Below are 113,265 nucleotides of genomic sequence, written 5' to 3'. Positions count from 1 at the left end.
GTAAACTTTGGCGGCGGGCCGGTGGGTATCGAGACCATCGCTGCGGGTCTTTCCGAACCGCGCGATGCAATCGAGGACATTATCGAGCCCTACATGATCCAGCAGGGGTTTATCCAGAGGACCCCGCGTGGCCGCATATTAACGGCAACCGCATGGAAACACCTGGGTATGCAACCGCCAAAGGACCTTGAGGCAGCGCAATTTAGGCTGACGCTGGACGAGGATTAAGTCTTTCGACCTCCAGGTTTCATGCCGCGATTTGACGATTGGCTGGTCTCAAAACGAGGGAGGGGAAGATGCCGGACTATGATGCGGCGCGTGTTTTTCGCAAGCTGGCGCGGAACAATCGCCTTGCCAATTTTCGGCTGCATAATGCCTGTTTATTGTTGCCGCAGTACGAATTCGTCGCGCCCCGAACGAGCTTCTTTCCAACCATTCGCGCGACATTGAACCATATCCATATCATTGATGTCTTTTATATCGATGCACTGAAAGGCGGCACCCTCGGGCCTGCGGCATGGGCAAACGAGGAGCCCTACCTGACGATGGAAGCGTTGCGGCAGGCCCAGGCGAAACTCGATGACGACCTGATTTTTTTTGTCGAGGAGCTTGATGAAGCCAGTCTGGCCGCAACGGTCAACGTTCATCGCGGCAAGCGCATTCAGCAGGATCGCTGCGACGACATTCTCAGCCATCTCTTCCAGCACCAGACACACCACCGCGGACAGGTGCATGCGATGTTGTCAGGCACGAGTGTGAAACCACCGCAACTGGATGAATTCATTGTTGGCGATGACGCAATGGCAAGAAAAACCGAGATGGATGCGTTAGAATGGCGCGAAGATGATTTGATGTCTCCAGCCCACAGGCCGCTCAATGACGCATGACACCCGCATCCGCATAAAATTCAAACCGAAGCGTATTTTCCAGATGCGTATCGCGGGCCTCGCCTTTCGTGATGGACATGTGCTTGTTCACCGGGCGACGCACGAGAAATTCTGGACTTTTCCCGGTGGGCGCGCGGAAATGGGAGAACGCTCGGAGGAAACGCTCGAGCGGGAGATGATGGAGGAACTCGGCACCGAAGCGAAAGTCGGACGGCTTCTCTGGGTGGTCGAAAACTTCTTCCATTACGAAGACAAGGACTGGCACGAGCTTGGCTTTTACTACCTCATGGATCTGCCGGAGAGCTTTGCGTTTCATCCCTCGGCCATCATCCACCGCGTTCAGGATGGTGATAACGAACTGGAGTTTCGTTGGGTCAAGGCGACGCGCCAGGCATTGACGGAGCTCGATATTCCGCCCTATTTCATCGCCGACGAAATAGAGCATCTGCCGCAGACAACAAGACACCTCGTCTGGTACGACGGCGATCTGGACGATAAATGACTTCTGCCCTCGAACGCCACATGATCCGGCTGGACCGCAAGCCGCAGCTTTTCAGCATGCGTGTGGCGGCACTGATCTTCCATGACGGGCATATCCTCGTTCAACGTGCTGTCGGCGACATCTACTGGGCTTTGCCGGGCGGGCGTGCGGAGATCGGTGAAAGCTCCGAAGAAACCATCGTTCGGGAAATCCACGAGGAGCTGGGCCGGGATTGCTGCGTCGAACGACTGCTGTGGTCCGCCGAGAATTTTTTCTCTTACGAAGAATACGCTGCGCACGAGTTGGCGTTCTACTATCTGGTTTCCCTGTCGGAGCCGATGCCTTTCCACGAAAGCGATATTATTCATCATGTGATGGATGGCATCGAGATCGAATTCCGTTGGTTGCCAGCCAATTCGTCCGCGCTCACGAAAAACGATCTCAAGCCTGCGTTCGTCGCGCAGCGTATTGAAGCCTTGCCGAGCCGGAGCGAGCATCTGATCGTTCGCGAAGGATGCTCTGGCGCGGCAGGAAGTCCCAAGGAGACCTCATGACCTTTACCGTCCCGCTTTCGGGCGAACTTATCGAGCACGGCCATCGACTGATGCAGCGCGTTTATTACGAGGACACGGATTTTTCCGGTCTCGTCTACCACGCCCGTTATCTGCATTTTTTGGAGCGTGGCCGTACCGACTATCTGCGGTGTCTCGGATGTGAGCAAAGCGCGCTGCTGACAGCGGATGAAGAGGGCCTTGTTTTCGTCGTCCATCGTATGGAAATCGACTTCAAAAGCCCGGCACGTATGGACGATGTGTTGACGATCACCACTGTCACCGAGAAGGCAGGTGGCGCAAAAATGGTGCTCAATCAGGAAATTCGTCGTGGTGAGACGTTGCTTGTCAGCGCCAAGGTCATCATCGCAGTCATCAATGCGAATGGCAGGCCAAGACGTCTTCCGGAAACGGTTGCGGAAAAATTCCTCAAGTAAGACAGGCACCGCCGCAGTAAATCCCGCAATGGTGTCCGTATAGTAACACTCCCTTAACCATAATGGTGTCTTACTTTAGCATCTGGTATTTGTGCGGTGCACGCCTTCCTTTCACCAAATTTATTGGCAAGGAAGGCATATTGGCAAGTACCGGGGCATGGCTAAAGGGTTGGGCGGCGTTGACCGCATAACTTCGAGCGCCGATGCGCGTTTGAATCGCCCGGTCCCGTGCCGGGCGTTTGGATTCGGGGATTGGATATTTATGGAACAGGCAGGTTTGGCAGCGGCGACGCACGACGTAAGTCTCTGGGCTCTGTTTATGCAGGCGGGCTTTATCGTAAAGCTCGTCATGATCGGACTTCTGGCCGCCTCGGTCTGGACGTGGGCGATCGTCATCGACAAGTATGTGAGCTTCAACAAGGCACGGCGCCAGTTCGATCAGTTCGAACAGGTTTTCTGGTCTGGTCAGTCGCTTGAAGAACTCTATCGTACGCTGGCAGAGCGGCAAAATGGCGGCTTGGCTGCGATTTTCGTGTCGGCCATGCGGGAATGGAAAAAGTCCTTCGAGCGCGGCGCACGTTCGCCGATCGGTTTGCAGATGCGTATCGACCGGGCAATGGATGTGACCATGGCTCGTGAAGGCGAGCAATACGAAGCCCGTCTTGGTTCTTTGGCAACGATCGGTTCAGCCGGTCCGTTCATCGGCCTTTTCGGTACGGTCGTTGGTATCATGACCTCGTTCCAGGCTATCGCCGGTTCGAAGTCTACCAACCTCGCCGTTGTGGCGCCTGGTATTGCTGAAGCACTTCTGGCTACGGCTATCGGCCTGGTTGCCGCTATTCCTGCGGTTATCGCCTACAACAAGTTCACCGCCGATGCGCACAAGCTTTCCGCACGTATGGAAGGTTTCGCCGACGAATTCTCTGCGATCCTGTCTCGCCAGATCGATGAAAAGCTTCAGACGCGCCAGGCTGCGCAGTAAGCGAACCGCGCATTAATTTGCCGCAAGGCAAAATGGAGTAAACGTTATGGGTATGTCAGCAGGTGGCAACGGCGGCGGTTCCGGTGGACGCCGTGGACGCGGCGGCCGTCGCAGAGGCGGAGCGATCAGCGAAATCAACGTGACGCCGCTGGTCGACGTCATGCTGGTGCTGCTTATCATCTTCATGGTGGCTGCACCGATGATGACGGTGGGCGTTCCGATCGATCTGCCGCAGACCTCTGCGAATGCGCTGAATTCGGACACACAGCCGATCACGATTTCCGTCAACGCCAACGGCCAGATCCATCTTCAGGAAACTGAAATCCAGGCTGAAGAAGTGGCTGCCAAGCTGCAGGCCATTGCGACGACAGGTTATAACGAACGCATCTTCGTTCGCGCCGATTCCGTTGCCGCTTACGGCATGGTCGCGGACGTAATGGCTCGTATTCAGGCCGCAGGCTTCAAGAATATCGGCCTCGTGACCCAGCAGAAACAGGATAATTGACGTAAGAGCGATGAAGGGCAGCATCACCACATCCGCGATTGTGCATGCGTCGCTTCTGGCTTTCGCCCTTGTATCCTTGGGCTCGCCGGAGCCTCTTGACGTGTCGCAGGCCGAGGCCCTGCCAGTGGAACTGGTCCCCGTCGAGGAATTGAGCCAGATTCAGCAGGGTGACAAGAACGCACCCAAGGCGGAAAAATCCGCGCCTGTTCCGACAACCCGCCCGGATATCGTCGAGAACGCTCAGAACGCAGGCAACAACACCACAGATATTCAGGCGCCGCCGACCCCGACGGAAAAGCCGAACAACAATGAAAGCGCTGCCGCGCCGCCAAAGTCCGAGAATCCTCTGCCTGTTGTCGATACCAAGCCGAACGAGGTGAAGGATATCGTCAAGGAGGAGACCTCCGCGCCGAAACCGCAGGAAATGGCTGCTTTGCCGCAGACCAAGCCGGAAGTTGCGCCGCAGCCAAAACCCACGCCGACACCGCCGCAGGAAACCAAGGCGGAAGAACCGCCGCCGCAAAACCAGGAGCCGGCCGAAATACCCGTGCCGCAGAACGTGCCGCGTCCGAATTCTCGTCCCGAGCCGCCGAAGCCGGAAGAGCCGAAACAGGCCGAGACGAAGCCTGCAGAACAGAAACCGGCCGAAAAGCCTGCCGAGAAAAAGCCGGATCAGGCCAAGTCGACGGAGAAGCCGTCTGACAAGAAGCCCGCCGATAAAAAGCAGGAGACAGCCAAGTCTGCCGCGTCTCAGGCAAGCGAGTTCAATGCCGACGAGATTTCAGCGCTCCTGAACAAACAGGCGCCGTCCGGCGGCGGTGCGAAACGCTCGACCGAAACAGCCTCCCTTGGTGGCAAGAAGACGCTTGGAACGGGTCTGAGTGCCAGCGAAATCGATAACGTCAAGGGCCAGATCCAGAACAATTGGTCTATGGTCTCCGGTCTCACCGGCGTTGCCGAGGTGCGTGTGGTGATCAGGATCGAGCTTGACCAATCCGGCAATATTGTTGGTCAACCCGAGGTCAGTGCTTCCGGTGGTCCGGAAGGTACGCGCCGGGCGGTTGAAAGCAGTGCGCGCCGCGCGATCCTTCGCTCCGCGCCTCTCAAGAACATGCCGATCGAGAAATATGAGGGCGAAAGGGGCTGGAACACGATGGTTCTGAACTTCGATCCGTCCGAATTTGCATTGTGAGCCGACAGGTTTTGGAACTGATGACGACAGAAATCCCAAAACTCCTGTCCAATTTTCGTAAGAAGCTGAAAGGCTTGTCTAAATGACCAAGTGTTCTGTCCTCCGCGCCCTCATGGTTGCCACGGGCATGTTGTTCTCGCTGGTTGCTGTCGCTCCGGCGAATGCCGAGGTTCAAATCAATATCAACAAGGGCAATGTTCAGCCGTTGCCAATCGCCATTACCGACTTCATGTCGGGTGACGGCATCGGTGCGCAGGTTTCTGCTGTCATCGCGGCTGACTTGCAGCGCTCCGGTCTTTTCGCACCGGTCAATAAAAGCGCGTTCATCGAAAAGATCAGCAATCCAGATCAGCAGCCGCGTTTCGAGGACTGGAAGGTCATCAACGCGCAGGCTCTGGTCACTGGTCGCGTGACCCGTGAAAGCGATGGCCGCCTGCGCGCCGAGTTCCGTTTGTGGGACACGTTTGCCGGTCAACAGATGACAGGCCAGCAGTTCTTTACCCAGCCGGAAAACTGGCGCCGTGTGGCTCATATCATCGCGGACGCGATCTATGAGCGTATTACCGGTGAAAAGGGCTACTTCGATACCCGCGTTGTTTTCGTTTCCGAAAGCGGCCCGAAGACAGCCCGTAAGCGTCAGCTTTCCATTATGGACCAGGACGGTTTCAACATCCGTAACCTGACCAACTCGAATGACATCGTTCTGACGCCGCGCTTTTCGCCGAACCGCCAGGAAGTCACCTACATGTCTTTCGAAGGCCAGCAGCCCCGTGTTTATCTCCTGCAGCTCGAGACCGGGCAGCGCGAAGTTGTCGGTAACTTCCCCGGCATGACGTTCTCGCCGCGCTTCTCTCCGGATGGGCAGAAGGTCATCATGAGTCTTCAGCAGGACGGCAACGCCAACATTTACACGATGGATCTGCGTTCGCGGACAACCACGCGTCTGACGAACACGTCTGCGATCGATACCGCACCGTCCTATTCGCCGGACGGACAACGTGTCGCCTTTGAAAGCGATCGCGGTGGCCGCCAGCAGATTTACGTCATGAATGCGGACGGCTCCGGTCAGCAGCGCATCTCCTTCGGTGATGGCTCTTATTCGACACCGGTCTGGTCTCCTCGTGGCGATCTGATCGCCTTCACCAAGCAGTCGGGTGGCAAGTTCTCGATCGGCGTGATGAAGACCGACGGTTCCGGCGAGCGTATCCTGACCAGCGGTTTCCACAATGAGGGCCCGACATGGGCACCCAATGGCCGCGTTTTGATGTTCTTCCGTCAGAACGCCGGCGCAGGTGGACCGCAGCTCTATTCGATCGATCTGACCGGTTACAACGAGCAGCTTATCAAGACCCCGACCTTCGCTTCAGACCCGGCATGGTCGCCGCTTCTGGACTGATTTGATTGCCATGGCGGCGCTGGATGATCCAGCGCCGCCATATTTTTACGCATGCCCTTCAGGGGGATGCCTCTTTCTTGCCGCAAAGTGTTGTGAGGGAGCAAGAAAGTGGGACATTTCCTTTCTGTTAACCATAAGTGTTTGCCGGCGATTAACCTCAATCGGTTAGCCTCTGGCAACGTTACTGAAATTCTAAGGAGAGACCGGCGATGAGCCGTACACACACTTCGGCACTCAGCCCCATGCAGAAACTGGCCCGTAACCCGGCTGTCATCGCCATGACGCTTGCGCTTGCTCTTGCGGGCTGCGCAAACAAGAAGAACATGCCGAACAGCGCCGGTGAACTCGGCCTCGGTGGCGCGGGCTCCGCAACGCCTGGCTCCCAGCAGGACTTCACCGTCAATGTCGGCGACCGCATCTTCTTCGACACCGACTCGACCTCGATCCGCGCCGATGCGCAGCAGACGCTGCAGCGTCAGGCTCAGTGGCTTGCTCGTTATCCGAACTACTCGATCACCATCGAAGGTCATGCCGACGAGCGCGGTACACGTGAATACAACCTTGCACTCGGTGCGCGCCGTGCGGCTTCCACCAAGGAATTCCTTGCATCGCAGGGTGTTCCGGCAAACCGCATGAAGACCATCTCCTACGGTAAGGAACGTCCGGTCGCCGTCTGCGACGACATTTCTTGCTGGTCGCAGAACCGCCGTGCTGTGACGGTTCTCGGCGGCGCAGGCATGTAATTGCCTAACGCATTCGTGATCTTGAATGGAAGGCGGTCTTAGGGCCGCCTTTCGTTTTTTTCATAGTTTGGCCGAAGTTAAGTTGCTTTTTCGGGTGATATGGAAAAAATCCGGCTTTGCGCCATTCCGGTGCAAATCAGTTAAGGCAGGACGAAAGAGATGAAGAAACTTGTCGTGGCGGGAATGCTGGGGCTTGCAGCCTGCACCGGCTTGAGCGGCGTTGCCGTTTCGGGTCCGCTGTTCGGTGCGGGGGGTAGCTTCGGCACGATCAACTCTCAACAGCCCCCGGTCGTCCGGGTTCAAGCCAATGAGGCCTATAAGGTCCAGCAGCTTGAAGAACAGATCAGGCAGCTTAACGGTCGTATCGAGGAAATGAGCTTCCAGCTTCTGCAGATGCAGGAAACCATCCGCAAGGCGCAGGAAGATAATGAATTCCGTTTCCAGGAACTGGAAAGCGGTAAGAGTGCCGCGCCCGCTGCGCCCAAGAAAAAGGCGGAAGCGGACCTTGCAAGTCCTCCGAACGATGACGTTGCAGCAATCATTGAAACGCCACCCGAGGGTGGCGCTTCTGTTTCACCGTCTCAGCCGAGCAATGCTCCAGGTGAGACCACGCTTGGCTCCATTCAGCTCGATTCCGGCGGCATGCCTGTTGGCGGAACGCTTAATCAGGGTGCCAACAATTCCTCCGGCAATTTGCCTGGTGTCACGACGGGCGGAGCTTCGCGCAAGACCGATCCTGTGAACACGGCGGCGCTGACGAGTGAGAACGATATCTATCAGGCCGCGTATAGCCACGTGCTTGGTGGTGATTACAAGCTGGCGGAACAGGGTTTCGAGCAGTATCTGAAAGGCTACCCAAAGGGTGCCAAGGCCGCCGATGCCAGCTTCTGGCTGGGTGAGGCTCAATATTCTCAAGGCAAGTTCAACGAGTCGGCCAAGACTTTCCTGAACGGCCACCAGACTTACGGCAAATCGCCGAAGGCGCCGGAAATGTTGATGAAGCTTGGCATGTCGCTCGCCGCGCTGGATAACACCGAGACTGCCTGCGCGACGCTGCGCGAAGTGTCGAAGCGTTACCCGAGCGCATCCAAGACCGTGCTGAACAAGGTCGCCAGCGAACAGAAGCGTCTTAGCTGCTGAATTCTCTCTGCCGTTGAACTAGCGGTATGCCCATGTCGGTTGCGCCCCGCATTTCAGACGAAACCACACTAGACCCGCTTGAGGCGGCAAGGTTTTTTCTCAAAAACCTCCGCGAGCCCGCGCATATTCTCGTTGCAATTTCCGGGGGCAGCGATTCCACCGGCCTGTTACTGGCATTGCGCAAGGTTTTGTCGTGTGAGCAAAACCCAGGCACACGTCTGTCGGCGGTGACGATTGATCATGCGCTGCGGCCCGAATCTGCCGACGAAGCAAAAAAAGTCGCGGCTCTCTGTGCTGAACTTGGGCTTCCGCATTTTGTCCGCCGTTGGGACGATCCTAAACCTCCGACCGGTTTGTCTGAAGCATCGCGTCTTGCTCGTTATCGTCTGATTGCTGATGTCGCCGATACTATCGGTGCTGATGCGGTCGTCACAGGACATACACTGGGCGATCAGCGGGAAACGATTGCCATGCGCGTGGCCCGCAGCGATCGACATGACAATATCGGTCTTGCCGGGATGGCCGATGCGGTCCTTTTTGATCGGCGTCTGTGGGTGTTGCGGCCATTTCTGGCCTGTGAGCGCCAGTCCATTCGCAACTTTATTCTCGCGCAAGGCAAAGACTGGGTGGATGACCCAAGCAATGAGAGCGTTAAATATGAGCGCGTGCGCGTGCGTCAATCGCTCGGACCGACACCTCTGGCGGATTATAACAAAACATCTGCAGCGAGAACGGCGCTTTCTCTGGCTGCAGCGGAGTTTTTGCGTGCCAACGTTCAGGTTTTTCATTCCGTTCTTGCGAAGATAAATATCTCCACGGGTTCAGAGGAATGCCCGGAATTCCGGCACGCGTTAGCGGCGCTGATAGCGACCTTGGGCGGGCGTGCCTATTTTCCTGCTGCCAGTGGCATGGATCGGGCGATCGAGCCTATCGTTGAGGGCAGGTCTGGCCGTCTGACTCTCGGTCGCGTGCTTATCGACAGGACGCGGGATGGACTCTATCTCTACCGTGAACGGCGCAATCTCCCGGAAATCTGTTTGGAGGCTGGGAAAAGTGCGATCTGGGACGACCGCTTTTTTGTCGAAAATGGATCGGCCAATGAGGTTCTTATAACGTCTTCTTTTCCGAATGCTGCCAGTCTGCCATTTTCTCTCAATATCCCGCCCGGGGTCGTGCGACAGGCGATATGGAGCATGCCGACGGCTGTCACCGCATCGAGTGACGAAGCGTTTGATGCCCGGGCTCTCAAGTTCGTTCCGCGTGTTGCGCCGTTCGATCTTTTTCTGCCACGGTTCGACCTTGAGTTGGCAAATGCGATTGCTGTTTTGCTCGGTCGTTCAGCCTATCCACAGCCACCGGTTTAATTCAGGCCGCTTTTTCGTGAATTGCATTGGAATACTTTTTACACCAAAACGCATCTGATAATGCCCTTCGCCTTGGCAACGGCAAATGTCGACCTTATGTTAGGGGCACGTAAGAGCGGACAGCAGACATGTCCGTGTGAGTTCGGGGAGTTCGATGAACCCAAATTTCAGAAATTTCGCCTTGTGGGCAGTTATTGCCCTGTTGCTGATCGCATTGTTCAGCATGTTCCAGACGTCGCCAACGCAAACGGGTTCGCGTGAAATTCCGTACTCGCAGTTTCTTCGCGATGTGGATTCCGGGCGGGTTCGCGACGTTACTGTAACCGGCAACCGGGTTCTTGGAACCTACACCGAAAACGGTACGGCATTTCAAACCTATTCTCCCGTTATCGACGATTCGTTGATGGAGCGCTTGCAGAGCAAGAACGTCACCATCGTCGCACGGCCGGAAAGCGACGGTTCCTCCGGGTTTTTGAGCTACCTTGGCACATTGCTGCCGATGTTCCTCATCCTCGGCGTCTGGCTGTTCTTCATGCGGCAGATGCAAGGTGGTTCGCGCGGTGCGATGGGCTTCGGTAAATCCAAAGCCAAGCTTCTGACCGAAGCGCACGGTCGTATCACGTTTGACGATGTCGCCGGTGTCGATGAGGCCAAGCAGGATCTGGAAGAAATCGTTGAATTTCTGCGTGATCCGCAAAAATTCCAGCGTCTCGGTGGCAAGATCCCGCGCGGTGTGCTTTTGGTTGGCCCCCCGGGAACTGGTAAAACGCTTTTGGCACGCTCGGTTGCGGGTGAGGCAAATGTGCCGTTCTTCACCATTTCCGGTTCCGACTTCGTTGAAATGTTCGTCGGTGTCGGTGCGAGCCGCGTTCGTGACATGTTCGAGCAGGCCAAGAAGAACGCACCTTGCATCATCTTCATTGACGAAATCGATGCCGTAGGTCGCCACCGTGGCGCCGGTCTTGGCGGCGGCAACGATGAGCGCGAGCAGACGCTCAACCAGTTGCTCGTCGAGATGGATGGCTTTGAAGCAAATGAAGGTATCATCCTGATTGCTGCGACCAACCGCCCAGACGTTCTTGATCCGGCGCTCCTGCGTCCAGGCCGTTTCGACCGTCAGGTTGTCGTTCCGAACCCGGATATCGTAGGGCGCGAGCGTATTCTGAAGGTGCATGTCCGCAACGTGCCGCTCGCACCGAATGTCGACCTCAAGGTTCTGGCACGCGGTACGCCTGGTTTCTCGGGTGCTGACCTGATGAACCTCGTCAACGAAGCTGCTCTCATGGCCGCCCGTCGCAATAAACGCGTCGTGACCATGCAGGAATTTGAAGACGCCAAGGATAAGATCATGATGGGTGCGGAGCGCCGCACGACCGCCATGACCGAAGCCGAAAAGAAGCTCACCGCCTACCACGAAGCGGGTCACGCCATCACCGCACTCAACGTGCCTGTGGCAGATCCCCTGCATAAGGCAACGATCATTCCTCGTGGCCGTGCGCTCGGCATGGTCATGCAGCTTCCGGAAGGCGATCGCTATTCCATGAGCTACAAGTGGATGGTCTCTCGCCTCGTGATCATGATGGGTGGTCGCGTTGCGGAAGAACTGACCTTCGGCAAGGAAAACATCACCTCTGGTGCATCCTCGGATATCGAACAGGCCACCAAGCTTGCTCGCGCCATGGTCACCCAGTGGGGTTTCTCCGACGCGCTGGGGCAGGTGTCCTACGGTGAAAACCAGCAGGAAGTCTTCCTTGGCCATTCTGTTTCGCAGTCCAAGAATGTTTCTGAGGCAACGGCACAGACGATCGACACGGAAGTACGCCGCCTGATCGATGAGGCCTACACCGAAGCGCGGCGTATCCTCACGGACAAGCATGATGAGTTCGTCGCTCTGGCTGAAGGTCTCCTCGAATACGAAACGCTGTCCGGGGACGAGATCAAGGCGCTGATCAAGGGCGAAAAGCCTGCCCGCGATCTCGGTGATGATTCTCCCGGCAGCCGCGGATCCGCAGTGCCTAAGGCTGGCGCCAAGAAGGACGGTCCAAACGAAGCCAAGGGCGATGGCGAGGCTGAAGGTGGTCTGGAGCCCCAGCCGCACTAATGGCTTAAAATCAGACGTCTTTTTGAAAACGAGGCCACCCGAAACCGGGTGGCCTTTTCAGTTTGGTAACAAGATATAAGCCATTTTTGTGCTAATTTACGTGCTGTTTGCCGTAGTTTGTGGCATCTACCCGAAAAACGCATCCGGCTTTTTTACATGCCGCCGGAATGCATGAAGGATTTGGAGTTCAAATGGCACGCCGTTATTTCGGAACCGATGGTATTCGCGGACAATCGAACGTTTTTCCCATGACGCCGGATCTGGCGATGCGGGTTGGTATTGCCGTCGGCACCATTTTTCGTCGTGGGCATCACCGTCATCGCGTCGTGATCGGCAAGGATACCCGTCTTTCCGGCTATATGCTGGAAAACGCACTGGTGGCAGGCTTCACTGCCGCCGGTCTTGATGTCTTCTTGCTCGGGCCGATCCCCACGCCTGCGGTTGCCATGCTGACGCGCTCGTTGCGTGCCGATATCGGCGTGATGATCTCGGCATCCCACAATCCCTTCGCAGATAACGGCATCAAGCTCTTCGGACCGGATGGCTACAAGCTGTCTGACGAACTTGAGCTTGAGATCGAGGATCTGCTCGACAAGGATATCTACGCGCAGCTTGCCAAGCCGAGCGAGATCGGCCGCGCCAAGCGCGTTGATGGCGACATTTATCGCTACATCGAGTTTGTGAAGCGCACCTTGCCGCGCGACGTGACGCTGAATGGTTTGCGGATTGCTATCGATTGCGCCAATGGCGCTGCCTACAAGGTCGCTCCTGCGGCGCTGTGGGAGCTTGGTGCGGAAGTCGTGACCATCGGCAATGAGCCGAACGGCGTCAACATCAATCTGGAATGCGGCTCTACCCATCCAGAAGCTCTTCAGAAGAAGGTCCATGAAGTTCGGGCCGATATCGGCATCGCGCTCGATGGCGATGCGGACCGTGTCATCATCGTTGACGAGCGCGGCGAGATTGTCGATGGGGATCAGTTGATGGCAACGATTGCCGATAGCTGGGCCGCCGACAATCTGTTGCGTGGCGGTGGCATCGTGGCGACAGTCATGTCGAACCTGGGACTGGAGCGCTTCCTTGACGACAAGGGCCTGACGCTTGCCCGTACGAAGGTTGGCGACCGCTATGTCGTTGAGCACATGCGCAATCATGATTTCAACGTTGGCGGCGAACAGTCTGGCCATATCGTACTGTCTGATTACGGTACGACGGGGGACGGCCTTGTCGCAGCACTTCAGGTGCTGGCGCGCGTCAAGCGTTCTGGCCGTACGGTCAGCGAGGTTTGCCGCAAGTTTGACCCCGTACCGCAATTGTTGAAGAACGTCCGTATCTCCGGTGGCAAACCACTGGAAAATCCGGTTGTTCAGCAGGCAATCGCAGATGCGGAAAATGCTCTTGCGAAGAATGGCCGCCTGGTCATTCGCCCATCTGGTACAGAACCGCTGATCCGCGTCATGGCGGAAGGCGATGATAGCGCCCAGGTCGAGCAGATCGTCAACGATCTCGTTGGCGTCATTTCGAGCGCACGCACAGCCGCCTGAGGCGCCCTGTTCAAACGGTCACGAAAGCCGGCGTTCTCGCCGGCTTTTTGTTTGCGCATTTGCTAATAAATATGGTGAATGATCGTGGTTAATCGTGACTTAACCAATTTGCGTCACTGTTCATGACTGAAAAGTTCACTGGCATCTGCTGCCCATGCGCACATGCCGTTTCTGGAGTGGAAGTCATGAAAAACGCCCTGGCCGGATTTCTGGCCGTCCTGATGACCGGCACGAGCGCCATCGCTGCCGATCTTTATCAAGCGGAGCCAGCCCCGGCTTACATCGAGGCGCCAGAAGTGCAGGTGTCGCAGGCCAGCGGCTGGTATCTGCGCGGCGATGTTGGCTATTCTTTCAACAAGCTCCGTGGTGCGCATTATTATCAGGGTGGACCCTCAGGAGACTTGACCGACTTCGCTACGGCGAAGATGGATGACAGCTACATTATCGGCGCTGGTGTTGGTTATCAGTTCAACAATTACTTCCGCACGGATCTGACTTTCGACTACATGGGGAAATCTGATTTCCGTGGTTCGACCATTGGCGGCTGCGGCTCGGTTCCAGGTCCATGTGTTTCGGCGGACCTGAGCTCCCTCAAAGCCTACACATTGATGGCCAACGCCTATGTGGATCTCGGCACGTACGGTCGCGTAACGCCTTATGTCGGTGGTGGCATCGGTGGCTCCTACGTCAAGTGGGATAAACTGCGGAACACGTCGTGCAGCACCGATGGTTTAGGTTGCGATCCGACGACCGAGCATGGTGGTCGCGGCAAGTGGCGTTTTGCTTACGCTCTGATGGCGGGTGCTTCCATCGATATCACCTGCAATCTCAAGGCCGATGTGGGCTACCGGTTCCGCCACATCAACAAGGGCGACATGTTCGCTTATGAGAACAATGGCGGCCCAGGTCGCGACAAGGGCTTGTATTCACACGAGGTTCGGGTCGGCGGTCGTTATGTCTTCAATGGCTGCGATACGGCTCAGTACATTCCGCCGGCCGATATTCCCTTGCAGCCGGCCGTCTACAAGTAATCGTCACGCTTGACTGTTAAACATCGAAACCGTCCACATCCCTCAGGATGCGGGCGGTTTTTCTTTGGTCGTATGCTGCGTGTCATGTGGCGCATATGGGCCAAGATTCTTCTGTGCAGCGACATATTCCGCTTGACTGGAACAGGTGAGAAGCATAGCAACGGCGTCAGGACACTCTACCCTAACGTAGAGCGCCTATCTGGAAGGATAGTCAAATGACAGATATCGTGAAGCCGGACCTCCGTCCGGGCAATACGCATTTTTCCTCTGGTCCCTGCTCGAAGCGCCCCGGTTGGTCGCTTGAAGCTCTCGCTGATGCGCCGCTCGGTCGCTCGCATCGCGCCAAAGTTGGCAAAGCCAAGCTGAAGCAGGCCATCGATCTCACCCGCGAAGTTCTGAACGTTCCTGCTGATTACCGCATTGGTATCGTTCCCGCATCCGACACCGGCGCCGTTGAAATGGCTCTGTGGTCTCTGCTCGGCGAACGCGGCGTTGACATGCTTGCATGGGAAAGCTTCGGCGCTGGCTGGGTTACCGATGTCGTCAAGCAACTCAAGCTCAAAGACGTCCGCAAGTTCGAGGCTGATTACGGTCTGCTGCCGAACCTCGGCGAAGTCGATTTCGACCGCGATGTCGTCTTCACCTGGAATGGCACGACGTCTGGCGTTCGCGTTCCTAACGCTGATTTCATTCCGGCTGACCGTAAGGGTCTGACGATTTGCGATGCGACGTCTGCCGCATTCGCCCAGGAGATGGATTTCTCCAAACTCGACGTTGTCACCTTCTCCTGGCAGAAAGTTCTGGGCGGTGAGGGCGGTCATGGCGTCATCATTCTGTCGCCACGCGCTGTTGAGCGTCTTCTGAGCTATGCACCTGCATGGCCGCTTCCGAAGATTTTCCGCATGGTCTCCGGCGGCAAGCTGATTGAAGGCATCTTCACCGGCGAAACCATCAACACCCCTTCGATGCTCTGCGTTGAAGATTATATCGATGCCTTGTTGTGGGCGAAGAATCTCGGTGGTCTCAAGGCGCTCGTTGGGCGTGCTGATGCCAATGCCAAGGTTATCTACGACTTCGTTGCTGCAAACGACTGGATTGCAAATCTGGCTGTTGTCGACGAAACCCGTTCCAACACCTCGGTATGCCTGAAGATCGTCGACAAGGATGTCGTTGCTCTTGATGCCGATGCGCAGGCTGCTTTCGCCAAGGGTGTTGTTGCCCTTCTCGAAAAAGAAAATGTAGCGCTGGATATCGGCGCTTACCGTGATGCGCCGTCTGGTCTTCGTATCTGGGCTGGTGCCACGATCGAAACCGCCGATATGGAAGCTGTCATGCCTTGGCTGGCATGGGCGTTTGCAACGCAGAAGGCAACGCTTTCCAAGGCTGCTGCCTGATTTGAATACCGGCCCTGCTGATGCAGGGCCGCGCATTTCCCATTCGCACACCTCAATCGTTTCATCCAAGGAGCCCATGCCATGGCACCTCGCGTACTCGTATCCGATGAACTGTCGGAAACCGCCGTCCAGATTTTCCGTGATCGCGGCGTCGAAGTCGATTTCCAGCCGAAGCTCGGCAAGGACAAGGACAAGCTGGCCGAAATCATCGGTAATTACGATGGTCTGGCCATCCGTTCTGCCACAAAGGCAACCGAAAAGCTGATCGAAGCTGCGACCAACCTCAAGGTTATCGGCCGCGCTGGCATCGGCGTCGACAATGTCGATATTCCGGCGGCATCGCGTCGCGGTATCATCGTCATGAACACCCCTTTCGGCAACTCTATCACCACGGCCGAACACGCCATTGCGTTGATGTTTGCCGTCGCCCGCCAGCTTCCGGCCGCAGATGCCTCCACGCAGGGTGGCAAGTGGGAGAAGTCGAAGTTCATGGGTGTCGAAATCACCGGCAAGACGCTCGGCGTCATCGGTGCCGGCAACATCGGTTCCATCGTCTGCGCGCGTGCACTTGGTCTGAAGATGCATGTTCTCGCCTACGATCCCTTCCTCTCGCCGGAGCGCGCGCAGGAAATGGGTGTTACCAAGGTTGAACTGGACGAACTTCTGGCGCAGGCAGATTTCATTACGCTGCACGTGCCGATGACGGACAAGACGCGCGGCATTCTCGGCGCCGAAAACCTTGCAAAGACCAAGAAGGGCGTTCGTATCATCAACTGCGCACGCGGTGGTCTGGTCGATGAAGCAGCTCTGGCCGACGCCATCAAGTCTGGGCAGGTTGCTGGTGCTGGCTTCGACGTCTTCGAAGTTGAGCCTGCAACGGAAAGCCCTCTCTTCGGTCTGCCGAACGTCGTCTGCACCCCGCACCTTGGCGCTTCGACGACAGAAGCACAGGAAAATGTTGCCCTTCAGGTTGCTGAACAGATGTCGGACTACCTCGTCAAGGGTGCCGTTTCCAACGCCATCAACATGCCGTCGATCACGGCTGAAGAAGCACCTCGTCTGAAGCCGTTCATCCGGCTGGCTGATGTTCTCGGCTCTTTCGTTGGTCAGGTGCAGGAAAGCGCGACCAAGGAAATCGAAATCGTTTATGATGGTGCAACCGCCAACATGAACACCAAGGCTTTGACGAGCGCGCTTCTGGCGGGCCTCATCCGTAGCCAGGTTTCCGACGTGAACATGGTTTCCGCGCCGATCATGATCAAGGAAAAGGGCATCATCCTTTCCGAAGTCAAGCGCGACAAGACCGGCGTTTACGACGGCTACATCAAGCTGACCGTCAAGACCGAAAACCAGGTCCGCTCTGTTGCCGGCACGGTCTTCTCGGACGGCAAGCCGCGTTTCATCCAGATCAAGAACATCAACATGGATGCCGATGTTGGATCGCACATGATCTACATCACCAACACCGACGTTCCCGGTATGATCGGCTTCATCGGTACGACGCTTGGTGAGGCCGGTGTCAACATCGCCAACTTCCAGCTCGGTCGCGAGAAGGAAGCCGGTGACGCGATCGCCTTGCTCTACGTCGATGGTCCGGTCTCTGAAGAGGTCCTCGACAAGCTGCGAGCCAACCCGGCCATTCGTCAGGCAAAGCCGCTGAGCTTCAACGTCGACTGATCCCGTTATCGTTCCTCCCAAGGGGACAATAAGGCCCGGTGCAGGGGAAACCCTGTGCCGGGTTTTTCCGTTTTGACGGTGCGTCTGACTGGCCGATTATCCCTATGGTTGCATATCACGAAAAATTTTATCGGACCCGACTAAAAATGATGATCCTGAGTTGCTATATCGCTTTTCATGACATGCCGCTCATGGGAGGGCGGCCAACAGGAGAAGACGATGTTTGCTGCCTTTCGGCGCTTTAAGGGTTTGTTTGCGATCGCCGCTTTGGGGATTGCGGTTTCTTTCGTAGCGGTCGATATGGCCGAGGCGCGGCGCGCCAGCGGTGGTCTCGGCAGCCGTGGAACACGCACTTATTCCGCGCCGCCATCCACAAGCACGGCTCCGGGACAGGCAGCGCCGATCAACCGCAGCATGACGCCAAACACGCAGTCCGGTCAGCCGGGTGCGACGACGCCTAACCGCAATGCGACGGCACAGGCGCCGCAGCAGAACCGCGGTATGTTCGGCGGCATGATGGGTGGCCTCATGGGCGGTCTGTTGATGGGTGGCTTGTTCGGTATGCTGATGGGCGGTGGCTTCGGTGGTATGGCCGGTTTCTTCGGTATGCTGTTGCAGGTGCTGCTGATTGGTGGTCTGGTCATGCTGGCCATGCGTTTCTTCGCATCGCGTCGTCAGGGTCAGCCAGCCTTTGGTGGTGCAGGCAACAACTCGGCACGCACTGACTATTCTGCCAATAATCATGCTCAGCAGGGTGGCTCTTCGTTCAAGATTCCGCAGATCGGTTCCAAGACAGGCTCTTTCGGTGGCGCTGCTGCGGCTGCCGCTCCGGCGGCCGCCAAGCCTGTCCCGCACGAAAATGCCATGTCGGAAGGTGATGAAATTGGCGTTACGCAAGGCGACCTCGAAACCTTCCAGAAAATGCTGGAAGACGTTCAGGCAGCCTATGCTGCTGAGGATTACGGCACGCTGCGCAAGCTGACGACGCCTGAAGCCATGTCTTATCTTGCCGAGGAACTGAGCGACAACGCCACCAGCGGCGTCAAGAATGATGTGAGAGATATCACGCTGCTACAAGGCGATGTTGCCGAGGCCTGGCATGAAGAAGGTCAGGATTTCGCCACCGTTGCCATGCGCTATTCCGCAATCGACGTGATGCGTGACCGTTCTACGGGCAAGGTCATCGAGGGCGATGAACAGAACCCTTCCGAATCGGTGGAGATGTGGACCTTCGTTCGCCGCGCCGGCAATGATGACTGGCAGGTTGCCGCTATCCAGGCTGCCGCCTGAGGAAATTGCGACGTTTGGAATTGACGCCGACCGTCGCCGACCAGTGAAGTTGAAAAAGCCCGGAGGCCGAAAGGTGTCCGGGCTTTTTTCTTTCTGCAATCTCTGTTCACAAAATTTTGCAGAAAAATGTCATGGCTCCGATCGGTGTTGGAGGCGATGGACTGGCGCGACCCTTTCGCCTGCTATGCAGGGGATTGCGCCGATATGCGCCTGGGCAGATGGCGCGGAGGCCTTCCTCCTTCTCACGGAAATGCCATCTTTCATTCATCCAGCATTCAGTCCCGGGGTCATAACCAGAGGGTGCACACGCCAACGTGAGCTGCTTCCCGCTTTAAACCGCTTTCAAGAGGGAACCACAGCCTGAAATCAGCGTTGACGATCCAGCCCCGGTTCTCGGGGAGAAGGAGTGGCCGGGCGCTGCACGGCCCGCGAGTATGGAGAGCTATCGACATGAAACGCTTTGACCTGATCGACGGGATGCGCGGTTATTTTCTCGTCTTCATGCTGATAAACCACCTTGTCTTTGCGGGTGGCTTTTGGCTTGTTGAAATCAATCACAGACAGTTTGCGTTTGTCGAAGACGCTCAGGGCTTCGTTTTCCTCTCTGGCCTGCTGATCGGTATGGTCTACGCCAGAAAGATGATGAAGTACGGTTATGACGCCGGAAAGCAGGCGATCTGGAACCGGGCGATGGAACTCTATCGCTACGCGATGGGTCTCGTGATCGCCGTTCTGTTCTTCCGAATGGTTATCCCGCACGCACCTTACATCTGGTACAACTGGCTTGGCATGACCTCGTTCGACGATCCGCTGCGTCTTGCTGCGATTGCGACATTCCTGTTCCAGCCGACATTCATGGACATTCTGCCGCAATATATCGTCTACATGATTTTTGCGCCTGTCCTTGTGAAGCTTTGCCTGGATGGCAAGTGGGCGTACGTTATTGCCGGTTCGTTGCTGGTCTGGATGGCAGGACAGCTTGGTCTGCAGCAGATCGTTACCGCTCCGCTCAACGAGCTTGTGAAGGGTGCGGATGAGCAGGGCATTCGCGTCAGCTTCAATATGCTGGGCTGGCAGCTTGTGTTCTATTCGGCCCTGGTGCTTGGTGCGATGACTGCACAGGGCCGCATCCAGTGGAAGAAGATCTTCTCGCCCGAGAACTCCTGGATTCCGAAGGCGGCTCTGGTGATCTGCCTGTTCTTCATGCCGCTTCGTATCGCAACAGCCTGGAATCTGATGCCGGAATTCATGCTCGGAAAATTCTCCTCCATGGAAATCCGTGCGGACTTCGGTCCGGTCTATCTCATCAACTTCCTTGCTGTCGGCGTTGGCCTGACATGGTTGATTATTGCCGGCCCGCATCATCACCGTCCGCTGGTGCGCTCGATTGCCAATGGCGTCATCTGGGTGCTGTCGCTCAAGTTCCTGCAGCTTCTCGGCCGTCATTCGCTCCAGGTCTATGTCTGGCATGTCGCCATCGTCTACGGGATCTACTATGTCGATGGCCGCACGGCAGAGCTGGGTCAGATCGAAAAGACTATGATCGCCCTTACGGGTATTGCGCTTCTGGCGCTGCCTGCACTCTGGCGTGAGCGTGACAAGTGGATCGGTGACGGTCAGAAGACTGCCGGTGCCTGATAGCCCCTTATCGTGATCTTCCTTCAGCGCAGGGCGGCTTTGCCGCCCTGTACTTGCGTGTGAAAGCAATTCTTTCTATATGCAGCGCTGAAAATCCGGCGATATGGAGATGGATGATATCCTCGAAAAACCATATCGTATCGGATGAAACGACAGGCGGCGGGGCCTTGACCCCCGGTATGACTGACGATTGGAAAAAACTTGAACACGCTCGATTTTGACAAGAAGCCGGAAGACACCCGGATTGTCGTCGCCATGTCTGGCGGCGTGGATTCATCCGTTGTTGCCGGTATCCTCAAGCGTGAGGGCTATGATGTCCTCGGGATCACGCTTCAGCTCTATGACCATGGTGCAGCCGTACATCGTGCTGGCTCCTGTTGTGCAGGGCAGGATATCGATGATGCACGCCGCGTTTGCGAAACGCTGGGCATTCCCCATTATGTGCTGGATTACGAAGCACGCTTCCGCGAAACGGTTATCAATCCCTTCGCTGAAGCCTATGCGATGGGCGAAACGCCGATCCCCTGCGTTGCCTGCAATCAGACTGTAAAGTTTGCAGATCTGCTGGCCACTGCCAAGGAACTTGGAGCCGATGCACTGGCAACCGGCCATTACATCCGTTCGCGCCGTAACCCTGTTCCGGGTCATCCAGATCGTCGCGCGCTTTACCGGCCAATCGATAGCGATCGCGACCAGAGCTGGTTCCTGTTTGCGACCACGCAGGAGCAGATCGATTATCTGCGCTTCCCGCTCGGTGGTCTTTCCAAGGCTGAAACACGCGAGCTTGCCGAAGATATGGGGCTGGTGGTCGCCAAGAAGGCTGATAGCCAGGATATCTGTTTTGTGCCGCAAGGCAAATACACTGATATCATCAACAAGCTGAAGCCGAATGCGGCGCTGGTAGGCGATATCGTTCATCTCGACGGTCGCGTTCTCGGCCGCCACGACGGCATCGTGCATTATACGATCGGTCAGCGCCGCGGTATCGGCGTCGCAACCGGTGAGCCGCTCTATGTCGTTCATCTCGATGCACGCGGGCGACGGGTGATTGTAGGACCACGTGAGGCGCTGGAAACGCACCGGGTTTATCTGCGTGATGTCAATTGGCTGGGTGATGGCGCGCTGGAAAGCGATGCGCAGTCTGGCTTCTCCTGTTTCGCCAAGGTCCGCTCCACACGGCCACCGACAGAAGCTGTGCTGCATGCGGATGAGAAGGGTGTCTACGTCGATCTGATGACCGGCGAAGCCGGTGTCGCGCCTGGACAGGCTTGCGTGCTTTATTCTGCGCCAGGACCGGACGCACGCGTCTTTGGTGGCGGTTTCATTGAGCGCTCTGAACGGTCAGCCGATGCGGAGGCTTCTCTTAAGGCGCTCCTCGAAAATCAGGTTGCAGCCTGAAACCGTTCGCTTTTTTGCTCCTGTGCAGAAAGCGAACTTTTTGCGCATCTTGCGCTTGACACTTTGGGGAGCGGCACCTTATAAGCCGCTCATCCTGACGGAACGGCGGTCACAAGACAGTCATTTCCCTCTGTGGCGGGGTAGCTCAGGTGGTTAGAGCAGCGGAATCATAATCCGCGTGTCGGGGGTTCAAGTCCCTCTCCCGCTACCACTTCTCATTTATTTCAAATCGACGATCAGCATTACCTATCGCTGGTGTCCCGCGTGCAGTTTCTACTGCAAAAAAAGGGAAACCCGCCTTCCGCTATGGTGCAGCCGACGGGTCTCAACCTCTGCCCCTCCCACAAGGGCGGGCGCACGTAAACACACTAAAGCAATTATGGCAAGATCATGGCGACCATGTTGTCGCTGATGATGGTCCTAAATTCCAGGTCAGCGGCGGGTGGCAAAGCGTTACCAGCTCCGTGTGTCGTTCGTACGGGGCGCGGTAGGAGACGATATTGTTGCTGCAGGTCTCGCGCTGCGCGACATAGGACGAGCGGTAGTATGTCTTCTGCGATGGCGCGCGATCTTGGCCGTATTGGATCATATCGGCGGCAGAAGACATTGTCGGTATTGATATGGCGAGGAATGCGGCTGCCAGAAATATGGATTTGCTGTTTGCGAACATTGCGACCCCCGGGGTGGTGAAACAACCACATTAAACGGCATTGGGCCATGTTTGTTCCAGCTATGCGAGGGTATAGGCGGTATCCTCTTGGGGAAGAGGTGGCTGGGTTTGTGCAAATATGAAACGGCTGTTAGCGGGACCCGGCACTGCCGCCCCGAACTCCAGGCCGGTACGTGCAAGACTTTAAGGTGCTTTGCTGTAAGCTTTGCAGCGGTCAAAGGAAGGCGAATGATAGGTTCCCTGTCGCCAAGGCGACTAAAATTCTCAATGTCATCAACTATCTAGGAGAATTTGGAGCGGGCGAAGGGATTTGAACCCTCGACCCCAACCTTGGCAAGGTTGTGCTCTACCCCTGAGCTACACCCGCTCATAAGCCAACGGTTCGGGGTAGTAAGCTGAACCGTGGGTCACCAGTGTTGCGGCGACGGGCGCTATATCGCTCAATCGATTTTGGAATGCAACAGGGAAATGACAAAAATACGAACAAAACCCGCGAAAATTCGACAAGTAGCGGAAATGGCTGGATTTTTTCATTGCTGCAGGATTTCCGCCCGTTGCCAATGCTGGCCAGCGTGCTTATTCAGAAAGACAATGATCTGAGAATCGAGAGCGACAGGTGCGAGATATGACAGAAATTTCTCCCAAGACGGCGGATGAACTCTTCGAGCTTCTGGACAAGCTTGGCATCTCACACAGCACGAAGCAGCATGAGCCGGTTTTTACCGTCGCTGAATCCCAGTCGCTGCGTGATCTCATCCCCGGTGGTCATACCAAGAACCTGTTCGTAAAAGACAAGAAGGACAAGTATTTCGTCCTGACGGTGGAAGAAAACGCTTCCGTCGACCTCAAGAGCGTTCACAAAGTGATCGGTGCGGCAAGCCGCGTTTCTTTTGGCAGGCCGGAAAAGATGTTGGAGTATCTTGGCGTCGTCCCCGGTTCGGTCACCGTCTTTGGCGCGATCAATGACGTCAACAACGACGTGACTTTTGTACTCGACAGCGCTCTTATGGAGAACGAACTGATCAACGGTCACCCGCTGTCCAACGATGCGACGACGACGGTTGGCAAGCAGGACCTTATTCGCTTTCTGGAGGCGACCGGCCATGCGCCGCTTGTCTTGAAAGTGAGCGAGTGAGATACGATCTTTGCGTTAATAGAGACGAAAACGACAGGTACCATTGGAGACCGGCATGAGCGGCACGAACAATCCTTACGGCAGTTCCTACGGCGGGCAGATGTCTGCAACCGCGCAATTCGGCGGGGAGCTTAATGGCGCGGCCTCCGGCCACATCAAGGATACGACGACCGCCGCCTTCTCCAAGGATGTTCTTGAGGAATCGCGCAATCAGCCGGTGCTGGTTGATTTCTGGGCGCCGTGGTGCGGCCCATGCAAGCAGCTGACTCCTGTTCTGGAAAAGGTCATCAACGAAGCCAATGGCCGCGTGAAGCTGGTAAAGCTGAATATCGACGATCATCCCTCAATTCCCGGCCAGCTTGGCATCCAGTCAATCCCGGCCATCGTGGCCTTCGCTGATGGTCGCCCGGTTGATGGTTTCATGGGCGCTGTTCCGGAAAGCCAGATCCGTCAGTTTATCGACAAGATTGCTGGTCCCGATGCAGGTGATCCGAAAGCCCAGATCGAAGCTGTGCTGGCCGAAGCAAAACAGCTTGTGGCAGATGGTGATCACGAAGGCGCAGCACAGCTGTTCGGTGCGGTCATGCAGGCTGACCCGGACAATGCAGCCGCGATTGCAGGTATCGCCGAGTGCATGATCGCCGTTGGCGAATACGAAAGGGCTGGCGAGCTTGTATCTTCGCTGCCGCCAGAATTGTCTGAAGATGCGGGCATCCAGCTCGTTGCCAAGAAGATCGCTCAATATGAGGAAGCCCGTAAACTCGGCGATGCGACGGCCCTCGAGCGCGATCTGGCAACAAATCCGGATCATCACGAATCCCGAATGAAACTTGCCAAGGTTCTGAACGTTCAAGGCAAGCGTGATGAAGCAGCCGACCATCTGCTCTACATCATGCGCAAGGACCGCGAATTCGATGAAGACGGCGCGCGTCGGCAACTGCTGGAGTTTTTCGAGGCCTGGGGCTTCAAAGACCCTGCGACGGTGGCCGGACGCAGAAAGCTTTCGGCGATCCTGTTTTCGTAATGTGGAGATGACCGGTCGATACCATCGGGATCGACCGGTACTCCGGAAAATAGAGGGTTCATTCCCATGCATATCGGAAATGCGAGATATGTGAAGAGCGACGATCTGCCGGAAACAGTCCCGGTTTTCCCCCTGCCGGGAGCGCTTCTCCTGCCGGAAGGGCATCTTCCGCTGAATATCTTCGAACCTCGATATCTGGCGATGATCGACCGGGCACTGGCGAGTGATCGCCTCATTGGCATGGTTCAGCCCGCACTTCACGCAATCGATACAGGTACCGAGGGTGGAGCGCTTAGCTCCGTGGGTTGTCTTGGCCGTATCACCTCATTTTCCGAAACCGGCGACGGCCGTTATCTGATTTCGCTTACGGGTGTTTGCCGTTTCCGTCTGCTCAAGGAAGTGGATGCGGCGGGAAAGCCATACCGCAGCTTTGTGCATGCACCATTCATCGCCGATCTTTCCGGCGACTACGACGAAGACGCTGTGGATCGTAACAACCTGTTGCGCGTTTTCCGCGCCTTTCTTGATGCCAATCAGCTTGAAGCAGACTGGGAAAGCGTGGAGCGCGCGGGCAATCGCGTGCTCGTCAACTCCCTTTCGATGATGTCACCTTTCGGCCCCGCGGAAAAACAGGCGCTTCTGGAAGCTCCTGATTTGAAGACACGGGCTGAAACACTCATTGCAATCACAGAGATTCTTCTCGCTCAAGGTGGCGGCGAGAACGGCAATATTTTGCAATAGGGCAGGAGCGGGCCGATGGACGACAGGATGAGCAATGTCGACCCGAAGCTGCTGGAGCTTCTGGTTTGTCCTTTGACCAAGGGCGGCTTGTCCTATGACCGCTCCCGCAACGAACTTGTCTCGGAAAGTGCCAGACTGGCCTATCCCATTCGCGATGGTGTGCCGATCATGCTGATTTCGGAAGCCCGCAAAATAGAAGACTGATTTTCCGTTTACCCCGTTTGGCGCGGTCATGTCGCAAATTGGCGATGACGCGTTGACAACTGTGCGTGGATTTGGCCAGAGTCCGGCCAGCATCTGTACGGGGGAGAAAACTGATGTCGCTGCTTGCTATCGTTCGGGCTTCTGTCGTTGTTCTGGCAACGGTTTCCACCATTCTTCCGGGCTTGGCGGCAGAGCCATCGCGAAAGATCGTCACAACCAAGAATGGCGATTATTTCGGTTTCGATTTGCGAACCGAGCAGAATGTCTCGCTGGAGCAATGCGGTGAGATTTGCGTGGGCGATGCGGCCTGCAAGGCATTTACCTATAATCCGAAGGTAAAATGGTGCTTCCTGAAATCGGATTTCAATCAGCTTAACGCATTTCCGGGCGCTGTGGCGGGCAAGGTGGTAGAAACCGTTGTCGAACCGGATATTGGCGCACCGCAGCGTCTGTCGTTCATTTCAGAAAGCCTCCAGCAGGAAGCGCGCAAGCTGAAAGCGGGTCTGGAAGCAAGCGACGAGCAGGGGCTCGAAGGCCTTCTGGAAACGGCGAGGCAGCAGGTGGCCGCCGGCACCATTCCGGAGGCGGTCGAAACCTATAAATCGGCGCTTGCGCTCGCCCCCGATGATGGAGCGCTCTGGGCTGAGCTTGCCGGCGCTGCCGCGCAGGTGACAGATAATTATTCGATTGCCGGTCAGGCTGCCTCGGCCGCGCTCAACGCTTACCAGTTGAGCCGTACCGTCAGCGCCCGAACGGAGGCGCTCAATCGTCTGGCGCAGGCTTTCGAGAGAACGCAAAGTTACCGGGCCGCCCTGAACGCCTACAAGGCAAGCCTTGCGCTCGTCGATACGGCTGAAACAGAAGCTGCTTATGCCGATCTGCACAGCCGGCAGGGCTTCCGCATCATCGGCAACACGGTGGATACGGACAGTGTCAGCCCACGCGCCTGCGCGCAGTTTTCCGAACCGCTCGTCAAGAACGGTGTTGATTACTCGTCCTTTGTGACACTGGACGGCGGCGCACCTAAGGCAATCGACGCGAAAAACAGCGAGATCTGTGTCGAGGGTCTGACACATGGCCAACGCTACAAAATCGCGTTTCGCGCTGGTCTGCCGTCATCGGTCGATGAGCCGCTCGAAAAGCAGGTTGATCTGGATGTTTATGTCAGGGACCGAGCTGCGAGCGTACGTTTTACCGGAGAGAATTTCGTGCTGCCCGGCTCGGCCCGGCGCGGCATCCCGATCGTCTCCGTCAATGCAGACACGGCGGACTTGAAACTTTACCGCATTGGCGATCGCAACATCACGACGCTTCTGGCGAACTCTCAGTTCCTGACGCAGATGGATGGCTATAATGCCGATCGGATCGAAAACGAAATCGGTGAACTGGTCTGGCAAGGTGCAATCGAAATTCAGCCAGACCTCAACAAGGACGTCATTACCAGCTTTCCGGTGGATGAGGCGCTTCCTGAGCGCAAGGCCGGCATCTACGTGCTGACGGCGACGCCGCCCGGCACACAGCCTGAAGATTGGGATTCGCGCGCCACCCAATGGTTCCTGGTTTCCGACACCGGCATCACGACCTATGCCGGAACGGACGGTCTTAACGTTTTCGTCCGCTCACTCGGTACCGCAAAGCCATTGGCAGATGTCGACCTGCAATTGTTGGCGAAGAACAACGAAGTTCTTGGGACCGCAAAAACCGATGGCGATGGCAGAGCTACCTTTTCGGCCGGACTGATGCGCGGTTCGGCGGCTCAAGCGCCGGCAATTCTGACCGCGCGCAATGGCGACAAGGATTATGTCTTCCTGGATATGACACGGGCCGGCTTTGATCTTTCCGACAGAGGTGTCACCGGTCGGGCTGCTCCCGGTGCGATCGACGTGTTTTCCTGGACGGAACGCGGCATCTACCGGGCCGGAGAGACGGTGCATTCCGCTGCACTGGCGCGGGACGTGGATGGCAAGGCAATTGAGAACCTGCCGCTCACCTTCATCTTCTCTCGCCCTGACGGCGTGGAAGACCGGCGCTTCGTCAGCGACGGAAAGACACTTGGCGGTTATGCGGTGGATCTGCCTCTGCAGGAAAACGCCATGCGTGGCACCTGGACGCTGCGCATTCACACCGATCCGAAAACGGCTGCAATCAGTGAAAAGAGTTTCCTCGTCGACGATTTCGTGCCGGATCGTACGGAGTTCGATCTTTCAAGCAAGGTCAAGGAGATCGTTCCGGCACAAGATGCCGCAATCGATGTGGATGGCCGTTATCTTTACGGAGCGCCGGCGGCCGGCCTGACGCTTGAAGGCGAAGTCGGCATCAAACCAACACGGAGCAATTCCGCGTTCGAAGGGTACGTCTTTGGTCTTGCTGACGAAGAAACCGAAGAAGAAAACCGGACAACTCTCGCGGATCTGCCGGTTCTGGACGAGGAGGGCAAGGCAAGTTTCAACGTCAATCTGACGGACCTGCCGTCGACCACGCAAATGCTGTCCGCCAACATTACGGTGCGCATGCAGGAAGCAGGTGGACGCGCTGTGGAACGCTCGTTGTCGCTGCCGATCAAAGCTGAGGGCGCGATGATCGGCATCAAGCCGCAGTTTTCCGGCGATCTGGCACAGAATTCCATTGGTCGCTTCCATGTCATTGGGGTCTCCGCAGACGGCGTAAAGCAGGCCATGAGTGGGCTCAACTGGAAGCTCATCAAGGTTGAGCGAAACTACCAGTGGTATCGTCAGGGCAACTCCTGGCGGTATGAGCCGGTGGAGTTTACCAAACAGATGGAAACGGGAAACCTTTCCCTCTCGGCTGACGGGGGTGAAATTTCCGTGCCGGTGACCTGGGGCCGCTACAGGCTAGAAGTTGAGGGCACTGGTGCCGCCGCACCAGTCTCCAGCGTTGAGTTTGATGCCGGTTTCTATGTCGAGGCAAGCTCTACGGAAACGCCGGACGCTCTTGAAATCGCGCTCGACAAGGAGAGCTATAAGATCGGCGAAACCGCCAAGCTCAGGGTGTCTCCCCGTTTTGCGGGCGAGGTCATGGTAACGGCAGGCTCCGAGAAGCTGATCGCCGTACAGAATGTCGAGATCGGTGAAGGTGGCGGTGAGATCGAACTTCCGGTTACCGAGGCGTGGGGTGCAGGCGCCTATGTGACGGCGACGTTGTTCCGTCCAGGAGATGCGCAGGAAAGCCGTATGCCGATGCGTGCCATCGGTATCAAATGGCTTGGTGTTGATCCCGCCGAACGCAAGCTGAATGTCTCGCTTGGCGTTGCCAAACAAACGCTGCCGCGCCAGCCGCTCGAAATACCTGTGACGGTAACGGGGGCTGGTATCGGCGATCAGGCCTACATCACTGTAGCTGCAGTTGATGTCGGCATTTTGAATCTTACGCGTTACGGGCCACCAAAGCCGGATGACTGGTACTTCGGCCAGCGGCGTCTCGGTTTGGAAATTCGCGATCTCTATGGGCGTCTGATCGACGGTTCACTCGGCGCAACAGGCCGGCTGCGTACCGGTGGTGACGGGGGGCAGGTGGCGTTGCAGGGTAGCCCACCCACTGAAAAGCTGGTCGCCTTTTTTGCAGGTCCCGTCGCACTCGATGCGGAAGGCAAGGCAACTATCAGCTTCGATATACCCCAGTTCAACGGCACAGCCCGCATAATGGCGGTTGCCTGGACGAAGAACGGTGTGGGCCATGCGGTCTCCGATGCGGTGATCCGTGATCCTGTGGTGGTCACTGCCAGCGCGCCGAAGTTTCTTGCCCCGGGTGATCAGTCGCAATTAAGGCTCGATATCGCTAACACCGATGGTGAGGCCGGCGACTACCGGCTCGATGTTAACAGCAATACGGCGCTCACCGTTGATCAAGGCGAGGTTTCGCAGGTGCTGTCACTCGAGAAGGGCGGTAAGACCTCGCTGACCGTTCCGCTGACGGGTGAATTGCCGGGGAACGGCGCGATCACCATCAAGGTCTCGAACAACAGCGGTGTCGCATTGGAGCAGGCGTTGACCATTCCGGTGCGCCCAGCGGTTCTGCCTGTCACGACCCGCCGTGAAATACGGATTGCCCCCAATAGCAGCTTGACGATCAACGGTGACCTGTTGGCTGATAGCATGCTGCTTGGTGCGTCCGTTGCGGTCAATGTGACGCGTTCACCCGCTTTCGATATTCCGGCTCTGGTGATGATGCTGGACAAATATCCTTATGGCTGCGCCGAACAGACCACCAGCCGTGCCTTGCCGCTGCTTTATCTCTCCGAGTTGACCAAAGACAGTGGGATTGCCGAAGATCCGGAGATGCGCAAGCGCGTCCAAGAGGCGATCTACCGCGTTCTGTCGTTCCAGTCGAGTTCCGGCAGCTTCGGCCTTTGGTCACCCGGATACGGCGACCTGTGGCTTGACTCTTATGTCAGCGATTTCCTGACGCGTGCCCGCGAACAAGGTTATGACGTTCCGGAACAGGCCATGGTCCAGGCGCTCAGCAATCTGCAGAATGGCCTGTCCTATGACAGCAATGTCAAGGATCGCGGCAACGAGATTGCCTATTCGCTCTATGTGCTGGCACGTAACCGCAAGGCCGCTATCAACGATCTCAGATATTATGCCGATACGGCGCTTGCAGATTTCCCGACGCCGCTCTCAAAAGCCCAGATCGCGGCAGCGCTGTCGCTCTATGGCGATGCGGCTCGGTCTAAGAGCATCTTCGGAGCATCGCTGGATATGGCGAGCCGTGCCACCAATGTCAGTTTTGCCCGTGCTGACTATGGCTCACCGTTGCGTGACGGTGCCGCGTCGTTGGCGCTGGCTGCCGAAAGCCGCCCCGTTCCCGCTGTCGTGCCGCAATTTGCCGGTGCCGTATCGAAAGAATGGGAAAAGAAACCCTATACCAGCACGCAGGAACAGGCCTGGATGCTGCTTGCCGCTCGTGCCGTGAAGGGTGAGGACAAGGACATCCGCATTGATGTGAATGGGGATTTGCAGACGGGCGGTTTCGGTAAACGGATGAGCGGCGATGAGCTTCTCGGCACACCACTGAAAATCTCCAACGCTTCGTCTGATCCTGTAACAGCGGTCGTGACCACGGTAGCGCCGCCTGCTCAGCCTCTGGCTGCTGGGGGCGACGGTTTCACGATCAACCGCACCTATTATTCGATGGACGGCGAAGAGGTGAACCCGAGCGAGGTCGTGCAGAACGAACGTTATGTCGTGGTTTTGAATGTCGCGCCGCAAAACGACTGGCAATCCCGTCTCCTTGTGACTGACCTGTTGCCATCAGGCTTCGAGATCGACAATCCGAGCCTCGTCAATTCAGCGGCGCTTTCGAATTTCGACTGGCTGCCCGAAACCGAGGCTGCCCATACGGAGTTCCGCTACGATCGCTTCGTGGCGGCCTTCGACCGAACCGCTGGCGACAGTTCGGAGATCACGCTGGCCTATGTCGTGCGCGCCGTAACTCCGGGCACCTACGATCACCCTGCTGCGACGGTAGAGGACATGTATCGCCCGCAATTTGCCGCTCGCACGGCAACAGGTCGCATGGAGGTGCGTTCGGCGACACCATGAGGCGCGCAAGGGCTGTTATTGTCAGTATTTCCTCGGCCGCGCTGCTTCTCGGCGGTGCGGTCTTTGGCGTAGATACGCTTGACAAGGCCTATCCGCCTCCGCTGGATGCTGCTGCGCAACGCTCCTTCGAAGTCCTAGATCGGGACGGGCGGTTGTTGCGAGCCTTTGCAACGACGGAAGGGCGATGGCGGCTCAAGACGACAGCGAAGGAGGTCGATCCGCAGTTTCTCCGAATGCTGGTGGCTTATGAGGATCAGCGCTTTTACGAGCATCATGGAATCGATCCCTGGGCGCTGCTGCGCGCGGTGTCCCAACTTGCTACCAATGGGCGTATCGTCTCCGGTGCGTCGACGCTGTCGATGCAGGTCGCGCGGCTGATAGAACCGCGCGCCGATAGATCGTTCTCGGCGAAGTTTCGACAGGTCCTGCGCGCGCTGCAGATCGAAAGACGCCTGAGCAAGGCGGACATTCTCGATCTCTATCTCAATATTGCGCCCTATGGTGGTAATCTGGAAGGTGTGCGTGCGGCAAGCCTTGCCTGGTTTGGGAAGGAGCCAAAGCGGCTGGATAGCGCCGAGGCGGCATTGTTGGTGGCGCTGCCGCAATTGCCGGAAAAACGCAGACCGGACCGCTTTCCGGGAGCTGCCAAGGAAGCGAGAGAGCGGGTCTTGCAGCGCGTTGCTGTTGCAAACGTCGTCGGCGAGGGAGAGGCGGACCGTGCAGCACTGTCCTCGGTGCCGTCCAGAAGGCAGGAGTTGCCGGCCTATGCCCCCCACATGGCCGCCTTCGCCAAGACGAAGTTCGCCGGGAAGGGCGAGGCGCATTCCACGTTATCGCTTCCCGTCCAGCGGGAATTTGAAACCATTGCGCGCCACGCTGCGGAAAAACTTGGAAGCCATGTGTCAGTCGCCATCGTCATGGCCGATAGCCTTAGTGGCGAGATCATTGCAGAGGTCGGTTCATCGGATTACCTCGACACCGCGCGACGCGGTTTTGTGGAGATGAGCCGCGCGGTGCGCTCTCCTGGCTCGACCCTGAAACCCTTCATCTATGGGCTTGCCTTCGAAAATGGGCTGGTTGCACAGGAGACCATCATCGAGGATCGCCCCTCGGATTTCTCCGGCTATCGTCCGCGAAACTTCGATATGCAATATCAGGGCGATGTCAGCATTCGGCAGGCGCTGCAACTCTCGCTCAACGTTCCCGCTGTGAAGCTGCTGGATGCAACCAGCCCCTCGGCGCTGATGGTGCGGTTCCGTCGTGCCGACGTGAAGCTAGTTCTGCCGTCCAATGAGGCGCCGGGCCTCGCCATTGCTCTGGGCGGAGCGGGGATTTCGCTCGTCGATCTCACCCAGCTTTATGCTGCGCTTGCCAATCGTGGAAATCCGGTCCGGCTGGGTGACGCCATTCGTGGCATGCCAGAGATTATGGAAAGTGATCCGCTGTTCTCAAGCCCGGCACTCTGGAACGTTTCGGATATTCTCTCGGGCGTTTTGCCCCCGCTTGGCATGAAACAGCGTGGCATCGCCTACAAGACGGGGACGAGTTACGGTTATAGAGATGCTTGGTCGGTTGGTTATGACGGACGCCACGCCATCGGCGTTTGGATCGGGCGTGCAGATAACGGTGCCGTCCCCGGCATTGCCGGTTACGCCACGGCAGCGCCGATCCTCTTTGACGCATTTGAAAAGTCGGGGTTGCCGGTGACACCCATGCCTGCGGCTCCGGCAGGTGTTGCGCGTATCGCACAAGGTGAACTTCCCGCGAATCAACGCCGCTTTGCGGTTACGGCAAGTGGCCTGCTATCGGCTTCTCGACGCGAAACGGCTCCTCGCATCGTCTATCCGCCAGAAGGCGCGCGGGTGGAACTCTCAGGTCAGTCGGGCATTTCACCGCTGGTTCTGAAACTACAGGGTGGACGAGCGCCGTTCCGCTGGCTTGCCAATGGCAGGCCTCTGCCGGATGCGTCCCATCGCCGTAGCAGTGAATGGCAGCCGGAAGGCCAGGGTTTTTCAACGCTGACGGTAATCGACGCCGATGGCCGTGCATCAAGCGTGCGTATCTTTGTCGAATAGCGGCTTTTATGCCTAGTAGTCGACGAGCAGCTGCGGCTGATCGTCAAGTCCGAAACTGGGTTTCACTCCCAGCAGGCCCGCCGTACGGGTTATGATTTCTTTTGTCATCGGTGCGGCCGTGGATGCCGCCGTTCGGCCACCATTTACACCAGTCTTGGGCGCATCGATAATCGTCAGCACGACATATTTCGGTTTCTCCATTGGAAACCCTGCTACGAAGGCGTTGAAGTTGATGTCCTTGGCGTAACGCCCGTTGATAACCTTATCGGCCGTACCGGTTTTTCCGCCGACGTGGAATCCTTCTACCTGCGCTGCGCGGCCAGACCCTTTCACGCCATTCCAATTATAGAGGAAGCGCATATCGGCGCTGGTTTTCTCCTTGATGACAGCGCGCGATATGAGTGCAGCATCGTCTCTGGAGCGTGGCAGGAATGTCGGATTGATGAGATTGCCGCCGTTGATGAGGGCAGCCGCCGCGACTGCGGTTTGTAGCGGCGTTGTCGCAACACCATGGCCGAAGGAAATCGTAACTGAATTGATCTTTTTCCACGTGCGCGGCTGGGTCGGGGTCGCCACACCCGGCATTTCGGTCTCCATTCTGGAGAGAAGTCCGAGCCGGGTTAAAAACTCCTGATGCCCTTCGATCCCGACTTTATCGGCAACGGCTGCGGTTCCGATGTTGGATGAATACTGAAAAACCTCTGGGATCGAGAGTGGCCTGTTCCTCCCCTTGAAATCCCGAATGGTGAAGCCGCCCATGTGGATGGGGCGCGAGGCGTCGACGACAGAGTTCAGGGTGATATGTCCGGCGTCGAGCCCCATGGCCAGCGTAAAGCTCTTGAAGGTAGACCCCATCTCGAAGGTTGCGTTGCTCATCCGGTTGAACCAGCCCTTTTCGTACTCTTTGTCGACGCTTCCGTCGGCAAGGGTTCGTGAAGGCTCGTTCGGATCGTAGTCTGGAACCGATGCCATGGCGATGACCTCGCCCGTCTCGACATCAAGGATGACAGCGCCGGCCGCTTCCGCCTCATATTCCTTCATCGAACGGGCCACCACTTCACGCAGGATATGCTGGGCGCGGATGTCGATCGAAAGCTGGACGGGTTCCAGGCGGGTATCATTCGTTAGGCCAGCGGCTCGAAGGTCAGCATAGCCTTGCTGGTCAATATATCGTTCCATCCCTGCAAGGCCGAGATTGTCGATATTGACGTGGCCAACAATATGCGATGCGGTTGTTCCGCCGGGATAGAAGCGGCGTTTTTCAGGCCGAAAGCCGATACCTGGAATGCCAAGGGAAAGAATATCGGACTGCTGTCGTGGTGTAAGTTGCCGCCGAAGCCACTGAAAACCGGTTCCGGATTGAAGTTTCCGGTGCGTATCGCGCCAATCCAGATTGGGAAGGACGGTTGCAAGTTTCTCGACAACTTCATCCGCGTCGACAATTCTGCGGGGCTCGGCATAGAGCGACACAGTGTTGATATCGGTTGCCAGGAGTTCGCCGTTTCGATCCAGAATATCCGGACGAGAGGCGACAGAGTTGGCGTTGAAATTGATGGAGCCCATGATCGCGGGCTCGGTCATACCGTATTGGACAAGCCGCGCGCCAACAACGATGTACATGACGGCAAAGCCGGCGATCATGATCGCCAGTCTCTGCCTGGCGTTTCGTTTGCGGCGCTCTGCCGTTCCCACGAAGGTCCTGGTTCGCAGGTTGCTTTTGCCCTGCATACGGAAATGAGCGCTGCTGCGAAGCTTTACGATAAAAGCAAGCATTCCGAACCAAGCCCACGCATTGCGAGTGAATCATATCCCACACGCCATTCATGCCGCCGAAATGAAATCTGCAATTGTATGGGAATAAAGCCAACACGACGGACGACAGAAGACTGCAGGTCCTTCAATTGGCATTAATATACATTTAAAACTCTATGGACCGGCTTAACGTTTTGTTGGTCCAGACTGTCATCAGCCCGTCAAACGGGGAGAGGTGATGACACGTCGAAACAGCGCGGACATCGCCTCACTGATGCCCTCGGTCGGGCTGACTTCAAAAAACAGGCCCGGCGAAGCGCAGTCCTGCATTCGTGTGCTGATTTCGCTCTGAAAAGGCTTGATCCAGGAATTGTACCAGGAGTTCGTCGGCAGGGGCAGATACGTGGTGTAAAGCACGGCAATCCGGAAGCCCTTTTCCTTCAGTTTGGTACAGAGTTTTATATCGATCGGCTCCTGACAGCGGCCGCCCGTAGTCTTCTTTGTGCAGGTCGATGGCTTGTAGCTGTCGCCGACGCCGTCAGAAACGAAAAACACAACCTTGTCAGGGCTCGCTGAACTTGAGCCGTTTCCAGGTTTGCCAATCTTGTCGGAAATTTGGGTCAGAGCGCGGTCGAAGTCGGTCTGCTGGTCGTTATTGTATCCCTGATATGGGATGGACATCAGATCAATCTCGCCTGCCTTCTTCTTTGCCGAGGTCAGGTCTGAGGTCAGCGGAACGACTTCGAGCAATTTCGTATCCTCTGCCTTTTCACCGAAGGTGTAGACGGACATGCGGTACTGGTTGCTGTTCTTCCGCGTTGACATCGCGGTATCCATCAGGCTGGCGGTCGCTTTTGCCACGACATTGATGCGCGTTGTGACGCCAAGCGATTTTGCCTTGTAGTAATAGCTGTTTTTATCGGCCACGCCGTCTTTGACAATGTGGCAAGCGAATGCGCATTTGTCGCTGGTATTGGCAACGAGTTTTGAGACATCGGCGGGTGTCGCCCCGACACCCATGGAAGGTGTGTTGTCGAGAAGAAGATAAAAGTCACTGAACGTCTCGGTCTCATATCTGGCCGAAGCATAACCGCCGACTGTCAAAATGTCTTTGCCGAGAACCTTCGAGAGTGTCGTATTGATCGTCGCCTTGAAGCTCAGCGTCGATTCGACGACGTTGCCTTTTTTTGTCACGGAAATATCGACGGCATTTATCTTGTACGCCATCGACTGAGCGGCATTGGCATCGAAGAACGCGCGCGCTTCCGTCTCTCCCACACTGATTGCACCGTCGGACTGCATGCTTTTTGCCGCCTGGACGCTCGCCGATAGGTCGGCTACAGCCGCGAGCACCGCCGAATCGGCTGCCCGCTGGATTTCCTCCTTCACAGACATTGCGTCCGCAACGTCGAGAGCAACGCCGGCCGCCCCAAAAAGCGGCACGATCAATAATGCAGAAAGAATTCCGAAGTTGCCGGATTTGTCGCGCCAGAAATTTCGCACACGTGCCCCCAAATCTTTACCCGGCTTGGAAATTACGGGTGAAGATTTGATTTTTTGTTTTCTGGCATAATTAATTTTGGATAAAACCAGTCAGGCACGACAGAGCTCAAAAGTCGCCGTCGTCTGCGCCATCCCGAAGCGGCTCGCCTAACGGCCAAGTGGATAGCGATCGATCCGTTCCTGAAGCGCGATGACGACGGCGTCGAGAAATTCTCGGCGCCTTGGGCTGATCGTCGAGGCCAGCGTTAGCTTCAGTCGGTCGCGGATATTGTTCATGAAACCGACGTGGTCGAAACTGTCAGCGGCAACATTGACCGCGACCTCATCCATGTAATGCGACAGGTGTGAGTCCAATGCGAGGTTGGCGTCCATCTGGTATCTGCCGGCCATCTGCTCTGCAAGCGTACCCATCTGTACGTAGGGGCCACATTGGTTGCTCATCTAATCTCCTTCATTCGCATTGGAATCGTAAAACAGGTCTGCAGGGGAACAGTCACACGCAGGTGAATGTTGGGCCGCCTGGAGGATAATCCAATGCCAATATGCGTGTTTTCACGGGTTTGTGAATGGGGGCTCCAAATGGGTGAGATCAGGTAGGTTTGTTGATAATTTCTTGGTTTTACATCGTATTTTGCAGGAAAATGGCGTCCACGAGAGGATTCGAACCTCCGACCCCAGGATTCATACCACTTCGACTTTCGCCGCCGCCCCGTCGTTCATAGACGGTGTCGTTCGTGGTCTGGACTGTCCCTTCACCATGGGCCGAGGCCTTTAGGTGCTGCCCATCCAGTCTCTACACCTTCAACGGATTTCTCCGAAGCTTGGCTCGGGATTGGCATGTTGCAAGTGCAACGAAGCGTTCCCCGACTTTGAGCAGATCGATTGCGTCGTTTCCAAACGCAACCCCCAATTTAACTTAGGAATCCTGTGCTCTATCCTGCTGAGCTACGTGGACACTTGAATGCTCTTTAACCCGGCTCCATCGGCGGATCAACCGCGTTCTTTGCCGCGGTTGATCTGTTCCTCGCCTTTCTTCAGGCGGCTTCATCCGCAAGACGCTGTTCGGCGAGTTTCACCCAGTAGGAAACCCCGTAGGCGATGGCTTCGTCGTTGAAGTCGTAGCTTGGATTGTGAAGGCCAGCCGAATCGCCATTGCCGATAAAGATGAAGGCGCCCGGACGTTCTTTCAGCATGAAGGAAAAGTCCTCGCCTGCCATCGACGGGTCGACATCGGGATCGACGCTCTTTTCCCCGGCCACGTCGCGGGCGACACGGATCGCGTGTTCGGTTTCGGCGGCGTGGTTGAACGTTACAGGGCAATATCGCTCGTAGACGACCTCTGCTTCGGCGCCATTGGCAAGTGCGATGCCTTCTGCCATCTGCTTGATCCTATCCTGCGCTAGGTCACGCACGGTTTCATCCAGGCTTCGGACGGTGCCGGCAATCAGCGCTTCGTTCGGAATGATATTGTGGCTGGAACCGGCCTGAAAACGGGTGACGGAGACAACGACCGAGCGGATCGGATCGGCATTGCGCGAGGCGATCATCTGCAGGTTGCCAACGATCTGCGCACCGATGGTGATCGGATCGATCGTGCGGTGCGGCTGGGCGGCATGACCGCCTTTACCCTTCACCGTGATCGAGAATTTGTCGGGTGCGGCCATGATGCCACCCTTGCGGATGGCAAAAGTGCCGAGCGGAATCCCCGGCATGTTGTGCATGCCATAAACCTCGTTGATGCTGAAGCGCTCCATCAAACCGTCTTCCACCATGGCAAGCGCACCGGCGCCACCTTCTTCGGCGGGTTGGAAAATCACAGCGATAGAGCCTGAAAAATTACGCGTTTCGGCGAGATATTTCGAGGCGCCGAGCAGCATGGCTGTGTGACCGTCGTGGCCGCAGGCGTGCATGGCTCCATCGGTCTTGGAAGCCCATGGCTTGCCGGTCTCTTCAACGATTGGAAGCGCGTCCATATCCGCTCTGAAGCCGATGGTACGTTTGCCGGGTGCCTTGCCGTGAATGATGCCGACGACGCCGGTGCGACCAAGGCCGGTCACGATTTCGTCAACGCCGAAGGCCTTCAGCTTTTCGGCAACGAAGTTCGCGGTGTTTTCGACGTCATAGAGGATTTCGGGATTTTCATGCAGATAGTGCCGCCATTGGCTAACTTCGGGTTGAAGTTCGGCGGCTCTGTTCAAAATCGGCATTCGCTCATTCCTGTTTTATCGGTACGACTCGTCGCAAAACGTCTTCCTCCACGGTGGATAGTGCGCCGCATAATTGACGTAATCAATGTACTTTGCCATTGCTAGGACATATATGGTGAATATTGCCAGTTCCCGACCGACCATGGGAATTCGAGGACACGCCTTGCCACAGAACAGCAGAATGCCAAACGCCGCCTGGCGGCTTTCAAAGATCGTCGCCGTCCTGACGGCCGGACTTGTTGCCACGGCGCCAATGGCGAACGCCAATCCAAAGATCGTGGTTGACGTCAAGACCGGCAAGGTCATCTCCCATCAGGAGGCGTTTCGCAAATGGTATCCGGCATCGCTGACGAAGCTGATGACCGCATATATCGCGTTCTCGGCCATGAAGTCGGGTCGGATCAGTCCTCAGACGGAAGTTGTCTTCAGCAAAAAGGCAGCCGATCAGCCTGCGTCGAAAATGTATTTCAAGCCTGGCCAGAAGCTCACGCTCGACAGCGCGCTGAAGCTGCTGCTGATCAAATCTGCGAATGATGTCGCCGTTGCGATTGCTGAAACGATCGGTGGCACGAACGACAATTTCGTGGCGCAGATGAATGCGCAGGCGGCGCGCCTCGGCATGAGTTCGACCCATTATGTCAATGCCAACGGTCTGCCCGGCAAGGGGCAATATACGACGGCACGCGACCTTGCGCTTCTGGCGCTCATCATCAAGCGCGAATTCCCTGAATATGCCGGCTACTTCTCGCTTGAAGGCGTCACAACCGGCAAGAAGAACTATGCCAACTACAACATGCTTGTCGGCCGTTTCGAAGGTGCCGACGGCATGAAGACCGGCTTCATCTGTGCCTCCGGCTTCAATCAGGTTTCTTCGGCGACCCGCAATGGCCGTTCAGTGATTACCGTGGTGCTGGGTGCCGATAGTCTCGGTGGACGTACAGATCAATCCGCAGATCTGTTGCAGTTGGGATTGACCTCACCATCCGGGCAGGGCGTTTCGCTGGCGTCGCTTTCTCCCTACGGCGATACCGATATCGTGAATGATGTGAGCGCCGAAATCTGCAATCCCAAGGCCGCCAAAATCCGCAGTGAAAGCCGCGATGAGGCTGGACGCATGAAAATCCATTCTCCTTATGTCAGGGAAATGACGCGTCCGCCGGAATATTCCTTCGCAGGCCTTATTCCTGGCAGCGAAACCGTTGCAGTCAACGCCACAAAGGGCGAGGTGGCCAATGTTCCGATCCCGATACCGCGTCCGACATTCTGATTTTCCGTCGCTGTCGGTGACCGTCAGGGCGTGACACGATCTGGGGATTTCCCGTTCGCATCGCGGCCGTGTTATGATATTACGATGTCGCTCGTTGCTTCCTGCGACGGGCGATATTTTGTTTCCCACGCGGTTCCAGCCATACGATGAGTGTTCTCGTTATTGGAACAGCCCCAAAATTGACAGGCACGACATGTCTCGCGATCGCATCCCGGTTTCCATCATCACTGGATTTCTCGGTGCTGGAAAATCGACGCTGCTCAACCGTCTGCTGAAAGATCCCGCAATGAGCGATGCGGCGATCATCATCAATGAGTTCGGCGACGTCAGCATCGACCACATGCTGGTAGAAAGCTCTGGCGATGGCATCATTGAGCTTGCCGAAGGTTGTCTTTGCTGCACTGTACGTGGTGAGTTGGTGGACACGCTGGCGGAATTGATGGACGGCATGCAGACCGGCAGGTTGAAACGCGTCAACCGCGTGGTGATCGAAACCACCGGACTTGCCGATCCTGCGCCTGTCATGCAGTCTGTCATGGGCAATCCGGTCATTGCCCACGGCTTCTCGTTGAACGGCGTCGTTACCGTCGTGGACGCCGTCAACGGCTTGTCGACGCTCGACAATCATGTCGAAGCGGTAAAGCAGGTCGCGGTTGCCGATCGGCTTGTGCTGACGAAGCGGACGCTTGCCGATGATGCAAGCCTTTCCAGGCTGATGACACGCCTTCAATCTCTTAACCCGCGTGCTGTGATCGAGGACGGCGACCGAAACGAATGGAGCGCTGCGGAGCTGCTCGACAACGGTCTCTACAACACTGAAGGCAAAACAGCCGACGTTAGCCGCTGGCTGGGTGAGGAAGATGGTCACGCACATCATCATGACCATCATCACGGGCATGGCGATCACGACCATCACCACCACCACCATGACGTCAATCGTCACGACGATCGGATCCGTTCTTTCTCAATCGTGCACGACGCGCCCATTGACCCGATGGCGATCGACATGTTTGTCGATCTTCTGCGATCGGCGCATGGCGAAAAGCTGTTGCGTATGAAAGCGATCGTTAAGGTCTCTGACAATCCGCAGCGGCCTCTGGTGCTGCACGGCGTGCAGAATATCTTCCACGCACCAGAACGTCTTGCCGCATGGCCTGATCCGAAAGATCAGCGCACGCGCATGGTTCTGATTACCAGGGATTTGCCAGAGGCATTTGTGCAGGATCTCTTCGCCGCTTTTACAGGGGCGCCACGCATTGATCGCCCAGACCGACAGGCCATAACCGACAATCCTCTGGCGATTTCCGGTCTACGGTTTTAACCGGCAGCAAGGTCGCCGTCAGCCTTTAACGATCCTGAACCGATGCCCCGTGTCAGTCGCGACAGTTTCCAGCAATGTGTGACCATCTTCGTTACACATATGCGGAATATCGATGACTGCCAGTGGGTCTGTCGTCTCGACAGTGAGCGTATCTCCAGCTTTGAGGGCTGTGAGTTTTTTACGGCTCCTCAAAACCGGAAGGGGGCATTTAAGCCCCCTCAAGTCGAACAGGATCTCGGTCGTCCGGGTCATTCCGTCGCCCAGAACTTCCAGAACGGCTTCTTTTCCGGCGCTTCAGGCTGAGGTGCTGCGGAATAGGCCAAGGGGTTCATGGCGGGAACAGGAACGCTCTGTGCCGCTCCGCCTGGAGCGCCAGACGACGGTGCTGCTGCAGACGCGACCATCGTCGGTGCAGCCGGTGCCGGGTTAGATTGCGGCGCTGTTGGCTGTGCTGCAGTGGGGCGGGGCCCACGCAATGAAGAGGCGGTCGCCGTCGTCGCTGGCGACGTCGTGGTCACTTGCTGCGCTTTCTTTTCCATCAGCGCTGCGTATTCGGTTTCCTTCATCAGCTTGCCAGCCTTCAGGGCGGAACCGGTCGGGGCGTAAGCCGGCTCGCGACCTTTGCGCTTTTCAGCGACGAGTGCTTTGCGTTCTGCTTCGCTCGGGTCGTACCAGGCCATGCCATCGAACTTCTTCATCGCCTTGTCGTAGGCGAGGTCGTAGGTCTTTTCGTAGCTCGACAGTGCACTGGCCAATGCCGGTGGTGTGCTCATTGCAGGGCACTGCGCAGAGGCGTTTACGGCGCCGCCTTCCACCTGCTGGTTGAAGACATATTTCTTTTCGCAAACATTCACCTCAGGTGGACGTTTGGTGACTTCGAAATTGTCGTAGCCGACCTTCAGCATTTTCCAGAAATCAAGGTGCTCGCTCTGGCGATGGCGAGCCATGTTTTCCGCCGTCATACGGAAGGGGAAGGCCTGCAACTGTACGGTTTTCTGGCCACCCTTGAAGGCGTCTCTGGCAAAGCCGTAGATTTCAAGAATCTGCGCGTCCGTCATCGAATAGCAGCCGGAAGACGAGCAGGCGCCGTGAATCATCAGGTTCGTGCCGTTGCGGCCATTGGCCTGATCGTAGCGGTTCGGGAACCCGGTATTGATGGCGAGGTAATATTTCGAGTTAGGATTGAGATGCGCAGGCGTAAGGTTGTAGAAACCCTCGGGCGCCTGGCGGTCGCCTTCCTTGACCTTGGGGCCAAGTTTTCCGGACCAGGCACAGATCTGATATTCGGCAATCTTGTCGAAACGATTGTCTCGCTTGGCCTTCCAGATTTCCAGAACGCCTTCTTCCTTGAAGATACGGATCGCAATCGGCGACGTCCGCTCCATGTTCTTCTTGTCCATCTCAGCCAGAATGGATGGCGCGAGTGGATAGTCGACCTTGTTCTTGACGTGAGATACGTCGCGCTCGACTGTTTCCAACGTGTCGTTGCAGCCGGTAAGAACGAGCGCCGTGCAGGCAAGCAGTGCAAAATGTGTCAAACGCATGAGTCGATCCGAAAGACGATGTCGCGGCGCAGTTCTACACCTGCGCGCCTGCAATTTAAATACGATATTAACCGTTTACATCTTCTTAACTGAATCGGAATCCGCCCCTGAGCTACCGACCCATCACTTTGATGTGACGTGACTGTGGCCGAGTTGGGGCGGACCGTCTGGAAAATAAGGCGCAGAGATCTGGGGCTGCGACTTAGAGGCTTCTGCCGATATCCAGGAATTTCTGGCGGCGTTCGGCGCGCAACTGCGTACCGGACTGCTGCGAGAGGTCTTCCAGCGCCTTGCCGATAACGTCACCGGTCGCCTTGATAACCTTTGATGGATCGCGATGGGCGCCGCCCATCGGCTCTGGAATGATGCCGTCGATAACGCCAAGCGACTTCAGATCGTCGGATGTGATCTTCATGTTGGTCGCGGCTTCCTTGGCACGGGTCGAATCGCGCCAGAGAATGGAGGCGGCACCTTCCGGGGAAATAACCGAGTAGATCGCGTGCTCGAGCATATAAACGCGATTGCCGGTCGCAATTGCGATTGCGCCACCCGAGCCACCTTCACCGATGACGACAGAGACGATCGGAACCTTGACGTTCAGGCACATTTCCGTCGAGCGGGCGATGGCTTCCGCCTGGCCGCGCTCTTCTGCGCCAACGCCTGGATAAGCGCCAGCGGTGTCGATCAGGGTGACGACCGGTAGCGAGAAGCGGTCAGCCAGTTCCAGCACGCGGATTGCCTTGCGATATCCTTCCGGGCGTGGGCTGCCGAAGTTGTGCTTGAGACGCGACTTGGTGTCGTTACCCTTTTCCTGGCCGATAATGGCAACCGGCTGCCCGTTAAAGCGGGCAAGGCCAGCCTGGATGGCGGCGTCTTCAGAAAATTTACGGTCGCCGGCGAGCGGCGTGAAATCGGTGAACAGCGCATTGGCATAGTCGATGAAGTGCGGACGCTGCGGATGGCGCGCGACCTGCGTTTTCTGCCAGGCATTCAGTTTCGAATAGATGTCCTGCATCGCGTCGTTGACGCGCGTTTCAAGACGTCCGATCTCCTCCGAGGTGTCTATGCTCTCGTCTTCGGCGGCAAGCTTCTTCAGCTCGATGATCTTGCCCTCAAGGTCGGAGATAGGTTTTTCGAAGTCGAGGTAGTTGTGCATGAGATCCGTTTCCGATCGTTTTGCGCAAGGTTTGACCGGGTTATCCGGCGGTTCCGGTCGCTCTAATCAAGGTTTTTAGCCTGTTTGGCAAGAGGGTGATGCGTTTGTACCAGTTCTTGCAGGCGTTCTTCCAGCACATGTGTATAGATTTGTGTCGTTGAAATGTCTGAATGGCCGAGCAGTTCCTGCACGGCACGAAGGTCTGCGCCATTTTGCAGCAGATGACTGGCAAAGGCATGACGCATGACGTGGGGTGATATTGCAGAAGGGCTCAGTCCGGCACGGATTGCGATATCTTTCAGGTCTCGGGCAAAAACCTGTCGCGTCAGGTGACCTTCCTTCCCGTTCGAGGGAAAAAGCCATGGACTGTCTTCGGTGGCCTTGGCTTTTTCGGGAGAAAGCACCTTGCGGGCGTCGTCATATGCGGTCATTGCCGTGATGGCCGTGCGCGACAATAACACCATACGGTCCTTGTTGCCTTTGCCACGGATCATCAGGAAACGGCCTTCGTGGCGCAACACCTTGGACGGTAGCGAAACAAGTTCGCTGACACGCATGCCGGTGGCGTAGAGAAGTTCCAGCAACAGATGCATTCTGATCCGGCCAAGCTGACCGGGGCCTTGGCCTTGCGCTTCGTCCGCTGCCAGCGCCAACAATCGCGTCACATCCGCTACGCTCATTGTCTTGGGCAGGGCGCGGCCTTTCTTGGGCGCGTCGAGAATGCCGGTTGGATCGTCCCCGCGTAATCCTTCAGCATAGAGAAAGCGGTAGAATTGGCGCATCGATGACAGGCGCCGTGCCTGCGAGGTCGATGCAAAACCCTGCGCGGAAAGATGCGCCAGATAGGCGGAAAGATCGTTGCTCTCGGCCTCTGTCAGAGATTGGCCCTGTCCGGCCAGAAATTCGCGAAGATCGGAGAGGTCGTGCTCGTACGAGGAGAGCGTGTTTGTGGCTGCACCGCGCTCGGCGCTCATCATTTCCAGAAAACTCTCAAGCCGGGCGCCATCCCGGCCGCTCGTCCCACGCACATTGGTCATGGTGCGCGCCTTGCGGGTTCAGTCGTGGATGGGTTTAGCCGCTCTGAAGGAATGCGCACGGTGACCTCACGTTCGCGCGGCTGTACGAACATTACGAGGAGCACCATGCTGCCATAGATCAGCCCTGCAATGGTCGCCAGTACGATCGTGAAGCGGAAGAGGGTCGGCATAGTGGCTCCATTCGGCGGTATTGTGCACGGCATGGCCGTGGGTATCCAAGTGATTCAACGCAATTCAGTCAGCAATTTGGCTTGACGCTTCGTAAACATTTGCAGATATCCATGCCAAACGGGCTTTCAAATTTATGAATGAAACGAATTTAACAGTCCCATCCACACTTGGGGAACAGGCGCGGGCGAAGCTCGGACGGCGCAATATTGTCTTTGTCGGGCTTATGGGAGCGGGAAAATCCGCCATCGGCCGGTTGGTGGCACAGCAACTCAAGCTTTCCTTCATCGATACGGATGTCGAAATCGAGCGCGTGTCGCGGATGACGATTTCTGAGCTTTTTGCTACCTACGGAGAAGATGAGTTCCGGGCGCTTGAGACCCGTGTCATCAAACGGTTGATGCGCGGCGGGCCAAAGGTCATTTCGACAGGTGGCGGCGCTTTTATCAACGAGAATACCCGCCGTCATATCAAGCGGGGCAGTGTTTCGTTGTGGCTGAAGGCGGATATAGAGGTTTTGTGGGAGCGCGTGAACAAGCGTGATCATCGACCGCTTCTCAAAACCGAAAACCCGAAAGCGACACTCGCGGCTTTGATGGAGAAGCGTTATCCGATTTATGCGGAAGCCGACATGACCATCGAATCGCGGGACGTGCGCAAGGAAATCATTGTGAATGAAGTGCTGGCCGCGATTGCCGGCATTGAACAGAAAGATGAGATGCCATGACGTCCGCCGAAAACCAGAGTGAAGAACGTCTCGTCCATGTGCCGCTCGGTGAACGCGCCTACGACATTCTGATCGGGCCGGGGCTGATCGGCAGGGCAGGCGGGGAGATTTCTGCCCGTTTAAAGGGAAAGCGCGCCGCAATCATCACCGATGAGCATGTGGCACCGCTTTATCTCGAAAATCTGATGGATGGGCTTCAGACGGATGGTATCGAGGCCGTCTCTCTGACGTTGCCCGCCGGCGAGAAGACAAAGAGCTTCGAGCATCTCATGACGGTTTGCGACGCTGTTCTGGCAGCGCGTGTTGAACGCAACGATGCGGTGATCGCACTCGGCGGCGGCGTTATCGGTGATCTCGCCGGATTTGCGGCTGGCATCGTGCGCCGCGGTGTGCGGTTTGTTCAGATCCCGACCTCGCTTCTGGCACAGGTCGATTCATCGGTCGGCGGGAAGACGGGCATCAACACGCGGCATGGCAAGAACCTTGTTGGTGTCTTCCATCAGCCTGATCTGGTTCTGGCAGATACGGCCGTTCTCGATACGCTGAGCCCGCGTGAATTTCGCGCCGGTTATGCTGAGGTCGTGAAGTACGGCCTGATCGACAAGCCTGAATTTTTCTTCTGGCTGGAAAAAAACTGGGACGAGATCAAAAGCGGCGGTCCGGCCCGGATTCAGGCGATTGCGACGAGCTGCCAGGCAAAGGCCGATGTCGTTGTTGCCGACGAGAAGGAAAACGGGGTTCGTGCGCTGCTCAATCTCGGTCATACTTTCGGCCATGCGCTGGAGGCCGCGACAGATTACGACAGCAAACGACTTGTGCATGGTGAAGGTGTTGCGATCGGCATGGTGCTGGCCCACCAGTTCTCGTCACGCCTCAACCTTGCAAGCCCGGATGATGCGGCGCGCGTGGAATCGCATCTGAAGGCTGTCGGCCTGCCGACGACGATGAAGGATATTCCAGGCAAATTGCCGCCTGTTGAAACATTGATGGCGGCGATTGCCCAGGACAAGAAGGTAAAGGGTGGCAAGCTCACCTTCATCCTTACTCACGGCATCGGCCAATCTTTCGTGGCCGATGATGTTGCGGCGTCCGAGGTGCAGTCCTTCCTGTCGGAAAAGCATCCCGGCTGAGCTTAGAAACGGGTGGGTTCGCCCGGCGCTGCGGCCTCTATCGCAAGCGCATGAAGGCCGGCATCGAGCTCCGGCTTCAAAAGTGCGTTGATCGCCCTGTGGCGGTCGACGCGTGACTTGCCGAGAAAGCCTTCCGCCACTATCTGTACACGCATATGCGTTTCGCCCGTGCCGGTAATATCCGGCTGGTGGCCGGCATGCATATGGCTTTCATCTATCACCCGAAGCCGCTCCGGCGAAAAGCTCTCTTTGAGCTTGGTTTCTATGCGTTCGCGCAGGGACATGCTGGCTGCTCCAATCCTGTTGGCTTTCTAAAAAGGGGCTACCTAGAAGCCAGCAACATTCCAATTTGTCAATTCTTGTTGTGCGTGCTTTCGCGCACCATAATCAGGACATCATGAAACTGGATTCGAAATATTTTGACCGCATCCGCACGCGTCGGAAAAGGGAAAAGGAGCCTGAGGTTCAGGCGCCAACCTGCCAGTGGGATGGATGCGACAAGCCGGGCGTTCACCGGGCACCTGTCGGCCGCAATGCCGAGGGGCAATTCTTCCTGTTCTGTTTCGAGCATGTGAAGGACTATAACAAGGGCTACAACTACTTCTCCGGCCTGTCCGATGGCGAGATTGCCCGATACCAGAAAGAAGCTGTGACCGGTCACCGCCCGACATGGACGGTTGGCGTCAACAAGACAGCGCGCGACAGTCCGCTGCATTCTACCCTACGGTCCGGCGCAGCAGGTGCCAACGCCCGTATCCGCGATCCTTTCGGCTTCACCAATGGTTTTGCGCAAGGGGGAAGGGCGGGTAGCCAACGTATTCAGCAAGCCCGCAAGCTCAAGACGCTGGAAGCCAAAGCCTTCGATACGCTCGATCTTTCTGCAGGTGCAACACAGGAAGAGATAAAAAGGCGCTACAAGGAGCTTGTCAAAAAGCACCATCCAGATGCTAATGGTGGCGATCGTGGTTCGGAAGAACGTTTTCGGGCTGTTGTTCAAGCATATCAATTGTTAAAGCAGTCAGGTTTCTGCTAAGCCTTTTTCGTGTTTACCGCCTGATTATGATGTGGCCGGGTGGCTGCCGCCCGCCTTGGAGACGTGATGAGCAAAATCGACCTTGATATTTCTAACCTGCCCGACACAACCGTGTCCGTGCGGGAGGTTTTCGGCATTGATACGGATCTGCGGGTTCCTGCCTATTCGCAGGGCGACGCCTATGTTCCCGACCTCGATCCAGACTATCTTTTCGACCGCGATACAACGCTTGCTATTCTTGCCGGTTTTGCTCACAACCGACGTGTCATGGTGTCCGGCTTCCACGGAACCGGTAAATCTACCCATATCGAACAGGTCGCAGCGCGCCTCAACTGGCCTTGCGTTCGCGTCAACCTCGACAGCCATGTCAGCCGTATCGATCTCGTCGGCAAGGACGCCATCGTCCTGAAAGACGGCAAGCAGGTCACCGAGTTCAAGGATGGCATTCTGCCATGGGCGTACCAGCACAATGTCGCGCTGGTCTTCGATGAATACGATGCCGGCCGCCCGGACGTGATGTTCGTTATTCAGCGCGTACTCGAATCCTCCGGTCGTCTGACGCTGCTTGACCAGAGCCGTGTTATCCGTCCTCATCCAGCCTTCCGCCTGTTTGCGACCGCAAACACCGTCGGCCTCGGCGATACCACCGGCCTCTACCACGGCACGCAGCAGATCAACCAGGCGCAGATGGACCGTTGGTCTATCGTGACGACACTCAACTACCTGCCGCATGAGCAGGAAGTGAACATCATTGCTGCCAAGGTGAAGAGCTTCAACAACCCGAAGGGGCGTGAAACCGTTTCCAAAATGGTGCGGGTGGCTGATCTGACCCGTTCGGCCTTCATCAACGGCGACCTTTCGACTGTCATGAGCCCTCGTACGGTCATCACCTGGGCAGAAAACGCGGAAATCTTCGGCGATATCGCCTTCGCTTTCCGTGTGACCTTCCTCAACAAGTGCGACGAACTCGAGCGCACGCTGGTTGCGGAACAGTATCAGCGCGCATTCGGCGTTGAACTGAAGGAAAGCGCTGCGAACATCGTTTTGAGCGCCTGATTTTTCCGGTTTTCCGGGAAACATCACCGATGACGTGAAGGCGCCGAAGGGCCGCGCATCTCCGATGGGCGGCTCGAGGACGTCTAGAATCGACAGGAAAGACAATGGCAGGGCGCGGCGACAATTCCAGAGCGAAACCGGGTACGGCGATCGATACGGAGCCGCTACGCCAGGCGATTGCCGGCTGCGTACGATCCGTTGCAGGCGATTCCGAGGTCGAGGTTGTATTTGCAAACGAGCGACCCGGTCTTGCTGGCGAGCGTATGCGTTTGCCGGAAATTTCCAAGAAGCCGACCGCGCAGGAAATCGCCATCACGCGTGGACTGGGCGATTCCATGGCGCTACGCCTTGCCTGCCATGACAGCGATGTGCATGCGACCATGTCTCCGCAGGGAACCGATGCCCGGCTGATCTTCGATGCAGTGGAGCAGGCGCGCGTTGAATCAATCGGTGCTTTGCGCATGCCCGGTATGGCTTCCAACATTCGCGCCATGAACACCGAGAAATATGCCAAGGCGAATTTTTCGGACATCAGCACACAGAACGATGCGCCAATTGCCGAGGCGGTGGCGATGCTCGTGCGCGAAAAGCTGACCGGCGAAAAGCCGCCTGCAAGCGCCGGCAAGGTTCTCGACCTTTGGCGGGAGTTCATTGAGGACAAGGCGGCCGGCGATCTCGACGATCTGTCAAATGTCATCAGCGACCAGAAAGCGTTCTCGAAGCTTGTTCGCAAGATGCTGACGTCCATGCAGATGGCAGAGGATTTCGGCGACGACGACAACGAGCCGGAAAGCCAGGAGGCCGATTCAGACGAGGATCAACCGCGGACCAACGAGACCGAAGAAGAACAGGTCGAGGAGGAAGCCGGTTCCGATGCGACGCCCGCCGATGAGAACGAAGCCTCGCAAGAGGAAATGGAAGAAGGCGAGATGGACGGCGCCGAGATGTCGGACGAGGAAATGTCCGACGATCTCGAAGAGGATTCCGAGACACCAGGTGAAACACGCCGACCCAACAGCCCGTTTGACGATTTCAACGAGAAGGTCGACTACCGCATCTTCACGCAGGAGTTCGACGAGGAAATTCATGCCGAGGAACTTTGCGATGAGGCGGAACTCGACCGTCTGCGCGCCTTCCTCGACAAGCAGCTTGCCCATCTCCAGGGCGCCGTCGGACGTCTTGCAAACCGTCTCCAGCGCCGCCTGATGGCGCAGCAGAACCGCTCTTGGGATTTCGATCTGGAAGAGGGCTACCTCGATCCGGCGCGTCTCGTGCGTCTTATCATCGACCCCATGCAGCCGCTGTCCTTTAAGAAGGAACGCGACACCAAGTTCCGCGATACGGTCGTATCGCTCGTCATCGACAATTCTGGTTCGATGCGTGGCCGCCCGATCACCGTTGCCGCGACGTGCGCCGACATTCTGGCGCGTACACTGGAGCGCTCGGGCGTCAAGGTGGAGATTCTTGGCTTCACCACCAAGGCATGGAAGGGTGGTCAATCGCGCGAGCAGTGGCTGGCCAACAGCAAGCCTGCTTCCCCGGGACGCCTCAACGATTTGCGCCACATCATCTACAAGTCCGCAGATGCGCCATGGCGCCGCGCTCGTCGCAATCTTGGCCTGATGATGCGCGAGGGCCTGCTGAAAGAAAACATCGATGGTGAAGCGCTGATGTGGGCGCACAACCGCCTGATTGGCCGTCCTGAGCAGCGCAAGATCATGATGATGATTTCGGACGGTGCGCCAGTCGACGACTCCACGCTCTCGGTCAATCCGGGCAACTACCTTGAACGGCACCTGCGGGCTGTGATCGAGCAGATCGAAACACGGTCGCCTGTCGAACTGCTGGCTATTGGTATCGGCCATGACGTGACCCGTTATTATCGTCGCGCTGTTACCATCGTGGATGCCGATGAACTGGCCGGTGCGATGACCGAACAGCTCGCCGCGCTGTTTGAGGACACCAATTCGTCCGCCGCGCCGCGCCGGGTTCGCCGTGCAGGATAAGCGGGGCAGGGGTTACTCGGCTCGCAATTGTCTGGCAGCGGTGGTTTTTTTCACTGCGACGTCATTGGTTCCAGCACCCATCGGTGCATCGACAATCGATGTGCCGGTCGCATCGCGCTTGCTTGCCAATTTCGAAGTCGGGACCAGTGCCAGCCGGTTTGGCAAGCTGGAGTTCGTCGGCGGACTGGTGATGAGCTCTCCCGAAAAGCTTTTCGGTGCTATATCAAGCATTCGTTTTCGCCCGGACGGTGAAAATTTCGTGGCAGTGCTGGATACCGGGCACTGGTTGACCGGCAAGATCACGCGCGGTGATCGTGGTGCGCTCTCCGGCGTTTCCGACGTTCGCATAGCACCAATGCTGGACATAAGCGGGCGCGAACCTACCCGGAAAATGGATGTCGACGCGGAGGGTCTGGCGCTTCGTGGCGACCAGGTTTTCGTCAGCTATGAGCAGCGACATCGGATTGATATCTTCCCAGATCCAGGTTTTGAGAGCTCCAAACCCATAGGGCGGTTGCCGCATCTCATTCCCAACAACGAACTGCGCTCGAATGGTGGCATGGAAGCTCTGGCGGTTTCGCCGGTCGATTCTCTGCTGAAGGGCGCGATGGTGGTTGTTGCCGAGAAGAGTATAGACGCCGATGGAAACCTGCTTGCGGCCGTCCTGGAAGGCCCTCTGAAGGGTTCCTTTGCTGTCGCCCATCATCCGTCCTTCGACGTAACCGACGGCGCCTTCCTGCCCAATGGTGACCTTTTACTTCTGGAGCGGCGGTTCAATTTTGCCGAAGGCGTCGGTATGCGCATCCGCCTTATCCGAGCAGAGGATATCAAGCCAGGAGCTGTCGTCGATGGAGAGATCCTTCTCGAAGCTGGCATGGTTTACCAGATCGACAATATGGAAGGCATGGACGTGGTAAAAGGCCCTGATGGCTCGACACGTCTCATCATCGTCTCCGACGACAATCATTCCTTCCTCCAGCGCAATCTGATGCTGGAGTTCAAACTGGTTGAATGAAAAAAAGCCCGCTTTCGCGGGCTTTTATCAAATCCACAATCAGAGTGCTTTTGCCGGTGGCATTGGCTTCAATGTATTCATCAGCGCGCCATAGGGCAGCAGCATCACGAGACCAACAAGAACCTTCACAGAAAGATCGCCAAGCGCCCAGGAGATCCAGCGTGGTGCTTCCTGTGCGAAAATGCCGAGGATGGGAGCACTCTCGATCGCGAAGGCATCATTCGGACCAACGAAGGAGAAACTCGCCGCAAAGGCGATGGAGAAGAACAATGCGGTGTCCAGCACCGAACCGAGCATCGAACCAGCCAGCGGTGCATGCCACCAGCGCTGACGGCGCAGGCGATTGAAGACAGAGATATCGAGCAGCTGGCCGATCAGATAGGCCGTGCCTGAGGCGACGGCGATACGCGGAATCGAGGTCCAGAAGGAAAGCGTCACACCGACGACGAAGCCGGCAAGTACCACGCGCCGTGCAATCGACGGGCCGAACTGCCTGTTCGTCAGATCGGTCACAAGAAAAGCGATTGGATAGGTGAAGGCACCCCAGGTCAGCAGGTCTCCGAGGTTGACCCCGAAGAGCGATCCGGACAACGGGTACTGTACGAGAATATTGGATGCGACGACGACAAGCGTCATTAGAAGTACGTAAACAACCGTGTAGCGTAGGTAAGGCATTTTTTTATCCTGGGTGATGCCACCAGTTCGGGCTGCGGACTGAAAAAGGAGAACGGTGTTCTGTTCGTCCGATGCCAAAACAAAAAGCGTGGTGCTGAAACACACAAAAGGCCTGAGTGGCAAAAGCCATTCAAGCCTTCTGAATGTCGTTAAGAGTGAAGCCGCTTATTAAGCAGCTTCAGCCGTCTTCTTTGCGATCTGGCGACGCAGCAGACGAGCGCGCATCGACAGTTCGTTTTCGTCGGACTTCAGAAGGAAGGCATCGAGGCCGCCACGGTGTTCGACCGAGCGGAGAGCCGCTGCGGAAACACGCAGGCGGAAACGCTGGCTAAGAACATCGGAGATCAACGTGACTTGGCAGAGGTTCGGAAGGAACCGGCGCTTGGTCTTGTTGTTGGCGTGGCTGACGTTGTTGCCCGTCTGGACGCCCTTGCCGGTCAATTCGCATACACGGGACATGGGTACACCTATTTCGTTTCGTCTGTTTCACCACTCGGTCGCCACCGGCAAAACCCGGGTGGCAATCCAACTGGCCATGATTGGAAAGTTGCGGTTCTATAGTCAGGCACGCTTTAACAGTCAAGTCGCTCGCGAGCAAATGAACGGAAATTACGGCGTTTTCAACCGGCATCCGCTTTTTTCTTGCCACAACTCGGCGTATATCATCGCCCGACAAGGCCTTTTAAGGGGCCGCTTTTAGGGTGATATCCGATGTTTGCCAGAGGACAAAGGTTTTTCTTGGCTGCCGCGATGGCTTTTGCGGGTGTAGGCCCGTCTTTCGCTGCTGAAGCACGCCATACGAGTGAATACAGCATCAATCTGGGTATCCTGCCCATAGCGCGAGCCAGTTTTTCGACTCGCATGGACGGCCCCAATTATTCGATTTCCGGCTCATTCAGTGCTGCCGGGCTGGCAAGCGTCCTCAAGGACATTTCCGGCAAGACGACTGTCTCGGGTGCCAAACGTGGAAACCGGCTGCAGGCTAACGCCTATTCGCTGGTCTACAAGGATGGCAAACGCGTCCGAACCTATGATGTCGTCTATCGCAATGGCAATGTGACCTCGACGACCGTCAAGCCGGAGCCAAAAGCCAGGCCAGACAACTGGGTTGAGGTGAAAGATCGCGACCTGCGATCGGTACTCGACCCTATCTCGGGTCTCATCATCCCCGCCGGTGGAAGAATTTGCCCGACTCGCCTGCCGATCTATGATGGTGAGTCGCGTCTGGATCTGGTCCTGAGTTCGAGTGGCACCAAGCCCTTCAAGACGCAGGGCTTCAGCGGTGATGCAGTCGTGTGCAAGGCGCGCTACGTGCCGCGTTCCGGATACCGGCAGGGGCGGAAGGACATCGAGTATCTGAAATCGATCTCGATGGAGATATGGTTTGCCAAATCCGACGCAATGGATGTGTACGCACCGGTCTATGCGGTCATCCCGACTCGGGTGGGCCAGGTCTACATCACTGCGACGAAATATGGCGGCTGACGGGTCTAGAGCGCATCGCCCGGCGTCCAGCCGGGCTCTGCCATAATGAAACTCGAAAAAGCAAAGCCTGGCGATACGGTGCAGCCGACGAGAGTGAAATCTCCAAGGCTTTCGGCGGATTGCCAGCAATTCGCCGGAACGATCACCTGCGGTCGCTCTCCCGCCAATATCGCCGGGCCAAGCGTGAAAGTCTGGACTTCCCTGCCGTCTTGCGAGAGGTGCAGGGAAATCGGTGCACCGGCGTAATAATGCCAGACTTCCGCAGCATCAGTCACGCGGTGCCAGTGCGACCGTTGCCCTTTCTCAAGAAGATAATAGATCGCTGTCGAATGGCCGCGCTCTCCACCCGCCTTGTCGCGGAAGGTCTGGTGGTAGAACCCGCCCTCGGGGTGTGGTTCCAGTCCAAGCTCGCGGATAATCGCTTCCACAGAAAGCTCTGCCTTGCTCATTGGAAGTTATCCTTGCGGGCACGAATTTCTGCGAAGACCTCTGCGTCCGTTGCATCCGCAAGGCCAAGCTGCGCACGGATCTTTCCGTCCGCTACCCGCATGTAGGGGTTGGTCTGTTTTTCCAGGCCAATAGTGGTCGGAATGGTGAATTCGTTTTCCTTGCGCAGGACGTCAACGTGCGCAGCACGCGTCTGCAGTTCCACGTTGTCCGGATCAATTGTCAGCGCGAACCGGGCGTTCGACAGAGTGTATTCGTGGCCGAAATAAACCCTGGTGTCGTCGGGCAGAGCCATGAGCTTCTGGAAGGAGTGCCACATATCGGTAGCCGGACGTTCGAACAGCCGGCCGCAGCCCATGGCAAACAGTGTGTCTGCAGCAAACAGTAGCCCGTCGTCAGGCAGGTAATAACAGATATGACCCGCGGTATGACCAGGCGTTGCGATAACCTGAACGCGGCGGCCTGCAAATTCGAACTCGTCACCATCCGCCTGCGAACGATCGAGGCCGGGAATCGCCACAGCTTCATCGTAGGGGCCGTGGATTTCGCAATGGTAGCGCTCCTTCAGCGCCAGATTGGCTTCGACATGGTCCTGGTGATGATGCGTGGTGAAGATGTGGGTCAGTTTCCAGCCGTGTCCTTCGAGCGCCCGGAGGATAGGGCCTTCTTCCGGGGCATCGATGGCGGCAGTTGCGCCGGTCTCGGGATCGTGCAGCAGAACCCCAAAATTGTCGCTGCGGCAAAGAAAGACGTCTATTTCCAAAGGTTTCATCGTGTCCTCTCCATTTGCCGGGGCCAACCCGGCGCAATCGTCCGCCTGACGTTCAATGTAAGGATAGCCGCCTTGAAGTCCAACCGTCTGATGCTACATTCTCGCGCATGAATACCGATATTGTCGATCTGCGCGAATTCTATCACTCTCCGCTTGGCCGGTCGGCGGAGCAGGCGATCACCATGGCGCTATCGACGCTCTGGCCACCCTTGCCGGATGAGCGACTGGTAGGGCTCGGCTACGCGGTGCCATTTCTCGACCGTTTTCGCCGTGACACGGAGCGTACCTTTGCCTTCATGCCCGCAGGGCAGGGGGCGGTGAATTGGCCGGCCGGAGAGCTTTCTTCAACGGCGCTGATTTTCGACGAGGAGCTTCCGCTGCCCGATTCGTCGATCGATCGCGTGTTGATGGTCCATTCGCTTGAGTTTGCCGAAAACCCGCGCGAAAGCCTCAAGGAGCTCTGGCGCGTGCTGGCGCCTGGTGGGCGTCTGGTTATCGTTGTGCCGAACCGGCGCGGTGTGTGGGCGCGGATGGAGCACACGCCTTTCGGGTCTGGCCGCCCTTATTCACGCAGCCAGTTGACCGCGCTCTTGCGTGAAACCAATTTTACGCCGGGTGCGACAGCGGAAGCGTTGTTCTTTCCGCCAACGACAAGCCGACCTGTTCTGAAATTCAGGCGTTATCTAGAGCACACGGGGCGCAGGCTCTGGCCGCTGTTTTCCGGTGTCATCATAGTCGAAGCCCAGAAGCGGCTTTATCAGGGGCTGCCTGTTACACAGCGGGCATCACGTCGGGTTTTTGTGCCTGTTCTCGCGCCGCAAGGGGTTCCTACCACGAGATCCGGTCTCGATACGCGAAACCGGCGCTGACCCTCGACAAAACGACCATTCCGGTCTAATGCCTGCGGCATTGTTTTTGCCGGATTTCCCGGCGTTATTCCGAAGGTCGATCAAATGAGTGCAGAGCTTAGCCAACCTGTTCCGCGTCCAGGTATCCTGGATATCGCCGCGTATGTTCCGGGCAAGGAGCATGTCGACGGCGTCGCAAAGGTTTACAAGCTCTCCTCCAACGAAACACCGCTTGGTCCAAGCCCGAAGGCCATCGAGGCATTCGGCACTGCCGCCAGCCATCTGGAAATCTATCCCGACGGCCAGGCCATTGCGCTGCGCCAGGCGATTGCCGACGTTCATGGCCTTAACATTGCGAACATCCTGTGCGGCAATGGTTCGGACGAGTTGCTTGGCCTGCTCTGCCATGTCTATCTCGGAGCGGGTGACGAGGCGATCATCACAGAGCACGGTTTTCTCGTCTACAAGATCCAGATCATGGGCGCCGGTGCGACACCCGTCACCGTGAAGGAGAAGGATTGCACCGTTGATGTGGATGCGATCCTCGCCGCTGTGACGGCGAAGACGAAGATGGTATTCATTGCCAATCCCGGCAATCCGACGGGCACCTATGTTCCAGTTGCGGAAATCCGCCGTCTGCAGTCTTCGTTGCCGAAGAACGTTCTTCTGGTGCTGGATGCGGCCTATGCGGAATACGTGCGCAAGAACGATTACGAGGCTGGTCTTGAACTTGTGTCGGGTAACCGTAACGTCGTAATGACCCGGACCTTCTCCAAGGTATATGGCCTTGCAGCACTGCGCGTCGGCTGGATGTATGGCCCGGCCGAAATTATCGATGCGCTGAACCGCGTTCGTGGCCCCTTCAACATGAGCGCACCTGCCATTGCTGCCGGTGCCGCAGCGATCCGCGATCAGGCTTTCGTTGAAAAGGCTGTGTCCCACAACGCCGTCTGGCAGGAAAAGCTTACGACGACATTTGCCGGCCTCGGTCTGACGGTCACGCCATCGGTGACGAATTTCATCCTTATCCACTTCCCGGAGCAGGATGGTAAACGTGCGTCTGACGCCGATGAGTTCCTCAGCCGGCGCGGTTACATCCTGCGTGCGGTCCGGGGCTACGGCTTCCCGAATGCGCTGCGCATGACAATCGGCTCGGAAGAGGCCAACCTCGGCGTTATCGCCGCCCTGACCGAGTTCATGGGACGGTCGTGATGGGCGAAGTGTTGTTTGAACGCATTGCGCTGATCGGCATTGGCCTCATCGGCTCGTCGATCGCGCGCGATGTCAAGGAGCTTGGGCTCGCACGGCATGTGGTCATTTCGACCCGCAGCGAAGACACGTTAAAACGGGCGGAAGAACTCGAACTCGGTACCGAATACACCGTGTCGGCGGCGAAGGCCGTGGAAGACGCTGATCTCATCATCGTTTCCGTCCCGGTCGGTGCGTCGGAGAGCGTCGCAAAACAGATCGCTCCGCATCTCAAACCCGGCGCCATTGTGACCGATGTCGGTTCAACCAAGGCATCGGTCATCGCACAGATGGCGCCGCATATGCCGGACAATGTGCACTTCATTCCGGGTCACCCGCTGGCGGGTACGGAAAAGTCAGGCCCCGATGCCGGCTTCGCGGGTCTTTTCCGTGAGCGCTGGTGCATTTTCACGCCTTTGCCTGGTACAGACGAGCATGCACTGGAGAAGCTGAAGGGCTTCTGGCAGGCGCTGGGTTCTCGTGTGGACGAAATGGATGCGGAACACCACGACAAGGTGCTGGCGATAGTTTCGCACCTGCCGCACATCATCGCGTACAATATTGTCGGTACGGCAGATGATCTGGAGACGGTAACGGAATCGGAAGTCATCAAGTATTCCGCGTCAGGTTTTCGTGATTTCACCCGTCTGGCAGCTTCCGATCCAACCATGTGGCGCGACGTATGCCTGCACAACAAGGATGCCATCCTGGAAATGCTGGCGCGGTTTTCCGAAGATCTTGCCTATTTGCAGCGAGCGATTCGTTGGGGTGAGGGCGACAAGCTGTTCGAACTCTTCACGCGCACCCGCACCATCCGCCGCTCGATCATTCAGGCAGGTCAGGATGTGGATGCGCCAGACTTCGGCCGTCACGCGCTCGATCAAAAAAAATAAGATGGTGTTGTCACTTTAGAAAAATGGCCGGGTTGACCGGCCATTTTCATTTCCATCAGATTGGCGGAATTTTCCCGAGCGGAATGAAGCCGCTGATCGTTGCGCGGCCGCGATCCACCACGACATCAACGGACGCCCTGTCTCCGCCACCTGCCAGCGCACCGAGCAGTTTGCGGGCGGTGTCGATGGTTGACTGCAGTTGCGGAAACGCCTGCTTGGCATTGTCCGACCATGCGCCAAGCTTTTCGATTTCCACCTTGAATTGGCCGGAGAGATAACCTTCATTGTCGAAGGAGAAGGGACCGCTGATGCGCATGGTGCGGCCTTCACCGATGTCTGCCAACACGCGACGCAATTCACCGCTCGCACCGTAGAGCCCTGTCTTGTCGCTACCGTCGATCATGCCCGCCTTGCCGGCAAGCGTTACATCGGCGATTGCTGACAGGCGTGGCAGAATTTGGGGCCAATCCTTGATGACTGTCGCTGCGTCGGTGACGGTAATGGCGCCATCCAGATCGGCGCCATTCTGGCGCAGATGCATCTCGGTTTTTGCAGCATCGAAATCGATTGTCTGGCCGGTCACTGAGGACACGGCATTGGCCTTGAGGCCGTCGATCACCAGCGATGTGCGGTCGATACCCTTCAGTTTGGTTGTCAGGCTCGACTGCAGGTTCTGCCATTCGGCGGAAACCGTCAGACCATGGCCGGTGCGAATCTCTGCGGGCGAATCGAGTTCCCAGACAATATGGCCAGGATCATAGACCTGGGCCGCCGAGCGAAGCTGGCCAAACGATGCCGAAACGCCGTTCTCCTTGTCGTCCACGTTGACCTTGGAGCAGAAGAGCCCGATCCGAAAGGGATAACCGCGGAAAGTAATGTCGCCGCATTCGCCACTGACGCTGGCGGCTTCTGTGGGCGCGATCGCGTTCAGGACGGTCTCTTTCAGCTTGTTCGCGGCGTAAAACCACCCTGCCGTATAGAGCCCGATCGCCACTACGATCGCGAGACCAAGCCAAAGGATTTTTCTGGCTGTGCCGGATTGGCTTGACGCTGCCATATTGATCTCCGATGAATCGACTTCAGATAATTTCGATTTGGCGTGGGATATGGACGATTTTTGGGTCTTTGGCTACGGTTCGTTGATGTGGAACCCGGGCTTTGCTTTTGAGGAGAGGCAGCAGGCGCGTCTGCACGGTTACCGTCGCTCTTTGTGCATATGGTCGAGCGTCTATCGCGGTACGGAGGAAAAGCCCGGTCTTGTGCTTGGCCTTGAGCGCGGCGGCTCCTGTCTTGGAGTGGCTTTCCGGGTCAAAGGTGCCGAGTACGAGCCTGTGATGGCGTACCTGCGTGAGCGGGAACTCGTCACAAATGTCTACAAGGAGCGGGTGGTCAGTATTGCCATGGTAGACGGGCGGCGCAGTAGCGCCGTAACCTATGTGGCAGACCCCGCGCATGACCAATATGTCGGTGGGCTCGCCGCGCCCGATGCGGCAGCGATTGTCGCCACTGCCGCTGGCCGTTCAGGCCCCAATACCGATTATGTTTTCAACACCATCCAGCATTTGCAGGATATGGGTATTCGCGACACCACGCTGGAAAACATAGCAGCCCGGGTTAGCGGATTGGCTGTTCAACCGGCTTAGGCGTTTCTGCGCCCTGAAGCTCAGCGATGCGCTGGACTGCAGTGGGTGGCAATGGCAGGCTCGGGTTGTTTCGCGCCGTCTCCAGAAGCAGTTCGTCGCTTGCCCTCTCCGTGACCTCGATCAGGTGCTTGAAAAACACATCCGGATCAAGGCCAGGCTGGATGGGCGGCAGGATCTTTACCTTGAAGTGGCCGGGGTAACGCATGGTTGAACGGCGCGGCCAGAAAAGGCCCGGATGCATGGCAACCGGGATGACTGGAACGTTGAGATCGCGATAGAGGCGGGCAATGCCATAACGATATTCGGGTGGTGCGCCCGGCGGTCGGCGGGTGCCTTCCGGGTAAATGATCAACTCACGTCCTGCGGCCATCTCTTCCTTGGCGCGCTCCATGACTTTCATCATGACCTTGCCGCGTGCAGCGCGGTTCACCGGGATCATGCGCTGCTTCATCGCGTACCAGCCAAATAGCGGTATCCAGAGCAGTTCACGCTTGAGGATATAGACCGGATCAGGAAGGTTGGGCAGAAGCGCGTAGGTGTCCCAAAAGGACTGATGTTTTGGCGCGAAGATACAGCCGGTTTCCGGAATGTGTTCCAGCCCTTCGATTTCGAAGGTCGTGCCCACGATGGTCCTCATCAGCCAGTGGTTGGAGCGTGCCCAGTTCTTGGGGATTTCAAAAGCAATCTTGCGCGGCAACAGAAAATAGATCGGCGTCAGCACGATCATGCGCACGATAAGATTGAGATAGAACAGCGTATTGAAAAGAAACGAGCGCAGCTTGAGCATCAACAGACTTCCCTGGGCGCAACCGCTCCAGGAAATGTCTGGCCTGGATACTGGGTGCCTACGTGCGAACGCCTACACGAAAAAGAGGCCTTGCAGCAAGGCGTTTGTCCGATCCGTCAGGGCGTGACGCTGCCTGTGTGGATAGGGGCATGATCGCCAGCGAGCTTGCGCAGCCCATCGCCCTTGCCGATGCCCGTCAGATCGCGACCTGCCGCGGCGACGAATTTCATATATTCATAGAGCATGGTTCTCACCACGTCTGGCTCCACGAACCAGTTGGTGCGGGCAAGATCAGAGCTGATGACCGGGTAGGAGATGAATTCCGTTTGCGGGCTTGCACTACGCAACTCATGCAGGCTGCGGTGCATATGGTAGTTGTTGGTGACGACAACGACCGAGGCGTAACCGTGGTCGCGTATCCAGCTTGACGCCTCGTTGGCGTTGCCGATTGTGTCGATCGCCTTGTAACCCATATCCACGCAGCAAGTGAAAAGATCGGGAGACCCTTGCGTCATCCTGCGGATTTGCGCACGTGTCGTTGCCGGATTGACCCCGGAGATCAGCAACCGCTTGCCAACGCCGTCACGCAGCAGGCCGACGGCCTGCTCGATACGCTGGTAGCCCCCGGTCAGCACGATGATTGCATCCGCTTTGGCGGACGCTGGCGGGCGCATGGACGCCACGGAATCGGCAAACCAGAGAAAACCGCCGAAAAGCGCGCCAAAGGCAATCACGCACAGCAATATGATGACCCGGACAAAACGACGCAAAGGTCCACGCCGCGACAGCAGGTTGTTTCCTGCCCGATGCATGGTCGATGGGTCCTGGTCTGTCCGACTCACAAACATTCCTCATGAATACTCGCCGATTAAGGCAAGGAACAGGCATTTCTAGCCTTGGACGTATAAACGGCTTTGGGCGATATTCGTTCGTCCGAAGCGCTCTTCAGGAGGTCAATCCGTCGCTTTTCGACGGGTCGGAACGGACCCGGTCGATATCGTCTATGGTGCGAATGACGGTGATGCGTGCGGTGAGAGTCGTCAGAAGCGCAATGACCATCATGGTGGCGGCAATGCCGAGGTATCCCCCCAGGCCAACAGAGAACGATCCGAAAAGGGCGCTCGCCTGGTCGCTCTGTGGCGTTGCGACCGTGCTGGACTGCCAAAAGCCTGCGGCCAGAAAGACGAGTGCTGCAAGTGCACTGCCTGCCGCCGATCCCTTCAGGCTGATCTTGAGGAAGTGCTTCTGGAATTCTCGCGCCACGAAGCTGCTCTCGGCGCCAACGAAATGGAGCACCTCGACGATATGCCTGTTGCCGGAGAGTGCACCGCGCGTGGCAAACACCACGGTCAGAACCATGGCGGTGAACACAAGTATCAACACGCCAAGGCCAATGCCGACGGTCGTGCGCGCCATCGAGACCAGTCGGTCGACCCAGGTTCGGTGATCGTCCAGAAAGGCCTGAGGGATTTCCGTTTTCAGCATGTCGCGCATGGCCTGGAAATCGGGCGGGTTGTTCTCATCGATTGTGATGACGACGAGACGTGGAACTGGAAGCTCCGACAGGTTCAGACCCGAACCAAGCCAGGGTTCCAGAAGACGCGATGTCGCGGCGTCATCGAGGATTGTTCCTTCGCGTGTGCCAACGAAGGTCAGCGCCAGATTGCGAGCCTTATTCAGCGCTGCATTCATATCCAGGCCGTCCTCCGGCTTGATCTGAATGGTGATCTCACGGGAAATCTGGCTCTGCCACGTCGCAGCCGTGGCCCGCACCATGGACACTGCACCAAGCGTCAGACAGGCAAGAAAAGCCATGATGGCGATGACGACCATCAATGCGTTGCCCTGGATGTTGGAGGGCGGCAGAATCGGCGCCATGGGGCGAATCCGCATCGGCGGTCGCTTCGGTGCGCCGGCTTCGGGTTTCAGCGGGGTGGGGTTCATCTCATTCATAGATGTCGAGCCGCCCTTCTGTAAGAATCATCCGGCGTGCGTTGATCTGGTCCATCAGGCCGAAATCATGGGTGGCGATGACAACTGCCGTCCCCAGCCGGTTGAGCTCAAGGAACAGGTTGAGCAGGCGTTTGGCCATCGGTGGGTCGACGTTGCCCGTCGGTTCGTCCGCAAGCAGAATCTCCGGCTGGTCCATCAGGGCACGGGCGATCGCGGCACGCTGTTTCTCGCCGCCGGACAGGATGGCGGGAAGCACATTGATGCGTTCACCGAGACCCACCCATTTCAGAAGTTCGATAACGTCATTGCGATAGGCGCTTTCTTCCTTGCCACGCACCCGCAATGGCAATGCCACGTTCTCGTAGGTCGTCAGATGGTCGAGGAGACGGAAATCCTGAAAGACAATGCCGACGCGGCGGCGAAGCATTGGCAATTCGTTGCGGGGGATGCGTGAAACATCGCGATTGAACATGCGGATGTTGCCGCGTGTCGGCTGGAGCGAAAGAAGAAGCAGGCGCAGAAGCGTTGTCTTGCCGGCACCGGACGGACCGGTCAGGAACTGGAACGACCCCTTGGGAATGTCGAACGTCATGTCTCTCAGGATCTCGGGACCCATTCCATAGCGTAACCCGACATTTTCGAAATGGATCAACGGACTTCCAGTCTCTTTGTTTCGTGATCTTTCGCCAGCATTGAATCACCCCTCCGGCTGCAGCCGTTTAACCGTATCGGCGAGCCCGGGCGAAGCATTTTTGCGAAGCATTAACCATTTAAATTTAAAACTTGGCAGGATTCGTTTCAATGCCCGTTTTTCAGGGCGGAAAACCTGACCAGGGGATTCCATGGGTATGTTCCGTTCATCGCGCCGCCAAGCGGCATTCGACTTCGACCTCCTGATGCCTGAAACGCCGGCACGGTCTGCATCGCGCCAGACCAGAGCCAAGCCTGAGGTGGTAGATGCGGAATTTGTCACCATCAAGGAGACGCGCGGTCGCACGCATGGAAACGACAATCGTGGTACAAAGGCTCGTCGGGTCGCAGCGCGGCAGGTATCGGCTGCCGCTGTGATATTTGCCTTTGTCGGCTGGATTGATCGGAAATTGTCGCGTCTCTCTGTGGATGCCTACTCGGCGCTCGTGGCAACCCTCGCGATCCTGGTCTTTATCGGTGCCGGTGGCCTTTCCATGATTGCGCCAGAGCAGTCCGCCGTTGCCGCACCCGTCAGCCCTCTGGCGATATCTCATGTCTCCGTGACACCGCAGGATGCCGGCGGTATGGAAATCCTGCTGATCAACGGTATCGTTGAAAACAACGGCCGGAACCTCGAAGCTGTGCCGGCGATCCGCGCTGATCTCTTCTCCGCCAAGGGGCAGCTTGTCGCCAGTATGGTCATTTCGCCGCCTGTTGAGGCGATCCAGGCGGCCAATAGTCATGGTTTTTCAGCAAAATTGCGCCATCCCGGTGGAAAAACGCCGCAGATCAAGCTTTCCTTCGTCGGGGCGGGTGCGTCCGACCGCTGACTGTGCTAACGGGTCTTGTCTTTTGACTGAACGGTAAAAGAGCAAGACGCAGCACAGGAGAAAGAATGCCCGTCGTCCGTGGAAAAAATATCGAGCCGCTTTACACCGCCGAGCAGATTGCCGAGCGCAATCGGGATATGGCGCAGCGCATCGCAAACGGCCCGACCAAGGACTTGCTGGTCATTGCTGTCCTGAAAGGCTCGTTCATCTTTGCAGCCGACCTTATCCGTTCTTTGCATGACAGCGGTCTTGCGCCGGAAGTCGAGTTCATCACGCTTTCGAGCTATGGCGCCGGTACGGTTTCCCAAGGCGTAAGGATCGTTAAGGATATCGACAGCGACGTGAAGGATCGTGATGTTCTGCTGATCGACGATATTCTCGAATCCGGCCGAACGCTGCGTTTCGCCAAGGAACTGCTTTATGAACGTGGCGCACGCAATGTCACCATCGCTGTCCTGCTCGATAAGAAGGTCAAGCGCAAGGAAGACCTGGAGGCCGATTATGTCGGCTTCGAATGTCCTGATTACTTCGTTGTCGGTTACGGTATGGACGTGGCCTATGCCTTCCGGGAATTGCCGTTTGTCGGCGTCGTAACGGGCGATGCCTGACAGGCTCCGGCCTATCCTGTTGCGACACAGTTCGGAGACGCCTCGTTAACCATCCGCGGAGCGGAGGCCGAGGTGTTTACCTCTTGAAAAGATGAGCCTGCGATGTTGCTCCCGGCTGGAAATGACGCCCAGGAGCAATGGTTGATGGCAAAGATTCTGATTACCGAAGACGAGGATGCGCTGCGCTCGTTTGTTGCGCGCGCTCTACGTCTCGACGGTCACGAGACGTATGAAGCTGCCGATGGCGAGCAGGGGCTGGAAAAGCTCCAGGAGACGAATTTCGATCTTCTTCTTTCCGACATCCGCATGCCCGTCATGGACGGCATCGAACTGGCACACCGCGCCGCCGAACGCTTTCCAGGCATGCGTATCCTGCTGATGACGGGTTATGCCGAGCAGCGTGAACGCGCCGACGATCTGGCCGAGAAGATCGTTGACGTGGTTTCCAAACCTTTCGCCTTGCCTGATATCCGCAAGGCGGTTGCCAGAGCGCTGGCTGCCTGAAGGGTCAGGTCAAAATGTTCGCAAAGGGCGGCCGTCGGGCCGCCTTTTTTGTTGGGAGAGATTCCAAGACGGCGAACTCGGGCGTACGATGATGTTCGCGCCGTGGTGATACGACGGGGGTACTACGATACACACCCACAATCTGGCTGAGCCGGAAGGCTACATCCACTACTGGATATCCAGCAGTCGCTCCAGATAGCGGCGCTCGATTTCGCCGGGCGGGTTGTTGCCGAGCTTTTCGCGAATGGCTTCAAGAATTTCGCGGGCACGCTGAACGTCGATTTCATCAGGTACCTTTACCTGATCGCCAAAATCAGGGCCGTTGGTGGAGCGCGGGCGTCCAAGTGGATCGCGGCCATTCTGGCCACCTTGACCGGCCATGCCTTCCTGTCCCTGGCCGGGTTGCTGACCCTGCTGACGCATGGCCTGCATGATCTGTCCCATCATGTCCTGCGCGCCTTGACGCAGGGCGTTGAGCGCGTTGCCCTGTCCTTCGACAGCCTGTTCACCCTGGCTTTGCCCCAGGGCTTCACCGGCGCCCTGCATCTCCTGCTCTGCCTTGCCGAAATTCTCACCGGGCTCCATACCGAGGTCTCGCAATCCCTGCTGCAGTTCGCCAAGCTGTTTGCCAAGTGCATCCTGCTGCTGTCGAAGATTTTTCAATGCCTCGCGCAACTGTTCTGCTGTCATCTGGTCGCTGGGCTGCTGGCCACCCTGTTGCCCTTGTTGCCCCTGCTGTCCTTGCTGGCCCTGTTGTGGCTGCTGGCCATTTTCGCCCATCTGCTGGTCGTCGCCTTCGCCGTTCTGCTGGGGGTCGCCCCTTTGCATGCGGTCGCGCAGCGCCTGGTCCAGCTTGAACGTCTCATCCATCAGCTTTTGCTGCTGCTGCATGATGTCTCCGAGCTTGTCGATCTGCTGGCGCATCTTGCTGGTTTGCTGCTGGCCCTGTTGGCCGGGGCGCTGTGGTCTACCAGCCTGAAGGTTGTTCATCATGCGCTGCAACTGCGACAGCATTTCCTGCGCGGCATCGCGATTGCCTGAACGAGCGAGGTTTTCGATCTGGTTCATCATATTTTCCAGATCGCGCTGGCGAATCGTGTTCTGCGCCTGCTGATTCATGTTGGACTGCGGTGCATTCTGCATGCGCTGAGCAAACTCACTCATGAACTCTTGCATTGCCTCGCGCAGTTCCTGCATCAACTTGGCGATTTCCTCGTCCGGGGCGTTGCGCTGCAGCGCATCGGAAAGTGCATTCTGCGCATCGCGTAGGCGTCTTTCAGCTTGCGAGAGGTCGCCGTCTTCGATGCCCAGGGCAATTTCCCAGAGATAATCGGCCGTGTCTTTCAGCATCTCCTCGTTATAGGCAAGCCGCATGCGGGTCTGCGCCGACTGCAGCAACAGATAGTGTGTCGTATTGGGGATCGTTTCTTCCGGACGAAGGCCAACGGCCTCGTTAAAGGCGATTGCTTTCGGCATCTGGCGTGTGTCGAGCGAAAAGATCTGGCGTTGCTCAACAATGGATGCCGCCAAGGGTTCGGAGAAATTGCGCCCAGGCAGGATCATCTCATGCGCCGGGCTGCGGCCCGTTTGTCCCGCGCCATCGGTCGCAACGAGTGTGATGCGCACACGCTTGCCGGCCATCGGGTGTTCGGTCAGGTTACGGCTTGAAAGCCCTTTTAGGTCGCGATTATTCTGCCTCGGCAGGTCGAGCTTGAACTCTGGCGGTGGATAAAGTGGGGTTGCCCCTTCAGCCACGCCAATCGGTTCTATGAGGGCGTGAGCTTCTTTGAGTCCATAATCGTCCTTCGCCGTAAAACCCACTTCGAGCGCGCCATTAACGGCACGGCGCGGCATGTTGTCGAAGGCAATGGTTGGCGGCTGGTCGGAGATAACGTTGAAGACCCATTGCTCGCCATTGGCCGTAATCATGCCGCTTTCAGCGATGTCCATCGTGAAGGTGCGGGGCGCCAGTGGTTGACCCGGATTACGCACTGCCTGCGGCTGGTTTTCGGTGCCATTGGCCGAGCCCTGTGAGGTTTCGGGTGCGATTTTTTGCAACGCGCCTGCCGTGTCCGGCTCGAACGTGACTTCCTCACCGCCGTCGCCACCCGTCATGCGGATCGTCAGCCTGGAGGATTGCGGCACGGCAATGGAATCCCGATTGCCCGCATCGCGACCGGTCAGAAAGATTGGTGCACGGCTGGTATAAGATGGTGGCGTTACCCAGGCATCAAGGCGAATATCGGGGTCGATCGGCCCAGCGGCAGGCTGGCTGCGGAATGCGTCGGCAACGCTTCCTGCGCCATTCGAAAAGGAAAATCCGAAAGCAGCAGCGAGAAGCAATGCCGGAACCGCGCGCAAGGCCATGCGGTCATGGCGAGCAATATCTGGCTTGGGCAAACCAGCATCGAGCGCTGCGATGCGCTCGGCCATGCGATGCTGGTGTTCCTTCCACAGCGCTCGCGCCAGTGGCGTATCGAAGGCAGGTTCGTCATCCTGCACACCAACTGGCTGGTGAGCCAGGCCATTACGCTCTTCCAGAAGACGGGAGGCTTCGGTGTCTGTTGGCCATCGCAGCCGAATGATCGGCAAGAGCGTTGCCAGAAAGGCGAAGACAAGTACGAAAACGACGCCGAGACGCAGGATGTCTGGCATGTGCCGGAAAATGCCGAACCAGGCGAGAGCGAGAAAAGCAGCAGCAAGGGTAAACGGCCAAAGGATTCTGGGCGCCAAGCGCTCCGCGAACATCACCAGTTTGGCGAAAAACCGTTTTGTTGTGACCCGGCGCGCAAGATCGGGCCGGTTTTCGAAGGCGCCAGTGAGGCGCTTCCTGCCTTTGTTGTCTTGCCCGGCTGTGGTCATCAATCCGTTCTCCCGGTTCTGGCCACGTCACACGCCATTCCCGGAATGGCGAAATTGTTGCTACCCGAAAGCAAAGATAACATTCTTTATGGCGAAGACGAGGGCAAGCGGACGCTCGCCCCCATTTTTTAGGCAGTTTCGCTCAATTGTGATCGCAAGCTGAGATCAGTCCAGCCAATCGGGCACGGAGTCGAGTGCGATCAGCTCGTCATAGGTACCGCGGGGGCGGATGACATGGAACTTGTCACCCTTCACCAACACTTCCGGGATCAGCAGACGGGAATTGTAGGTTCCTGCCTGAACTGCGCCATAAGCGCCGGCCGAGCTGACAGCGATCAGATCGCCAGGCTGCGGTGCCGCCATCTCGCGGTCGAGCGCAAGATAGTCACCGGTTTCGCACACGGGCCCGACAATGTCAGCCTTGATCCGTGCTGTGTCGGCTGCCGGCTGCACCACAGGGCGGATGCCGTGATAAGCCTCGTAGAGTGTCGGGCGTATCAGATCGTTCATCGCGCCATCAACGATCACGAAGGTCTTTTCGCCACCGTCCTTCACATAGATCACTTCGGTTACCAGGATGCCGGCATTGCCGACGATCAGGCGTCCTGGCTCAGTCACGATCTTGCAGTTGAGGCTTTTCAGTTCGTTCTTGACGATGTTGGCATAAGCGTCCGGCAGCGGCGGAGGATTGTTGTCCTCACGATAGGGAATGCCGAGACCGCCACCGATATCGACATGACTGATCGTGTGGCCATCGCTACGCAATGTCTCAACCAGTTCGCGCAGAAGCCGGAAAGCATCTTCAAAGGGCTGAAGTTCGGTGATCTGGCTGCCGATATGCATATCGATGCCGGTGACATCGATGCCGGGCAGAGTTGCGGCGTGAGCGTAGACGGCACGGGCCCGCTCGTAGGAAATGCCGAACTTGTTTTCCTTTTTGCCGGTAGAAATCTTGGCGTGGGTGCGTGCGTCGACGTCCGGATTGATGCGGAAGGAAACATGCGCTTTCTGACCGGCTTTGATGGCACGCAGGTTCAGCACTTCGAGTTCCGGTTCGGACTCGATGTTGAAGCAGTAAATGCCTGCGGAAAGCGCATAGTCCATTTCGGCGACCGTCTTGCCGACGCCCGAGAACATGATGCGGTTTGCCGGAACGCCAGCCGCCAGTGCGCGGCGTAGTTCACCGCCGGACACTACGTCAATGCCGGCTCCAAGCTTCGCCAGCGTCTTCAGAACGGCCTGGTTGGAGTTGGCCTTCATGGCATAACAGACCATGGCGTCGACATCGGCGAAAGCCCCGGAAAACACCTTGTAGTGGCGTTCGAGCGTCGCGGTCGAATAGACGTAGAATGGTGTGCCGACCGCCTTGGCGATTTCCGGCACGGGCACGTTTTCGGCGTGCAACACGCCGTCGATGTAACCAAAATGATTCACGGTTATCTGTCCGTCAGAGAAGCTTGTCGAGAATGAATGGCCGTTCGGTTGCTGCCGGTTTCGTCTCTGTTCCGTCAGCGGCGCGCTTGTTACGCATTTCCACCGGTGTGCTCGGCGGATCGATTTCGCCTTTTCGGCCGCAAGCGGAAAGGGCGAGGCTGACGGCCAGCGTCATGCCAATGGGAACGATGAGATTACGCGCGTTTTTTGAAAGCATGGCCCGGTCCAAAGAAATATGTGCGTCTCTGATAACGAAAAACAGGGCGCTTGTGCACCCTGTTTCTTTTGATGGCAGCGTAACGTGAATTTATCAGTTGCGGCCGCGCCAGAAGGTGATCTGTTTCTTCACTTCCGAAGGTGCCGTGCCGCCGAAGCTGGTGCGGCTTGCGACGGAGGCCTCAACGGAGAGAACGTCAAAGACGCCCTTGTTGATGGCCGGGTTGATTGCCTGCAGGTCTTCCAGCGACAGATCAGCCAGATCACAACCCTTCTGTTCCGCCAGTGCGACGGCATGACCAGTGACATGATGGGCATCGCGGAAGGGCAAGCCCGCTTCACGAACCAGCCAGTCGGCGAGGTCAGTTGCCGTGGAGTAACCTGAACCGGCTGCGGCGCGCATGCGATCCTTGCGGACTTCCAGGTCACGGATCATGCCGGTCATGGCGGCGATCGCCAGTTCAAGGCTCTCTGCCGCGTCGAAAACCTGTTCCTTGTCTTCCTGCATGTCCTTGGAATAGGCCAGTGGCAGGCCTTTCATGACGGTCAGGAGCGCGATCAGCGACCCGTTGATACGACCAGTCTTGGCACGCACCAGTTCTGCCGCATCCGGATTTTTCTTCTGTGGCATGATGGATGAACCGGTGGAGAACGCGTCCGACAGGCGGATGAAACCGAACTGCGGTGTGGACCAGATGACAATCTCTTCGGCAAGACGCGACAGATGCGTGGCGCAGATCGAAGCGATCGACAGGAATTCGAGCGCGAAGTCACGATCGGATACGGTGTCGATGGAGTTGCGGGTTGGTTCCCGGAAGCCGAGCGCCTTCGCCGTCATGTGGCGATCGATCGGATAGCCGGTGCCAGCCAGAGCCGCAGCGCCGATCGGGCTCTCATCCAGATGTTCGATCGCATGGCGGACACGGGCGCGGTCGCGACCGAACATTTCCACGTAAGCCATGCAATGGTGGCCGAACGTGACGGGCTGCGCGGTCTGCAGGTGCGTGAAACCCGGCATCACCGTGTCGGCATGTTCTTCGGCACGATCGAGGAAAGCCGCGATCAGCGCGGTCAGCATGCCCTCGGTCTTCTGAAGCTCTTCCTTTACCCAAAGGCGGAAATCGAGTGCGACCTGGTCGTTACGCGAACGCGCCGTGTGCAGGCGTCCGGCGGCCGTACCGATCAGCGTCGCCAACCGCGCCTCGATGTTCATGTGGATGTCTTCGAGCTTGCGGGAGAACTCGAAGGTACCGGCTTCGATCTCTGACAGAATTGTGTTCAGTCCGTCGACGATCTTGTCTTTATCTTCACGCGAAATAATGCCTTTTTCCGCCAGCATGGTGGCGTGCGCTATAGAGCCGCGGATGTCCTGGGCGTAAAGCTTCTTGTCGAAGCCGATGGAGGCATTTATCTCTTCCATGATGGCTGACGGGCCGGAGGCGAAGCGTCCGCCCCACATCTGGTTGGAGGATTTCGTGTCGTTACCATCAGCCATATCGTGCGTGCCCTGGAGTATTTGATGACAGACAAAAAGCCGCTGAGGCTTCCTTCCGCCAGATTGGTTGCAATTGCTGCCGTTGCCGGTGTTTTGAGTGGCGCAGGCGTGGTCGCGTTCAGGCATATTGGGTCTGAGAGCGAGGTTCAAGTGGCAGCGGTGGCAGACGCCGGTTTATGTGAAGGTGCCTCAACCCGGATAGCCTCGTTGAAACCCTTCCTGAAAGGGCAGGTTGCGGCGATGTCGGCAACCGACAAGCCTCGCGTTATTCCCTTGTCGTTCAAGGGCCCCGAAGCCAAGGACATGACACTTGCCGATCTCGGCGGCAAAGCAGTGCTCCTCAACCTTTGGGCGACGTGGTGCGTCCCATGCCGTGAGGAGATGCCGGCGCTCAATGCGCTTGAGAAAGAAAAGGGTGGCCCGGATTTCGAGGTCGTCGCCGTCAATATCGATACGGGCAGCGATGACAAGCCGAACGCTTTCATGAGCGAATACAACATCGATGCGCTCAAGCTTTATCGCGACAGCTCGATGGGCGTGTTCAATGTACTGAAGAAGGAAGGGCTGGCTTTCGGTTTGCCAGCGACCCTTATACTCGACGGAAACGGCTGCCTGCTTGCTGCAATGAATGGCCCTGCCGCATGGGACAGCGAGGATGCCAAGGCGCTGGTATCTGCCGCAAAATAATCGTCAACATCGACCCGAATACCATGGCAGTGGGGTGGCGCCCCACTGTTGACATCGCCAGAACTGGTTAGCGGGTCGGAACCGGTGTTTCGCCGCGATAATCGTAGAAACCGCGGCCGGATTTGCGGCCGAGCCATCCAGCTTCGACATACTTCACCAGCAGTGGGCAGGGGCGGTATTTGCTATCGGCCAGACCGTCATGCAGCACCTGCATGATAGACAGACAGGTATCGAGACCGATGAAGTCGGCAAGCTGCAACGGACCCATCGGGTGGTTTGCACCAAGTTTCATGGCGGTATCAATGGCTTCTACGGAGCCGACACCTTCATAAAGCGTATAAATCGCTTCGTTGATCATCGGCAGCAGAATGCGGTTGACGATGAAGGCAGGGAAGTCTTCTGCAACGGTGATCGCCTTGTCGAGCGAACGCACATAATCTTTTGCGACGTTGAAGGTTTTCTCGTCCGTCGCGATGCCGCGTACCAGTTCGACGAGCTTCATGACCGGAACCGGGTTCATGAAGTGGATACCCATGAACTGCTCCGGACGATCTGTTGCGGATGCAAGACGTGTAATCGAAAGTGAAGATGTGTTGGTGGCAAGCAGGGCTTCCGGCTTGAGGACGGGGCAGACCTTCGCGTAGATCTTGCGCTTGATTTCCTCATTCTCGGTGGCCGCTTCGATCACCAGATCCATTGCCGCAAGGTCGTTGATGTCGTCCGATCCCGAGATCAGCGAAAGTGCGTCCTTGCGGGCATCATCACTGATCTTGTTGTGGGAGACCTGCCGCGCCAGATTGCCATTGATCGTGGCAAGACCCGCCTCGATCCGGTCCTTGGCAAGGTCGTAGATATGAACCTTGTAGCCGGCGATGGCAGAAACATGAGCAATGCCGCAACCCATCTGACCGGCTCCGATGACACCGATATTCTTAAATGGGGCGGACATTGGCGTTTCTCCTCGCAAGAATTTGTCTGTTGTTGTCGTGGCGATGTTACGCACATCGCCGGAAAAGCGAAAGCGGCGCGTTTCAAAAACGCGCCGCTTTGCGAATGGCAATTATCAGAGAGCTTTTTCGAGTTCCGGCAGGGCGTCGAACAGGTCTGCAACGAGGCCGTAGTCAGCAACCTGGAAAATCGGCGCTTCTTCATCCTTGTTGATGGCAACGATGACCTTGCTGTCCTTCATGCCGGCCAGATGCTGGATTGCACCGGAGATACCTGCGGCGATGTAAAGCTGCGGCGCAACCACCTTGCCGGTCTGGCCGACCTGCCAGTCGTTCGGCGCGTAGCCTGCATCGACTGCAGCGCGTGATGCGCCAACGGCCGCACCCAGCTTGTCAGCAACCGGAAGAATGACTTCCTTGAACTTTTCCGCCGAACCCAGTGCGCGACCGCCGGAGATGATGATCTTGGCAGAGGTCAGTTCCGGACGATCGGAAGAGGCAAGTGCATCCGATACAAACGACGAAACGCCAGGATTGGCAGCCGTTGCAACGGTTTCGACGGCAGCCGAGCCGCCGTCTGCGGCAGCGGCGAATGCTGTCGGACGGACCGTGATGACCTTCTTGGCGTCGGTTGCCTGAACGGTCTGGATGGCGTTGCCGGCATAGATCGGGCGCTTGAAGGTGTCAGCCGACACGACTTCGATGATTTCAGAGACCTGTGCAACATCGAGAAGGGCTGCAACACGCGGCAGAACGTTCTTGGCGGATGCGGTGGCCGGAGCGACGATGACGTCATAGGCCGGAGCAATCGACAGGATCAGCGCGGCGAGCGGCTCTGCGAGCTGGTTGGCATAGGACGCGTCGTCAGCCAGCAGGACCTTGGAGACGCCGGAAAGCTTGGCTGCCGCATCTGCAACGGCCTTGGCACCGGAACCGGCAACCAGAACTGTGACGTCGCCGCCAATCTGCGTTGCAGCCGTCAGCGTCTTTGCCGTCTGGTCGGAAAGGGTGGTGTTGTCGTGTTCTGCCAGAAGAAGAATGGCCATAATGTAATCTCCCTTTTCCGAAACCTTAGAGGACGCCGTCGGCCTTGAGCTTCGATACAAGCTCAGCAACCGAACCAACCTTGACGCCAGCCTTGCGGCCAGCCGGCTCTTCTGTCTTCAGAACCTTGAGGCGCGGCGAAACGTCGACGCCGAAATCGGCCGGGGCCTTCTTGTCGAGCGGCTTTTTCTTGGCCTTCATGATGTTCGGCAGCGATGCGTAACGCGGCTCGTTGAGGCGAAGGTCCGTGGTGACAACAGCGGGAAGCGTCAGTTCGACCGTCTGCAGACCGCCATCGACTTCACGGGTCACGGCAACCTTGCCATCGGATGGCGCAACCTTGGAGGCGAAGGTGCCCTGGCCCCAGCCGAGCAGGGCTGCCAGCATCTGGCCGGTCTGGTTGCTGTCGTCGTCGATTGCCTGCTTGCCGAGGATCACCAGGCCTGGCGCTTCGGCTTCGGCAACGCCCTTCAAAAGCTTGGCAACGGCCAGAGGCTCGACCGTTTCGTCGGTTTCGATCAGGATGGCGCGGTCAGCACCCATGGCGAGCGCCGTGCGCAGCGTTTCTTCGGCCTTGGCAGGGCCGATCGAAACAACCACAACCTCTTCCGCCTTGCCGGCTTCCTTCAGGCGCAGAGCCTCCTCGACCGAGATTTCGTCGAACGGGTTCATCGACATCTTGACGTTCGCAAGTTCTACACCGGAACCGTCCGCCTTGACGCGGATCTTAACGTTGTAGTCGACTACGCGCTTAACAGGTACGAGGATTTTCATTGCGTCCTTCCTTAAACTCCTGTCCGCAAGACATCAGCCCTGCAGGACCTCCAAAAACAGGTTGGCGTCATGGATAAGCATTTTTCCCGCAAATACAACGGAACAATGATCATTATCACATGCGTATCAGGCATATCTTACGTTGACGTTCACGTAAATACTTTATCCGTTCGGCTTGTTTTCAACGTGTTCCGTCATACTGGCCTTTCGACCATGGCGACTCTGTCGTTTGCGACGTATTTTTGAATTGTGCCGCCCTCGGTGGAACAATGGTGCGATCAAACAGTGGAACGCCGCGTCTTCGTAAAAAAACCACCAGAATTGCGCCAGCAATTATGCCGCCGACATGGGCGCCCCACGACACGTTTTCTTCCAGTCCGAGGACCAGCATCAGAAATTGCTGACCGATCCAGAGTGCCAGCGGAACGAACGCGGGTAGGGGCAGGGGAATGCGCATGAACACCAGCACCCAAACGCGTACTTTGGGGTGCAGAAGGAAATAGGCAGCGACAATGCCCGAGACTGCACCGGATGCGCCGATCAGCGGTCCCTGAGACATCGGTGATACCATGCCGTGAAACAGCGCGCCGGCGATGGCGCAGGCAAGGTAGAAAATCAGAAAACGAAGATGGCCGAGCGCATCTTCGACATTGTCGCCGAACACCCAGAGAAACAACATGTTGCCAGCAAGGTGCCAGAAATCCAGATGCACGAATGCATAGGTAACTGCCGTCAGGTCATCAGGCACGATTTGCAGAGCAGGTTCCAGGTAAGCGTAGTCAAAGACAACGGCCGGGATGAAGCCAAGGCCGAGGGTTGCGGCATTTGCCTCCGTTTCGCTTGCCAATACGCCGGTGAACAGCCAGACGAGGACATTGACGATAATCAAGCCAATCGTCACGTATTGCAGGCGGATGTGCTTAAGCGCATTCGCATCGTGCAGCGGTATGAACATCGAAGGCCCTTCGTATTTGCACCCGTTCGATTTTATCTGTTCTGGCCGGGGACCCAGAGGATATCGGCTTTGCCGGTATCGTTTGCATAGCGCGCGGCGACGAACAGGAAGTCCGAGAGACGGTTGGCATATTTGATGGCTGCCGCGCTAACAGTTTCGTTTTCGCTAACGGATAGTTCAACCATCAGCCTTTCTGCTCTGCGGCAGATGGTGCGGGCCAGATGCAGATGTGCGGCTGCCGTACTGCCGCCCGGCAATACGAAGGAGGTCAACGGTTCTAGCTTGTCATTGAGCTGGTCGATCTCGTTTTCCAGGCGTGTCACCTGGCTTTCGACGATACGTAACGGCTCCCAGGCGGGTGGCTCATTCGTTTCCGGTGTTGCAAGATCGGCGCCAAGGTCGAAAAGGTCGTTCTGAATGCGAAACAGCATCGCATCGACATCTGCCATGTCCTTCGTATAGAGGCGCGCGACACCAATGGAGGAGTTCGTTTCGTCGACCGTACCGTAGGCTTCAACGCGCAAGTCATGCTTGAGACGGCGCGGTCCCGATACCAGTGCTGTTGTGCCCTTGTCACCGGTACGGGTATAGATCTTGTTGAGTTTCACCATGTCAACGGCCACCGCCTGTCAGCCAAAGCGTCAGCATGATGAGGACGATGGCAACAGCCTGAAGCAGAAGACGAAGCTGCATCAGCTTGTTTGAGCGGTTGGCATCCTGACCTTTCAGCATGTTGAAGAGCCCCTTTATCAGCACGATGACAACGAGGCCCATGACAATCAGGGCGAGAACGGTGGTGAAACCGGACATACGGGGTGTTCCTCCTCAATCGAACCTGCGCAGCAGACGGTAGAACAATCCGGCAGGCAAAAGCCGTTTCAGCAGCAGACCCTGCTTGGCTGGAACGGTGACGGGATAATGGGGTTTGGGATTGGCGGCGGTCAAGGCGTGTTTCAACACATGGTAGACGGCGTCCGGGCCGAGCTTGTGGCGATTGACTGGTCCCGATCCGTCCATCCGCGCAAGCTGGCGTTTGTATTCCGCCGCGTGAGCGGAATTTTCGAGATCGATATTATCCTTGATGTGAGCAAGCGCCGTTGCCGTAAATTTCGAGGCAATTGGTCCCGGCTCGATCAGGCTGACATGAATGCCGCTGCCTTGAAGCTCCATACGCAACGTGACCCCGAGGCCTTCGATGGCGAATTTGGAGGCGGTATATGCCCCGCGGTATCGGTACGGAACCAACCCCAGGATGGACGAGCAATGCACGATGCGGCCCTGGCCTCGCTTGCGCATGAAGGGAATAACCTGGCGGGTCAGGTCGTGCCAGCCAAAGACGTTGGTCTCAAACTGCCGCCTTAACGCTTCAACCGGCAAATCCTCGACCGCGCCCGGCTGGCCATAGGCGCCGTTGTTGAAAAGCGCGTCAATGCGCCCTCCGGTTCTTTCCGCAACTGTCTTGACCAGAGCTGCGATCGTCTCCGGCTTGGCATAGTCCATGATGAGGGTTTCAATGCCCTGATTTTCCAGCGCGGCCATGTCGACGATGTGGCGGACTGTTGCGAAAACCCGCCAACCATCGCGATGCAATGCACCAGCACAATAAGCACCGATACCTGAGGAGCATCCGGTGATGATGATGACGGGCTTTTCGGACATCGGATGCTCCGGATTTCGAATGAAACTTGCCCTCGATGTTCGGGCACGGCTATTTGCTTTGCGTGAAAGCCTGTGCATTTCGGGAACCGAATGATGGGCTTGTGCGCTGTACAAAACGAAGCTGATTTCCCATATTCGGGAAAGAGTTACAATTGAATTGCGGATGAGTGGAGGTGACATGGTTGCCGCAGTACGCCTGGCAGGCAAGGTTGCCTTCGATGCCTATTCCCATTTTACCGAGGATGACGGCTGGGCCATGGCGAGCCACATGGCACTGTCCATTCTGCTGGCACTCTTTCCTTTCCTGATTTTCGGCACGGCACTTGCCGGCTTTCTCGGTGCCGACCAGTTTTCGGAAACGGCAGTGCATCTGATCTTTGACATATGGCCGGAGACGATCGCTGCGCCGCTCGCTGCGCAGGTCCAACAGGTCTTGACCATACCGCGTGGTGGCCTGCTGACTGTGTCTGTTCTGGCTGCCGCCTACTTTGCCTCGAACGGCGTCGAGGCGCTGCGAATTTCGTTGAACCGCGCCTACCGGGTTTCGGAGACGCGTTGGTGGTATGTGACGCGTCTGCTCAGTCTGTTTTACGTTCTGATTGCCGTTGTCGTGTTTGCCGGTATCAGCATTGTCCTGGTTGCGGTTCCGGTAGCTACATCACTTGCCGAACAGCGCTTTCCGTGGCTGACGGATATTCTCAACACTGTCTCGAGCCTCGGCTTATACGGCACGGTTTTCATGCTGATCGTGGGACTTATCGCGGCGCATCTGTGGCTTCCTGCGGGCAAACGCCGCATCTGGGATGTCTGGCCGGGCATTCTCCTGACGGTGCTGTTCTGGGCAATAGGCGCAGCGATCTTCGCCTATTATCTTTCCACCTTCGCCAATTACGCCGCCACCTATGCGGGCCTTGCCTCGGTCATGGTCGTTCTGGTGTTCCTCTATATGGTGGGGGTTATTTTCATGCTGGGGGCAGAGGTGAATGCGGCACTCATGAAGTATAAGGTTCGTCAGATCATTCGCCGCAACATCAACGGATCAAGCCGCAACTCCCAAACGGATGGCGATGACCGCTTGACGGCTGCGCCAGCGCGCGAGAGCCTCGCAGCTCAACAGGAAGAATGATCTCGAGTCATTTCCGCAGGCTCTTCCAGACGCGGTAGAGAACAATGACCACTGCTCCGACAGCAATGCCGAGCAACGCTTGAAAGAGTGCTGAAACGAGCCAGTTTACTGCTCCATGACCTGCGGGAATGGCATTTGCGGCGACTTCTGCGGCATGTTCGATAAAGTGCTCCGGTTGGTGCAGTCCGAACGCTGCCAGGCCGTGAATGATAATGCTGCCGCCGACCCACAACATTGCGGCGGTTCCTATGGCCGCAAGCCAGGTCAGGAAGACGGGGACCCCTTTCACGAGGCCTCGACCGAACGATTTCATGAAGCCGGGGCCGTTTTCAGCCAAGTGTAGCCCAATATCGTCGGCTTTGACGATGAATGCGACGACGCCGTAAACTGCAACGGTTATCAATATGCCGACGGCTGCCAGAACGGCTGCCTGCGTATAAAGATCGGATGTGGAGACGCCTGCCAAGGTCAGAGCCATGATTTCGGCCGAGAGGATGAAGTCGGTGCGGATGGCACCGTTTACCTTTTGCGTTTCCAGTTCTGCGGCATCAATGGTTGCAGTTGCGGCTTCTTCACCGGAGTGGTCGTGGCCGGCAAAATATTCATGCAGTTTTTCTGCGCCCTCGAAGCAAAGATAGGCGCCGCCAACCATCAGGAGCGGTGTGATGAGCGCAGGTGCAAAGTATCCCAGCAACAAGCAGATCGGCAGCAGAAATATGAGTTTGTTACGAAGCGAGCCGAGCGTGATCCGCCAGATGATCGGCAGTTCCCTTTTAGGCGAAAGTCCGATGACATAAGCAGGTGTAACCGCTGTGTCGTCGATGACGACGCCCGCAGCCTTTGCGCTTGCCTTTGCCGTTTGTGCAGCAACGTCATCAAGAGAAGCGGCGGCAAGCTTTGCAATAGCAGCTATGTCATCGAGCAGCGCAATCAAACCTGTGGCCAATTTTGTCTCCTTTGAGTCCCCTGAAACAGCGCGTGAACTTAGCGTGCTCGCCTTTGGTAATCCAACTGGTTTCTTCTACTGTCCGCGAAGAAATGCCGCTGGCACTTCTGCCGCGACGCGCCGATTTTGGGAGTGTTCGCAATATAGTGAAAACGGATGAGGCTTCGGTGTCGTCATCAGAACAGCCTCCTGCGTTGATCCATGCCAGTCTGTTGTCCAGTGTCAGGTTTAAAGCAGCGCGCGACAACGCAATGGCTGCTTGTTTCGGCAAATGCTTGTTTTGCAGCTTAGATTTTCATCAAATTGTTATATTGCGCAATTGCGCGCCATTTATCGAAATTTTCTATTATCATTATGATAATCAATGTGAAATTATAGTTTCATATAAACTGGCATGAAATCTGCATCCTCTTTTTCGACTGGGCAGGGGCCCAGGGGCAAACAAAAAGAGGGAACAGCATGATGCAGATATCCGGGAAGACGCCTCCTATGCTCAAAGGTCTGCGGATGGCAGCGCTGGCGGGCGCCGCCATGGTCTCGCTGATGGCCGGACATGTATCTGAAGCCCTGGCGGCCGGGACGCTTCGTATCGGCATGACCGCCTCCGACATACCGCTCACCACCGGCCAGACCGACCAGGGTGGCGAAGGCCAGCGCTTCATGGGGTACACGCTCTATAACGCCTTGATCGAATGGGACCTTTCGAGCGCAGACAAGCCGTCTGCTTTGATACCGGCGCTTGCGACCTCGTGGGACGTCGATCAGTCTGACAAGACCAAGTGGACGTTCAAACTGCGTGATGGCGTCAAATTTCATGACGGCAGCACATTCGATGCTGCAGCAGTGGTCTGGAACCTCGACAAGCTGTTGGTGACTGACGCGCCGCAGTTCGACAAGCGTCAGTCGGCACAGGGCAAGTCCCGCATTCCAGCGGTTGCCTCCTACAAGGTCATCGATCCGCTGACGGTTGAAATCGTCACCAAGACCCCGGATGCGACGCTTCCCTACCAGTTGAGCTGGGTTCTCATGTCATCGCCTGCAAACTGGGAAGCTCAGGGCAAGAACTGGGATGCCGTTGCCCAGAAGCCTTCCGGGACAGGTCCATGGAAAATGGAAAGCGGCTTTACGCCGCGTGAGCGGGCCGAGTTGACCCCCAACAAGGAATATTGGGACAAGGCGCGTGTTCCGAAGCTCGACAAGCTTGTCCTTGTACCCCTTCCCGAGCCAAACACCCGCGTGGCTGCTCTGCGCTCTGGTCAGGTGGACTGGATCGAGGCGCCCGCGCCGGATTCGGTCAAGTCGCTGAAAGATGCCGGTTTCAGCATCGTCACCAATTCCTATCCACACAACTGGACGTGGCATCTCTCGCGCGTTGAGGGGTCGCCGTGGAACGATATTCGCGTTCGCAAGGCTGCCAACCTTGCCGTTGATCGCGAAGGCCTCAATGAACTGCTCGGCGGTCTTTCCGTCCCGGCCCAGGGGTATTTGCCACCTGGCCATCAGTGGTTCGGCAAGCCGACGTTCAAGCTCGAATACAATGTCGAGGAAGCCAAGAAACTGATGGCCGAAGCTGGCTACGCGCCGGACAAACCCATCACCACGAAGGTTGTTATCTCTTCCTCAGGTTCTGGCCAGATGCTGCCGCTCGCCATGAACGAATACATCCAGCAGACGCTATCGGAAATCGGCATTAACGTGGAATATGAGGTTGCCGACTGGAATACTGTGATCAACATCTGGCGCGCCGGTGCCAAGGACCCGAGCGCAAAGGGCGCCACGGCTGTCAACTACAGCTACTTCATTCAGGACCCTTTCACGGCATTGATCCGTCAGTCGCAGTGCAATCTGGCGCCACCAAATGGCACCAACTGGGGTTATTACTGTGACCAGGACATGGACGCCCTGTTCAACCAGGTACGCACCACCTTCGATGCGGCTGAGCAGGACAAGGTGCTCCAGAAGATCCACGAGAAATATGTCGACGACGCGCTCTTCTTGATGGTGACACATGACGTCAACCCGCGCGCCATGTCCACCAAGGTCAAGGGCTTCGTTCAGGCACAGAACTGGTTCCAGGACTTTTCGACTATCTCTATCGATCCCTGATTTTTGCGCAGCGACGGGGCGGGTCATGAACCCGCCCCGTCATTTCCGATGCCCGATCTGACCCTCACGAGGACATCATGCTGCTCTACGCGCTAAAACGACTGTTGCATGTCATTCCCGTCACGATCGGCGTGAGCATTGTCTGCTTCATGCTGATCCATATTGCCCCCGGCGATCCGCTTGCCGCGATCTTGCCTTCGGATGCCTCAGCGGAAATGCAGGCACAGATGCGTGCGTTTTACGGTCTCGACCGCCCCTTGCCAGTGCAATATGCACTTTGGGTATGGCATGCGGTGCAGGGCGATCTCGGGACGTCGATTGCAACAGGCCGTCCTGTTCTCGCCGATATCATCGATGCTTCGATCAATTCGATCATTCTTGCCTTGTCCGCGGCAGTGATCGGTTTCGTTGGCGGGGCAACGCTCGGGTTTCTTGCCGGTGTCTTTCGCGGTGGATGGGTCGATCGCCTGTCGTCGGGCATATCGATGCTTGGCGTCAGCGTGCCGCATTACTGGCTTGGCATGGTGCTGGTCATCACCTTTTCCGTTACGCTTGGCTGGTTGCCGGCAATGGGGGGCGGTCCGGGTGGGTCATCCGGTCGAAGCTTCAGTTGGGAATATCTCCAGTACCTCGTGCTACCGGCAGTCACCATGTCGGTCATTCCGATGGGGATCATCGCCCGGACGATCCGTTCTCTGGTTGCAGATATTCTTTCCCAGGATTTCACCCAGGCGCTTGCCGCCAAGGGACTGATGCGAGGTCATATACTGCGCCATGTGGTGCGCAACGCCGCACCAACAGCTCTGTCCGTCATGGGGCTGCAACTGGGGTATCTTCTCGGTGGGTCAATTCTGATCGAGACGGTATTTTCCTGGCCCGGCACCGGTTTTCTTCTGAATGGTGCAATCTTCACCCGTGATCTGCCGATCCTGCAAGGCACCATCCTGGTGCTTGCGATGTTTTTCGTTGTCCTCAACCTTTTGGTCGACGTGTTGCAGAGCGCCATCGATCCCCGTATCCAGAGGAGCTGACCATGGTCGCCATCACCACAGCATCCGAAATTCCCGTCGAGAAAATTGCCAAGTCCCCCGGTTTCTGGAGCGGCGTTTTTCGACGTCTCTGTCGCGATCCGGTCGCGATGGCGGCGCTGGCACTTCTCGTTCTCCTGGTGCTGATCGCTATCTTCGCACCGTATCTTGCGCCGTACGACCCGGCGAAGGGTAGTGTGATCCGTCGTCTGAAACCGATTGGAACCGCGGGATACATTCTTGGAACCGACGAACTCGGCCGCGATATGCTGTCGCGTTTGATCCATGGTGCACGGTTGTCGCTGATCATGGGTGTGGTGCCGGTGCCGATCGCATTTGTGATCGGCTCGGCAATCGGCATCATTGCTGGTTACGCTGGTGGCCTGACCAACACACTCATCATGCGCACGGTCGATGTGTTTTATGCCTTTCCGTCCGTCCTTCTTGCCGTTGCCCTGTCGGGAGCACTCGGGTCCGGCCTCACAAACGCTCTGGTCTCTTTGACGGTTGTGTTCATTCCGCAGATCGCGCGCGTCGCAGAAAGCGTGACAACACAGGTACGCAAGCTGGATTACGTCGATGCGGCGCGCGCGTCGGGTGCTCCAGCCTTCACCATCATTCGCGTGCACATCCTTGGAAACGTCCTCGGCCCGATTTTTGTCTTCGCCACCAGCCTGATTTCGGTGTCGATGATCCTCGCGTCCGGCCTGTCATTCCTGGGGCTGGGTGTGCGCCCGCCTGATGCAGAATGGGGGCTTATGCTCAATACGTTGCGCACGGCGATTTATACCAATCCCTTCGTCGCGGCTCTTCCCGGCGTGATGATTTTCATCACTTCGATCTGCTTCAACCTTTTCTCAGACGGGCTGCGCACAGCCATGGACGTGAAGTCATGATCAGCATCGTAGGAAAACCGGCTTTCGAACTGCCTGTGGGTGAACGGGGCGGCCCTGCCCAGCCGTTGATCTCCGCTCGCGGGCTCCTCAAACACTTCCCGGTCAAGGGCAGTGGCTTTCTCAAACCAAAAAAAGTGGTGCGCGCGGTAGATGGGGTCGATTTCGATATCCTGAAAGGAGAGACACTCGGCGTCGTCGGTGAGAGCGGTTGCGGAAAGTCGACGACGGCACGCCTTCTCATGCAACTGATCGAGCCGGACGCAGGCGAAATTCTCTTCGACGGTGAAACGGTCGGGGGTGCCTTGCCGCTTTCTGCCTATCGCCGTCAGGTGCAGATGGTTTTTCAGGATAGTTACGCCTCCCTCAATCCAAGGCTGACGATCGAGGAATCCATTGCCTTTGCTCCACAGGTTCACGGAACGCCGGCTGCAAAGGCAATCGCGACAGCTCATGACCTGCTTCACCGGGTTGGTCTCGAGCCGTCACGGTTTGCAGGGCGCTATCCGCATGAGCTTTCCGGCGGTCAGCGCCAACGCGTCAATATCGCCCGCGCTCTTGCGCTGGAGCCCCGGCTTGTCATTCTGGATGAGGCGGTCTCTGCCCTCGACAAATCGGTGGAGGCGCAGGTGCTCAACTTGCTTCTCGATCTTAAACGCGACTTCGGTCTCACCTATCTGTTCATCTCGCATGACCTCAACGTTGTCCGCTTCATGTGCGATCGGGTCATGGTCATGTATCTCGGGAAGGTGGCGGAAGTCGGCAGTCGCGACGCGATTTACGGAAATACAACACATCCCTATTCGGCGGCACTTTTGGCCTCGATGCCGAAGATGGACCCGGCCGAGCGAACCGAAGCGCCGCCGTTGACGGGCGATCCGCCGAACCCGATCGATCCACCGTCCGGTTGCCGTTTCCACACCCGCTGCAGTCTTGCGGAGGATGTCTGTCAGCGGACGTTGCCACCGTTGACCGATATTTCCGGTGATCAGGCTGCAGCCTGTCTCATGGCGGTCCCTGGCTCCGGTCATAGCCGCGCGCCTGTAATGATGGAGGCATGACCCATGCAGAATGATGCGATGATCGATATCAACAACCTTTCCGTGACATTTCGGCGTGGCGGAAAGGCGGTAAAGGCCGTCAACGGTGTCAGCCTGTCCGTCAAACCAGGAGAAGTGGTCGCATTGCTCGGTGAATCCGGTTCGGGCAAGAGCGTGACGATGCGCTCGTTGTTGCGGCTTCATCCCAAGGGAACCTTGATCGAAGGCGGCATGACAGTCGATGGACGTGATGTCTTGGGGCTCTCCAACCGTGCGCTTGCCGATTTGCGAGGGGCTGTGGTCTCGATGGTTTTTCAGGAGCCTCGTCTTGCACTTGATCCCGTCTACACGGTGGGTCGGCAGATAGAGGAGACCATCATGCGGCATGAAAAGGTGTCCCGCAGTGCGGCTGCAGAACGGGCGCTCGCGCTGTTCCAGAAGGTCCGTATCCCCTCGCCAGAGCGGCGTCTTGCCAATTATCCACACGAAATGTCTGGAGGTATGCTTCAGCGTGCCATGATCGCGATGGCGCTTGCGTGCAATCCGAAAGTCCTGTTGGCCGACGAGCCGACGACAGCACTGGACGCGACGGTGCAGATCCAGATCCTGCTGCTTATTCGTGAACTCCAACGCGAATATGGCCTGTCCGTCATCTTCGTGACCCACGATATTGGCGTGGCGGCTGAAGTGGCAGATCGTATTGCTGTCATGTATGCGGGCCGTATCGTGGAGGAGGGGGTGGTTGGCGATATCATCCGTAACCCGCGCCATCCCTATACAAAAGGTCTGCTTGGCGCGCGTGTCGAACTCGCCGATGGACGTGATCGACTGATCACCATTCCTGGGGCACCACCCGATCTGGCCGCCATGCCGCCGGGGTGTGCTTTCGCACCGCGCTGCACACAGGTCACGGATCTCTGCCGCACGCATGTTCCGCCACTGGCGCCACTTTCCGGCGGGGCGGGTGTCGCATGTCTTTTCCCGAATTGATAAAAACCAGATAGGGCGGGTGGCCTCTCGTGGTCTCGCAGGAATGATGAAACGCATAGGACTGATCAACCCGAATACGTCACATGTCACCACGACGATGATGACCAACATCGCCCGTAGCTACCTGCCGGTGAGCCTTGAAATCGAGGGGATGACGGCAGGGCGTGGCGTGCCGATGATCCTCAATGATGCCCAATTGGCTGCCGCCGCCGATGGCGTCGTGGAGATGGGGCTTGAATTGGCAGCCCGTAGCGACGGCTTTATCGTCTGCGCGTTCGGTGATCCGGGGTTGGAGCGTCTCGCGGCCGTAACCGGTCTGCCGTCGGTCGGGATCTGCCAGGCCAGCATGATGGAGGCTTCAGCCGGTGGGCGACGGTTCGGGATCGCCACTGTGACGCCCGACCTTGTCGAGAGTTTTGCCGCCAAGGCGCAGACATTCGGCTTTGCGTCGCTCTTTACCGGCACCCGATTGACGAAGGGAGATCCGCAGCGGCTTGCTTCAGATCCTCAGGCTTTACACGCGGCGCTTGAAATCGCGGCTCGGGAATGTTTCGAAAAGGACGGTGCCGATGTGGTTATCATCGGTGGCGGGCCGCTCGGCCAGGCGGCCGATGATCTGCAACGCGCTCTCTCTGCGCCCATTATCGCACCGATCCGTTCGGCGGTGGAACGGCTTGTTAAGGCGTTGGAAATGGAAAGCCACGCATCGACCTTGCAACTGTGACGGATATCGGGCGTTGTCGACCTTGCACCCTGCTGCTTTTTCTGTTGCAAGCCGTGTGACGGCGGCTGAAGCTTGCTGCGTTGGGAATTTGCCGGAGTATCCCGTGCCAAAGGAAAGATCGTTTCTGTTTCGCGTCAGGCAAGCTCTGCCGGAGCTTCATCCCGCCGAAAAGCGGATTGGAGAGTTCGTCTGCGATTTTCCTGGTGAACTCGCCAGCTACTCGGCGCAGGAGCTTGCGGCCCTCGCACATGTTTCCAAAGCAACGGTGACCCGTTTCATCAAGCGGCTTGGATATGAGAACTACGAAGAGGCAAGGCGCCACGCCCGAGCGGAAAAGCAGACGGGCTCTCGGCTCTTTCTGGCGAGCGCTGCCGATGTCGGGGCAGAGCAATCGATAAAGGCGCACGTCGCACAGGCTGTAGCCAATCTCGAAGCCACGTTTCTTGCTGTTACGGAAAGCCAGATCGACGCTGCCGTCAACGCAATGCTGCATGCACGCAAGGTGTGGGTCGTTGGTTTCCGGAGCAGCCACCCCTTTGCAGCCTATCTCCAATGGCAACTCACACAGGTTATCGAAAGCATTGCCGTTATTCCCGGCGCCGGACAAACCATGGGCGAGCATCTGGTCAGCATCGGTGAAAATGATGTCGTGGTTTTCTTCGGCCTGCGCCGGAGAACCACTCAGTCACATGCGATCATTGAACAGGTTCGGCGATCAAAAGCACAGCTTCTGTATATCACCGACGAAGGCGCTCCGTTCGAAACCAATGCTGCCTGGCATTTCCAGTGCCAGACACTGGCACCGGGACCTTTATTCAATCACACGGCGGTGATGGCGCTCTGCCATCTCCTCATCACGCGCTGCCTCGAAAGGGCGGGCACAGAGGGGCGGACCCGCCTTCGCAGCATAGAGGCACTGAACGAAACGCTGGACGAGTTGTAGAGCGAACATTGCACGCGATCTTCTTTCGCGTGCAGCGGTTTCGATTTTTCTCTTTTGACTACGACGCTTGGAAACCGGCCTTGATCAGGCGGTGGCTCCATCAAGCCGCTCGCCGACAATTGACAGCCAGTAGCGGATGCCATGGGCGATTGCGTCGTCGTTGAAGTCGTAGGCAGGATTGTGCAGATCGGCGCTGTCGCCATTGCCAAGCCATATGAATGCGCCCGGCCGCTTTTCCAGCATGTAGGAAAAATCTTCAGAGCCCATGGTTGCCGGCCAGTTGGTATCGACTTTGTCGGTGCCCGCGACGGCGCTTGCTGCCGCTGCGGCAATTTGCGTTTTTTCGGGATCGTTGACCGTTACCGGATAACCCGGCCGCCAGTCGATAACTGCTTCCGAACCAAAAGATTTTGCAGTGCTCACGACAACCTCGCGGAAACGCTCCTCCACCATTTTTCGGGTTTCCGGATTCATGGTCCTGATGGTGCCGCCGATTCTGATCGACGCGGGGATGACGTTGAGCGCTCCCGCATTGCCACCTTCCATGAAGGTGATCGAGACAACGACGGGATCGAAAGGATTGGTGAAGCGCGATGCGATTGCCTGCAGCGCAACGATCATCTGTGCGCCAGCCAAAACCGGATCATGTGACAGGTGCGGATAAGCCGCGTGTCCACCCTTACCATTGATCGTGATGACAAAACGATCGCCCCCGGCCATCATAGGGCCGCTTCGGATGGCAAATGAACCGACATCGAGACCCGGCTCATTATGCATGCCGTAGACTTCCTCGATGCCGAAGCGTTCCAGAATACCTTCTTCGATCATGACCCTTGCTCCAGCGCCGCCCTCTTCAGCAGGCTGGAAGATCAGCACGGCCTTGCCGGCAAAGTCGCGGCTCTCGGCCAGTCGCTTGGCTGTGGCCAGCAGCATGGCCGTGTGGCCGTCATGGCCGCAGGCGTGCATCATGTTTTCGACTTTGGATGCGTAAGGCAGGTTCGTCTGTTCAGACATGGGCAGGGCATCCATGTCCGAGCGTAGTGCGATCGTGCGGCCTGGTCCCCTGTTACCATTGATAACAGCGACCACGCCTGTCTTGGCGATGCCGCCCACCACCTCGTCGCAACCGAATTCCTTCAGCTTTTCAGTGACCAGTGCTGCTGTCTTCGGCAGATCGAAAAGCAGTTCCGGATGCTGGTGGATGGTCCGACGCCAGGTCTTGGCTTCATCGGCAAGTGCGGCGAGTGACAGGGCGTCGATGGTCATGCTTGCTCCAGGGTTTTATGCGGACACAGCTTTGCGGAAGGGAGAGCGATCCGGATCAGGGTCTGGCATCGCGTCGATCAGCAGGCGTGTATAGTCGTTCTTCGGTCTGTCGAAGATATCCTCAACCGGGCCGCTTTCAACCAGCTTTCCACGATAGATGACAGCAACGTCATCGCAGATGTATCTGATGACGCCGAGATCGTGACTTATGAAGAAGTATGTGAGGCCGAGTTCGTCCTGCAACCTGTGCAGAAGGTTCAAAACATCAGCCTGGACCGAGACGTCGAGTGCCGAGGTCGGTTCGTCAAGAATCAGGAATTCCGGTTTGACGGCAAGTGCGCGGGCAATACCGATACGCTGGCGCTGGCCGCCCGAAAATTCATGCGGATATCGGAAAAGATGTTCCTCGCGCAGTCCCACCTGCAGCAACAGTTCCAGTACGCGTTCGGTTTGCTGGCGCGATGACATGGGGACGATGTCACGATGGATAACCAGCGGCTCGGCGACGATGTCATGGACCGTCATACGTGGGTCCAGCGAGGCGTAGGGGTCCTGGAAGACAATCTGTAGCCGGGCCCGCAGGCGCCGCATCTCGGTTGGATTGAGTTTGCTGATGTCTGCACCGTCATAGAGGATATTGCCGGATGTCAGCGTTTCGAGCCGCAGGATGCAACGCGTCAAAGTCGTCTTGCCGGAGCCGGACTCGCCAACGAGCCCGAAGCTCTTGCCTTTCTCTACCCGCAGATTGATATCATCGAGGGCGCGAAAACCCTCTGTGCGCCCGAACAGGCCCTTGCGCTGGCTGGGGAAAATTTTTGAGACGTTTTTGATCTCAAGCATTACTGAACCTCCGGCATGACGCCGCCAAGGCCGCGAAGTTCACCGCGTTTGGTCTGGGCTGTTGGGATCGCGTTGAGGAGGGCCTTTGTATAGGCATGGGCTGGTTTTTTCAAAACGTCCATCACGGTGCCGCGTTCGAGAATGCGACCGCGATACATCACGGCGACATGCGAACAGACTTGCGCCACCACACCGAGATTGTGGGTAATCATCAGCACGCCGATGTTCCGTTCGGCTACCAGGTCGTGGATAAGTTTCAGGATCTGGGCTTGTACCGACACGTCGAGCGCGGTGGTTGGCTCGTCGGCAATCAGTAGGTCCGGCTTTCCGATCATGGCCATGGCGATCAGGACGCGCTGACGCATGCCGCCGGAAAACTGATGGGGGTAATCATGGATGCGTTCGGCTGCCTTGGGAATGCCGACCTTGTCCAGCATTTCCACGGCCACACGTCTCGCGGCCTTCTTTCGATCGCCTGACGAGGCGCCGGGATCGAGGCCGAGGACCGTCGGGTCGGCGTGGCCGGCATGAATGGCGACATCGACCAATTGCGTTCCAATCCGGAAGACGGGATTAAGGTTTGTCGTCGGATCCTGAAATATCATGCCGATCTTGCGCCCGCGCAACGAACGCATTTCTTTCTCGTTGGCCTTGAGCATGTCGCGGCCTTCAAATTCGATCGATCCGGCGAGATAGCGGCCGGTCGCGGGCGGAATGAGACGCGAAACGGAAAGGCCCGTCAGCGATTTGCCGGAGCCGGTTTCCCCGACCATCCCCCATATTTCTCCGCGCTCGACCTTGAGATCGATACCATGCAGGATTTGTGTTTCACCTTCGAAGCTGCGCATCGCCAGATTAAGGTTTTTGATATTGAGCAAAGTCATGTCGTCACCTTACCGTCGCGCCTTGGGGTCCATGACGTCGCGTAGACCGTCGCCAAGCAGGTTGAAGGCAAGCACCGCCAGGAAAATGGCGCAGCCAGGAAAAACGGCCGTCCACCAATAGTCCGGCATGTCCGCGCGGGCGACGGAGAGGAGCGTGCCCCATTCCGGTGTCGGCGCCCTGACGCCGATGCCGACGAAACCGAGCGAGGCAACAGTCAGCACCGCGAAGCCCATGTCGAGTGAGGCTTTCACAATGATCGGTGACATGATGTTGGGCAGGATATGGCGGCCGAGAATGCGCGGCCATCCCGCACCCAGTGCCTTTGCTGCTGTGATGAACTGCTCTTCCTTCTTGCCGATAACTTCGCCTCGGACGAGACGCGCATAGGCCGGCCACCACGTGATTGCGATGGCAATGATCATATTGGTCACCCCGGTGCCCAGCGCTGCAGCAACGGCCATGGCCAGGATGAGGCTCGGGATAGTCAGCAAGAGGTCGGTGAAACGCATCAGGATTTCATCGATCCATCCACCGAAGTATCCGGCGACTGCACCGATGATGCCACCAAAGACAATAGCGACGACGACCACCGCAAGGCCGGAAAACAGGGAGACCTGGGAGCCAACAAGGACGAGCGAGAACACATCCTGTCCGAGTGCGTTGGTGCCGAACCAGTGTTTTGCACCTGGCGCCATGAAACGTGCGGAGGTGTTTGTCCCACCCGCCACATGCTCAGGATGAGGAGCGATAAAGGGTGCAAACAGCGCAATGAAAATCAGCGCCACGACGATGGCGAGGCCAATGACGGAAAGCCAGCTTTGCCGAAAGCGATAAAATGCTCTGGACCAGTTTTCCAGCCGTGCTGAGTGGTCGCGCTTGGGAAGGGTTGAGGACGTTATGGTCATGTGTAGCGGACCCTCGGATTGAATACGCCGTAGAGCAGGTCGACGATGAGCATCGAGACGAGATAGATCATGGCGATCACCAGAGTTACGCCGATTACCGGCATGAAGTCCTGAGACAGGATCGCCTGTGTTGCGTAGAGGCCAAGCCCTGGCCAGTCGAAGACGGTCTCGACAAGAACGGTGCCGCCGAGCAGCCAGGAGACGTAAAGACCAATCACCGTCAACGTCGACGTCATCGCGTTCTTCAGCACGTATTTGAACAGGATCTTGCTGTTGGAAATGCCGAGCGCCCGTTCTGTCATCACGAAATCCTGCTGCAGCACCTCGATCGTTGAGGCACGCATCATGCGCATAATGGTCGCAAGCGGGGAAAGCGACATCGCAAAGGCGGGTAGGGCGAGGTGATGAAGAGCAATTGACAGCGAGTACCAGTCGCCGGCCAGAATGGAATCGATGGTATAAAAACCGGTTGGTCCTTCAGGTGGAATTTCAATCAGCGGAAAGCGACCGGAAAGCGGCAGAATGTCCAGCCAGGAGACAAACATTAACTGCAGAAGAAGGCCGAGGAAGAAGCGCGGCATGGCAATGCCGCCCAGAGCGACCGTGCGGGTCAGGTAGTCGACGACGCCATTGCGATAGATGGCGGCTGCAAGGCCAAGCGGAATACCGAGTACGATGGCAATCAGCATGGCGCTTGCGACGAGTTCCAACGTCGCCGGCAGAAACGTCATGATATCTTCAAAGACCGGACGGCGAGTGAAGATGGATACGCCCCAGTCACCGTGAACCAGGCCTGTCGCGTAGTCCCAGTATTGCAGGAGTAGAGACTTATCCAGTCCGAACTCCTGACGAACGCTTTCGATCACGTCAGGGGTGGCGTTCGGGCCAGCCGCAAGAGCAACAGGGTCGCCAGGCAACAGACGGGCGATAGCGAAAACGATCACAGTCAACCCGATCAGCATCGGGATCAGCAAAACAAGACGTCTCAGGGTATAAAGGATCATGGGCGCTTCCGGTGGTCAGAAGAGGGACGCCCTACAGGCGCCCCTTTAAATCATCAGTCGAGCGACAGTGGCAGAAGCTCAATGGCGTTGGCGGCAACCGGCGTGAAGACGAAGTTTTTCACATTGGCGCCGAAGCCGAGCTTGCGCTTTTCCAGGACACCGAAGATGTCGGGGGCGTCTTCAACGACAAGCTGCTGGAACTGCCTGTAGAGATCGGCGCGCTTGGTCTCATCGGTCTCGACGCGGGCTGCTTCGATCAGCTTGTCAACCTGCTCGTTCTTGTAGACGGGGTTTTGCCACTGGCCGTTGCGCGAGGAGTGATAGGCGGCAAAGGCAACGTTATCAGGATCGGCATAGTTGGCTGTCTGGAACAGGCACATGAAGCTCGGCATGGTATCGGGCGACTGGGCGGCTGCAACCGTGTCCGGCCAAGTCGCCGGGCGGATGTCCAGTTCGATGTTCAGCGCCTTCAGTGCTTCCAGCAAAAGCAGTGACCAGCGGCGCTGGTTTTCGTAGCCGGTTGCATGCATAACGGAGAGCTTGAAACCACCGTCCTTATATTCCGATTTGGCGAGGTACTCCTTCGCCTTGTCCATGTCGTGACGGTAGACCTCAAGATTTACGTCGTGGCCGAAAATGCCTGTCGGAAGTGGGCCGACCATCAGTTCGGCGGGGCCTGCGGCATCCAGCATGCTCTGGTAGTTGAAGGCGAAGGAGATTGCCTTGCGCAGGTTCTTGTCTGCGAGCGGCCCTTTGGCGGTGTTCATCTTGATCGAGAACGTGCGATATTCCGGCTCGATAACGCTGACTACGGCTGGGTTGTCTTTCAGGGCTTCCATGTCTTCAGAGTAAAGCTCCAGCGCGATGTGGGCTTCCCTGCGCTGCAGCATCATGCGTTCGGTGGAGGCTTCGCGGACGATCTTCCAGATCGCGCCTTCGAGATTGCCACCACCCTTGTGCCAGTCGTCCTTGACGCGAACGAATTCGTAGAGATTACCTGGAGCAACACGGCCCATCTTGAACGGACCCGAGCCTGCGGTGTTCTGCATCAGGTAGGCCTGACCGTCATCGTTACCGATATTGGCATCGACGATTGCCGGATTGACGACGAACATCCACGGCAGAACCTGGAGGAACGGGGCAAATGGGGCCTTCAGATCGAAGGCAACGGTGTTGGCATCGACTGCCTTGACACTGTCCGCATCGACGATACCTGCGATCATCCATGACGGGCCGCGCTTCAGCTTGACGATGCGCTTGAAGGAATAGACGACAGCTTCGGCGGTCACGGGCGTGCCATCCTGGAATCTGGCATCGGGATCGAGCTTGAATTCGTAGCGCTTCTGATCGTCCGAAACCGTCCAACTCGTGGCGAGACCCGGCTCGATTTTCGGTGGGGTGCCGACGACGCGCACAAGGGCATCGTAGGTGTTGCGGAAAAGCATGGCAGGCGCATAGCCGGTGGCGACATGCGGATCGAAGTTCGGAATGTCGACACTGCTCGCCATGATCAGGATTTTGCGGCCGGCGGCGAAGCTTTCAAGCGGCATTGAGGCGAGTGCTGCAGCTGAAACGGCAGTGCTCAGGAAGTTGCGTCGGGTCATTTTCATGCGAATGATCTCCTGGATTTTTTTAAAGTGCCGGCCATCTCCCCTTAAGATGACGGGTTGGTTCGTTTTCAGGCTGCAGTGCCGGGTTTCTTGCGTTCTCCCTGACGAGCGGTGCGGCCGTAAATACGATCGGCCGTATCTGCGCTGACATAGCCCTGCTTGACGTCGTCATCGAGCTTGTCGAGGTCGCGGTTCATCGGGTCGCCGTAACCGGAGCCTCCCGCAAGCGTCAGTTCGACCACTGTATTCGTATCGATCAGATCGACGATTGCACCGGTGCCGCAGTCCTGCAGCAATTCGCCGCTGGATTTCGCGAGGATCTTGCCGGTTGCAGTCTTGCCCGGCTTGCCGCCAAACAGCCCTTCGACCGGCAGGTCGACACCCTCGGGTGAAACGATTGCTTTGATCGGATGACCCTCGCTGTTGCGACGCGAGATGCGAACCCGCACACCAAGTCCGCCACGGTTCTCACCCGCGCCGCCGCTGTCCGTCATCAGGCTCTTTTCCCAGATGACGATGGGTGAACGTGTCTCGAACATTTCAAGCGATGAGGTCGCTGCGGATGTCGGCCACAGAAGTGAAGACTTGCCGTCCTTGGTCTGTGATGCTCCCTGGCCGCCGCCAAGTAGCAATAGTTCGTAGAAGAGAGCGCCCGTCTCCATCGACTTGCCATAGAAGCTCATCAGGCTAGGCAGGCCAGAGAAGGACTGCGCCGTATCAGGTGCGGCGTCAGACAGGGCCCGGAACACGTTCGGAGCGAGATACCAGCCCGTGCGTGTTCTCAGCGACACCGGGGCGGGCTTTTCGCAGTTCAGGATCGATCCCTTCGGCGCCTTTACGGTGAATGGACGATAGCAGCCCGCATTGCCACGGATGCCTGGCGTCAACATGCACTTGATCGGATAGGTAGCATGCGCGGTCGTGTAGGACAGGGTACAATTGATACCGCCCTTGACCGTCTGTGGCGGGGCTCCCTCGAAATCGAGTTCGATTTCGTCGCCCTTTACCGTAACCTTGATCGGGAAGGTCATTGTCGAGCCCATCGGATTGTTGGAAATCTCCGAATGGTAGACGCCGTCCTTCAATTTGCTGACCGCGTCGCGCATCGCCTTTTCCGAAAGCGACTGAACGACGTGCAACAGTGCCTTGAGGTCATGCATGCCGTATTCCTCCATGAAGGAACGCATGCGAGCTGAGCCGGTCTCATTGGCGGAGATGAAGGAGCGCACGTCGCCAAGAACCTGATCGCTGTCGCGAATATTGTCCGCCATCAAACGGAACAGGTCTTCGTTTTCAGCGCCCTCACGGACCAGTTTCATGGCCGGTATCTGGATGCCTTCTTCATAAAGCTCGGTTACGTTAAGGCCATCGCGGCTGCCGCCGATATCGCCTACGTGGCCGACAGTTCCCATCAAGGCCACAACGCGGCCGCGATGGAAGACTGGCGTGACTATGGCGAGATCAAAGAGATGACCCGCGCAAAGCCATGGGTCGTTGGTGATGTAGACATCCCCCGGTTTCATCGTGTTGACCGGATAACGTTCGATGATCGCCTTCACGGCCATCGGCAGGGTGAGATTGAAGACCGGCATGACGCGTGCCGAATGCGCCAGCGTTTCGCCATGTGGGTCGAGAATGGCGCATCCGAAATCCTGGCTTTCGGAGATGATCAGCGAGAAAGCCGTGCGGCAAACCGTCGACCACATTTCTTCGGCGACGTTGACGAGACGGCTCCACATCACCTCCAGCGCGATTGGATCGGCCTGGATGCGCTTGCTCGCTTCTTCGAGTGACATCGTCTCGTCGACGATGGTTGCACCCTTGGCGGTTTCCGCGATCTGAATACGCAGATTGCCGGTCTCGTCCACCGTCACCTTGTCGCCCGGAGGAATGATGGTGGTGGATTCACGCTCTTCGATGATGGCCGGACCCTCGACCAGAATGCCAGGGCGCATGGAGTAGCGATCATAGATGCCTGCGTCGACAAAACCGTTTCCAAAATAGGTCTTGCGTGTGCCCTTCCTGGCATCGGTACTGCTACCGTCGATACCGGCCTGACGGACTGTCAGATGCGGCACCGCGCCACTTGCGCGAATGCGGAAGGAGAGGATTTCAAGCTTTGCCTCCGATGGCACACGCGTGTAGCGAGCGCTGTAGACGGCTTCAAAAGCCTTGCGGATTTCGGCATAGGCGCCGGCGTCCAGTGTGCCTGCTGGAAGCGGTACGTTGATTTCGTGCAACTGACCGACGAGGCGCATGTCTGCTGAACGCTCAACCAGAATGTCTGTGTTCGCAACCCCGGCGCTGCGCAATTGTACGCGCCCGTCTTCCGAAATTTCATCGAGGATGTCGTTGAGTTTGTCCGCTTCGAGATTCTCCGACAGTCCGATCGGATGCGAACGGACGATGTCGAATGAAAGTGGCGCAGTGAGGAAGCCAAAGGCGGAAGCGGCACCACTTGCCGGTGGGATGATGACTTCGGAAACGCCGAGAATGCGCGCCACCTTGGCCGCAAAGGCCGGCCCGGCACCACCAAAGCCGATCATCGAATAACCACGCGGGTCCTTGCCTTTTTCGACAAGATGGATGCGGGCGGCGCTCGCCATGCTTTCGCTGACGACCTGGTGGATACCCCATGCAGCTTCAACGGCAGAGATGTTGAGAGGCTTGGCGATCGTCCCGAGTGCCTTTTCCGCGGCAGCAAGATCGAGCGTCATGCGACCACCGAGAAAGAAGGACGGATCGTAATATCCGAGCGCCACGGAAGCATCTGTTACAGTCGGTTTCAGGCCGCCGCGACCGTAGCAGGCCGGACCGGGCTCGGAGCTTGCGGAATGAGGGCCAACCTGCAGCAATCCGACGCCATCGATCGATGCAATCGAGCCACCGCCCGCGCCGATCTCGATCATGTCTACGACAGGCGATTTGATCGGCAGTCCGGAACCATTCTTGAAACGATGCTCGCGACCGGCTTCCAGATATGAGGCGATATCGATCTTGCCACCTTCGATCAGGCAGGCTTTTGCAGTCGTGCCGCCCATGTCGAAGGCGATGACGTTGTCATGGCCGGCATTCTTGCCGAACCAGGCCGTTGCCAGCGCGCCGCCCGCCGGGCCTGATTCCAGTAGGCGGATCGGGAAGGCGCGGGCAGTTTCGAGGGAAACCAGGCCTCCCGCGGAATGCATCAGGCGGAAGTCGCCTGCAAAACCCATCGTTGCCAACTCGCCTTCAAAGCGACGAAGATAACGATCCATTAGCGGCTGCACATAGGCGTTGGCGCAGGTGGTGACGAAACGCTGATATTCGGAGATTTCGGCCACGACTTCGCAGGAGATCGAGATCGAAAGTTCCGGCAGCGCCTTGGCGATGATGTCACGGGCGCGGCGCTCATGGGCAGGATTACGATAGGAATGCATGAAGCAGATGGCGATTGCTTCAACGCCATCCTTTTTCAAGGTCTCGGCGGCGCGAAGGATGGCGACTTCGTCGAGCTCTAGGATCACATTGCCATCGGCGTCGATACGTTCGGACACTTCCAGACGGCGTGAACGCTCAACCAGAGGTGTTGGGAAGGCCAGCGTTAGGTCGTAGATATCGTAACGCTGTTCGGTTCCGATCTCGAGAATATCGCGGAAACCTTCGGTCGTGATCAGGCCGACAGCGGCGCCCTTGCGTTCAATGACGGCATTGGTGACCAACGTTGTACCGTGGACGATCTCGGAAAGATCTGAGATGCCGATGCCGGCAGCCTTGACCAGTTCACCAAGGCCGCCGAGGGCGCCTTGGGAAGGATCGCGGGGTGTGGTGAGGCATTTGTGCAGACGGATCGCGGTCGCGCTCTCGTCGAAAAGGATGAAGTCGGTGAAGGTTCCGCCGATATCCACGCCCGCACGCAGGCGCTTACCGGTCGTCTGGCCAGTAGCTTGCATATGTCAATCCTAGATCACGCGAGTAAGCCGGCCCATTGAGGGCAAGCCTTTTGTTCCCGAGCTGAGACCCTGGGCAAAATTCGCCTCTGCAAGCGCATGCCTCAAAATTCAGCTTCTCTTGTTGTTGGGGAATTTGTAGGCGGTGGATTTTAGGGAGTCTAGTGCTTGTTTCAAAATTGACACCGAATTCCAATAATGAAACAAATAGGTGTCCTGATTCGACGAGAGGTAGGTCTATGGGTGTTCTTGACGATACGATTGCAATCTTTGAGTGCTTCTCTTTCGAGGAGCCAGCGATCGGCCAAGCCGATCTTGCGCGTCGCCTCGATCGTCCAAAGGCGACCGTGCATCGCGCTCTAAAGAGCCTCGTGGCGTCGGGCTTGCTGGAATATGATCATTCGACGCGGCTCTACTCGCCCGGAATGCGCCTGTTTGAACTTGGCCAAATCTTCCGCTCTCGCCACCATTTTCTGGATATGATCTACAAGCGGGTGAAGCAGATTTGCGATATTGGCGGGCACACCGGCTATATTACCGTATTCGATGGTGCCGATCTCATGGTGCTTCGCGTCGTGCGCGGCTCAAACCCTTTGGCGATTGCCTCGACACCCGGCTACAAGTCGTCTGCTTATGCGACCTCAAACGGTCGCGCCATGTTGGCGCTTCTGGATGATGCCGGCCTGAAAAACCGGGTGCCGGAACCGCTCCCGTTCGTCTCACCGAATTCCCCGCGGGACCATGCGGAGTTGCTGGAGCGGATTGGTAAAATACGAGCGACCGGCAGATCCTACGCATCCAACGAGATTGTCGAGGGCGTGTCATCGCAGGGGGTTGCGATGCGCGACCCGGATACAATGGAGATATTCGGAGTGGCGATTTCTTACCCGGCAAGCCTCGGCAATCCGGAATTGAAGGAGAAGATCGCGGTTCTCCTGGACCAGATGCGGACAGATCTCAGCATCAGGTCGGATTGACTAGAGGGCATTCTGAACTGGCATTGGGTCCCTGATATCGTCGAGGGGGCCTTTGAGTGCGGTTCTTGGCGGAATCAATTGAGGCTCGACGATGGTGACGACCGGGTGTGCCGGTGCAGCTTCCAGTAACTCAAATCCTCGTTCGAGCATCTCGGAGATGTTCGGCTTGGCCATATAGACCGGGAAGGGGAGGAAGGAGGCGAAGGGATCGTAGTCGAAACAGCCGACGACGATATCGCTGAATGCCTCGCCATCATGTCGGCCGAGGAAGCGAAGCAGTCCCTCGAAGTTGATCGACGAATTTATGAAGAGACAGCGGGGCAAGCGGCCCTCGCGCGCGAAGAACCGCTCGAACGCAAGTTCGGTCATGCGTGGCGAATAACCTGTGATCTCGATGTCGCCGCCGCTTTCCATTCCAAAGAAGGCAGTTTTTGCTTCATGGAAGCCAGCAATACGGTCTCGGCTGGCATGGTCGTCGTGGCCGCCGAACAGCACGACATCGGCCGGGTCGAGGGCGCCGTTCTGTGCCGCATGGCGCAGGATCGCCGACGTCAATACTTCCGCGCCATTGCGGTTGTCGGAAATGACCGATGACGCAAATTTGCCGGGTAGATCGATATTTACATGCGGAAGGCCGGCGCGGGCACAGACCTGGTGAACGCCATCCGGATCTGTGACACCAGCGATGAACAGCGCATCAATCGAGTAGGCGATCAACGTTTCGACAGTGCGTCGCTCTTCTTCAGGGTCGCGTCGGCCCGAAACGACCATCGGAGACAGACCGCGCAAGCGCGCCTGGGCCTCAAATGTTTGCGCCATCGAGGAGAAAAACCGGTTGTCATAGACCGGAACGAGAAGCCCGATCAGGCCGGACTTTGAACTTCTCAGGCCACGCGCCTGGAGGTTTGCGGTGTAGCGATGCGCCTTTGCGAGTGACAGGATCTTGTCCGCTGTTTCCTTGGAAATCCGACGTTTGCGCCACGAGCCATTCAAAACAGCGCTCACCGTGGATGCCGACGCGCCGGACAAAACTGACAGGTCGTAAATGGTGGCTTTCTTGGCGCTGTGGTCCGTCATCATGCTCTCCCGAATGATTCCGATTGTTAGAATATTCGTCCACTTGACGAAAGGTATCTTCGTGTTATGGTTATTGCACCATCGATTGTGCACAAAAGCAATATCGATTGTGCAGATGGTTGCTATGGGAGTGGCGAGGAGCGTCTCGAATGGGCGGGACGGGAAATTTGTGCGTGGCACCACCGAGTCGCTGCGGGCAGATCAGCTTGCCGGAGTGTTTTTGGAGGAGGAACATCCATGAAGAAAATAATCGCGGCCACTGTGGGCCTGTCGCTTGCGCTGCTCGCATCCGCGGCATTCGCCGATGGACCGAAGGTCGGCGTTGTCGTCAAGATCGGCGGCATTCCCTGGTTCAATGCCATGGAGGCCGGCATTAAGGAGCAGAGCGCCAAGCTTGGTGTTGATGGTTTCATGGTCGGGCCGACGAGCGCCGACCCCGCGCTTCAGGTGCGCGCCATCGAAGACCTGATCGCTCAGAAAGTAGATTTCATCGGTGTCGTGCCGAACGATGCCAAGGTGCTGGAACCGGTATTGAAAAAGGCGCAGGATGCCGGCATCAAGGTTATAACGCATGAATCGCCGAAGCAGGTCGGCGCGACATGGGATTTCGAACTAGCCTCCGCCAAGGGTTTTGGTGAGGCGCACGGCAAGTTGCTGGCCGAAAAGATGGGCGGCAAGGGCTCCTATGCAGTGTTCGTCGGTTCGCTGACCGTGCCACTTCACAACGCCTGGGCCGATGGCGCGATCGCTTACATCAAGGCCAATTATCCGGACATGAAACTTATCGGTGACCGTTATGGCGTGGCCGAAGACGTCGACAAAAGCCGTTCGACTGCACTCGACCTGATGGCCGCGAATGCCGATCTCAAGGGCTTCCTTGCTTTCGGATCACAAGGTCCGATCGGTGCGGGTCGTGCAGTTGAAGAGCGCCGCAAGGACGGCAAGGTCTTCGTCATCGGCCCGTTCTCGCCAGGACAAGGCGCAAAACTCATCAAATCAGGCGCGCTGACCGGCGGCTTCATGTGGAACCCGAAGCAGGCTGGCGAAGTATTCATCACGCTTGCGGACCGTATTGCCAAGGGTCAGGACCCCAAGGCGGGTGACGACATTCCGGGCCTCGGCAAGATCACGCCGGACGGCAACACGATTGTGGTCGATCAACTGCTGAAGATCGACAAGGAAAGCATCGACAAGCTGGTTTCGATGGGCCTCTGATCCTCCCCAAGGCCTGGGGTCGCGCCGAGCATGCTCGGTGCGACCCACCCTTAATCCATCATCCACAGCATCCGCCTCAGAGGCGGCTGAGCGAAGAGATTTGCCATGATGAGCGCTGAACCGCTCCTGTCCCTCAAAAACATCAAGATTACATTCGGCGGCGTTCGTGCGCTGAAAGGCGTGTCGTTCGAGGTCAATCCCGGGGAGGTGCATTGCCTTGCCGGCGAAAATGGTTGCGGCAAGAGCACCCTGATCAAGATCATCACCGGTGTCTATAAGCCTGAGGAAGGGGCAGAGTTTTTCTTTGACGGACAGCCCATCACGGCCATGACCCCGAGCCTGGCGCAATCGCTCGGAATCCAGGTGATCTGGCAGGATTTGGCGCTTTTCGGTGAAATGACCGTGGCCGAGAATATCGGGTTTCAATACGCAGTCAGCGGCAAATACGGTCTCGTCGACAAGCGCGCCATGGAGGCGGCGGCCGAAAAGGCCCTTGCTCGTCTCGGTGTCTCGCTCGATCTTCATCTGCCGCTTAAGGAGTTGCCAATTGCCCAGCGCCAGATCGTCGCCATTGCCCGCGCATTGGTGGGTGAAGCGCGGCTGGTCTTCATGGACGAACCCACGGCATCTCTGACACAGTCGGAAACCGATTATCTGATCGAAATTGTCCGCAACCTCGCCGCTTCCGGTGTGGCTGTCGTTTTTGTCTCGCATCGTCTGGCTGAGGTGCTGGAAATCTCCGACCGCATGACGGTATTGCGCGATGGCGCTCTGGTCGGTGTGTTTCCGGTCGAAGGCATGACCCAGTCGCGTGTGACAGAACTGATGACCGGTCGCAATTTCGACAGCGCTGTCATTGCAGCCGACCATGATGACCAACCGGTTGTGCTGTCTGTCCGCAATCTATCCCGTGCCAACGAGTTCGAAGACATCTCCTTTGATCTGCGCCGTGGGGAAACGCTCGGCGTGACAGGGCTTCTTGGTGCCGGCCGGACCGAATTGGCGCTCACTCTGTTCGGTATGCGCCAGCCGCATGCCGGTGAGATTGTGCTTGAGGGTGATAAGGTTCGTTTTGGCTCGAACCGGGACGCCATCCGCGCCGGTGTCGCCTATCTCTCGGAAGATCGCCTTTCGCTCGGACTCAACCAGCCGCAGTCGATTGCTGACAATCTTGTCATGGCCTCGCTCGATCGAATTCTTTCAGGTGGTCTCATCTCGCCGGCAAAAAAGGAAAATGTTGTCGATCACTGGATTTCAGCGCTCGGGGTGAAGATCGGGAAACCCGAAGACCCGATCCGCACGCTTTCCGGCGGCAACCAGCAGCGTGTCGCGATCGCCAAATGGCTGGCGATCGGACCGAAGATCCTCATTCTCGATGCCCCAACGGTCGGTGTCGATGTCGGAGCCCGGGCTGGGATCTTCGACATTGTGCGCAAGCTTGCTGCCGAAGGGCTGTCAATCATCCTGATCTCCGACGAGCCGCCGGAAGTCTATTTCAACGCTGATCGCATCATCCACATGGCCGAAGGCCGGATCAAGGCGACCTATGATCCGCGACAGATGTCGTTGACCGATCTGGAAGGAGCTGTCTATGCGTAGGTTGATGCTTGGCCATACGACCGAATTCACGCTTCTGGCGGTGATGATTGTCTTATGCACCGCGTTGTCATTTGCGACTGACCGGTTTTTCACCATCTCCAATGCCTTCGATGTTTTGAACGTCTCGGCCGTCAACATTATATTCGCGGTTGGCCTGCTTGTAGTGCTGATCTCCGGCGGGATCGACATATCCTTCGCCGTTGCAGCCTCGGTGGTGCAATATGTTACGGTGCTGGCGCTTGGTGCGCTTGGCGGCGGTAACTGGGCCGAAGGTTTCATTATCGCAGGTGCGGTTGGGATCGGCCTTGGCATGATCAACGCGGCGCTTGTCTACCGCTTTCAGATCATCTCGATCGTCGCGACCATTTCCACCTTCAACATATTCTTCGGTCTGTTGATGTTCTTCACCAAGGGGGTGTCGATCTACGATCTGCCGGAATGGCTGACCACGCGCGTCGTCTTCTACGAACGCGAGATGGCGGATGGTTCCTGGCTGGAACTGACTTTGCCGGTCGTCGTGATGATTGTCTGCTGCGTCGCGACCTGGTTCATGATTTCCCGCACGACAATCGGCCGCCAGCTCTATGCATTTGGCGACAATCCCGAAGGTGCGCGCCGGTTCGGCATCAATATCGGCGCCATGCACTTCATTTCTTTCGGATGGCTTGGTCTCATGGCCGGGATCGGTGGGCTTATGCAGGCTCATTACGCTGAAGAAGTTGTCCCCAACGCGCTTTATGGTCGTGAACTCGACGTTCTCGCCGCAACTGTGCTTGGTGGCGCGCGCCTTGGTGGTGGCAAAGGGTCGGTCATCGGCTGTGTCCTCGGCGTGCTGATGGTCTCTGTCACGCAAAATGGCCTCAACCTGATGGGTGTCTCGCCTTTCGCCTTCAAGATGATTGTCGGCGCAATCATTCTCATTGCCATCACGCTCTCCTCTGCGCGGATCGACAAGCTTCTGCCGTTCTTCGCAAAGGGGCATGCTCAGAAGAGGAGCACACGTTGATGACGTCGCTTATCCGCAGGCTCAACACTCTCTTCGGCGCGGACATGACCGGCCCGGTCATCGCTTTCTTCGCTGTAATGGTGATTTTCGGTTTCGGTGCCGATAACTTCCTGTCGCTTGGCACTTTTGGCTCCGTGGCATTCCAGCTTCCCGAACTCGGGCTACTGACTCTGGCGATGCTCCTGCCGCTTTTGACGGGTGGCATCAACCTGTCGGTGACCTTCACCGCCAATCTTTCGGGCCTTGCCGCCGCTGGCGTGCTGCAGGCCTATGGTGGCGTTGACGCACCGGCCAGTGCCTTCGCACTTGCCGTGGCGGCGGCGCTTTTGACTGGTGGCGCTGCTGGCCTGATGACCGGAGCAGCAATCGCCTATACCCGTGCCCATCCGATCCTTGTGACGTTGTCGATGATGATATTTCTGCGTGGTCTAGGAGAGTTCCTGACGCGTGGTGGCGACGTCTCCGGTTTCCCAAGCTACATGGCGCCGATTGGGCACGGATCGATCTTTGGACTGCCGATCCCGCTTCTGATCTTCATTGCGTGTGTCGGGCTCTGGCAAGTTCTGCTGACCCGTACCAAGCTTGGCTTCGGTTTGCTCATGATCGGCTCTAACATCGAAGCTGGCCAGTACTCGGGGCTCAATACCCGCCGTATCATCATCCTGGTCTACACGCTCTCGGGCATCATGTGCGCGGTGGCCGGCGTTATCATGCTCGCGCGCTTTAATTCTGTTCGCATCGGCCACGGTGAATCCTATCTGCTCATTACAGTGCTCGCGGCCTTTCTCGGCGGGATCAATCCGTTCGGTGGATTTGGACGCGTGCTGCCCGTTTTCGTCGCTCTTGTGGTCCTGCAACTTCTGTCTTCAGGACTCAATTTGATGGGCGCCAACCAGCATCTCGCGACAGCGCTCTGGGGTGTCTTGATGATCGTCGTGATGGCGGCCCGCAGTGTGGCTTCCAGCTATTTCCTATCCCGCAGAAAGAAGGTCTGACGTGCAAGGTTTCGGTATTCACGCAATGATGTGGTCCACCGTGTGGGACCATGCCGGTGCCGAGCGCGCCATTGCCGGTGCTGCCCGTTACGGGCAGGACTACATTGAGATCCCGCTGATCGACATTCCAGCAGTCGATGCACTCCATAGCCGTGCGTTGCTCGAGAAACATTCCCTTCGTGCAGCCTGCTCCCTTGTCCTGCCTGAAACGGCCTGGGCTTCCGCTCGTCCCGATGCGGCGATCGAACACCTCAAGGCCGCACTCGACAAAGCGGCCGAGATAGGCGCTGAGGCCCTGACAGGCGTCACCTACGGTGGCACCAATGAGCGAACGGGTTATCCACCCACGCAGGGTGAATACGACAATCTCACGCGCGCACTCGGCACTGCCGCAAGGCATGCGAAATCGCTTGGGCTTCAGTTTGGCGTCGAGGCGGTCAATCGTTACGAAAACCATCTCGTTAATTCCGCAGAACAGGCGGTGGCTTTGGTCGAGCGGATCGGGCTCGACAATGTCTTTGTCCATCTCGACACCTTCCACATGAATATGGAGGAGAAGGGCATTGCCAACGGCATTATCGCCGCCCGCAATCACCTGAAATACATGCACATGTCCGAAAGCGACCGAGGCACACCGGGTTTGGGCAATATTGCGTGGGACGAAATCTTCGCAGCGCTCGCGGCGATCGGTTTTAAGGGCCTGCTCACTCTGGAAAGTTTTGTCACCATGCAGGCCGAAATGGCCGGTGCGATCTCGACCTGGCGTCCTGTGGCGCGAGACGCAGATGAGGTTCTGGACAAGGGCGTGGCCTTCCTTCGCGACAAAGCGGACCAGTACCGCATTTTCTGAATGGGCCATTCGCCTTGGCAAGCTGCCTGTTTTTTCTTTAACGACCGTGGCGAGGACCACTTTGAAGACAATAGAAGACAATGCGCGTGAGATTGCCACGCACACCCTGGCACACGTCGCCGAGAAAAAAGGGCGACGGGTTATGATCGCGATTGCGGGTGCGCCGGGATCGGGCAAATCCACAATTGCCGAGCATGTTGTAGAGCAGTTGAACCGCGAGGACGGTATCTCGGCAGCGCTATTTCCAATGGACGGATACCATTATGACGATGCGGTGCTCGAAGATATGGGTCGCCGTGCGTTCAAAGGTGCGATCGATACCTTCGATGCACACGGACTGCGCCATATGCTTGTGCGCCTCAAGGCCAACGAAGACGACGTGATCGCTGTGCCGGTCTTCGACCGTTCGATCGAGATTTCTCGCGCAGGCGGAAGATTGATACCGCAATCCGTCGATATCATTGTTTGCGAAGGCAACTACCTGCTTTCGCACCAGACGCCGTGGAATCTTCTGAAGCCAATTTTCGATCTCACCGTCTTTGTTGACGTCGATGAGAATGATCTGCGCCGACGCCTTCAAGATCGTTGGCGCGGCTTCGGACTGGATGATGCCGAAATCACCAGAAAGGTTGAGGAAAACGACCTGCCCAATGGCATGTCGATCATCTCAGCGAGCGCCGAACCGGACTTGCGCGTGAAAAATCCGGGCAGCGGACAGAACGAGTTCTGAGACCGATACGATTTCCCGCACCGATGCAAGAGGTGCTGCGGTCGTGAAACTGACACCGATAGCTGAAAATTGAGAGAGGCTCTTATGAAACACGGAATCTATTACTCCTACTGGGAACATGAGTGGAGCGCCAAGTTCGGTCCGTATGTCGAGAAGGTTGCCAAACTTGGCTTCGATGTTATCGAGGTCGCAGCCCATCATATCAACGAATATAGCGATGCAGAACTTGCCGAGATCAGGCAGAGCGCGAAGGATAACGGTATCATTCTGACTGCGGGCATCGGTCCGTCCAAGACGAAGAACCTATCCTCGCCGGATCTGGCGGTTCGCCAGGCCGGCAAGTTGTTCTTTGAGCAGACACTGACGAATGTTGCCAAGCTCGATATCAAGACAATCGGTGGCGCTCTGCATTCCTATTGGCCGGTGGATTATTCGAAGCCGGTTGACAAGGAAGGCGATCGTGCCCGTGGCGTTGAAGGCATCCATGGTATCGCGGACTTTGCCGGCAATTTAGGAATCAATCTTTGCATCGAGGTTCTCAATCGCTTCGAAAACCACGTTCTGAACACTGCTGCCGAAGGTGTCGCTTTCGTGAAGGACGTCGGTATATCGAACGTCAAAGTCATGCTCGACACGTTCCACATGAACATCGAAGAAGATAGCTTCGGTGAAGCCATCCGCACCGCCGGGCCATTGCTTGGGCATTTCCACACTGGAGAAAGCAATCGTCGCGTACCGGGCAAAGGCCGCATACCGTGGCATGAAATTGGCCTCGCACTTCGCGATATCAACTATACTGGTGCTGTCGTGATGGAACCCTTCGTCAAAACCGGTGGCACCATCGGCTCCGACATCAAGGTTTGGCGCGATCTGACCGACGGCGCCAATGAAGCAAAAATGGACGAAGATGCTCGCAATTCCCTGGCCTTCTCACGTTTCGTGCTGGGGGGCTAATACAAGGTGCAGCCAATGGGACGGTTTGGCGGCGGTGTTCGCACCATCCTGATCCACTGTGCTTAGAATGAAAGAGGCCGCGAATGCGGCCCCTTTCTGAATGGAATTGTCGAAAGTGAATGATGGCACGCGTTCAAAGCGTGCCCATACCACCGTCCATCATCAACTCCGCGCCGACTGTAAAGCTCGCTTCATCAGAGGCCAGAAACACCACGGCTTTGGCAACTTCTGATGGGGTGCCAAAACGGCCGGCAGGAACTTGCGCCAAAACACCTGCGGCCATTGCCTTTGTGCCTTCTTCAGAAAGGCCGAGCTTGCCGTAAAGCGGGGTGGTGATGGGGCCTGGGCTGACAGCATTGATGCGGATGCCGCGTCCGATCAGCTCCCCTGACAATGTCCGCGCCATCGATAGAAGTGCGGCTTTGCTGGCGCCATAGACGCTCGATGTTGGCATGCCGACATGCGCGTTGACCGAAGTGTTGAGCACAATCGAAGCCGGATTGCTCAAAAGCGGCAAGAGCGCCTGGATAAGGAAGAACGGTCCCTTTACGTTGATGTCGAAGGTGCGTTCAAACCCCGCTTCGTCCCAGTTTTCGATAGGCCGGAGATCGGCGACACCGGCATTGACGAAGACAATGTCGAGCTTGCCGAATGCTTTCTCGATTTCGGCGGCGACGGTTTTTTGTGCAGCAACGTCGCTGGCATCGGCACGGATGATCAGCACGTCGTCACCAAGTTCGCTACGTGCAGCTTCCATGGTTTTAGGGTTCGTACCGGTAATGGCGACACGGGCGCCTTCGGCGATGAACTGTTTAGCGGTTTCGAGGCCGATGCCGCTGGTGCCGCCGGTGATCAGGGCAGTCTTGTTTGCGAGACGGTTCATGGTGGTGGTCCTTTTCAAATCAAAGAGTTGGTCGGTTGAGCAAGACCGGTCGGCGCATCTGTTGTCTTCGTCAGGCCGTTTGCTTGAGGTGAATATGGCTTTTTTTCTTCGTTCGGATTAGTCTGCAAAAGGCGGTTCTATTTTCCGGATTTTCCGAACGATGATGAAGCTTGAAGGCATTGCCGTTTTTGTTGCAATCAGCGAAGCGGGTTCGATCAGCGAGGCAGCGAGACGCCTGCGACAATCGAAATCCGTTGTCAGCGAACGGCTGGCAGAACTGGAGCGAGCCCTGGGTGCCAAACTCGTGCATAGGACGACGCGCCGGCTGACCTTAACGGAGGACGGTGCTGCCTTCCTCAATCGCGCCCGGCGGATTGTCGGGGATGTCGAACGTGCCGCAGCAGATATGGCAGAGCGGCGCGGCGCCATGGTCGGACCGCTGCGTATTTCTGCGCCCGTGACCTTTGGGCGAATGCACCTCGGGCCAGCGCTTTATCCGTTTCTTGCAGCTCATCCGCAGATCGAGTTGACGCTGGATCTTGACGACCGCAGGGTCGACGCGAGCTCTGGCGGGTTCGATGCCGTTATCCGTCACGGCCCCATTCTCGATTCACGATTGATGGCGTGGAAACTCGCTCCAAGCAGTCGCGTGCTTTGTGCCTCGCCCGCATATATCGCCGAACATGGAGCGCCGGGTTCGATTGATGAACTGTCAGGTCACAAAGGTATTTTCTACACCAATCGCGGCGTTTCCGACTGGCGCTTTCCACGCGGTTCTGCTGGAGGTGTCGATGCTGACGCCATCGTTGTGCATGGGCGATTGGGATTAGGACTGAACAACGGAGACATGATCCGAGACGCCGCAATAGCGGGGTTGGGTATCGCGTTGCTGCCGATGTTCATTGCCGGTCCGGCGATGAAGTCCGGCGCGCTTCTTCCCATAGACATCGGTATGCGGCCCGAGGGCGAGTTCATCTATTTGGCGCACCCTGAAGGACGCAACCCTTCGGCCAAACTGCGTGCTATGGCAGATCATTTGAGCGCGACGTTCGGAAATCCACCCTATTGGGATCATCCGACAGTGTGAAGCTTGTGAATAAAGCGAGATTTTCTTGCCATGGTTTCCGCTTTTCCAAAGCGAAAAATAAGCGAAATTTGTTTTCTCAAACCATCGGTCTTCCTCGTTCGGTCAGCGCAAAGGCTTCGGCCTTATAAACGAGGGGATTGGGCTTGGAACGGCGGGTCCATTTCTCACTTTGGCAGACCGGGTTTTCCACAGGCGATGGCCTTGATCGTTAAAAATTTAACAATTCATTTAATATTCCGGTCATTCACGGGTCTTTACCTTTCGCCCGGCTGGGGATCGTCCGAAAGGTTACAGATGTTTGCAAAGATCCGATCATCACTGACACTTAAACTGTTTTTCGCATCCTTCGTAAGTACCCACCTTCCGCTCGTAGCAGCACTTATCTATTACATTAAAAATCAACACCTTGAACCGATGACGACGATTGCTCTTCTGCTTGCGGCAACTGTCGCCGGAACCGCACTTTGCCTTGGTTCGCTTTGGTTGTCGCTGCATCCTCTGAGGCAGTTGCGAGCCGCGATTTTGCAGTTCCGCAAGTCACGGACTGCCTGCGACATACGCTCGGAGCGCAGAGACGAGATCGGGCTGATCACGAATGCCTTTTCCAACCTCACCACGGATCTGGCGAGAACGCTCGAAACCCTCGAGCGCCAGGCAACGTTTGATGTTTTGACGGGGCTGCGCAACAGACGTTGGCTCATCGACAACGCTCCGGCCCCGCTGTCACGCGCCAAGCGCGAGGGCACCAACCTCGCCGTAATCGCGATGGATATCGACCACTTCAAATCGATCAATGACCAATATGGACATGATGTGGGCGACAAGGCGCTGACCGCTGTTGGTGCGGTAATTCTTGCCGGTGTACGCCCCTATGACCTGGCGGCTCGTATTGGTGGCGAGGAGTTCGCCATTCTTCTGCCAGGTTGTGACCAGGCTGCGGCAAGTGAAATTGCCAATCGCATGAGAATGCAGTTGGCCCGCACGTCCATCTTGCCGGATGGTGGCGCCGTCACCGCAAGCTTCGGTGTTTACCAGGCGTCGCCGGAAACAGAGACCCTGGCCACCATGCTGAAACAGGCTGATACGAACCTCTATACGGCCAAGCGTGCCGGACGAAACCGTGTGATCGGGTCTCGCGCCAATGCTCTTGAGCACAGTTTCTCACCGCGGGATGAAAAACGCAGATCGACCAGAGACGCTTGAGCCTGGATTGATAAAGGTGGTTTCGGTTCGACGGCGGCAACGATGTGGCCGTCGAACTCTGTTTTCGGTCAAAGGAACTGCTTGTATCGGGGGTGAGGTCGACAGCGGTGGCTTAGCGACCAGCCTCGGAAGCGTAAGGCCGTGTAAGAATTTGAGACCTTTCGAAGCCGCGATCATCCCCCAACGCCATTATTGAAAAGGCGCATGCTGCAGCCGAGGCGTGGCTTCTTGTGGTCTACGAGGGGGCGACGCTTGCGCAAATCGCGAAGTTGGCGCTTGCCGAAAATGGAAAGGGTTCGGCAAACGTTTTGTTGGAAAGCGGGCGAGAAGCTGGGAGCCTCTCGATCAACGAAAAAGGCCGCTAGCTTTCAGGGCGCCGGACCAGACCGCATAACCGGCAGCGTTCATGTGGACCAGATCGGGAAGGTAGTATCGAAACATCGGTAAGCCATTTTCACCGATGAGCCCCGCACTCGGGTCCAGCCATTTGGTTTTGTCTGCGCCATCGCACCAGTCGCGAACGAGGTGGTTGAACTGCTCGAATTCGTCGCGGTAGATCCAGCGTGCGGGGCTGTGTTTGATCAACAGAACATAGACTTCCGCCTCAGGCATTTTTTCTGAAATTCGCGCGCGCAAGTCCTGCAAGTGTTTGAAGGTCGTGCGGGCTGTCAGGCCATCGCTTGCGATATCGTTTTCACCGAAATAGAGCGCGATCTGGCGTGTTTTGAGCGGTGTCAAAAGCTGATCGAGATAATGAATGCCCGAGAGGCAGGTGCCGCCACCGAAGCCAAGATTGACGACGTCAAATGACCCAAGATCTTCCGCAATGGAATTCCAGATCCGGAAGGAGGACGATCCATAGAACGCGATTGGGTCAGCCGGCAGGCCAATACGCTCCAGTCGCGCCAGCACGGTGATGATATCGTTTTCGTGACGGCTCGTGCCGATATTATTGGGAAAATCGTACATCTCGATCCTCAAGCTTGCTGGCAGTTGTTGAACAGGCGAACACATCGTTGTTTGGATGCCATGCTCGCCTGCCAGACTTACGATAGCGTTTCGTTCAGGATCGTGAGGGCGCCGCGGGTCAGTGCGTCGTCAGACCCCATGGATATGTTGAGACCGAACAGGTTCGCGGCGATCAGATAAAGATCGTTGAGACCATCATTGCCCACGATGACGGCAGGCTGCCCTTCGGAAAACCATCCTCCTTCGCGGGCCTGCAAGAATTCCTGCCCGATCACCAGCCCATGGACGTAGGAGCGCAACTGGTCTGCTGAAAGTTTTCCGGCGAGCCCGCCGGTTCTCGCGGAGAAGAGGAGCGATAGCATGCTGCCAGACTTTTTCGCTTCTTCGAGGCCCCAGCGATACGCTTCTGGATCATTGACAGGGGGTTGTGTTGCACCGCGTGCAATAAAGGAATGGTTCAGCAGCAAGGCAAAGATCTCACCGGTCACGAATGTCTGGAAACCGTCGATCCTGCCAGCCCTGATCCGCGCCCATTTGCTGTGGGTTCCAGGTAGAATAACGGTTGCGTCCTCCGACAGGCCGTAGCCGACGACCTGGGTTTCCTCGCCGCGCATCACGTCCGGAAATGGCTGTCGAGCAGGGTCGGTCAAACCCGGCAGGAACACCAGTTCGGAACCATTCGGCAATGATCGTCTCACGGTTCCGGCAGCAAGCTCTGCCGGTCCAGCGGGACTGGGAACATAGGCGACTTCAACCCAGCCGTTGCGGCTGGTGATCATGCCCAGTGCTGCAACCGGTAGAGCGCCGTGCGCGGTAAACCAGCCATCAAGCGCCGTCATGAGTGCGGCTTCGTGTTCCCCCTTGGCGAGCGTCGAAATACCTTGCGCCGTTTCCAGACTGTCCAGCTCTTCGCCGCTGTTGGCGACCAGTGCCGCCCTCAAGGATGTGGTCCCCCAGTCGACAATGATCGATGTCGCTTGCTGGTCCATTGCGTAAGCCTCCTCCGCTTCATGTGCTCTGGGGGCTTGTCATAAGGCTCCATCCTATGTAGTGTCAATTAGTGAAATCAAGGTATCAATATATGATACTGTTTTGGGAGGTGAGGAAATGGTGGGGGGCCTGAAGGGCATTTTGCCTGTTTTGCCGACGCCCTTTTTGGCGAACGGCGAGGTTGATGAAGCGGGAATGCAGCGGCTGGTCCAGTTTGCGCTCAAGCAGAACGTGGACGGCGTGGTCTTTCCTGGCTTTGCCAGCGAGGTCGAAAGCCTGACTGCAGACGAGCGGGCAACGCTGCTGAAGATCGTTGTCGCAACCGCTGCGGGCCGAGTCCCTGTCGTAGCAGGGGCAAGTGCCGCTGATTGGCGCGAAGTTGTCCAGCATGGCCGGGTTGCTGCGGACCTCGGTGTTCGCCACCTGATGGTTCAGCCGCCGAAATCGGTCGGCACCGATGCGCCGGCATTGATCGAATTCCTTGGCAAGATCGTCGCGGAACTGCCTGAGGTCGAGATCATTCTGCAGAATGCTCCAGCACCTCGCGGGTCTGATCTGTCGCCGCAAGCCATTATCGAAATCGTCCGCGCACTTCCGCGCGTCGCTTATGTGAAAGAAGAAACTCTGCCGGCGGGTCCGGCAATCAGTCACATCATTGCGCATGCTCCCGCAACGCTGAAAGGCGTGATCGGTGGTGGTGGCGCGCGTTACATTCTCGACGAATATGCGCGTGGAGCAACGGCTGCCATGCCAGCACTCGAAATCGTTGAGGAGCATGTTGCCATCGACCGGGCATTAAAGGCTGGCAAACACGATGAGGCGCGTAAAATCTACGTGCGGACCTTGCCTCTTTTGGTGTTGCAGGCTGTCTATCGCATGCGTCTGACCAAGCATGTGCTGGCACGCCGCGGTGTGATCGATGGTGTTGGTGTACGCGCCCCGACGCCCGAGCTTGATGC

The 113,265-nt window shown here is 57.2% G+C and carries 105 protein-coding genes and 2 tRNA genes (2 of these 107 cut by a window edge); 63 read left to right on the top strand and 44 right to left on the bottom strand.

Annotated features, from left to right (window positions below):
• From ruvB to ACIQT8_RS07720, 21 genes are all read left to right on the top strand, one after another.
• Positions 1-228, top strand: partial view of a Holliday junction branch migration DNA helicase RuvB gene (gene ruvB, locus ACIQT8_RS07820; protein WP_400964641.1) — the final stretch only. 813 nt of this gene lie to the left of the window's left edge; the window shows 228 of its 1,041 coding nt (coding positions 814-1,041); its start codon lies off the left edge, out of view; the stop codon is at positions 226-228.
• 68 nt (positions 229-296) lie between these two features.
• A complete protein-coding gene (locus ACIQT8_RS07815) occupies positions 297-887 on the top strand; it encodes a DinB family protein (protein ID WP_400964640.1) in 591 nt (196 codons plus the stop codon).
• Positions 877-1,389, top strand: a complete 513-nt coding sequence (locus ACIQT8_RS07810) for an NUDIX hydrolase (RefSeq protein WP_400964639.1) — start codon at positions 877-879, stop codon at positions 1,387-1,389. The genes ACIQT8_RS07815 and ACIQT8_RS07810 overlap by 11 nt, the downstream gene beginning before the upstream one ends.
• Complete coding sequence (locus tag ACIQT8_RS07805; RefSeq protein ID WP_400964638.1) at positions 1,386-1,922, top strand: NUDIX hydrolase; 537 nt, start codon at positions 1,386-1,388, stop codon at positions 1,920-1,922. Before ACIQT8_RS07810 ends, ACIQT8_RS07805 begins: the two co-directional genes overlap by 4 nt.
• Positions 1,919-2,356, top strand: a complete 438-nt coding sequence (ybgC, locus tag ACIQT8_RS07800; protein WP_262527764.1) for a tol-pal system-associated acyl-CoA thioesterase — start codon at positions 1,919-1,921, stop codon at positions 2,354-2,356. Before ACIQT8_RS07805 ends, ybgC begins: the two co-directional genes overlap by 4 nt.
• 262 nt (positions 2,357-2,618) lie before the next feature.
• Complete coding sequence (gene tolQ / locus ACIQT8_RS07795; protein WP_138792084.1) at positions 2,619-3,338, top strand: protein TolQ; 720 nt, start codon at positions 2,619-2,621, stop codon at positions 3,336-3,338.
• A gap of 46 nt (positions 3,339-3,384) precedes the next feature.
• On the top strand, positions 3,385-3,843 hold the full coding sequence (gene tolR / locus ACIQT8_RS07790) for a protein TolR (protein WP_138792085.1): 459 nt from the start codon (positions 3,385-3,387) through the stop codon (positions 3,841-3,843).
• 10 nt (positions 3,844-3,853) lie between these two features.
• The gene (locus ACIQT8_RS07785) at positions 3,854-5,035 is read left to right on the top strand and encodes a hypothetical protein (protein ID WP_138792086.1); all 1,182 of its coding nucleotides are present in this window, start codon (positions 3,854-3,856) and stop codon (positions 5,033-5,035) included.
• 82 nt (positions 5,036-5,117) lie between these two features.
• The gene (tolB, locus tag ACIQT8_RS07780) at positions 5,118-6,431 is read left to right on the top strand and encodes a Tol-Pal system beta propeller repeat protein TolB (RefSeq protein ID WP_138792087.1); all 1,314 of its coding nucleotides are present in this window, start codon (positions 5,118-5,120) and stop codon (positions 6,429-6,431) included.
• A 209-nt stretch (positions 6,432-6,640) separates the two neighbouring features.
• On the top strand, positions 6,641-7,174 hold the full coding sequence (pal, locus tag ACIQT8_RS07775) for a peptidoglycan-associated lipoprotein Pal (RefSeq protein WP_138792088.1): 534 nt from the start codon (positions 6,641-6,643) through the stop codon (positions 7,172-7,174).
• 159 nt (positions 7,175-7,333) lie between these two features.
• The gene (gene ybgF, locus ACIQT8_RS07770; protein ID WP_400964637.1) at positions 7,334-8,314 is read left to right on the top strand and encodes a tol-pal system protein YbgF; all 981 of its coding nucleotides are present in this window, start codon (positions 7,334-7,336) and stop codon (positions 8,312-8,314) included.
• A 32-nt stretch (positions 8,315-8,346) separates the two neighbouring features.
• Positions 8,347-9,678 (top strand): tRNA lysidine(34) synthetase TilS, encoded by a 1,332-nt coding sequence (gene tilS, locus ACIQT8_RS07765; protein WP_400964636.1) that lies wholly within the window; start codon positions 8,347-8,349, stop codon positions 9,676-9,678.
• Between the two features lie 154 nt (positions 9,679-9,832).
• A complete protein-coding gene (gene ftsH / locus ACIQT8_RS07760) occupies positions 9,833-11,779 on the top strand; it encodes an ATP-dependent zinc metalloprotease FtsH (RefSeq protein ID WP_400964635.1) in 1,947 nt (648 codons plus the stop codon).
• 191 nt (positions 11,780-11,970) lie between these two features.
• Positions 11,971-13,323: a phosphoglucosamine mutase gene (gene glmM / locus ACIQT8_RS07755; protein WP_262527772.1), complete on the top strand. Its 1,353-nt coding sequence runs from the start codon at positions 11,971-11,973 to the stop codon at positions 13,321-13,323.
• A 185-nt stretch (positions 13,324-13,508) separates the two neighbouring features.
• Positions 13,509-14,354 (top strand): outer membrane protein, encoded by an 846-nt coding sequence (locus ACIQT8_RS07750; protein ID WP_400964634.1) that lies wholly within the window; start codon positions 13,509-13,511, stop codon positions 14,352-14,354.
• A 215-nt stretch (positions 14,355-14,569) separates the two neighbouring features.
• Positions 14,570-15,748, top strand: coding sequence for a phosphoserine transaminase (locus ACIQT8_RS07745; RefSeq protein WP_400964633.1), 1,179 nt, complete (start codon positions 14,570-14,572; stop codon positions 15,746-15,748).
• Between the two features lie 81 nt (positions 15,749-15,829).
• On the top strand, positions 15,830-17,425 hold the full coding sequence (serA, locus tag ACIQT8_RS07740; protein WP_400964632.1) for a phosphoglycerate dehydrogenase: 1,596 nt from the start codon (positions 15,830-15,832) through the stop codon (positions 17,423-17,425).
• Positions 17,426-17,644: 219 nt separating this feature from the next.
• Complete coding sequence (locus tag ACIQT8_RS07735) at positions 17,645-18,715, top strand: Tim44 domain-containing protein (RefSeq protein ID WP_400964631.1); 1,071 nt, start codon at positions 17,645-17,647, stop codon at positions 18,713-18,715.
• A gap of 450 nt (positions 18,716-19,165) precedes the next feature.
• Entirely contained in the window at positions 19,166-20,353 is a 1,188-nt protein-coding gene (locus ACIQT8_RS07730) for an OpgC family protein (protein WP_138792096.1), read from the top strand.
• A gap of 201 nt (positions 20,354-20,554) precedes the next feature.
• Positions 20,555-21,751, top strand: a complete 1,197-nt coding sequence (mnmA, locus tag ACIQT8_RS07725; protein WP_138792097.1) for a tRNA 2-thiouridine(34) synthase MnmA — start codon at positions 20,555-20,557, stop codon at positions 21,749-21,751.
• Between the two features lie 134 nt (positions 21,752-21,885).
• Positions 21,886-21,962, top strand: a tRNA-Met gene (locus ACIQT8_RS07720).
• A 751-nt stretch (positions 21,963-22,713) separates the two neighbouring features.
• Here ACIQT8_RS07720 and ACIQT8_RS07715 read toward each other — a convergent pair.
• A tRNA-Gly gene (locus ACIQT8_RS07715) sits at positions 22,714-22,788 on the bottom strand.
• Positions 22,789-23,046: 258 nt separating this feature from the next.
• Between ACIQT8_RS07715 and ACIQT8_RS07710 the strand changes: the two genes are divergently transcribed.
• The 6 genes from ACIQT8_RS07710 (at position 23,047) to pbpC (ending at position 33,161) form a co-directional block, all read left to right on the top strand.
• Entirely contained in the window at positions 23,047-23,556 is a 510-nt protein-coding gene (locus ACIQT8_RS07710) for a prolyl-tRNA synthetase associated domain-containing protein (RefSeq protein WP_400964630.1), read from the top strand.
• Positions 23,557-23,611: 55 nt separating this feature from the next.
• On the top strand, positions 23,612-24,580 hold the full coding sequence (gene trxA / locus ACIQT8_RS07705; protein ID WP_138792099.1) for a thioredoxin: 969 nt from the start codon (positions 23,612-23,614) through the stop codon (positions 24,578-24,580).
• Positions 24,581-24,646: 66 nt separating this feature from the next.
• Entirely contained in the window at positions 24,647-25,321 is a 675-nt protein-coding gene (locus tag ACIQT8_RS07700) for an LON peptidase substrate-binding domain-containing protein (protein ID WP_178340654.1), read from the top strand.
• 15 nt (positions 25,322-25,336) lie between these two features.
• Positions 25,337-25,525: a Trm112 family protein gene (locus tag ACIQT8_RS07695; RefSeq protein WP_138792100.1), complete on the top strand. Its 189-nt coding sequence runs from the start codon at positions 25,337-25,339 to the stop codon at positions 25,523-25,525.
• Between the two features lie 113 nt (positions 25,526-25,638).
• Positions 25,639-31,086, top strand: coding sequence for an MG2 domain-containing protein (locus tag ACIQT8_RS07690; RefSeq protein WP_400964629.1), 5,448 nt, complete (start codon positions 25,639-25,641; stop codon positions 31,084-31,086).
• The gene (gene pbpC / locus ACIQT8_RS07685) at positions 31,083-33,161 is read left to right on the top strand and encodes a penicillin-binding protein 1C (RefSeq protein ID WP_400964628.1); all 2,079 of its coding nucleotides are present in this window, start codon (positions 31,083-31,085) and stop codon (positions 33,159-33,161) included. The genes ACIQT8_RS07690 and pbpC overlap by 4 nt, the downstream gene beginning before the upstream one ends.
• 12 nt (positions 33,162-33,173) lie before the next feature.
• On the opposite strand, the gene ACIQT8_RS07680 is transcribed toward pbpC, so the two are convergent.
• The 4 genes from ACIQT8_RS07680 to ACIQT8_RS07665 form a co-directional block, all read right to left on the bottom strand.
• A complete protein-coding gene (locus ACIQT8_RS07680; RefSeq protein ID WP_400964627.1) occupies positions 33,174-34,934 on the bottom strand; it encodes a peptidoglycan D,D-transpeptidase FtsI family protein in 1,761 nt (586 codons plus the stop codon).
• Positions 34,935-35,126: 192 nt separating this feature from the next.
• Positions 35,127-36,416: a TadE/TadG family type IV pilus assembly protein gene (locus ACIQT8_RS07675; RefSeq protein ID WP_400964626.1), complete on the bottom strand. Its 1,290-nt coding sequence runs from the start codon at positions 36,414-36,416 to the stop codon at positions 35,127-35,129.
• A gap of 147 nt (positions 36,417-36,563) precedes the next feature.
• On the bottom strand, positions 36,564-36,857 hold the full coding sequence (locus tag ACIQT8_RS07670; protein WP_400964625.1) for a hypothetical protein: 294 nt from the start codon (positions 36,855-36,857) through the stop codon (positions 36,564-36,566).
• Positions 36,858-37,450: 593 nt separating this feature from the next.
• Positions 37,451-38,623 carry a M20 aminoacylase family protein gene (locus ACIQT8_RS07665; RefSeq protein ID WP_400964624.1) on the bottom strand — a complete coding sequence of 391 codons (1,173 nt, stop codon included), beginning with the start codon at positions 38,621-38,623 and terminating at the stop codon, positions 37,451-37,453.
• A 181-nt stretch (positions 38,624-38,804) separates the two neighbouring features.
• Between ACIQT8_RS07665 and ACIQT8_RS07660 the strand changes: the two genes are divergently transcribed.
• Together ACIQT8_RS07660 and ACIQT8_RS07655 are read left to right on the top strand one after the other, a co-directional pair.
• Entirely contained in the window at positions 38,805-39,890 is a 1,086-nt protein-coding gene (locus ACIQT8_RS07660) for a D-alanyl-D-alanine carboxypeptidase family protein (RefSeq protein ID WP_178340653.1), read from the top strand.
• Between the two features lie 193 nt (positions 39,891-40,083).
• On the top strand, positions 40,084-41,211 hold the full coding sequence (locus tag ACIQT8_RS07655; RefSeq protein ID WP_400964623.1) for a CobW family GTP-binding protein: 1,128 nt from the start codon (positions 40,084-40,086) through the stop codon (positions 41,209-41,211).
• A gap of 18 nt (positions 41,212-41,229) precedes the next feature.
• Here the strand turns inward: ACIQT8_RS07655 and ACIQT8_RS07650 are convergent, their stop codons facing one another.
• From ACIQT8_RS07650 to ACIQT8_RS07630, 5 genes are all read right to left on the bottom strand, one after another.
• Positions 41,230-41,463 (bottom strand): sulfurtransferase TusA family protein, encoded by a 234-nt coding sequence (locus ACIQT8_RS07650; RefSeq protein ID WP_400964622.1) that lies wholly within the window; start codon positions 41,461-41,463, stop codon positions 41,230-41,232.
• The gene (locus tag ACIQT8_RS07645; protein WP_400964621.1) at positions 41,460-42,755 is read right to left on the bottom strand and encodes a L,D-transpeptidase family protein; all 1,296 of its coding nucleotides are present in this window, start codon (positions 42,753-42,755) and stop codon (positions 41,460-41,462) included. Before ACIQT8_RS07645 ends, ACIQT8_RS07650 begins: the two co-directional genes overlap by 4 nt.
• 202 nt (positions 42,756-42,957) lie before the next feature.
• The gene (locus tag ACIQT8_RS07640) at positions 42,958-43,911 is read right to left on the bottom strand and encodes an acetyl-CoA carboxylase carboxyltransferase subunit alpha (protein ID WP_138792111.1); all 954 of its coding nucleotides are present in this window, start codon (positions 43,909-43,911) and stop codon (positions 42,958-42,960) included.
• Positions 43,912-43,973: 62 nt separating this feature from the next.
• Positions 43,974-44,948 carry a site-specific tyrosine recombinase XerD gene (xerD, locus tag ACIQT8_RS07635; RefSeq protein WP_400964620.1) on the bottom strand — a complete coding sequence of 325 codons (975 nt, stop codon included), beginning with the start codon at positions 44,946-44,948 and terminating at the stop codon, positions 43,974-43,976.
• Complete coding sequence (locus tag ACIQT8_RS07630; RefSeq protein ID WP_138792112.1) at positions 44,945-45,118, bottom strand: histidine kinase; 174 nt, start codon at positions 45,116-45,118, stop codon at positions 44,945-44,947. Before ACIQT8_RS07630 ends, xerD begins: the two co-directional genes overlap by 4 nt.
• 134 nt (positions 45,119-45,252) lie before the next feature.
• Here ACIQT8_RS07630 and ACIQT8_RS07625 point away from each other — a divergent pair, with 134 nt between their 5' ends.
• Positions 45,253-45,843 carry a shikimate kinase gene (locus ACIQT8_RS07625; RefSeq protein ID WP_400964619.1) on the top strand — a complete coding sequence of 197 codons (591 nt, stop codon included), beginning with the start codon at positions 45,253-45,255 and terminating at the stop codon, positions 45,841-45,843.
• Positions 45,840-46,973, top strand: a complete 1,134-nt coding sequence (gene aroB, locus ACIQT8_RS07620) for a 3-dehydroquinate synthase (RefSeq protein ID WP_400964618.1) — start codon at positions 45,840-45,842, stop codon at positions 46,971-46,973. The genes ACIQT8_RS07625 and aroB overlap by 4 nt, the downstream gene beginning before the upstream one ends.
• A gap of 2 nt (positions 46,974-46,975) precedes the next feature.
• On the opposite strand, the gene ACIQT8_RS07615 is transcribed toward aroB, so the two are convergent.
• On the bottom strand, positions 46,976-47,257 hold the full coding sequence (locus tag ACIQT8_RS07615) for a BolA family transcriptional regulator (protein ID WP_138792115.1): 282 nt from the start codon (positions 47,255-47,257) through the stop codon (positions 46,976-46,978).
• Between the two features lie 113 nt (positions 47,258-47,370).
• On the opposite strand from ACIQT8_RS07615, the gene ACIQT8_RS07610 reads away from it, so the two are divergent.
• From ACIQT8_RS07610 to ACIQT8_RS07595, 4 genes are all read left to right on the top strand, one after another.
• Complete coding sequence (locus tag ACIQT8_RS07610) at positions 47,371-48,006, top strand: J domain-containing protein (protein WP_138792116.1); 636 nt, start codon at positions 47,371-47,373, stop codon at positions 48,004-48,006.
• A 66-nt stretch (positions 48,007-48,072) separates the two neighbouring features.
• Positions 48,073-49,062, top strand: a complete 990-nt coding sequence (cobS, locus tag ACIQT8_RS07605; RefSeq protein WP_138792117.1) for a cobaltochelatase subunit CobS — start codon at positions 48,073-48,075, stop codon at positions 49,060-49,062.
• A 104-nt stretch (positions 49,063-49,166) separates the two neighbouring features.
• The gene (gene cobT / locus ACIQT8_RS07600; protein WP_400964617.1) at positions 49,167-51,068 is read left to right on the top strand and encodes a cobaltochelatase subunit CobT; all 1,902 of its coding nucleotides are present in this window, start codon (positions 49,167-49,169) and stop codon (positions 51,066-51,068) included.
• Entirely contained in the window at positions 51,058-52,083 is a 1,026-nt protein-coding gene (locus tag ACIQT8_RS07595; protein WP_400964616.1) for an esterase-like activity of phytase family protein, read from the top strand. The genes cobT and ACIQT8_RS07595 overlap by 11 nt, the downstream gene beginning before the upstream one ends.
• A gap of 39 nt (positions 52,084-52,122) precedes the next feature.
• On the opposite strand, the gene ACIQT8_RS07590 is transcribed toward ACIQT8_RS07595, so the two are convergent.
• Together ACIQT8_RS07590 and rpmB are read right to left on the bottom strand one after the other, a co-directional pair.
• Positions 52,123-52,758 (bottom strand): queuosine precursor transporter, encoded by a 636-nt coding sequence (locus tag ACIQT8_RS07590; RefSeq protein WP_138792119.1) that lies wholly within the window; start codon positions 52,756-52,758, stop codon positions 52,123-52,125.
• A gap of 168 nt (positions 52,759-52,926) precedes the next feature.
• Complete coding sequence (gene rpmB / locus ACIQT8_RS07585; protein WP_138792120.1) at positions 52,927-53,217, bottom strand: 50S ribosomal protein L28; 291 nt, start codon at positions 53,215-53,217, stop codon at positions 52,927-52,929.
• Positions 53,218-53,469: 252 nt separating this feature from the next.
• On the opposite strand from rpmB, the gene ACIQT8_RS07580 reads away from it, so the two are divergent.
• On the top strand, positions 53,470-54,243 hold the full coding sequence (locus ACIQT8_RS07580) for a DUF3108 domain-containing protein (RefSeq protein ID WP_138792121.1): 774 nt from the start codon (positions 53,470-53,472) through the stop codon (positions 54,241-54,243).
• A gap of 5 nt (positions 54,244-54,248) precedes the next feature.
• Here the strand turns inward: ACIQT8_RS07580 and ACIQT8_RS07575 are convergent, their stop codons facing one another.
• Positions 54,249-54,692, bottom strand: a complete 444-nt coding sequence (locus ACIQT8_RS07575; RefSeq protein ID WP_400964615.1) for a cupin domain-containing protein — start codon at positions 54,690-54,692, stop codon at positions 54,249-54,251.
• Complete coding sequence (gene gloB / locus ACIQT8_RS07570; protein WP_400964614.1) at positions 54,689-55,462, bottom strand: hydroxyacylglutathione hydrolase; 774 nt, start codon at positions 55,460-55,462, stop codon at positions 54,689-54,691. The genes ACIQT8_RS07575 and gloB overlap by 4 nt, the downstream gene beginning before the upstream one ends.
• A gap of 107 nt (positions 55,463-55,569) precedes the next feature.
• Between gloB and ACIQT8_RS07565 the strand changes: the two genes are divergently transcribed.
• From ACIQT8_RS07565 to ACIQT8_RS07555, 3 genes are all read left to right on the top strand, one after another.
• Positions 55,570-56,331, top strand: a complete 762-nt coding sequence (locus ACIQT8_RS07565) for a class I SAM-dependent methyltransferase (protein ID WP_262527922.1) — start codon at positions 55,570-55,572, stop codon at positions 56,329-56,331.
• 84 nt (positions 56,332-56,415) lie between these two features.
• Positions 56,416-57,522 carry a histidinol-phosphate transaminase gene (hisC, locus tag ACIQT8_RS07560; RefSeq protein WP_400964613.1) on the top strand — a complete coding sequence of 369 codons (1,107 nt, stop codon included), beginning with the start codon at positions 56,416-56,418 and terminating at the stop codon, positions 57,520-57,522.
• On the top strand, positions 57,522-58,451 hold the full coding sequence (locus ACIQT8_RS07555) for a prephenate/arogenate dehydrogenase family protein (RefSeq protein ID WP_262527925.1): 930 nt from the start codon (positions 57,522-57,524) through the stop codon (positions 58,449-58,451). Before hisC ends, ACIQT8_RS07555 begins: the two co-directional genes overlap by 1 nt.
• Before the next feature lie 55 nt (positions 58,452-58,506).
• Here the strand turns inward: ACIQT8_RS07555 and ACIQT8_RS07550 are convergent, their stop codons facing one another.
• Positions 58,507-59,508, bottom strand: coding sequence for a DUF2125 domain-containing protein (locus ACIQT8_RS07550; protein ID WP_400964612.1), 1,002 nt, complete (start codon positions 59,506-59,508; stop codon positions 58,507-58,509).
• 49 nt (positions 59,509-59,557) lie between these two features.
• On the opposite strand from ACIQT8_RS07550, the gene ACIQT8_RS07545 reads away from it, so the two are divergent.
• Positions 59,558-60,094: a gamma-glutamylcyclotransferase gene (locus ACIQT8_RS07545; protein ID WP_138792128.1), complete on the top strand. Its 537-nt coding sequence runs from the start codon at positions 59,558-59,560 to the stop codon at positions 60,092-60,094.
• Here the strand turns inward: ACIQT8_RS07545 and ACIQT8_RS07540 are convergent.
• The 5 genes from ACIQT8_RS07540 to ACIQT8_RS07520 form a co-directional block, all read right to left on the bottom strand.
• Positions 60,066-60,881, bottom strand: a complete 816-nt coding sequence (locus ACIQT8_RS07540) for a lysophospholipid acyltransferase family protein (RefSeq protein WP_400964611.1) — start codon at positions 60,879-60,881, stop codon at positions 60,066-60,068. The genes ACIQT8_RS07545 and ACIQT8_RS07540 overlap by 29 nt on opposite strands.
• A gap of 116 nt (positions 60,882-60,997) precedes the next feature.
• Positions 60,998-61,729 (bottom strand): YdcF family protein, encoded by a 732-nt coding sequence (locus tag ACIQT8_RS07535; RefSeq protein WP_138792130.1) that lies wholly within the window; start codon positions 61,727-61,729, stop codon positions 60,998-61,000.
• Positions 61,730-61,826: 97 nt separating this feature from the next.
• Positions 61,827-62,834: an ABC transporter permease gene (locus tag ACIQT8_RS07530; protein WP_138792271.1), complete on the bottom strand. Its 1,008-nt coding sequence runs from the start codon at positions 62,832-62,834 to the stop codon at positions 61,827-61,829.
• Positions 62,827-63,486 carry a cell division ATP-binding protein FtsE gene (gene ftsE, locus ACIQT8_RS07525; protein WP_138792131.1) on the bottom strand — a complete coding sequence of 220 codons (660 nt, stop codon included), beginning with the start codon at positions 63,484-63,486 and terminating at the stop codon, positions 62,827-62,829. The genes ACIQT8_RS07530 and ftsE overlap by 8 nt, the downstream gene beginning before the upstream one ends.
• A gap of 45 nt (positions 63,487-63,531) precedes the next feature.
• The gene (locus tag ACIQT8_RS07520; RefSeq protein ID WP_262527931.1) at positions 63,532-63,678 is read right to left on the bottom strand and encodes a hypothetical protein; all 147 of its coding nucleotides are present in this window, start codon (positions 63,676-63,678) and stop codon (positions 63,532-63,534) included.
• Positions 63,679-63,682: 4 nt separating this feature from the next.
• Between ACIQT8_RS07520 and ACIQT8_RS07515 the strand changes: the two genes are divergently transcribed.
• The 3 genes from ACIQT8_RS07515 (at position 63,683) to ACIQT8_RS07505 (ending at position 65,466) form a co-directional block, all read left to right on the top strand.
• Complete coding sequence (locus ACIQT8_RS07515) at positions 63,683-64,354, top strand: DUF3426 domain-containing protein (protein ID WP_400964851.1); 672 nt, start codon at positions 63,683-63,685, stop codon at positions 64,352-64,354.
• Between the two features lie 65 nt (positions 64,355-64,419).
• Positions 64,420-64,962: a hypoxanthine phosphoribosyltransferase gene (gene hpt, locus ACIQT8_RS07510; protein WP_138792132.1), complete on the top strand. Its 543-nt coding sequence runs from the start codon at positions 64,420-64,422 to the stop codon at positions 64,960-64,962.
• Between the two features lie 144 nt (positions 64,963-65,106).
• Complete coding sequence (locus ACIQT8_RS07505) at positions 65,107-65,466, top strand: response regulator (protein ID WP_138792133.1); 360 nt, start codon at positions 65,107-65,109, stop codon at positions 65,464-65,466.
• Positions 65,467-65,634: 168 nt separating this feature from the next.
• On the opposite strand, the gene ACIQT8_RS07500 is transcribed toward ACIQT8_RS07505, so the two are convergent.
• The 4 genes from ACIQT8_RS07500 to argH form a co-directional block, all read right to left on the bottom strand.
• Entirely contained in the window at positions 65,635-68,328 is a 2,694-nt protein-coding gene (locus ACIQT8_RS07500) for a TIGR02302 family protein (RefSeq protein ID WP_400964610.1), read from the bottom strand.
• 165 nt (positions 68,329-68,493) lie between these two features.
• Positions 68,494-69,762, bottom strand: a complete 1,269-nt coding sequence (gene lysA, locus ACIQT8_RS07495) for a diaminopimelate decarboxylase (RefSeq protein WP_138792135.1) — start codon at positions 69,760-69,762, stop codon at positions 68,494-68,496.
• 13 nt (positions 69,763-69,775) lie between these two features.
• The gene (locus tag ACIQT8_RS07490; RefSeq protein WP_138792136.1) at positions 69,776-69,979 is read right to left on the bottom strand and encodes a hypothetical protein; all 204 of its coding nucleotides are present in this window, start codon (positions 69,977-69,979) and stop codon (positions 69,776-69,778) included.
• Positions 69,980-70,072: 93 nt separating this feature from the next.
• Positions 70,073-71,473: an argininosuccinate lyase gene (argH, locus tag ACIQT8_RS07485; RefSeq protein WP_138792137.1), complete on the bottom strand. Its 1,401-nt coding sequence runs from the start codon at positions 71,471-71,473 to the stop codon at positions 70,073-70,075.
• A 24-nt stretch (positions 71,474-71,497) separates the two neighbouring features.
• Here argH and ACIQT8_RS07480 point away from each other — a divergent pair, with 24 nt between their 5' ends.
• Complete coding sequence (locus ACIQT8_RS07480) at positions 71,498-72,160, top strand: TlpA disulfide reductase family protein (RefSeq protein WP_400964609.1); 663 nt, start codon at positions 71,498-71,500, stop codon at positions 72,158-72,160.
• A gap of 67 nt (positions 72,161-72,227) precedes the next feature.
• Here the strand turns inward: ACIQT8_RS07480 and ACIQT8_RS07475 are convergent, their stop codons facing one another.
• From ACIQT8_RS07475 to ACIQT8_RS07445, 7 genes are all read right to left on the bottom strand, one after another.
• Positions 72,228-73,109: a 3-hydroxybutyryl-CoA dehydrogenase gene (locus tag ACIQT8_RS07475; protein ID WP_138792139.1), complete on the bottom strand. Its 882-nt coding sequence runs from the start codon at positions 73,107-73,109 to the stop codon at positions 72,228-72,230.
• Between the two features lie 114 nt (positions 73,110-73,223).
• Positions 73,224-74,153, bottom strand: coding sequence for an electron transfer flavoprotein subunit alpha/FixB family protein (locus ACIQT8_RS07470; protein ID WP_262527937.1), 930 nt, complete (start codon positions 74,151-74,153; stop codon positions 73,224-73,226).
• A gap of 25 nt (positions 74,154-74,178) precedes the next feature.
• Positions 74,179-74,925, bottom strand: a complete 747-nt coding sequence (locus tag ACIQT8_RS07465) for an electron transfer flavoprotein subunit beta/FixA family protein (RefSeq protein ID WP_138792141.1) — start codon at positions 74,923-74,925, stop codon at positions 74,179-74,181.
• A 181-nt stretch (positions 74,926-75,106) separates the two neighbouring features.
• Entirely contained in the window at positions 75,107-75,880 is a 774-nt protein-coding gene (locus tag ACIQT8_RS07460) for a rhomboid family intramembrane serine protease (protein ID WP_262527941.1), read from the bottom strand.
• Positions 75,881-75,912: 32 nt separating this feature from the next.
• Complete coding sequence (locus ACIQT8_RS07455; RefSeq protein WP_400964608.1) at positions 75,913-76,491, bottom strand: cob(I)yrinic acid a,c-diamide adenosyltransferase; 579 nt, start codon at positions 76,489-76,491, stop codon at positions 75,913-75,915.
• A gap of 1 nt (position 76,492) precedes the next feature.
• Entirely contained in the window at positions 76,493-76,690 is a 198-nt protein-coding gene (locus ACIQT8_RS07450) for a twin transmembrane helix small protein (RefSeq protein ID WP_138792144.1), read from the bottom strand.
• 15 nt (positions 76,691-76,705) lie between these two features.
• The gene (locus ACIQT8_RS07445; RefSeq protein ID WP_400964607.1) at positions 76,706-77,539 is read right to left on the bottom strand and encodes an SDR family oxidoreductase; all 834 of its coding nucleotides are present in this window, start codon (positions 77,537-77,539) and stop codon (positions 76,706-76,708) included.
• A 178-nt stretch (positions 77,540-77,717) separates the two neighbouring features.
• Between ACIQT8_RS07445 and ACIQT8_RS07440 the strand changes: the two genes are divergently transcribed.
• Positions 77,718-78,665 carry a YihY/virulence factor BrkB family protein gene (locus ACIQT8_RS07440; protein WP_400964606.1) on the top strand — a complete coding sequence of 316 codons (948 nt, stop codon included), beginning with the start codon at positions 77,718-77,720 and terminating at the stop codon, positions 78,663-78,665.
• Positions 78,666-78,672: 7 nt separating this feature from the next.
• Here the strand turns inward: ACIQT8_RS07440 and ACIQT8_RS07435 are convergent, their stop codons facing one another.
• Entirely contained in the window at positions 78,673-79,611 is a 939-nt protein-coding gene (locus tag ACIQT8_RS07435) for a DUF808 domain-containing protein (protein WP_400964605.1), read from the bottom strand.
• Between the two features lie 489 nt (positions 79,612-80,100).
• Here ACIQT8_RS07435 and ACIQT8_RS07430 point away from each other — a divergent pair, with 489 nt between their 5' ends.
• The 7 genes from ACIQT8_RS07430 to ACIQT8_RS07400 all read left to right on the top strand — a co-directional run bounded on the left by ACIQT8_RS07430 (position 80,101) and on the right by ACIQT8_RS07400 (position 87,335).
• Positions 80,101-81,717, top strand: coding sequence for an ABC transporter substrate-binding protein (locus ACIQT8_RS07430; protein WP_400964850.1), 1,617 nt, complete (start codon positions 80,101-80,103; stop codon positions 81,715-81,717).
• A gap of 77 nt (positions 81,718-81,794) precedes the next feature.
• A complete protein-coding gene (locus tag ACIQT8_RS07425; RefSeq protein ID WP_400964604.1) occupies positions 81,795-82,748 on the top strand; it encodes an ABC transporter permease in 954 nt (317 codons plus the stop codon).
• 2 nt (positions 82,749-82,750) lie between these two features.
• Positions 82,751-83,641, top strand: a complete 891-nt coding sequence (locus tag ACIQT8_RS07420; RefSeq protein WP_400964603.1) for an ABC transporter permease — start codon at positions 82,751-82,753, stop codon at positions 83,639-83,641.
• A complete protein-coding gene (locus tag ACIQT8_RS07415) occupies positions 83,638-84,699 on the top strand; it encodes an ABC transporter ATP-binding protein (RefSeq protein WP_400964602.1) in 1,062 nt (353 codons plus the stop codon). Before ACIQT8_RS07420 ends, ACIQT8_RS07415 begins: the two co-directional genes overlap by 4 nt.
• Before the next feature lie 3 nt (positions 84,700-84,702).
• Positions 84,703-85,668 (top strand): ABC transporter ATP-binding protein, encoded by a 966-nt coding sequence (locus ACIQT8_RS07410; RefSeq protein ID WP_400964601.1) that lies wholly within the window; start codon positions 84,703-84,705, stop codon positions 85,666-85,668.
• Positions 85,669-85,714: 46 nt separating this feature from the next.
• Positions 85,715-86,392 carry an aspartate/glutamate racemase family protein gene (locus tag ACIQT8_RS07405; protein WP_400964849.1) on the top strand — a complete coding sequence of 226 codons (678 nt, stop codon included), beginning with the start codon at positions 85,715-85,717 and terminating at the stop codon, positions 86,390-86,392.
• A gap of 103 nt (positions 86,393-86,495) precedes the next feature.
• Positions 86,496-87,335, top strand: coding sequence for a MurR/RpiR family transcriptional regulator (locus tag ACIQT8_RS07400; RefSeq protein ID WP_400964600.1), 840 nt, complete (start codon positions 86,496-86,498; stop codon positions 87,333-87,335).
• A gap of 84 nt (positions 87,336-87,419) precedes the next feature.
• Here the strand turns inward: ACIQT8_RS07400 and ACIQT8_RS07395 are convergent, their stop codons facing one another.
• From ACIQT8_RS07395 to ACIQT8_RS07365, 7 genes are all read right to left on the bottom strand, one after another.
• Positions 87,420-88,601 carry a M20 aminoacylase family protein gene (locus tag ACIQT8_RS07395; protein WP_400964599.1) on the bottom strand — a complete coding sequence of 394 codons (1,182 nt, stop codon included), beginning with the start codon at positions 88,599-88,601 and terminating at the stop codon, positions 87,420-87,422.
• A 15-nt stretch (positions 88,602-88,616) separates the two neighbouring features.
• Entirely contained in the window at positions 88,617-89,441 is an 825-nt protein-coding gene (locus tag ACIQT8_RS07390) for an ABC transporter ATP-binding protein (RefSeq protein WP_400964598.1), read from the bottom strand.
• Positions 89,441-90,325: an ABC transporter ATP-binding protein gene (locus ACIQT8_RS07385; protein WP_400964597.1), complete on the bottom strand. Its 885-nt coding sequence runs from the start codon at positions 90,323-90,325 to the stop codon at positions 89,441-89,443. Before ACIQT8_RS07385 ends, ACIQT8_RS07390 begins: the two co-directional genes overlap by 1 nt.
• Before the next feature lie 9 nt (positions 90,326-90,334).
• Positions 90,335-91,231, bottom strand: coding sequence for an ABC transporter permease (locus tag ACIQT8_RS07380; RefSeq protein WP_400964596.1), 897 nt, complete (start codon positions 91,229-91,231; stop codon positions 90,335-90,337).
• A complete protein-coding gene (locus ACIQT8_RS07375) occupies positions 91,228-92,235 on the bottom strand; it encodes an ABC transporter permease (protein ID WP_400964595.1) in 1,008 nt (335 codons plus the stop codon). The genes ACIQT8_RS07380 and ACIQT8_RS07375 overlap by 4 nt, the downstream gene beginning before the upstream one ends.
• A gap of 53 nt (positions 92,236-92,288) precedes the next feature.
• Positions 92,289-93,845, bottom strand: a complete 1,557-nt coding sequence (locus tag ACIQT8_RS07370; RefSeq protein ID WP_400964594.1) for an ABC transporter substrate-binding protein — start codon at positions 93,843-93,845, stop codon at positions 92,289-92,291.
• A 68-nt stretch (positions 93,846-93,913) separates the two neighbouring features.
• Positions 93,914-97,774, bottom strand: a complete 3,861-nt coding sequence (locus ACIQT8_RS07365) for a hydantoinase B/oxoprolinase family protein (RefSeq protein WP_400964593.1) — start codon at positions 97,772-97,774, stop codon at positions 93,914-93,916.
• 236 nt (positions 97,775-98,010) lie between these two features.
• On the opposite strand from ACIQT8_RS07365, the gene ACIQT8_RS07360 reads away from it, so the two are divergent.
• Complete coding sequence (locus ACIQT8_RS07360; protein ID WP_138792160.1) at positions 98,011-98,748, top strand: IclR family transcriptional regulator; 738 nt, start codon at positions 98,011-98,013, stop codon at positions 98,746-98,748.
• Here the strand turns inward: ACIQT8_RS07360 and ACIQT8_RS07355 are convergent, their stop codons facing one another.
• Positions 98,749-99,825, bottom strand: coding sequence for a LacI family DNA-binding transcriptional regulator (locus ACIQT8_RS07355; RefSeq protein ID WP_400964592.1), 1,077 nt, complete (start codon positions 99,823-99,825; stop codon positions 98,749-98,751).
• Between the two features lie 237 nt (positions 99,826-100,062).
• Between ACIQT8_RS07355 and ACIQT8_RS07350 the strand changes: the two genes are divergently transcribed.
• From ACIQT8_RS07350 to ACIQT8_RS07320, 7 genes are all read left to right on the top strand, one after another.
• A complete protein-coding gene (locus tag ACIQT8_RS07350; protein ID WP_138792162.1) occupies positions 100,063-101,040 on the top strand; it encodes a substrate-binding domain-containing protein in 978 nt (325 codons plus the stop codon).
• Positions 101,041-101,148: 108 nt separating this feature from the next.
• Positions 101,149-102,639: a sugar ABC transporter ATP-binding protein gene (locus tag ACIQT8_RS07345; RefSeq protein ID WP_400964848.1), complete on the top strand. Its 1,491-nt coding sequence runs from the start codon at positions 101,149-101,151 to the stop codon at positions 102,637-102,639.
• Positions 102,632-103,645 carry an ABC transporter permease gene (locus tag ACIQT8_RS07340; RefSeq protein WP_400964591.1) on the top strand — a complete coding sequence of 338 codons (1,014 nt, stop codon included), beginning with the start codon at positions 102,632-102,634 and terminating at the stop codon, positions 103,643-103,645. The genes ACIQT8_RS07345 and ACIQT8_RS07340 overlap by 8 nt, the downstream gene beginning before the upstream one ends.
• On the top strand, positions 103,645-104,640 hold the full coding sequence (locus ACIQT8_RS07335; RefSeq protein WP_400964590.1) for an ABC transporter permease: 996 nt from the start codon (positions 103,645-103,647) through the stop codon (positions 104,638-104,640). Before ACIQT8_RS07340 ends, ACIQT8_RS07335 begins: the two co-directional genes overlap by 1 nt.
• A 1-nt stretch (position 104,641) precedes the next feature.
• Positions 104,642-105,490, top strand: coding sequence for a sugar phosphate isomerase/epimerase family protein (locus ACIQT8_RS07330; RefSeq protein ID WP_400964589.1), 849 nt, complete (start codon positions 104,642-104,644; stop codon positions 105,488-105,490).
• Between the two features lie 61 nt (positions 105,491-105,551).
• Positions 105,552-106,220 carry a nucleoside triphosphate hydrolase gene (locus tag ACIQT8_RS07325; protein WP_400964588.1) on the top strand — a complete coding sequence of 223 codons (669 nt, stop codon included), beginning with the start codon at positions 105,552-105,554 and terminating at the stop codon, positions 106,218-106,220.
• An 84-nt stretch (positions 106,221-106,304) separates the two neighbouring features.
• Positions 106,305-107,174: a sugar phosphate isomerase/epimerase family protein gene (locus ACIQT8_RS07320; protein ID WP_400964587.1), complete on the top strand. Its 870-nt coding sequence runs from the start codon at positions 106,305-106,307 to the stop codon at positions 107,172-107,174.
• A 133-nt stretch (positions 107,175-107,307) separates the two neighbouring features.
• On the opposite strand, the gene ACIQT8_RS07315 is transcribed toward ACIQT8_RS07320, so the two are convergent.
• A complete protein-coding gene (locus ACIQT8_RS07315; protein ID WP_400964586.1) occupies positions 107,308-108,057 on the bottom strand; it encodes an SDR family oxidoreductase in 750 nt (249 codons plus the stop codon).
• A gap of 160 nt (positions 108,058-108,217) precedes the next feature.
• On the opposite strand from ACIQT8_RS07315, the gene ACIQT8_RS07310 reads away from it, so the two are divergent.
• Together ACIQT8_RS07310 and ACIQT8_RS07305 are read left to right on the top strand one after the other, a co-directional pair.
• Positions 108,218-109,144, top strand: a complete 927-nt coding sequence (locus ACIQT8_RS07310; protein ID WP_400964585.1) for a LysR family transcriptional regulator — start codon at positions 108,218-108,220, stop codon at positions 109,142-109,144.
• Positions 109,145-109,438: 294 nt separating this feature from the next.
• The gene (locus ACIQT8_RS07305) at positions 109,439-110,347 is read left to right on the top strand and encodes a GGDEF domain-containing protein (RefSeq protein ID WP_400964584.1); all 909 of its coding nucleotides are present in this window, start codon (positions 109,439-109,441) and stop codon (positions 110,345-110,347) included.
• Positions 110,348-110,692: 345 nt separating this feature from the next.
• Here the strand turns inward: ACIQT8_RS07305 and ACIQT8_RS07300 are convergent, their stop codons facing one another.
• Together ACIQT8_RS07300 and ACIQT8_RS07295 are read right to left on the bottom strand one after the other, a co-directional pair.
• On the bottom strand, positions 110,693-111,316 hold the full coding sequence (locus tag ACIQT8_RS07300; RefSeq protein ID WP_400964583.1) for a GDSL-type esterase/lipase family protein: 624 nt from the start codon (positions 111,314-111,316) through the stop codon (positions 110,693-110,695).
• 77 nt (positions 111,317-111,393) lie between these two features.
• Positions 111,394-112,305: a 2-dehydro-3-deoxygalactonokinase gene (locus ACIQT8_RS07295; RefSeq protein WP_400964582.1), complete on the bottom strand. Its 912-nt coding sequence runs from the start codon at positions 112,303-112,305 to the stop codon at positions 111,394-111,396.
• A 118-nt stretch (positions 112,306-112,423) separates the two neighbouring features.
• On the opposite strand from ACIQT8_RS07295, the gene ACIQT8_RS07290 reads away from it, so the two are divergent.
• On the top strand, positions 112,424-113,265 hold the 5' portion of the coding sequence (locus ACIQT8_RS07290; protein ID WP_400964581.1) for a dihydrodipicolinate synthase family protein. Its footprint extends 67 nt past the window's final position; only the first 842 of its 909 coding nucleotides appear in the window; its start codon is at positions 112,424-112,426; the stop codon falls past the right edge of the window.

It is taken from the genome of Agrobacterium sp. NPDC090273, assembly GCF_044772305.1.
Taxonomy (GTDB): Bacteria; Pseudomonadota; Alphaproteobacteria; order Rhizobiales; family Rhizobiaceae; genus Agrobacterium.
The sequence above is the reverse complement of the archived record's forward strand: the minus strand, read 5'-3'. Positions and strand labels throughout refer to the sequence as shown.

What these genes read in the sequence shown, in the direction of transcription:
- ACIQT8_RS07815 (WP_400964640.1), top strand. Translation starts at nt 297, where the DNA reads ATGCCGGACTATGATGCGGCGCGTGTTTTTCGCAAGCTGGCGCGGAAC.
- ACIQT8_RS07810 (WP_400964639.1), top strand. Translation starts at nt 877, where the DNA reads ATGACGCATGACACCCGCATCCGCATAAAATTCAAACCGAAGCGTATT.
- ACIQT8_RS07805 (WP_400964638.1), top strand. Translation starts at nt 1,386, where the DNA reads ATGACTTCTGCCCTCGAACGCCACATGATCCGGCTGGACCGCAAGCCG.
- ybgC (WP_262527764.1), top strand. Translation starts at nt 1,919, where the DNA reads ATGACCTTTACCGTCCCGCTTTCGGGCGAACTTATCGAGCACGGCCAT.
- tolQ (WP_138792084.1), top strand. Translation starts at nt 2,619, where the DNA reads ATGGAACAGGCAGGTTTGGCAGCGGCGACGCACGACGTAAGTCTCTGG.
- tolR (WP_138792085.1), top strand. Translation starts at nt 3,385, where the DNA reads ATGGGTATGTCAGCAGGTGGCAACGGCGGCGGTTCCGGTGGACGCCGT.
- ACIQT8_RS07785 (WP_138792086.1), top strand. Translation starts at nt 3,854, where the DNA reads ATGAAGGGCAGCATCACCACATCCGCGATTGTGCATGCGTCGCTTCTG.
- tolB (WP_138792087.1), top strand. Translation starts at nt 5,118, where the DNA reads ATGACCAAGTGTTCTGTCCTCCGCGCCCTCATGGTTGCCACGGGCATG.
- pal (WP_138792088.1), top strand. Translation starts at nt 6,641, where the DNA reads ATGAGCCGTACACACACTTCGGCACTCAGCCCCATGCAGAAACTGGCC.
- ybgF (WP_400964637.1), top strand. Translation starts at nt 7,334, where the DNA reads ATGAAGAAACTTGTCGTGGCGGGAATGCTGGGGCTTGCAGCCTGCACC.
- tilS (WP_400964636.1), top strand. Translation starts at nt 8,347, where the DNA reads ATGTCGGTTGCGCCCCGCATTTCAGACGAAACCACACTAGACCCGCTT.
- ftsH (WP_400964635.1), top strand. Translation starts at nt 9,833, where the DNA reads ATGAACCCAAATTTCAGAAATTTCGCCTTGTGGGCAGTTATTGCCCTG.
- glmM (WP_262527772.1), top strand. Translation starts at nt 11,971, where the DNA reads ATGGCACGCCGTTATTTCGGAACCGATGGTATTCGCGGACAATCGAAC.
- ACIQT8_RS07750 (WP_400964634.1), top strand. Translation starts at nt 13,509, where the DNA reads ATGAAAAACGCCCTGGCCGGATTTCTGGCCGTCCTGATGACCGGCACG.
- ACIQT8_RS07745 (WP_400964633.1), top strand. Translation starts at nt 14,570, where the DNA reads ATGACAGATATCGTGAAGCCGGACCTCCGTCCGGGCAATACGCATTTT.
- serA (WP_400964632.1), top strand. Translation starts at nt 15,830, where the DNA reads ATGGCACCTCGCGTACTCGTATCCGATGAACTGTCGGAAACCGCCGTC.
- ACIQT8_RS07735 (WP_400964631.1), top strand. Translation starts at nt 17,645, where the DNA reads ATGTTTGCTGCCTTTCGGCGCTTTAAGGGTTTGTTTGCGATCGCCGCT.
- ACIQT8_RS07730 (WP_138792096.1), top strand. Translation starts at nt 19,166, where the DNA reads ATGAAACGCTTTGACCTGATCGACGGGATGCGCGGTTATTTTCTCGTC.
- ACIQT8_RS07710 (WP_400964630.1), top strand. Translation starts at nt 23,047, where the DNA reads ATGACAGAAATTTCTCCCAAGACGGCGGATGAACTCTTCGAGCTTCTG.
- trxA (WP_138792099.1), top strand. Translation starts at nt 23,612, where the DNA reads ATGAGCGGCACGAACAATCCTTACGGCAGTTCCTACGGCGGGCAGATG.
- ACIQT8_RS07700 (WP_178340654.1), top strand. Translation starts at nt 24,647, where the DNA reads ATGCATATCGGAAATGCGAGATATGTGAAGAGCGACGATCTGCCGGAA.
- ACIQT8_RS07695 (WP_138792100.1), top strand. Translation starts at nt 25,337, where the DNA reads ATGGACGACAGGATGAGCAATGTCGACCCGAAGCTGCTGGAGCTTCTG.
- ACIQT8_RS07690 (WP_400964629.1), top strand. Translation starts at nt 25,639, where the DNA reads ATGTCGCTGCTTGCTATCGTTCGGGCTTCTGTCGTTGTTCTGGCAACG.
- pbpC (WP_400964628.1), top strand. Translation starts at nt 31,083, where the DNA reads ATGAGGCGCGCAAGGGCTGTTATTGTCAGTATTTCCTCGGCCGCGCTG.
- ACIQT8_RS07680 (WP_400964627.1), bottom strand. Translation starts at nt 34,934, where the DNA reads ATGCTTGCTTTTATCGTAAAGCTTCGCAGCAGCGCTCATTTCCGTATG.
- ACIQT8_RS07670 (WP_400964625.1), bottom strand. Translation starts at nt 36,857, where the DNA reads ATGAGCAACCAATGTGGCCCCTACGTACAGATGGGTACGCTTGCAGAG.
- ACIQT8_RS07665 (WP_400964624.1), bottom strand. Translation starts at nt 38,623, where the DNA reads ATGCCGATTTTGAACAGAGCCGCCGAACTTCAACCCGAAGTTAGCCAA.
- ACIQT8_RS07660 (WP_178340653.1), top strand. Translation starts at nt 38,805, where the DNA reads ATGCCAAACGCCGCCTGGCGGCTTTCAAAGATCGTCGCCGTCCTGACG.
- ACIQT8_RS07655 (WP_400964623.1), top strand. Translation starts at nt 40,084, where the DNA reads ATGTCTCGCGATCGCATCCCGGTTTCCATCATCACTGGATTTCTCGGT.
- ACIQT8_RS07650 (WP_400964622.1), bottom strand. Translation starts at nt 41,463, where the DNA reads ATGACCCGGACGACCGAGATCCTGTTCGACTTGAGGGGGCTTAAATGC.
- ACIQT8_RS07645 (WP_400964621.1), bottom strand. Translation starts at nt 42,755, where the DNA reads ATGCGTTTGACACATTTTGCACTGCTTGCCTGCACGGCGCTCGTTCTT.
- ACIQT8_RS07640 (WP_138792111.1), bottom strand. Translation starts at nt 43,911, where the DNA reads ATGCACAACTACCTCGACTTCGAAAAACCTATCTCCGACCTTGAGGGC.
- xerD (WP_400964620.1), bottom strand. Translation starts at nt 44,948, where the DNA reads ATGACCAATGTGCGTGGGACGAGCGGCCGGGATGGCGCCCGGCTTGAG.
- ACIQT8_RS07630 (WP_138792112.1), bottom strand. Translation starts at nt 45,118, where the DNA reads ATGCCGACCCTCTTCCGCTTCACGATCGTACTGGCGACCATTGCAGGG.
- ACIQT8_RS07625 (WP_400964619.1), top strand. Translation starts at nt 45,253, where the DNA reads ATGAATGAAACGAATTTAACAGTCCCATCCACACTTGGGGAACAGGCG.
- aroB (WP_400964618.1), top strand. Translation starts at nt 45,840, where the DNA reads ATGACGTCCGCCGAAAACCAGAGTGAAGAACGTCTCGTCCATGTGCCG.
- ACIQT8_RS07615 (WP_138792115.1), bottom strand. Translation starts at nt 47,257, where the DNA reads ATGTCCCTGCGCGAACGCATAGAAACCAAGCTCAAAGAGAGCTTTTCG.
- ACIQT8_RS07610 (WP_138792116.1), top strand. Translation starts at nt 47,371, where the DNA reads ATGAAACTGGATTCGAAATATTTTGACCGCATCCGCACGCGTCGGAAA.
- cobS (WP_138792117.1), top strand. Translation starts at nt 48,073, where the DNA reads ATGAGCAAAATCGACCTTGATATTTCTAACCTGCCCGACACAACCGTG.
- cobT (WP_400964617.1), top strand. Translation starts at nt 49,167, where the DNA reads ATGGCAGGGCGCGGCGACAATTCCAGAGCGAAACCGGGTACGGCGATC.
- ACIQT8_RS07590 (WP_138792119.1), bottom strand. Translation starts at nt 52,758, where the DNA reads ATGCCTTACCTACGCTACACGGTTGTTTACGTACTTCTAATGACGCTT.
- rpmB (WP_138792120.1), bottom strand. Translation starts at nt 53,217, where the DNA reads ATGTCCCGTGTATGCGAATTGACCGGCAAGGGCGTCCAGACGGGCAAC.
- ACIQT8_RS07580 (WP_138792121.1), top strand. Translation starts at nt 53,470, where the DNA reads ATGTTTGCCAGAGGACAAAGGTTTTTCTTGGCTGCCGCGATGGCTTTT.
- ACIQT8_RS07575 (WP_400964615.1), bottom strand. Translation starts at nt 54,692, where the DNA reads ATGAGCAAGGCAGAGCTTTCTGTGGAAGCGATTATCCGCGAGCTTGGA.
- gloB (WP_400964614.1), bottom strand. Translation starts at nt 55,462, where the DNA reads ATGAAACCTTTGGAAATAGACGTCTTTCTTTGCCGCAGCGACAATTTT.
- ACIQT8_RS07565 (WP_262527922.1), top strand. Translation starts at nt 55,570, where the DNA reads ATGAATACCGATATTGTCGATCTGCGCGAATTCTATCACTCTCCGCTT.
- hisC (WP_400964613.1), top strand. Translation starts at nt 56,416, where the DNA reads ATGAGTGCAGAGCTTAGCCAACCTGTTCCGCGTCCAGGTATCCTGGAT.
- ACIQT8_RS07555 (WP_262527925.1), top strand. Translation starts at nt 57,522, where the DNA reads ATGGGCGAAGTGTTGTTTGAACGCATTGCGCTGATCGGCATTGGCCTC.
- ACIQT8_RS07550 (WP_400964612.1), bottom strand. Translation starts at nt 59,508, where the DNA reads ATGGCAGCGTCAAGCCAATCCGGCACAGCCAGAAAAATCCTTTGGCTT.
- ACIQT8_RS07545 (WP_138792128.1), top strand. Translation starts at nt 59,558, where the DNA reads ATGGACGATTTTTGGGTCTTTGGCTACGGTTCGTTGATGTGGAACCCG.
- ACIQT8_RS07540 (WP_400964611.1), bottom strand. Translation starts at nt 60,881, where the DNA reads ATGCTCAAGCTGCGCTCGTTTCTTTTCAATACGCTGTTCTATCTCAAT.
- ACIQT8_RS07535 (WP_138792130.1), bottom strand. Translation starts at nt 61,729, where the DNA reads ATGTTTGTGAGTCGGACAGACCAGGACCCATCGACCATGCATCGGGCA.
- ACIQT8_RS07530 (WP_138792271.1), bottom strand. Translation starts at nt 62,834, where the DNA reads ATGAATGAGATGAACCCCACCCCGCTGAAACCCGAAGCCGGCGCACCG.
- ACIQT8_RS07520 (WP_262527931.1), bottom strand. Translation starts at nt 63,678, where the DNA reads ATGGAATCCCCTGGTCAGGTTTTCCGCCCTGAAAAACGGGCATTGAAA.
- ACIQT8_RS07515 (WP_400964851.1), top strand. Translation starts at nt 63,683, where the DNA reads ATGTTCCGTTCATCGCGCCGCCAAGCGGCATTCGACTTCGACCTCCTG.
- hpt (WP_138792132.1), top strand. Translation starts at nt 64,420, where the DNA reads ATGCCCGTCGTCCGTGGAAAAAATATCGAGCCGCTTTACACCGCCGAG.
- ACIQT8_RS07505 (WP_138792133.1), top strand. Translation starts at nt 65,107, where the DNA reads ATGGCAAAGATTCTGATTACCGAAGACGAGGATGCGCTGCGCTCGTTT.
- ACIQT8_RS07500 (WP_400964610.1), bottom strand. Translation starts at nt 68,328, where the DNA reads ATGACCACAGCCGGGCAAGACAACAAAGGCAGGAAGCGCCTCACTGGC.
- ACIQT8_RS07490 (WP_138792136.1), bottom strand. Translation starts at nt 69,979, where the DNA reads ATGCTTTCAAAAAACGCGCGTAATCTCATCGTTCCCATTGGCATGACG.
- argH (WP_138792137.1), bottom strand. Translation starts at nt 71,473, where the DNA reads ATGGCTGATGGTAACGACACGAAATCCTCCAACCAGATGTGGGGCGGA.
- ACIQT8_RS07480 (WP_400964609.1), top strand. Translation starts at nt 71,498, where the DNA reads ATGACAGACAAAAAGCCGCTGAGGCTTCCTTCCGCCAGATTGGTTGCA.
- ACIQT8_RS07475 (WP_138792139.1), bottom strand. Translation starts at nt 73,109, where the DNA reads ATGTCCGCCCCATTTAAGAATATCGGTGTCATCGGAGCCGGTCAGATG.
- ACIQT8_RS07470 (WP_262527937.1), bottom strand. Translation starts at nt 74,153, where the DNA reads ATGGCCATTCTTCTTCTGGCAGAACACGACAACACCACCCTTTCCGAC.
- ACIQT8_RS07465 (WP_138792141.1), bottom strand. Translation starts at nt 74,925, where the DNA reads ATGAAAATCCTCGTACCTGTTAAGCGCGTAGTCGACTACAACGTTAAG.
- ACIQT8_RS07460 (WP_262527941.1), bottom strand. Translation starts at nt 75,880, where the DNA reads ATGTTCATACCGCTGCACGATGCGAATGCGCTTAAGCACATCCGCCTG.
- ACIQT8_RS07455 (WP_400964608.1), bottom strand. Translation starts at nt 76,491, where the DNA reads ATGGTGAAACTCAACAAGATCTATACCCGTACCGGTGACAAGGGCACA.
- ACIQT8_RS07450 (WP_138792144.1), bottom strand. Translation starts at nt 76,690, where the DNA reads ATGTCCGGTTTCACCACCGTTCTCGCCCTGATTGTCATGGGCCTCGTT.
- ACIQT8_RS07445 (WP_400964607.1), bottom strand. Translation starts at nt 77,539, where the DNA reads ATGTCCGAAAAGCCCGTCATCATCATCACCGGATGCTCCTCAGGTATC.
- ACIQT8_RS07440 (WP_400964606.1), top strand. Translation starts at nt 77,718, where the DNA reads ATGGTTGCCGCAGTACGCCTGGCAGGCAAGGTTGCCTTCGATGCCTAT.
- ACIQT8_RS07430 (WP_400964850.1), top strand. Translation starts at nt 80,101, where the DNA reads ATGCTCAAAGGTCTGCGGATGGCAGCGCTGGCGGGCGCCGCCATGGTC.
- ACIQT8_RS07425 (WP_400964604.1), top strand. Translation starts at nt 81,795, where the DNA reads ATGCTGCTCTACGCGCTAAAACGACTGTTGCATGTCATTCCCGTCACG.
- ACIQT8_RS07420 (WP_400964603.1), top strand. Translation starts at nt 82,751, where the DNA reads ATGGTCGCCATCACCACAGCATCCGAAATTCCCGTCGAGAAAATTGCC.
- ACIQT8_RS07415 (WP_400964602.1), top strand. Translation starts at nt 83,638, where the DNA reads ATGATCAGCATCGTAGGAAAACCGGCTTTCGAACTGCCTGTGGGTGAA.
- ACIQT8_RS07410 (WP_400964601.1), top strand. Translation starts at nt 84,703, where the DNA reads ATGCAGAATGATGCGATGATCGATATCAACAACCTTTCCGTGACATTT.
- ACIQT8_RS07405 (WP_400964849.1), top strand. Translation starts at nt 85,715, where the DNA reads ATGAAACGCATAGGACTGATCAACCCGAATACGTCACATGTCACCACG.
- ACIQT8_RS07395 (WP_400964599.1), bottom strand. Translation starts at nt 88,601, where the DNA reads ATGACCATCGACGCCCTGTCACTCGCCGCACTTGCCGATGAAGCCAAG.
- ACIQT8_RS07390 (WP_400964598.1), bottom strand. Translation starts at nt 89,441, where the DNA reads ATGCTTGAGATCAAAAACGTCTCAAAAATTTTCCCCAGCCAGCGCAAG.
- ACIQT8_RS07385 (WP_400964597.1), bottom strand. Translation starts at nt 90,325, where the DNA reads ATGACTTTGCTCAATATCAAAAACCTTAATCTGGCGATGCGCAGCTTC.
- ACIQT8_RS07380 (WP_400964596.1), bottom strand. Translation starts at nt 91,231, where the DNA reads ATGACCATAACGTCCTCAACCCTTCCCAAGCGCGACCACTCAGCACGG.
- ACIQT8_RS07375 (WP_400964595.1), bottom strand. Translation starts at nt 92,235, where the DNA reads ATGATCCTTTATACCCTGAGACGTCTTGTTTTGCTGATCCCGATGCTG.
- ACIQT8_RS07370 (WP_400964594.1), bottom strand. Translation starts at nt 93,845, where the DNA reads ATGAAAATGACCCGACGCAACTTCCTGAGCACTGCCGTTTCAGCTGCA.
- ACIQT8_RS07365 (WP_400964593.1), bottom strand. Translation starts at nt 97,774, where the DNA reads ATGCAAGCTACTGGCCAGACGACCGGTAAGCGCCTGCGTGCGGGCGTG.
- ACIQT8_RS07360 (WP_138792160.1), top strand. Translation starts at nt 98,011, where the DNA reads ATGGGTGTTCTTGACGATACGATTGCAATCTTTGAGTGCTTCTCTTTC.
- ACIQT8_RS07355 (WP_400964592.1), bottom strand. Translation starts at nt 99,825, where the DNA reads ATGACGGACCACAGCGCCAAGAAAGCCACCATTTACGACCTGTCAGTT.
- ACIQT8_RS07350 (WP_138792162.1), top strand. Translation starts at nt 100,063, where the DNA reads ATGAAGAAAATAATCGCGGCCACTGTGGGCCTGTCGCTTGCGCTGCTC.
- ACIQT8_RS07345 (WP_400964848.1), top strand. Translation starts at nt 101,149, where the DNA reads ATGAGCGCTGAACCGCTCCTGTCCCTCAAAAACATCAAGATTACATTC.
- ACIQT8_RS07340 (WP_400964591.1), top strand. Translation starts at nt 102,632, where the DNA reads ATGCGTAGGTTGATGCTTGGCCATACGACCGAATTCACGCTTCTGGCG.
- ACIQT8_RS07335 (WP_400964590.1), top strand. Translation starts at nt 103,645, where the DNA reads ATGACGTCGCTTATCCGCAGGCTCAACACTCTCTTCGGCGCGGACATG.
- ACIQT8_RS07320 (WP_400964587.1), top strand. Translation starts at nt 106,305, where the DNA reads ATGAAACACGGAATCTATTACTCCTACTGGGAACATGAGTGGAGCGCC.
- ACIQT8_RS07315 (WP_400964586.1), bottom strand. Translation starts at nt 108,057, where the DNA reads ATGAACCGTCTCGCAAACAAGACTGCCCTGATCACCGGCGGCACCAGC.
- ACIQT8_RS07310 (WP_400964585.1), top strand. Translation starts at nt 108,218, where the DNA reads ATGATGAAGCTTGAAGGCATTGCCGTTTTTGTTGCAATCAGCGAAGCG.
- ACIQT8_RS07305 (WP_400964584.1), top strand. Translation starts at nt 109,439, where the DNA reads ATGTTTGCAAAGATCCGATCATCACTGACACTTAAACTGTTTTTCGCA.
- ACIQT8_RS07300 (WP_400964583.1), bottom strand. Translation starts at nt 111,316, where the DNA reads ATGTACGATTTTCCCAATAATATCGGCACGAGCCGTCACGAAAACGAT.
- ACIQT8_RS07295 (WP_400964582.1), bottom strand. Translation starts at nt 112,305, where the DNA reads ATGGACCAGCAAGCGACATCGATCATTGTCGACTGGGGGACCACATCC.